Raw genomic sequence first — 108,370 nt, forward strand, 5'->3', positions numbered from 1 at the left:
ATCACGATCCGCTTGGGATCGATCTTCAGCAGGTCCGCATGGGCATGCACCCAGCGCAGCCCCGCGGCGCAATCGTTGAGACCGGCCGGAAAGGGTTCGACCTCCGGCGCCGAGGAGGCGCGGAGGCAATTGCGGAAATCGACCATCGCGACCGCGACGCCTTGCGCCGCGATGATGCGGCCCCAGGCCCGGTACATCCCGTCGAAGCACGACATCGTCGCCATGCCGCCGCCATGGATGTAGTAGACGCAAGGCAGCCGCTCGCCATTGTCCGGCCGGATGAACTGGATCTTGACCGTATTGCCGTCCGGCTCGGAGCGGAAGGTCTCGGTGCGTATGGCGAGCCCGGCCGAGGGCGCGACCTGCTCATTGTCCACCATGTTCATCATGGCGGTGAGTTGCGCGGCGGCGGCCTTGGCCGCTTCAGTGTTCTCCGCGGCCAGCATCTCCTCGCGGCCGGCGACGTTGCCGGCCGGCGAAATCGGCGGCATGGCGCCCAGAAAGGCCTTGATGCGGGGATCGATGCGCGGATCTTCGGCGAGCTTGGAGGCCATGGCGTGCATTCTCCGGAAGACAGGCCGCAGTCTAGGAACTGTCGGGCACAAAAGAAAAGGCCCGGCTGTGGGGGACAGCCGGGCCTTCTCACACGACAGGTATGGGGGGGCTTACCAGTCGCGCTTAATGTTGAAGTAGTCGTAGGAGCTCTCGCGGATTTTGCCGAAATCGCCGTCGTTCTTCGTGAGGTCTTCGAGCCGGTAGGTCGGAGCCTTGGAGATCACGTCCTGCGCCACCGGCACGACATAACCGCCCATGTCCTTCGAATAGCCGAGCATCGACCACGGGACCGGGAAGAACTTCTCGCCGAGACCGAGCACGCCGCCCTGCCCGAGCGCGGCGAACATGATGCGGTCGGACTGCTTGTCGAGCACGATGTCCTCGACATGGCCGATCTTATCGCCAGCCTGATCGTAAACGCTCGTGCCTTTGACCTTGGAGGCCAGAATTGCGGAGGTGTGACCGCTCACCGTTGTCATGTAGTATCTCCCTTGGGACGCATTCTCAGAACGTCCTCTTACTGCCTTCGTTCCGGATTTCACTGGTTCCTATTTGGAGTTCCTCATGAAGTCGCAACTCGCCGCCCTCGCTCTCGCGTTCGCCATCGGCGGCATGGCCATCGCGGCGCCTCCCCAGCCGCTCAAGGGATTCGCGAGCGACAAATCGAAGGACTATTTCGGCTACTTCCTGCCGGCGTCGCCGATCGCGGCCGGCAAGTGGTCGGTGCGCAACCTGTTCGTCGCGCCGCCCGACGACCTGAAGACCTTCGAGTCCGGAAAATCCGACAAGGCGTTCGGCGGCGTGATGGTGGAGTTCGAGGACCTGACCAGCCCGGTGAAGACCGGCGAGGACAGCATTCCGTACCATACCGGCCAGATCCGGGTCCTGCCCACGGCCTATGCGCTCGGCGACGGCCATCTGCGCTTCGTCGGGACCGACAAGACGCTCGGTACGATCACTTTCGAGGGAACATTCAGCGCCGATTTCTTCAAGAAGCCGACGCCCGATGTGCCGCATCCCGACGACCATCCTGTGCTAAAAGGCAAGCTGACGATCGGCGCCAAGAGCTTCGATGCCGCCTTCAACTGGTTCGGCGGGGATTGAGGAGAGTTAAGATGAACGCACCCGCAACCATTCCCCTGGTGCTCGCCGCGCAGGACGGCGCCGTGCTGCGCCTCACGCTCAACCGCGGCCCGGCGCGCAACGCGCTGAGCCAGGGCCTGATGACGGCCTTGCAGGACGCGCTCGACGCGGCGGCGGCCGACACCTCCGTTCGCGTGATCGTCATCGCCGCCGACGGCCCGGCCTTCTCCGCCGGCCACGACCTCAAGGAGATGACCGCGCGCCGCACCGATGCCGACAAGGGCAAGGCCTATTTCGCCGCGCTGTTCGCGCAATGCTCCCGGCTGATGCAGACCATCGTGCGCCATCCCAAGCCGGTGATCGCGCAGGTCCAGGGCATCGCCACCGCCGCCGGCTGCCAGCTCGTCGCGAGCTGCGACCTGGCCGTCGCCTCCGCCGCGGCGCAATTCGCGACGCCCGGAGTCAATATCGGCCTGTTCTGCTCGACGCCGATGGTGGCCTTGTCGCGCAACGTCGCGCGCAAGCACGCGATGGAAATGCTGCTGACCGGCGAGACGATCGCGGCCGAGGAAGCCCGCCGCATCGGCCTGATCAACCGCGTCGTCGCGCCCGAGACGCTGGCGGAGGAGACCGCCAAGCTCGCCGCCCTGATCGCCACCAAGCCGCACGGCACGCTGAAGATCGGCAAGGAGGCGTTCTACCGCCAGATCGAGATGGGCCTGGGCGAGGCCTACGACTATGCGAGCCAGGTCATGACCCTGAACATGCTCGGCTCCGAGGCCGAGGAAGGCATCGGCGCTTTCGTGGAAAAACGCGAACCGAAATGGCCGGCGTGATCCATCGCCTTCCCTTGGGGGGTGATTTCGGGCGCCGAAAGCACTAAGTAGCGCTCATGCCCGGTTATCCCGACGACCTGATCAAATCGATCCTGCGCTCGACCAAGACCATCGCCATGGTCGGGGCGTCCGGCAACGACATGCGGCCGTCCTATTTCGCGATGATGTACCTGCTCGCCAAGGGCTACACGATCCATCCGATCAATCCCTCGATGGTGGGAAAGAAGATCCTCGGCCAGACCGTCTATGGCGCGCTCAAGGACGTGCCCGCCCCGGTCGACATGGTCGACATCTTCCGCGCCTCCGACGCCGCGCCCGAGATCGTGCGCGAGGCGCTGGCCGAGAAGGACCGCCTCGGCATCAAGACGATCTGGATGCAGCTCGGCGTGATCAACGAAGAGGCGGCGGCGCTGGCGCGGGAGGCCGGCCTCACCGTCATCATGGACCGTTGCCCGAAGATCGAGCATGGCCGCTTCTCCGGCGAGATCGGCTGGATGGGCGTCAACCGCAAGGTGATCGACAACCGCAAGCCCCTGCTCTTCGGCAAGGGCGGATCGCTCAAGCGCGTCTGAGGCGATGCTGAAGATTTGGGGTCGCCGAAACTCGATCAACGTTCAAAAGGTGCTATGGGCGGTCGGCGAGCTCGGCCTGGCGCATGAGCACATCCCGGCCGGCGGATCCTTCGGTCTGCTGGATACCGATGAATTCGGCGCGCTCAATCCCAACCGCCGCGTGCCGGTGATCGACGATGGTGGGATGGTGGTGTGGGAAAGTCATGCCATCCTGCGCTATCTCGCGGCGAAATACGGGGCGGGCTCGCTCTGGCCCGACGACCCAGGCATCCGCGCGCGGGCCGACCAATGGACCGACTGGACGCTCGCGGATCTCCAGCCAGCCTTCATGAACGGCGTGTTCTGGGGCTTCTACCGGACGCCGGAAGACCAGCGGAACTGGCCCGCGATCCGCAAGGCCATCGCGCGCTGTGCTATCCTGTTTCGTCTGCTGGACCGCCATCTGGAGACCGGCGCCTTCGTCGCCGGCGACACCTTCACCTTCGGCGACATCCCCGCCGCGACCCAGCTCTACCGCTATTTCGAGCTGGAGATCGACCGCCCCGCCCTGCCCCGTGTCGAGGCATGGTATGAAAGTCTCAAGGCTCGCCCGGCCTATCGCGAACATGTCATGATCGCGTTCGACGATCTGAAAGGCCGCCTCGCTTTCTGACGCGGCGTTGATCTATACCCTATTGAATAGGTAGAGTTTCTACCCGCCCACGGAGGAAGCCATGTCCGACTACGGTTTCAACACGCTCGCCGTCCATGCCGGCGCGCAGCCCGATCCCGCCACCGGCGCGCGGGCGACCCCGATCTACCAGACCACCGCCTATGTGTTCGAGGATGCCGACCACGCCGCGGCGCTGTTCAACCTCCAGGTCTTCGGCAACATCTATTCGCGCATCATGAACCCGACCAATGCGGTGCTGGAGGAGCGTGTCGCGGCGCTCGAGGGCGGCCGCGCGGCGCTCGCCGTCGGCTCGGGCCACGCCGCGCAGCTCATCGCGCTGCACACGCTGATGAGCCCGGGCGACAATATCGTCGCGGCGCGCCAGCTCTATGGCGGCTCGATCAACCAGTTCTCCCAGGGCTTCGCCAAATTCGACTGGCATGTGAAATGGGCCGACACCACCGATCCGGCGTCGTTCAAGGCGCAGATCGACGATCGCACGCGGGCCGTGTTCATCGAGAGCATCGCCAATCCCGGCGGCATCATCAGCGACATCGAGGCCATCGCCGGCATCGCCCATGCCGCAGGCGTGCCGCTGATCGTCGACAACACGCTGGCCTCGCCCTATCTGATCCGCCCCATCGAATGGGGCGCCGACATCGTGCTGCATTCAGCCACGAAGTTCCTCGGCGGCCACGGCAACTCGATGGCCGGCATCATCGTCGACAGCGGCAAGTTCGATTGGGGCGGCGGCAAATATCCGACGCTGAGCGAGCCCTGCCCGTCCTATCACGGCATGAAGCTGTGGGAGACGTTCGGCGACATGGCTTACGCCATCGCCTGTCGCGTGCTCGGCCTGCGCGATCTGGGGCCGGCGCTGTCGCCGATGAACGCGTTCCTGGTCATCACCGGCACCGAGACCCTGCCGCTGCGCATGCAAAAGCATTGCGACAACGCGCTGGCGGTCGCCAGATGGCTGCAGAAGAACCCGAAGGTCGCGTGGGTAAACTATGCCGGGCTGGAGGACAATCCCTCCTACGGACTGCACCGCACCTATTGCCCCAAGGGCGCCGGCGCGGTGTTCACCTTCGGCCTGAAGGGCGGCTATGACGCGGGCGTGAAGGTCGTGAACGGCGTCAAGCTGATCAGCCATCTCGCCAATGTCGGCGACACCCGCAGCCTGATCATCCATCCCGCCTCGACGACGCATCGCCAGCTCAACGACGACGAGCGCGCCAGGGCCGGCGCCGGCAACGAGGTCATGCGGCTGTCGATCGGCATCGAAAGCGTCGAGGACATCATCGCCGATCTGGATCAGGCGATGGGGGGCTGAATTTCATCTCGAAGCCATGCCACACCGCCGTGCACAGCAGCAGCGCGGCGGTTAGCTGGTGGGCCGCGGCGAGGAATTCGGGCGCCTGCAGCAGAAGCGTGGCGATGCCGAGCACGATTTGGAACAGGGTGAGATGCAGCAGCGCATTGCCGCTGCGCCGCGCCCAGCCCGTAAGTCTTCCCCGCTCGCGCCACCACAGGGCAAAGACCGAGATCGCGACGATATACGCGCCCATGCGGTGATCGAATTGCGCCGTGCCGGGGTTTTCAAAGAAATTGATCCACCAGGGGCGTTGGACGAAAACGTCTTCCGGCGCAAAGCGCCCGTCCATCGACGGCCAGGTGTTGTAGAGCAATCCCGCATGCAGGCCCGCAACGAGCGCGCCGAGCAGCGTCTGCACATAGATCAGCGCGGCGATGACGAAGGGGAAGTGCGGCGCGCGCGAGGCCGTCGCCGGTTTTTCGTCCAGCCGCAGATATTCCAGCGCGATCCACACCATCGCCACCAGCAGGATCAGCGCTACGCCGAGATGGATCGCGAGGCGGTATTGCGACACGCTGAGGCGCGTCTCGAGGCCGCTCTCGACCATCCACCAGCCGACAAAGCCCTGCAGTCCGCCCAGCAGGAACAGCAGAACCATGCGCGGCCACTCGGCGCGGCGGATGGCGCCGGTCCAGGCGAACCAGAGAAACGGCACCAGGAAGAACACGCCGAGCAGGCGGCCCAGGAGCCGGTGCGCCCATTCCCACCAGAAGATGCCCTTGAACGCGGCCAGGCTCATGCCGGCGTTCTCGTGGATGTATTGCGGGATGCGCCGGTATTTGGCGAAGGCGTCCTGCCATTGCGCGTCGGTCAGCGGCGGGACGGCGCCCATGAGCACGTCCCATTCCGTGATCGAAAGGCCGGAGCCGGTGATCCGCGTCAGGCCGCCGACCGTCACCATGCCCAGGATGATCGCCGCCACCGCCAGCAGCCAGATCCCGACCGCCCGGCGGCTGCGCCAGAAATCGGGAGCCGCTTGCTTCATGACGCCTGCATAAAGCCACGGCCGCCCAAGGTCTTGCCGCCATCTTGTCGCGGCGGCCCGGCGCGTGCTTGAAACATGGATCGGGAGAAGAGGAACCCATGAAGATCGCGATTGCCGCCCTTGCCCTCGCCCTGGCCGTGCCGGCGGCACTGGCCGCGGACACGATGCCGGACGGCATGCCCATGGGCGCGGCGATGCCGATGTCCGGCATGGTCATGAAGATGATCGACCCCATGCCGGCGGTGTATATGGGCGAGGCCGACAAGCCCGGCGCGCCGCTCTTCAAGGGCCTGGGCAGCCACACGCACAAGATCTCGACGAAGAACGCGATGACGCAGCGCCTGTTCGACCAGGGCGTCAATCTGATGTTCGGCTTTAACCATGCCGAGGCGATCCGGTCGTTCCGCGAGGGCGCCCGCCTCGATCCGCATTGCGCGATGTGCTGGTGGGGCGTCGCGATGGCGCTGGGCCCCAATATCAACCTTCCGATGCCCGACGACGCGATCAAGCCGGCCTGGCAAGCGGTCTCCAACGCCGTGGCGCTCGAGCGCTACGCCTCGCCCGAGGAGCGCGACTGGATCAACGCGCTGACGGAACGCTATTCCGCGGATCCCAAGGCAGACCGCGCCCGTCTCGACGACGCCTTCGCGCGCGCGATGGGCGAATTGTGGAAGAAATATCCGAACGATCTCGATGCCGGCACCTTCTATGCCGAGGCGATGATGGACACCCAGCCCTGGGGTTATTGGGAGCAGGACGGCGTGACCCCGAAGGGCCGTGGCCTTGCCATCGTCGCGACGCTCGAAGGCGTCATCGAGCGCTCGCCCTACCATCCGGGGGCGCTGCATCTTTACATTCATGCGGTGGAAGCGACGACGACGCCGGAGCGCGCTGAGATCGCCGCGGACCGGCTGGAAAAGCTGATGCCGGGCGCGGGCCATATCGTGCACATGCCGTCGCACATCTACTATCGCATCGGCCGCTATGAGGACGCCGCGAAGGTCAACACGCTGGCGGCGCTGGTCGACGAGCAATATATCGCCGCCTGCCATGCCCAGGGCTATTATCCGGTCGGCTATTACGGACACAACATCCACTTCCTGTGGACTTCGTCGGAGATGGAAGGCCGCTACCAGGCCTCCATCGATGCGGCGCGCCGGCTGGTGAACGTTGCCGGCAAGCCCGAAGACGTAAGGCGCAATTACGGCGTCCAGCTTTTCATCTTCACGCCCGTCGCCACGCTGCTGCGTTTCGGCAAATGGGATGCCGTGCTCGCCGAGCCTCTGCCGGCCGACGACCTGAAGCTCGATCTCGTCATCGCGCACCTGGCGCGGGGCTTCGCTTATGCCAACAAAGGCGACAAGACGAACGCAGAGACCGAACGCAAGGCGCTGGCCGCGCTCATCGACGATCCGGGCCTCGCCGCGCTCAAGGGCATTCCGGCCCAGGAGATGGCGCAGATCGCGCTGGCCGATCTTCGCGGCGAGATCGCGCGCACCTCCGGCGACATCGAAACCGCCATCGCCTTCTTCTCCAAGGCGCGCGACCTGGAGGAGGCCCTGCCCTACACCGAGCCGCCCTATTGGCATCAGCCGTCGAGCCATCTGCTCGGCGCCGCGCTGCTGCAGGCCGGCCGCGCAAAGGAAGCAGCGGAGGTCTATGCGCGAAGCCTCAAGACCTATCGCCTCGACGGCTGGGCGCTTTACGGCCTGGCGCAAGCGCAAGACGCACTGGGCGACAAGGCCGCCGCAGCGGCGACGCGTAAGGAATTCGCAAAAATCTGGAAACGCGCCGACGTGACGTTGACGAGCTCCCGGTTCTAAGAACCGGCCGTCATGGCCATCTCCAACGATGGCCATGACGGTCGGCGATCGACTACATGCCGCTGAGAAGGTTCAGCGCGGCATTCGCGTGGCTCTTGCAGGTGGCGTCGTCATTGGCCGCGTCGGCGGTAGCAAGTTCCTGCCTCACCTGCTGTGCCTTGGCCGTATCGCTCGGAAGGGTCATACCCTTCGCCTGCGTGATCAGCTCCGCGCAGGTGGCAGCGCTTGCTGTGCTGGCCGGGGTGGTGACCGTCGGCGCGGTGGTCGGCGCGGGTGGTGGCACCGGATCGGCGGCAAAGGCTGCGGTGGCGAGCATGGTGGCGGCCGCGGCCGCGAGAAGTATTCTCATGTCGTTGTCTCCCTGGTTTCCCCACGACCCTCGCTTGGCGAACGCCCGATGCCGATCATGGTTTCCAAGGTTTCATGAACCCGGACGAGGTTCCGGCGCTTGACCGCGGAACCGCGAGGCCTCTTACATGGCGCGGTCCATTCGAAAGGTCGCCGCGTGACGGTGCGCGTAAAAAAGCTGATCGGCACGATCCTGATTCTGATCTGGTTGCCGGCCTATGCCCTGGTCGCATCCGGCATCGCCGTGCTGGTGCTGCCGCGCGCCAGCGGGCTCGCGGCCTTTCTGTTCTACGCCATCGCCGGAATGCTCTGGGCGGTGCCGGTGGGGCTGATGCTTCCCTGGATGTTCCGCGAACCGAAGGCCGGACACCCCTAAGGCGCGCTTACCGTCGCCACCGCGTGGCCGTCCACCGGACGGCCGGGCCGCAGGCCCAGGAGCGTCATCACCGTGGGATGCACGTCGATCTGGTCGAGCCGCTTGATCTCGCCGGGCCGCACGCCCGCGCCCCAGGCGTAGAAGATGCCGTGCATCTGCACCACGGCCGGATCGTAACCGTGCGTCGCGGCGAGATGCACGGTCGGCGGGACGAAGGCGAGCGGCCAGAACCAGTCGATGCCGAGATACTTCGCCCAGGACGGGTAGAGTTCGAAGCCCGCCATCCAGTAGGGCGGATGCGTCACGAGCAGCAGGTCGCCGGCGCGCGGGCCGGTGCCCAGATGCGCATAGGCGGGATAATGGCCCTTGCGATAGACCGCGAAGAGATCGGGATATTTCTTCAGCGCCTTTTCGACCCGATCGACGCTATCGTGCTGCCTGTCGACATAGACATAAGCGCTCGCGCCGTCGGTCGCCTGGTCGGCATGGATGTCGTTCTCCGCCCAGATTCGACCCAGATTGATCATCGGGCCGACATCGATCATGCCGTGATCGGTGCCGATCACGAGCGTGCCTTCGCGCCCCGGCGGCAGCGCCTTGAGCGCCGCCATCAGACGGCCCGTGATCGCATCCGCGCGCTTCACGGCCTCCTGGGTCTCGGCGCCGGTCACGCCGTGGCCATGCGCCACGCTGTCGGGAATCGAGAAATAGAGCGCGATCAGGCGCGGATGGTTCGGTCCGTTGTCCTTCAGCAGCTTGAGCGCGCGCTCGATGATCGTGTCGTCGCTTTCGTGCTTTTTCCACGGCACTTCGGGATTGATGTAGGTCGCCCGCGCGCCCGTCTTGCTCGACCAGCGGCTGACGGTATTGAACGCCGCGGCGCGCACGCCCTGGCGCTCCGCCGCCTCCCACATCGTCTCGCAGCCGGTGCGCCACGCCGCGTCGGCGGCGTCGCCGCCTTCCTCGCCGAAGCGCCCCTTCTTCGGATCGTCGAACAGGTTCGACAGGATACCGTGATGCTCCGGCCAGCATCCGGTGTAGGCCGTGGTGTGGTTGATCAGCGAGACGGAGGGAAAGGCCGGCACCAGATGGCGGGACCACGCGCCTTCGCGCCGCAGCCGGTCGAAATTCGGGGTCGGATGCGCCGCGTCGAGTTCGGCGGGCGAGAAACCGTCGAACAGCACGTACACGACGGTGCGTTCGGGAGCGGTCGTAAGAATTTCGTCGTGCAGATTGGGGGCGCTCGCCGCCGGAAAGGCGCCGAACAGCACGATGGCCAAAATAACGAGAAAACGCTTCACGACATCCCCCCGGAAAGCAAAAAGCGGCGGGACATTACTCCCGCCGCGCCGCAATGTCTTCGCAAGGCTGCTATGCGCTACGCTTTTTCGAGGATGTGCACCGCGCAAGCGCTGCCGGCGCCGACGACATGCGTCAGGCCGATTCGGGCGCCGTCGACCTGGCGGTTTCCGGCCTCGCCGCGCAGATGCGTCGTCACTTCGTAGATGTTGGCGATCCCCGTGGCACCGAGCGGATGGCCCTTGGACAGAAGCCCGCCCGAGACGTTCACCGGGATGCGCCCGCCGAGCTGCGTCTCACCGGTATCGATCAGCCGGCCCGCCTCGCCGTCCTTGCACAGGCCGAGATTCTCGTAGTGCACGAGCTCCGCCGTCGCGAAACAGTCGTGCAGCTCGATCAGATCGACCTCGTCCGGGCCGAGTCCCGCCATCTCATAGGCGGTCTTGGCGGCAAGCCGCGTCACCGCGTTGAAATCCATCATCGCGATGTTGCGCGGCGTGTAGGGATCGGAGGTCAGCGCGGACGCGCGAACCTTCACAGCGCGGCCCATCAGGCCGAGCTCGCGGGCCTTCTTCTCCGAGCACAGCACCGCCGCGGCCGAACCGTCGACATTCACCGAGCACATCAGCTTGGTGTTGGGATAGGAGATCATCTCCGCGCCCATCACTTCTTCCAGCGGCGTTTCCTTCTGGTACATCGCCTTGGGATTGAGCGTCGAGTGATGGTGGTTCTTCACCGACACTTTGGCGAACTGTTCGAAGGTCGTGCCGTACTGGCGCGTGTGCTCCAGGCCGACATGGGCGAACACGCTCGGCATCGTACCGGAGCCGAGCAGGCCTTCGGTCGGGATGCCCTTGCTTCCGCCCCCGCCGCCGAGCAGGCCCGAACCCATCTGCTCCGAGCCGACGCAGAGCACGACGTCGTAGATACCGGCCTTGATCGCCATCCAGCCCTCGCGGAACGCGGTCGCGCCGGTGGCGCAGGCGTTCGCGGTGTTCACCACCGGAATGCCGGTCTGGCCGATCTCGCGCAGGATGCGCTGGCCGACGCCGGCGCTGGCCTCGAACAGGTTGCCGCTGTAGAGCGCCTGCATGTCGTGGATGGTCAGCCCGCAATCGTCGAGCGCCATCAGGGCGGCCTGGGCGCCGAGTTCGGGAACGGACCGCTCCGGGAAGCGCCCGAACTTGATCATGTCGGTTCCGACGACATAGACGTCGTTGCTCATGGCTTGCTCCTCAATTCCGGGGTTCGAAGAAATAGGCGAGATAGGAATTGCCGTCCTTGTCCTTCTGGGGGACCGGCCGGATCACGATGTTCACCGGCATGTCGAACTTGATCTTGGCCGGATCGGGATCGACGCCGAGCAGATTGCCCTTCAGCGTGCCGCCGCCGTCGACGTCGACGATCGCGGAGATGAACGGCACCGGCACGCCCGGAAAATTCCGGTGCACGACGGTGAAATTGTAGAGCTTGCCGGTGCTCGCGAGCTTGACGGGCTCGACGCCCTGGCGCGCGCCGCAACGGCCGCAGGTCTCGCGCGTGCCGACCGCGACCTCGCCGCATTTGCCGCACTTCGATCCGGCGAGATAGGGCTCGCCTTCCTTGGGGACTTTCAGAAACGGCACAGCGCCCTTCGTGGTGGGCGCCGGTTTCACGCCGGCGGCTGACATATGTGGTTCTCCCTGAATTTGCGGAAGAGCAAATCCCGGTTGGAGCCGCAACGCAACGATTCCCCAAGGGAAGCTCGGCCGACAATTTATTGCTGTCGCGCCCGCGAATGCAGGGCTCTGGTTGTGGCCTGCATCGCCGGTGCAGATTTCATCTGGGTCCGCGGCATTTGCGGCGGATGACACCGGGTGATGTGACCGCCGATCGGACGCTAGCCGGGCAATGCCTCCGCCACGATCGCTTCGGCCTTTGCGAACAGCGCCGGATCGACCTTGGCGCCGCTGGCGCCGGCGTTCTCGTCGAGCTGCGCGGGGCGGCTGGCGCCGACGATGGCGCTCGCGATGTTGGGCTCGCGCAGCACCCAGGCGAGCGCGAACTGGCCGAGCGTAAGACCGGCCTCTTGCGCCAGCGGCTTCAGCTTCTGCACGGCCTGGAGCACGGGCTTGGTCATCAGGCGGCCGATGAAGCTGCCCATCGCCTCCGAGGTCGCGCGGCTGCCGGCCGGCGGCGGGGCGGCGGGATCGTATTTTCCCGTCAGCACGCCTTGCGCCAGCGGCGACCACACGATCTGCGAAATGCCGTTCCTGGCGCTGAGCGGAATGACCTTCTCTTCGGGCCGGCGCCACAGGAGCGAATATTGCGGCTGGCTGGAGACGAAGTGTTCGACGCCTTTCGTCGCGATGGACGCTTCGATCTGGTCCGGCGACCATTCGGAGAAGCCGATATAGCGCGTCTTGCCGCTCTTCACCGCCTTGGTCAGCGCCTCCATGGTCTCGTCCAGCGGCGTGTCGGCGTCGTAACGGTGGCACTGATAGAGATCGACGAAGTCGGTCTTGAGCCGCTTGAGCGAGGCATCGAGCTGCTTTTCGATCTGCGCCCGCGACAAGCCCTTGTCACTGTCGCTCATCGGGAAGAACACCTTGGTCGCCAGGACATAGGAGGCGCGCGGCCGGCCTGCCAGCGCCTCGCCCAGGAAGCTCTCCGCCGCGCCGCGGCCGTAGACATTCGCGGTGTCGATGAAGTTGATGCCCAGCTCGAAGGCACGGTTGAGGCAGGCGAGCGCGCTTTCTTTCTCCACGCCGACGCCATAAGTCAGCCACGAACCCAGGGAAATCTCCGACACGGAAAGGTCGCTGGCGCCGAGTTTGCGGTATTTCATGGGGCTTCCTTTTGCTGTTCTGCCTCAAGGATCGGAAATCAGCCGCCCCCAAGTCAAAGGAATAACGAGGGAGACCCCGGGATGGCCGCGCCTTTCGCCCTGTTCGGCCTCAGTCACATCGTCGCGTTGTGCCTGCCTTTCTTGCTGCCGCTGGCCGCCGCCTGGCTGGTGAAGCCGCTTGCCCATCCCATCACCGACCGAGCGGTACGCTGGACGCTGGGCGCGGCGATGACGATCAACTGGTTCGGCTGGATGCTGCTCCTGCACGGCAAGGGCTGGCTCGGCGTCGACAACGAATTCCCGCTCAACCTGTGCGACTGGGCAACGGTGGCGACGGTCGTCACGCTCTTTTGGCCGAACCAGCGGACCTATGAGCTCGCCTATTTCTGGGCGCTGGCCGGCACGCTCCAGGGCATGCTGACGCCGGACGTTCAGCTCGACTTCCCGGACATCCAGTTCCTGCTGTTTTTCGTCTTCCACGGCGGCATCATCGCGAGCGTGCTCTATCTGACCTTCGGGCTGAAGATGCGGCCCTATCCGTCGTCGCTGCCGCGCGCGATCGGCTGGTCCTTCGTCTACGCCGCCACCGCGGGCCTGTTCGACTGGGCGAGCGGCGCCAATTACGGGATGCTGCGGACGAAACCGCCCTACCCGACCATCCTCGACGTCATGCCGGCTTGGCCGTGGTATATCGGCGTGCTGATCCTGATGGGGCTGGCCTCGACCTTGGTCTATTACGCGCCGTTCTTCGTTATCGACCGCATCCGCGCGGCAAGGCAGACGCAACCCGGCGGCACCGAGGCCGTTACCGCGCCATGACCGTCGCCGACAACCACGACCGCAGCCGCTTCGAACTCGTGGAGGACGGCCAGACCGCCTTCGCCAATTATCGCCGCAACGGCCTGCATGTGGTCATCCCGCATGTCGAGGCGCCGCCGGCCTTGCGCGGCAAAGGCACCGCGAGCCGTCTGATGGAGGGGATCGTCGCGAAAGCCCGCGCGGAGGGGTTCAAGATCGTACCGACCTGCTCCTACGCCTTCGCCTGGTTCCGCCGCCACAAGGATGCGGCGGATGTGCTGGATTAGGCGCTCTTCGGCGCCTGCGCCCCGAATTTCAGGATCAGGCGCTTGAGCTCCGGCTCGCTCACCAGCGCCGCGGCCTCGCCGACCGGGTACCATTTGGCGTCCCGCGCCGCCTTTTCCGACCAGCTCTTGCGCTGGCGCGTGACCTTCAGCGGATAGAGGCTCACCCGGCACGGCAAGCCCGCGCCATGCTTCAATTCCTTGACGTAGTGGAAAACGCCGATCGCCTCCTGCGCGATCTCGCCGACCACGCCGGCCTCCTCGAGCGCCTCGCGCGCCGCGTCGGCCGGCGGCGTCGAGCCCTTGGCCGGCCAGCCCTTGGGCACGATCCAGCGATGCGTGCGGCGCGAGGTGATGAGCAGGACCTCGATCCCGGCCTCGGTCATGCGATAGGGCAGCGCGGCCACCTGGGTACCCGCCGTCGTTCTGGCCGCCACACTGCGCGGTATCGCCGAAGCCGCTCTCATTCCAAACTATTAGCTCACGATTCGTTACATGCAAGTGTACGCGTTTTCGTCCGCACGCGAACGATTGCCTGATGCAAACGTCCGACGACGGCGGACGGCGCCGAGACGGCACGCGGCGAACGCTAGATGTGCCTCTCGAAGCCCGGCAGCGTCCAGCCGCGCGCGATGGCCCCGGCGCGCAGCACGAAGCCGCAGAAGAAGGCGACGAGCCCGGCGAGCACGGCGTCGCTGCCCAGGCTGACCGCCCCCACGAACACGGCTGCGGCCAGCACCGCGGCGGTGATGTAGATCTCGCGGCGCAGAAGCACGGACGGCTCGCCGGCGAAGAGATCGCGCAGGATGCCGCCGAAGGTCGCGGTCACGGTGCCCATCGCCACCGCGACCGGCGGCGGTACGCCCATCGCCAAGGCCTTGGCGGCGCCGAGCACCGCATAGCCCGCGAGTCCCACCGCGTCGAGCCAGATCAGCGCGCTGGAGCGCCAATGCCGGCTGCCCAGCAGCCACACCGCACCCGCCGCCGCCAGGCAGACATAGAGATAGCCGCTGGCATGCACCCAGAACACCGGCGCGCCGATCAGCAGGTCGCGCAGCGTGCCGCCGCCGATACCGGTGACGATGGCGAAGGCGGCGAAGGTGACCGCGTCATGCCGGCTGCGCGCCGCCGCCAGCGCGCCGGTGACGGCGAACACACCGACGCCGAGATAGTCGAGGGTGACGAGCGGAACGGGGAGAGCCATGGTTCAGTGAATCGGTTCGGTCTTCGCGCGACCTTCTTAATCGTCGTGGCCGGGCTTGTCCCGACCACCCATATTCCTGGGCCCCTGACGTGTTCGTGGTCGCCGGCGCAAGGCCGGCGACGGCGGCGATCGGTGTTTCCCCCTACCCTCCGTCTGACAATTCGCAAGGCATCGCAGCGCCTTGGCCTTCATTCTTCGTATCGTCATCCAACGAAGAAATCGCCATGGGCCGCAACATCCTCGTCGTCAACGGACACCCCGATCCCAGGCCCGAGCGCTTCTGCGCCGCGCTCTGCACCGCCTACGAGGCCGGCGCCCGGACGCGCGGCTGTGCGACGCGCCGGCTCGACGTCGCCGCGCTCTCTCTGTCAGCTCTCGCCACCGGCAAAGGCACCGCTCCGCTCGACAAGCTGGAACAGGCTTTCCGCCTGATGCGCGCCGCCGACCGGCTCGCCATCTTCTATCCGCTTCTGTCCGACGGCCCGCCGGAAGAACTGAGCCAACTCTTCGACTATGTCGCCCGCTTGCGCGCCCATCTCGAGCCCGCGGCGCTGGGCGGCGCCAAGTCCGCCCGCATCGTGGTGACGACTGCCATGCCGGCCTTCCTCTATCGCGGCCGCGCCGAACCCGTGACGCGCCACAAGCTCTGCGGCGTCGTCGCGGGCGAGCCGCTCTTCATCGGCAGCGTCGATTCCATATCCTCCACCCAGCGCGCCCGCTGGCTTGAGGAGATGCGCGGGCTGGGCGGGAAGATGAACTGAGGTCGTCAGACCTCCAAACAATGCCCGCGTTCGAGATCGGCGATCAGCCCGGGCCCCTTCAGACTCCCGGGCCGGCTCATCTTCCTGGACCGGCCCGTCCGCGCCGCGCAGGCGGATCGGGACAGCGCCGCGCGCTTGGTGGTTGCGGCGTTACGCGTCTACGCGGACAGGACCGGTCTCAGCATGTGGTCGGCAACCCGCCGACGCCCAAGGATGCGAAGCTGGTCCGATCGCCGATCGAAAGCAGGCGCAAGGCGTCCCGCCAGGCGACCGCGCCTTTTTACCCGACGATCAGGCGCGCGATCTCATACACGCCGTCCGCCGCCCAGGCGCCCGCGATGAAGACGATCAGCACCGCATGCGGGATGAAGGCCGGGTGGATCTGGAACGGCATCGACACGACCGACCGGCGGTCGAAAATCTCAATCCTGGTTGACGACGTCATGGCGGGCTCCTGGCAATACGAGATGGGCGCCGCCTTGATGCGGCATGTGCCATCGCGTGATGCCCGAGCGGTTGCGGCGCTCCGCCTGCCGGCGCGTGCCGCGCCGCCAGACGCCGAAACAGGCGATTTGATTGGTGCCCATTTCGCAGCGCCGCCACGCGGCATTGAGTGCCGTATGGCTGCCGCGGCGCGTTCTTTCCGCGCCGCTCCGCCGTCCCTTGTCCGCCGATGCCGCATGACGCGCGGCGAGGCCGACGCGCAGGCTGCGCTTCGGTGCCGGTTCCATGTGCTTGCGACTGCGCATTCTGCGGGCCCTTCGCGATGAACGGGAGCGCCTTCTGCGTCCCCGCGAATCGCATGAAAGCTCCACAAGAGTCGCACCGCATTGCGGAAACGCAAAACGAACCGGTAAGGAATTCTGCTTACGGGATTCGAATCAGGGTCCGGAGGTTAAGATGAGGTCGAGTTTGCGGCATGCGCGGAATGAGCGTCGGCGCGATTTGGCCTCACGCGGCCGACCGGTTCGTGACGTTGGAATTGGCATTGCAAGGCCGATGACCATTGGTCGGAGCGGCGGGATTTGAACCCACGACCCCCAGTCCCCCAGACTGGTGCGCTAACCAGGCTGCGCCACGCTCCGTATCCAATGTGTCTCGCGGAAAAGCTCGAAAGCCGGCGGCGGGGGAGCCGTTTTCGCGAAGGCCGCGGACTATAGTCGCCGCGCCGTCAAAGGCAAATCCGCCGTCCTAGACCCGTTTCAGCCGTGCCTTCAGCTGCTGCAGTTCCGCCAGCAGGATTTCCAGGCGCACCCGTTGCTCCTCCGCCAGCGAAGGGGCGGGCTCGGCGGACGGCGCGGGCGCCGGAACGGGGTCCGCGGCGCTCGCCAAAGCCGCCGGCGGCTCGGCGGGCCGCTCCAGCGCGATCACGTTGGAGGCGAAGGCGCGCATGACCGGCGCCAGACCCGAAGCGGCCTCGCTCCGTCCGAGCTCCGCGACATGGCGCAGGCCCTTGTCACGCAGAATCTTCTGCACGCCCTTGATCGTGAAACCGTCGCCGTAGAGCAGCGTGCGGATGCCGCGCAGCAGATCGACGTCCTCGGGCCGGTAATAGCGCCGCCCGCCGGCACGCTTCACCGGCTTCACCTGGGCGAAGCGGCCTTCCCAGAAGCGCAGCACGTGCTGCGGCACATCCAGTTCGGCCGCGACCTCGCTGATGGTGCGGAACGCTTCCGGCGATTTCGTGCGAAGAACGGCCGAGGCCAGCACGCGTCAATCCTTCTTGTCGGGATCGGGCGTCTGCCCGTTGATGATCGCCTTCAATACATGACTCGGGCGGAAGACAAGAACCCGGCGCGGCGCGATCGGCACCTCGTCGCCCGTCTTGGGATTGCGGCCCATGCGCTGGCTCTTCTGGCGGACGGCGAAGGTGCCGAAGGAAGAAAGCTTCACCGTCTCTCCGCGGGTCAGCGCGACGCAGACTTCCTCGAGAAGATCCTCGACCATCTGGGCCGACTCGTTGCGCGAAAGCCCGACGGCCTGGAATACGGCCTCGGTCAGGTCGGCACGAGTCAGCGTATCTGTGGACATGGGCCGCGACTCCCTTATGGCTAATGAAAGTTAGGCGCGGGAGAATTATCCGTCAACGTCAAAGGGATAGGGGACGGGCTTCACCCGTCCGTTCACCAACGGATGAGGCTGGCGCCCCAGGTGAAGCCGCCGCCCATCGCTTCCAGAAGGACGAGATGGCCCGGCTTGATCCGGCCGTCGGCGACCGCGGTGGCGAGGGCCAGCGGCACCGAGGCCGCGGAGGTATTGCCGTGCTGCGCCACGGTGGTGACCACTTTCTGCGGCGCGATGCCGAGCTTGCGGGCGGTGCCGTCGAGGATGCGCTGGTTGGCTTGATGCGGCACGAACCAGTCGACGTCGGCGATCGAAAGGCCCGCCTCGTCCAGCGATGCCACGATGGCGGCCGAAATATTGGTCACGGCGTGGCGGAAGACCTCCTTGCCCTGCATGCGCAGATGCCCGGTGGTCTGGGTCGAGGACGGACCGCCGTCGACATAAAGCAGGTCGTGCAGCCTTCCGTCGGAGAACAGCTTGGTGTTGAGGACGCCGCGATCGGTGTTGTCGCCCTTGCCGTCGTCGGCCTGAAGCACGACGGCGCCGGCGCCGTCGCCGAACAGCACGCAGGTCGTGCGGTCGTTCCAGTCCAGCAGGCGGCTCATGGTCTCGGCGCCGACCAGAAGCACGGTCTTCGCCATGCCGGTCTTGATGAAATTGTCCGCCACCGCCATGCCGTAGATGAAGCCGGAGCACACCGCCTGGACGTCGAAGGCGGCGCCGTGATTCATGTTGAGCCGCGCCTGGAGTGTCGTGGCGGTCGCGGGAAACGTTTCGTCCGGCGTGGTCGTCGCGCAGACGATCATGTCGAGCTCGTTGGCGTCCATGCCGGCCATGGCGAGCGCGTTGCGCGAGGCCTGGAGCGCCAGATCGGAGGTCTTCTCGCCGTCGACGACGACGTGACGCTGGCGGATGCCGGTGCGCTCGCGGATCCAGTCGTCCGAGGTGTCGATCCGCCGGGCGATCTCGTCATTGGTGAGGACGGTCGGAGGCAGATACGCGCCGCAACCGACGATTTTCGAACGAATCACGAAGCGACCGCCTCCGGTTCAAGCGTGCGGATGCCGGCGCGGTCGGCGACGATACGGGCGATGACGTTCGCCTTGGCCATGTCGATGGCCATGTCGAGCGCGCTCGCGAAGCCCAGGGCGTCGGTGCCGCCATGGCTCTTCACGACGACGCCGTCCAGGCCAAGGAAGATGCCGCCATTGGAGGCGCGCGGATCGAGCTTGCGGCGCAGGGCGTTGAGCGCGCCCGAGGCGATGACGGCGCCGAGGCGGCCGAGAAAGGAGCGCCGAAGCGCGGTGCGCAGATAGTGCACGATCAGCTTGGCGGTGCCTTCCGCCGTCTTCAGCGCCACATTGCCGGTGAAGCCGTCGGTCACGATCACGTCCACCGTGCCCTCGGAAATGTCGTCGCCTTCGACGAAGCCCGCGAACTCGATCGGCAGCGACGGGGTATTGCGCAGCACATGCGCAGCGCCCCTGACGGCATCGTTGCCCTTCACGTCCTCCGATCCGACATTGAGGATGCCGACGGTCGGCCGTTCCAGGCCGAGGATCGCGCGGGCGAAGGCCTCGCCCATCACGGCGAAGTCGACGAGCTGTTCCTCGCTGGCGGTGACGTTGGCGCCGACGTCGAGCACGACGCTCTGGCCGCGCTTGGTCGGCCACAGCGCCGCGATGGCCGGACGCGAAATGTTCTCCAGCGTGCCGAGCTGGAACATGGACATCGCCATCAGCGCGCCGGTATTGCCGGCGGAGATCACGACCTCGGCTTCCTTGGTCTTCACCGAATCGATGGCGCGCCACATCGAGGTGTTGCGGCCCCGGCGCAGCGCCAGGCTGGGCTTCTCCTCCATCCGCACGCGCTCGGGCGCGTGGCGGATGGTGACGCGGTCGAGCAGCTTGGCGCGCTTGGCAAACAGCGCGTTGAGCTCGGTCTCGTCGCCGTGGAGGATGAACTTCACCGTCGGATGGCGCAGCACCGAGCGCGCCAGCGCGGCCACGACGATGCCCGGCCCGGCGTCGCCGCCCATGGCATCAATCGAGACGGTCAGTTCGCGGGCCAAGCCTGCCTCGCAATCCCTGTCCGATCGTCAGCGGATCGGGTCAGGCTTCGGTCTTCGCGACTTCGCGGCCGTCGTAATGGCCGCAAGCCCCACACACATGGTGCGGACGCTTCTGCTCGCCGCAGTTCGGGCACTCATTGTGGCTGGCCGGGGCCAGACGGTGGTGCGACCGACGCATATTGCGCCTGGACGGCGAGGTTTTTCTCTTTGGCACCGCCATGGCGGGTAGCTCCTTGAAGGAACCCGGGACCCAATCTTCGGGCGTTGCGCACTGTCTGCGCGAGCCTTGCGGACCGGACGGGCAAAACAAGGGGCGGAAGTAACAGGAAACCCCACCCGGTTTCAAGCCGGATTCGGGCAGGATTTCGGAACCTTAGCTCCGGTCCTTGAGAGCCTTCAGGACCGCGAAAGGACTCTCCGGCTTCGCCTCGGGCTCGGCCGGCACGACAAATTCCACACCGGATGCGCGTGGATAGGGGTCGATCGCGAGGACCAGCTCCTCCAGAAGGGGCGCCGCCAGGTCGTAGGTCAGGCTGTCGATCTCCTCGGGGACCTCGTCGTCGCCCGCGCCCGGGGCGAGCGCGATGCTCTCATGCGGCTTCAGGCGGACCTGCTCGGCCACATGCAACTCGCGGTGGAAGGGGCGCGCGATGTGGGTGCGGACCGGCTCCAGCGTCACCACGCAGTCCTGGACGATATCGGCCTCGAGCACAGCGTCGAGAGCGAAGCGGGTGGCGGAATGCTTGCGCAGGCGGACGGTCGAACCGAACGACTCCACGGCGCGGACATCGGCCCAGGCGGCGATGCGCGCGAGATCCTCTGCCCCCGCCTCGACGCGGATCTCCTCCTCGCCGCGGCGCAGATCGCCGAGGTCGTAATCCTGTTCGAAAGGCTTGGTTTCCGGTGCGCTCATCGTCAGCCGAATGTCGTCGGCACCGGGCCGAATTCAAGGGGCGCGGCGATCGGATCGCCTGCTTCGAGGCGGGCGCGCGCGGCCAGCGCGTACCGCGCCAGCGCCGCGGCGGCGCGCTCGTGCCCCGGATCGCCGCGATAGATATTGCGCCCGATCGCCTCGGCCAGGGCGGCTTCGTCACCGGCGGCGGCCTCGTAGGCGTGCAGCCTTCCGTTGAAGGCGTTGCCGAGCTTCTTCATGCGCGGACCCATGCCCATGTCGCCGTTGCCGAGATCGCGCAGCGCCTCGTCGAAGGCGACGAAGATCGCATCCGACAGGGCCTGCGCCAGGTCGGCCCGCCCGGCGCCGCGCAGGCGGCCGAGCACCAGCCAGCCATGCAGCGCGACCATGTCGAAGCGGCCGTCGATAGTGTCGGCGACGCCGTATTCGCGGAAAAAAGCCGGCTGGCGAGCGGCGCTGACCAGGGCGGCGTGCAGGCTCTGGACGAGCCGGGCGGTCGGCGAGGTGCGGCGCAGGATCTTCAACATGTTGGAACTCTTAATTTTCGGCGGTCTTGCCAGCGCGGCCGGCCAAGGCTAGCACGTCAGGCCGGACGGGATTTATCCGGTTTGAGGTTCCTGCGCATGCGAAAAACGGTTCTGGTCCTGACGGCCCTGGCGCTTCTGGGCGGCTGCACGCCGGTGGTCAACCAGCGCGGCTATTTGCCCGACCCCGACGCCGAAAAGAAGATCGCGGTCGGCAAGGACACCAAGACCTCGATCCAGCAGGCGCTGGGCTATCCCTCGACCGAGGCGACGTTCACCCAGGCCGGCGACGCCTGGTACTACATCACTGCGGTGGAGAAGCAGATCGCCTTCTTCCAGGCCTCGGTCCAGTCGCGCGCCATCCTGGCGGTCTATTTCGACAAGGACGGCAAGGTCACCGACCTCAAGCACTATTCGCTGCGCGACGGCCATATCGTCGCCTTCGAGACCCGCGAGACGCCGGCCAAGGGCCGCGAGATGACGTTCCTGCAGCAGCTCTTCAACGCCACGCCCGGCGTGCCGCTCGGCAACAATGGCGGCACCAACAATCCCAATCCCGGCGGCGGCAATGGCGGCCCGCCCGGCAGCGGCGGCGGTTATCCGTAGCGCCCAGCGCTTCGCGGAAATGAAAAACGCGCGGAACCTTCGTTCCGCGCGTTTTCGTTTGTCCAAACCTCGGTTCAGAAATTGTGGGCCAGCACCGCGAGGAGCAGGAGCGCCACGATGTTCGTGATCTTGATCATCGGATTGACCGCCGGGCCCGCCGTGTCCTTGTAGGGATCGCCGACGGTGTCGCCGGTCACGGCGGCCTTATGGGCGTCCGAGCCCTTGCCGCCATAATGGCCGTCCTCGATGTACTTCTTGGCGTTGTCCCAGGCGCCGCCGCCCGAGGTCATCGAGATGGCGACGAACAGGCCGGTCACGATCACGCCCATCAGCATGGCGCCCAGGGCGTCGAAGGCCTGCGTCTTGCCGGCGATCCAGTCCACCAGGACGAAAAGCACGATCGGCGAGAACACCGGCAGCATCGACGGGATCACCATCTCGCGGATGGCCGCCTTGGTCAAAAGGTCCACGGCGCGGGCATAGTTCGGCTTCTGCGTGCCGGCCATGATGCCCGGCATTTCGCGGAACTGCTTGCGCACTTCCTCGACCACCGCGCCGGCCGCCCGGCCGACCGCGGTCATCGCGATGCCGCCGAACAGGTAAGGCAGCATGCCGCCGAAGAAGAGGCCGACCACCACCCAGGGATTGTCGAGACCGAAGGTCGGCTGCTCCAGGCCGGCGAAGAAGCCGGTGCCCTGGGCAGCGAAGTACTTCAGGTCCTGGGTGTAGGCGGCGAACAGCACCAGCGCGCCGAGGCCGGCCGAACCGATGGCATAGCCCTTGGTCACGGCCTTGGTCGTGTTGCCAACCGCGTCCAGCGCGTCCGTCGTTTTGCGGACGTCGCCTTCCAGGCCCGACATCTCGGCGATGCCGCCGGCATTGTCGGTGACGGGACCGAAGGCGTCGAGCGCCACGATCATGCCGGCGAGCGAGAGCATGGTCGACACCGCGATGGCGATGCCGAACAGGCCCGCCAGCAGATAGGTGGCGACGATGCCGATGCAGATCACGAGCGCCGGCAGGGCCGTCGCTTCCATCGAGATCGCCAGGCCCTGGATCACGTTTGTGCCGTGCCCGGTGACCGAAGAGGCCGCGATGGTGCGCACCGGGCGGTAATTGGTGCCGGTGTAGTACTCGGTGATCACGATGAGCGCGCCGGTGACGGCCAGGCCCACCACGCCGCACCAGAACAGCGTCATGCCGGTGAAGCTCACCGCGCTGGCGCCGTCCCCGACCGACAGCTCGGTGCTCATCCCGACGATGTAGTTCGTCAGCGGCCACAGGCCGATGAGCGACAGGATGACGGTCGCGATCACGCCCTTATACAGGGCACCCATGATGTTCTTCGAGGCGCCGAGGCGGACGAAGAAGGTGCCGATGATCGAGGTCACGATGCTCATGCCCGCGATGGCGAGCGGATAGAGCATCAGCTCGGACTTGAGCTCGCCGTCGAAATAGATAGAGGCCAGCACCATCGTGGCGACGGTGGTCACCGCGAAGGTCTCGAACAGGTCCGCGGCCATGCCGGCGCAGTCGCCGACATTGTCGCCGACATTGTCGGCGATCGTGGCCGGGTTGCGGGGGTCGTCTTCCGGGATACCGGCTTCGACCTTGCCGACCATGTCGCCGCCGACGTCGGCACCCTTGGTGAAGATGCCGCCGCCGAGACGGGCGAAGATCGAGATCAGCGAGGCGCCGAAGCCGAGGCCCACGAGGCTGTCGACGATGATGCGGCTCTGCTCGGGAACGGCGATGTCGAGGCCGAGGCCGGCCGTCAGGAAGGCGTAGTAGCCGGCGACCGCCAGAAGGCCGAGGCCGACGACGAGCATGCCGGTGACGGCGCCGGAGCGGAACGCGACCGACAGGCCTTCGGCCAGGCCGTGGCGCGCGGCTTCGGCGGTGCGGACATTGGCGCGCACCGAGACGTACATGCCGATATAGCCGGCCGCGCCGGAGAGCGCCGCGCCGATCAGGTAGCCGACGGCGACCTGCCAGCCGAGGAAGACGAAGGCGAGAATGAAGATCACGACGCCGACCATGGCGATCGTGGTATATTGCCGGTTCAGGTAGGCGCCGGCGCCTTCCTGGATCGCCTGCGCGATCTCCTGCATGCGCGCATTGCCAGCGCTCAGGCTCAGGACCGAACGGATGGTCCAGACACCGTAGAGAAGCGCCAACACGCCCGCCGCGAGGACGAGTGTCAGATTCATGGACATGGTAGATCCCTCGAGTTTTCGGTTTTCCGGACGGCGCGAATGAACCGCCCGTCCCCATGGCCGGCGGAAGGACCTAACCGCTTCAAGGGCGGCGGACATATGCCAAAAACGCCGCCCGGGCGCAATCGCAGTTTGATACAAAATTTCTCAGGAAAAGCGCTGCGTCCCGGCCCGGCGGGCCGTCAGGGCGCCGGCTTGGCGGGGGGCGGCGTCATATTGTCCGCCTGATCGGCTTTGGCGGGCATCTGGGTGGGGTGAAGCGTCGCGAACTGGATTCCGGTGCTTTTCTGGCCGTCGCCGAAGACGATGCGGGCGACCTTGGCGGTGCCGACGATCCTGCGGGCGTCGGCCACCAGACGGCCGGCGAGCAGGCCGGTGTCCACCTTGGTCGGATCGCCGGCCAATGCGACCGGCGCCGCGTTCACGTCGCGGACGAAGGCGTCCTGGATGAAGGCGATCTTGCCGCGGATTTCGAGGGCAGCGCTCTGCGACGAGGCCACGATCCTGGAGGAGATGTAGGAATAGCCCAGGAGCCGGCCGTCCTTGGTCATGGGCGCGATGAGAAACGGCATCTCGACATTGGTGCCGGGATCGCCGGCCTTTGGCGCGGCGACGGCCGGCATGACGATCGAGACGAGCGCGAGCAGCGCGATGGCGGATGGACGGCGCATGTCACGAGAATAGGAAGCGGCGCTTAACGTGGCGTATACGCTAGAAGTGCTCCCAGCCGGCCTTCTTGACCTGTAGCGGCTTGCCGCCGGCGCCGAGAAACGCGGCGCCCCTGCCCTGCATGACGAAGCCGATCTCCGTCACCCGCGTCCCGGCGGCTTTGGCGGCCTTCAAGATCGCCGCGCGTTTTGTGGCAGGCGCAGTGAAGGCGATCTCGTAGTCGTCGCCCGCGGTCGCGGCGCGCAGGATCGCATCGTCACCGTCGCCCCATGCCTTTCGAAGTGCGGTCGATAGCGGCACGCGCGCTGCCTCCACGGCGATATGGACCTTCGAGACCTCGGCGATGTGGCCGAGATCGGCCAGCAATCCGTCCGACACATCGAGCGCCGCGTGCGCGAGGCCGCGCAACGCCCGGCCGAATGCCATACGCGGCCGCGGCACGCGATAGCGTCCGATGAGGAAGGGCTCCCGCCGCTTCGCTTTGAGCGCGGCGAGGCCGCCGCCGCTGTCGCCGATCGTGCCGGTGACGAACACGCGGTCGCCGATGCGCGCGCCGCCGCGCAGGATGGCCTTTCCCTTCGGCACATAGCCGAGGGCCGTCACCGATACCGTCAACGGACCCGGCGTCGATGACATGTCGCCGCCCAGCAGCGTGATGCCGAAAACCCGCTGATCGGCTTTCAGGCCGCGGGCGAATGCGGTCAACCATTCGGCATCGACCGATTTGGGAAGCGCCAAGGTCAGGAGATAGCCGAGCGGCGCGGCGCCCTTCGCGGCGAGGTCGGAGAGGTTGACCCTGAGCACCTTGCGGGCAATGGCGGACGGCGGATCGCGCGCGAAGAAATCGACGCCTTCGAGGATCGCGTCGGTGGTCAGGACGAGGTCGTATCCCGGACGCGGCGGGAGCAGCGCGACGTCGTCCTTCAAGCCGAGCGCGGCTTTCGAGGTCGCCAGCGGCGCGAAAAACCTGGCGATCAGGTCGAATTCGGAGAGGGGCATATGCCCGGATCAACCGACGCGATGCTTCAACTTGGCACGCGCCGCCTCGGCCAGGAATGCCGATCGCGTCTGACCCGCACTCTCCGCCGATTTGTCGATGGCGCCCAAGAGCCCGTCGTCGATGGAGATGTTCACGCGAACCTGTTTCGACAGGAAATCCGTCGGCACTTTCACCACGCAGACATGTTTCACGTCCTTCGCTTCTTCCGCGAATTCACGGTCCGCGCGCAGTTCCTCGAGCGATCGGATATTCGGCAAGCGTTCGCCATCCTCGATCATGCCGGTAACGTGAAAGGCAAGCGTTTCCCGACCACGCTCGATCGCCTCGTCGAGGGACGAGCCCGCCGATACGACACCGGGAAAATCCGGAAAGGAAATTCCGTACGCATTACGGCCTCGCACTTTTTCTTCGTGGACCAATGCCCAAACCGTCTTCGACATGCGATCTCCTTAAGGGCACTGCTACCAATCCCAGCCGGCCTGCCGGAAGACGCTGCGCAAGGTCCGATGGGGATATCTCGCGCGCCTGTATCGATCGTTACGCGTCCCGGCCTTGAAGGATGCGTATACTGAACATGGTCGCCCGGGCCTTTGCGCTTCAGCACCCAACCGTCATCGATGAGCCGTCGGACGACCTCCCGGGGCTTCATCGTCCCGCGCTTGCTCACGCCGCCCCCCGACTTGTGTATATATACACAAAACAGACAATTCGACGCAAGTCCCCGTGTGTATCCATGTGTAAGGAGGGACGCTCTCCCCTAGAACTGCAGCTCGTCGTCCGGCGGGGTTTCGCCGAATTCGGCGGCGCGTTTGCGGCGCGCCAGCTTGTCGAGCGCGGCGTTGACGAAGGACGGCTCGTCGCCCGAAAAGAAGGCGTGCGCGATCTCGACATATTGGTCGATCACGACCCGGGCCGGCACGTCGCGGCGGGCGATCAGCTCGAAGCTCGCGGCGCGCAGGATGGCGCGCAGGATCGAATCCACGCGCTCCAGCCGCCAGTCGGCCGCCAGCACCTTGGCGATGGAACGGTCGATCTCGACCTGGTGATGCGGCACGCCGCGCACGATGGTTCCGAAGAAATCCGCGTCGGCCTCGCCGCCGCCGATCTCGGGCTCGCGGCCCAGGCGATGTTCGACGAATTCCAGCGCGACGGTTTCGGCGTCCTCGCCGGTCAGCTCCATCTGGTAGACCGCCTGCACGGCGTTGAGGCGGGCGGCGCGCCGGGAATCGTAAGCGTTCGCGGTCACCGGTGAACGCCGAGGCGGTTGCGCGCATGGACCAGCGCCAGGCAGGCGCGCGCCGCATCGCCACCTTTGTCGCCGGTTTCGACCGCCGCGCGCTCCCGCGCCTGCTCTTCGTCTTCGACCGTCAGGATGCCGTTGCCGATGCACAGACCGTGATTGATGCCCAGTTCCATCAGCCCGCGCGCCGATTCGTTGGCGACGATCTCGAAGTGATAGGTCTCGCCGCGGATGACGCAGCCGAGCGCGATATAGCCGTCGAAGCTCTTGCCGCCATGCTCGCCGGCGCGCGCCGCGATGGCGATCGCCGGCGGGATCTCGAGCGCGCCGGGCACCGCGAGGCGCTCGAAATGCGCCCCGCCCTTCTCCAACGCCGCGGTCGCTCCGTCGAGCAGCGCATCCGAGACGTGGGCGTAGAACCGCGCCTCGACGATCAGGATGTTGGGCTTGTCGCTCATGAACTCTTTTCCTTGCCGCGGATGGCGTGGGTGCCGACGATGTTGAGGTCGTAGCCTTCCAGCGCGACGATCTTCTTCTCCGGCGTGTCGGTCAGCAGGATCATGTCCTTGACCCCGAGGTCCAGCAGGATCTGCGCGCCGACGCCATACTCCTTCACGCGGCGCCGGTCGATGTCCTCGGCGACGCGGCCGGACACGATGTCGGAGACGAAGGTCGGACGCGTCGTGCGCAGCAGCACGACGACGCCGCGCCCCTCCCTGGCGATGATGCGCATGGATTCGCCCAGCACGTCGCGCTCATAGGCCTTCCAGTCGAGCATGTCGGTGAAAATGTTGACCGCGTGCATGCGCACCAGCACAGGCTCGGCGCCCGACAGATCGCCCTTCACCAGCGCGATGTGCTCGGCATATTCGAGCTCGTTGACATAGACGTACATCGTCCAGGTGCCGCCATTGTGGCTTTCGAACGGCCCCTCGGCCGTGCGCTTGACGAAGTGGTCGTATTTGCGGCGGTAGGCGATCAGGTCGGCGATGGTTCCGATCTTGAGGCCGTGGAGCTGGGCGAAGGGAACGAGATCGGGCAGCCGCGCCATGGTGCCGTCGTCGTTCATGATCTCGCAGATGACGCCGGCGGGGATCAGGCCGGCCAGCCGCGCGATGTCGACCGCGGCCTCGGTATGCCCCGCCCGGACGAGCGCGCCGCCATGGCGCGCCACCAGCGGGAAAACGTGGCCGGGCGAGGTGATGTCGGCGGCGCCCTTTGTCGGATCGATCGCCACGGAGATCGTGTGGGCGCGGTCATGCGCGGAAATGCCGGTCGAGATGCCTTCCTTGGCCTCGATGGAGATCGTGAAGGCGGTCTGGTTCGGCGTGCCGTTGACCTGGGTCATCATCGGGATGTTCAGGTCGTTGGCGCGCTCCTGCGTCAGAGCCAGGCAGATCAGGCCGCGGCCGAACCTGGCCATGAAATTGACCGCCTGGGGCGTGCACATCTGCGCCGGGATGACGAGGTCGCCCTCGTTCTCGCGGTCGTCGGCGTCCATCAGGATGAACATGCGCCCGTTGCGCGCGTCCTCGATGACGTCTTCGATCTTGGAGATGTAGTCGTGATAGATCGCGACGTTCATCCCTTCACGAGCCTCGCGACATAGCGCGCCAGGAGGTCGATCTCGAGATTGACCATCATGCCGGGCTTCAGCTTTCCGAAGGTCGTCACCTTCTGGGTGTGCGGGATGATGTTCACGCCGAAGCGGGCGCCGTCGACGTCGTTGACCGTCAGCGACACGCCGTCGAGCGCCACCGAGCCTTTCGCCGCGATCAGCCGGGCGAGCGCCACGGGCGCCTCGAAGACGATGCGGATCGATTCGCCTTCGGGCAGGACGGATTTGACCTCCGCCACGCCGTCGACATGGCCGCTGACGATATGGCCGCCGAATTCGTCGCCGACCCGCATGGGGCGTTCGAGGTTGACGCCATCGCCCGCCTTCCAGCTTCCCAGCGTCGTCTTCGACAGCGTTTCGCCCGAGGCCGTGGCGGCGAACCAGCGGTCCTTGGCCGTGCCCTTGTCCACCACGGTCAGGCAGATGCCCGAACAGGCGATGGAGGCGCCGAGCTCTATACCCGACACGTCGTAATTGGTCGCGATGACCAAATGGGTGTCGCCGCGCTTCTCGACATGGCGCACGCGTCCGACATCGGTGACAATTCCGGTGAACATGTGTTCCTTTTAGGCTCTGGCCCGGTAGCTTTCCAGCACATCGGCGCCGATTTTCCGCACCGACTCCCGGGTAAACCTGGGCGCCGCGCCGACCGTCGCCGCCGCAAGCACGTCGATCCCATCGTGCCCATCGCCGCCCAGCGCGATGGGCGCGGTGAAAATCTCCAGCGCGTCCGCCAGGCCACGGTCGAGGAACGCAGCATGGATGGCGGCACCGCCCTCCACCAGCAGCCGCGTAACGTTCCGGGTCGACAGCTCGGTCAGCATTGCATTCAGGTCCGGCCTGCCCTGCGCGTCGGGCGCGACACGGATGACATCGATGCCCCTGGCGGAAAGCGCCGCGCCGCCAGCCTCGGCCGTCGTGAAGACGACCGTTGGAATTTTCAAAGCTCCGGCCGCCAGTCTGGAATCCGCCTGCAGCCGCAGGCGCGAGTCGAGAACGACCCGCAGGGGCGAATAGCGCTCAAGCCCCGCGACGCGGCAGGTCAGCTCCGGATCGTCGGCCAGGGCGGTGCCGATGCCGACGAGGATCGCATCGTTGCGGGCGCGCAGGAGATGTCCGAAGCGACGGGATTCTTCGCCGGTGATCCATTTGCTGTCGCCATTGGCCGTCGCCGTCTTTCCGTCCAGGCTCTGGGCGATCTTCAGCGTGACGTAGGGGCGCTTGCGCCGGATATGGCTGAAGAAGCCTTCCAGGGTCGAACGCGCCTGGGTCTCGTCGAGACCGAGATCGACGACGATCTTTGCCGCTTTCAGTTTCGCGATGCCCTGCCCGTCCACGCGCGGATCGGGATCGCCGCAGGCGATCACCACACGGGCCACCCCGGCTGCAATCAGCAGGTCGGCGCAGGGGCCGCCGGTCAGCCCGACATGCGAACAGGGCTCCAGCGTCACATAGGCCGTCGCGCCCCGCGCTGCCGTGCCAGCCGCGGCGAGCGCCACAGCTTCGGCATGCGGGCGGCCGCTCTCGTCGGTCCGGCCGCACGCGACGACGCTGCCGTCAGGCCCGACGATGACGCAGCCGACGGACGGTACCCGGCCGGTGCGCCCGACGCCGCGCGACGCCAGTGCGATCGCGTGGCGCATATGACGGCGGTCGGCCTCCGTCGTCATGGGTAGAACACCGAGAACAGGATGGCCGTCGCATTGTAGGCGGCATGGGCGGCGAAAGACGTCCGCAGCGAGCCGGTGCGAACGACCCATTGCGCCAGGATCACGCCGGCGGCGAACAGCTCGGCGGTGAATACCAGGCCCTGGGTGCCGGGATGGACGAAGAGATGGCCGTGCGCCAGAGCGAAGCCGAGCGCGGTGATGACGGTCCCCGCCCAGGCGCCCGTCGCGTGGCGGGCCCAGGCGAGAAAGACGCCGCGAAAGAAATATTCCTCGATGAAGGGCGCGAACAGCGCGACGACCGCCAGCGCGACGGCGAACTGGCCGGCGCCATGCGGTTCGAGCACGCGCTCGATATCGGTTTCCTCGAACCGGACATGCAGCACGCGCTCCAGCAGCTCGTTGCCGCCATTGAGCAGAAGGGACAGGCCGAGACCGCTCAGAATCGCCCAGACGACGGCCGAAGACCGGACGGGCGCGAAGAATTGCGCGGTGGGATGGGCGAAGCGGCGGCGGGCCACCAGCCAGACGACGGCCAGCAAGCCCCCGTCGCTCAGCACGATCGTCGCCATGTTGGTCGCGAAGCTGGTGCGCAGGAAGGTCGTGAGGCTTGCCACCGTCGGCCGGAAGCCGTAGCGCATGGCGATCAAGACGCCGACGAGGCCCACCAGAGCCGTCAGCACGATGCCGGCGAGGGTTCCGCCGAAGAACGCGATCAGCAGATCGTACCACCGCACGCGGCCGTCGCGGTGTGCGGGTTCCTGGGCTAGCTGATCGGCCATCGGCCCGTCACGCTCCGACAAGGTTCTAGGCCTTGTCGTCCCCGCCGTCGAGCTCGCCGATCAGCGCCTCGAAATCCTTGGTCTCGCGGAAGTTCTTGTAGACCGAGGCGAAGCGCACATAGGCGACTTTGTCGAGGCTCTGCAGGGCCTGCATGATCAGCTCGCCGATCACCGGCGAGGGGATTTCGTTCTCGCCCATGCTTTCGAGCCGGCGCACGATACCGGTGATGGTGCGGTCGATGCGCTCGCGCTCCACCGGACGCTTGCGCAGGGCGTGGTTCATCGAGCGTTCGAGCTTCTCGCGCTCGAAGGGTTCGCGCCGCCCGTTCTTCTTCACCACGATCAATTCGCGCAGCTGGACGCGCTCGAAGGTCGTGAAGCGGCCGCCGCATTCGGGACAATGGCGCCGCCGCCGGATCGCCGAATTGTCCTCGCTCGGGCGGCTGTCCTTCACCTGGGTATCGTCGTGTCCGCAAAAGGGGCAGCGCATGGTCGCTCTCGTCTATGGGTAGATGGGGAATCGGCGGCAAAGATCGTGCACGCGCGCCGCGACGGAAGCCTCGACCGCGGCATCGCCGACTTCGCCGTTCCTGGCGACCGCCTCGACGATCTCGACGATCAGCTTGCCGATCTCGCGGAATTCCGCCGTGCCGAAGCCGCGCGTCGTGCCCGCGGGCGTGCCCAGGCGGATGCCGGAGGTGATCGCCGGCTTTTCCGTGTCGAACGGCACGCCGTTCTTGTTGGTGGTGATGGCGGCGCGATCCAGCGCCTTCTCGGTGTCGCGGCCCTTGGCGCCCTTGGGGCGCAGGTCGACCAGCATGAGATGGGTGTCGGTACCGCCGGAGACGATGTCCAGACCCGCCGCCTGCAGCGTCTCGGCGAGGACTTTGGCGTTGTCGACCACCGCCTTCGCGTAGAGCTTGAATTCGGGGCGAAGGGCTTCGCCGAAGGCGACCGCCTTGGCGGCGATGACGTGCATCAGGGGGCCGCCCTGCAGGCCCGGGAACACCGCCGAGTTGATCTTCTTGCCGAGCTCGGCGTCGCGCGACAGGATCATGCCGCCGCGCGGCCCGCGCAGCGTCTTGTGCGTCGTCGTCGTGACGACATGCGCGTGCTCCAGCGGATTGGGATGCACGCCGCCTGCGACCAATCCGGCGAAATGCGCCATGTCCACCATAAGATAGGCGCCGACCGAATCGGCGATGGCGCGGAAGCGCGCGAAGTCGATGATCCTGGGATAGGCCGAGCCACCGGCGATGATGATCTTCGGCTTGTGCTGGCGGGCGAGCGATTCGACCTCGTCCATGTCGATTCGCTGATCCTGGCGGCGCACGGTGTAGGACACCGGCTTGAACCATTTGCCCGACTGGTTGGCGGGCGCGCCATGCGTCAGATGTCCGCCGGCCGCGAGGTCGAGGCCGAGAAAAATATCTCCAGGTTGCAGCAGGGCGAAGAACACGGCCTGGTTGGCTTGCGCGCCCGAATGCGGCTGGACGTTGACGAACTCGCAATCGAACAACTGCCGCGCGCGATCGATCGCGAGTTCCTCCGCGATATCGACGAACTCGCAGCCGCCATAATAGCGCCGGCCGGGATAGCCTTCCGCGTACTTGTTGGTCAGCACCGAGCCCTGCGCTTCGAGGACCGCGCGCGAGACGATGTTCTCGGACGCGATCAGCTCGATCTTCTCGCGCTGGCGGCCGAGTTCCAGACCGATCGCGCGCGCGACAGCGGGATCGCTATCGGCCAGTTTTCCATTGAAAAAGCTTGACAATACGTCTCTCCCGGCGCCGGCGAACCGCCGGCATTGCGACCTCGAATACCGCTGGAGCCGCCGCCCCTCGGCGCCGGCTGGATACCCCTACCGCTTTACCAAATCTAGCGCCAGATCGCCCTGCGCCTCCCAATCCTGCGACGTGCCGGTGCTTGCGGATACGAAGAAGACCGCGACCTCCCAAGACTTTCCGAAGGGTAGTCGAGAGCGATTTCATGACAAGTGACCGATGGGACTGCTGTCTCACAAAGACTAGAGAATCGCCGCAAGACGAGACCGACGTTAACTCAAATAGAAAAGACTAAATTGCCGCAGGCAATTCACACACACGCAAAGAGAGTTGTTTGTATTGATTTCGTGCCCAGACCAAGCAATACCAATACGTTGATTGAAACCCATGAGTAGAGGGTGCGTGCCCATGAGTAGTGAAGACATGCCGGTCGGGCGTTCCGAAGAGATTCTGAAACTGGCCAGTGATATCGTTGCAGCCTATGTCAGCAACAACCCCGTCGCGGTCGGGGACCTTCCCGCAATGATCAAGAGCGTCCACGCCACGTTGGGCGGGCTTTCCGGCATCGAAGGGGTCGATTTCGTCACCTCGCAGAAGCCGGCCATCCCGGTGAAGAAGTCGATCACGCCGGACTATCTGATCTGCCTCGAGGACGGCAAGAAGCTGAAGATGCTCAAGCGCTATCTGCGCTCGCGCTTCAAGCTGACGCCCGATCAGTATCGCGCGAAGTGGGGTCTGCCGGCCGACTATCCGATGGTCGCCGCGAATTACGCGGCCAAGCGGTCCGAGTTCGCCAAGAAAATCGGTCTCGGCCGCACCTCGCCGCCGAAGGGCCGGCGCCGGAACTAGCCGGACGGCGGCGGTCGGGCGCCGCCGTTCTTCTTCTGCTGGACGTATCTCAGCTTGCGCATCGCGGCGTCGGACAGTGCTGCCCGCGACGCGCCGGCCGGACCCATCACGCTTGCTTCGACGCCCGTCCGGGAGTCGATGGCCGTCACCTTGACGAAGGCGCCCTGCACGACGAATTCAACGTAGACATCGCCGTTTTCCGGCGGCATCAGGCGGCGCGTTTCAGCCGGTGCACCGTCCAGACCTCGTCCAGCGCGCGCACCAGCGCGTCCATCATCTCGTCGCTGTGCATCGGCGACGGCGTGAAGCGCAGCCTTTCCTTGCCGCGCGGCACGGTGGGGAAGTTGATGGGCTGCACATAGATCGCGTGATCGCGCAGAAGCGCGTCCGACACCGATTTGCACAGCGCCGCGTCGCCCACGAACACCGGAACGATGTGGCTGGGCGAATCCATGACCGGCAGGCCGGCCTCGGCGAACAGGCGCTTGAGCCGCGCGGCCCGCTCGTGCAGGCGGCCGCGCTCGACGTCGCTCGCCTTCAGATGGCGGATGCTGGCGAGCACGCCGGCCGCGATCGCCGGCGCCAGCGAGGTCGTGAAGATGAAGCCGGGCGCGAAAGAGCGGATGCAGTCGACGAGTTCCGGCGAGGCCGCGATATAGCCGCCCATCACGCCGAACGCCTTGGCGAGCGTGCCCTCGACGATGTCGACGCGGTGCATCACGCCATCGCGGGCCGCGACGCCGGCGCCGCGCGGACCGTAGAGGCCGACGCCGTGGACTTCGTCGAGATAGGTGATGGCATCGTATTTCTCGGCAAGGTCGCAGAAATCCGAGATCTTCCCGAAATCGCCGTCCATCGAATAGACCGACTCGAAGGCAATCAGCTTGGGCGCCGCGGGATCGGCCGCGGCGAGCAGCGCTTCCAGATGCTGAAGATCGTTGTGGCGGAAGAGATGCTTCTGCATCCCGCCATGCTTGATGCCCTCGATCATCGAGGCGTGGTTGAGCTCGTCGGAAAACACGATCAGGCCCGGAAGGATCTTTCCAAGGGTGGCGAGCGTCGCGTCGTTGGAGATGTAGCCCGAGGTGAAGAGCAGCGCGGCTTCCTTGCCGTGCAGATCGGCGAGCTCCCGCTCCAGCTCGACGTGGTAATGCGTGGTGCCCGAGATGTTGCGGGTGCCGCCGGCGCCGGCACCGGCAGCGTCGATCGCCTCGTGCATGGCGGCGAGCACGACGGGATGCTGGCCCATGCAGAGATAGTCGTTGCTGCACCACACCGTGATAGGCCGCTTGTCGGCGTCGGTATAGAAATCGGCCTTGGGATAGCCGCCGCGCTGGCGCACGATATCGGCAAAGACGCGATAGCGGCCCTCGCGCCTCAGCCCGGCGAGCGCGTCGCGGCAGCGGTTGAGATAGGGAAACGCCATATGTCCAGTCCCATGCAACCTTGATCTGGGCCGGCCGCGGCCGGATTCAACCGGGCCGCAAGATACCCCAATCCGCCCGGCGGAACCTATGCCTTTTGTCACATGACTTGTCCCAGGATCGCAGCAAATCCTGGCCGGCCCCGGGCCTGGGTGCCTTGATCTGGATCAGGCTCAGCGGCTCAGGACCCGCCGGATATAGCCGCATTGACCGCCATGGCGATCAGGACCGTATTGAAGAAAAACGACACGACCGCGTGCACGGTGATCGCGTTGCGCATGTCGGTCGTCTGGACGTTGGTGTCGGAGACCTGCGCGGTCATGCCGATCACCATCGCCAGGTAGACGAACTCCGGCGGCCCCGGCTCCCTGCACTTCGGAAAGTCGACCGGTGCGACATAGCCCTTCGCGTCGTCATGCCGGTAGTAGATGTTGGCGTAGCGGAACGCCATCACGGTCTGCAGCATGAACCAGCCGAGCGGCGCGCCGGCCAGGGTCAGGCAGGTCTCCAGGACCGTGTCGTGCTGCTTGCGGTTCAGCGCGGCGAAGATCGCGAAACAGGTATACGCGATCGCCGCCAGCGTCATGATCGTGACGATAAAGGCGCCCACGTCTTCGATGTCCGCCTTGCGGGCGAGATCGGCATCGGTGAGCATGAAGACCAGCCACACGCTCCAGACCAGGAAGGTCGCGAAGAACATGTCGGCGCCGATCGCGGCCGGCGCCGGCGCGCCGAACAGCCGCGCGAGCCCGTATGACGCGACGCCCACGAGGAGCGCAACATAGAACCGGCCGTGATGCTTGGCGTGGCGCGAAAGCGGTGACAGGGGCGAAGGCTCCTCGACACGGGCGCCTCCGCCTGTCTTAAGCCTTTTGGAGGCGAATTACAGCCGGAAGCGGACCTGATCTATCCAGAAACGCTCGAGCCGCTTCAAAGTCACGTTCAGCAGGTCCAGATCGTTCGCGGCCACGTTGCCGACGGCGTTGAGCGAGCCCAGATGGCGCTCGAACAGCTCGCGCAGCATATCGCGCACCGCCTCGCCCTTGCGCGTCAGGCGCACGAGGACGGAGCGGCGGTCGGCCTCCGAACGTTCGTGATGGATATAGCCGGATTCGACCAGCTTCTTGAGATTGTACGAGACGTTGGAGCCCAGATAGTGGCCCCGCGTGCGCAGTTCGCCGGCGGTCAATTCCTGGTCGCCGACATTGAACAGGAGCAGCGCCTGGACGCTGTTGATCTCGCGCTCGTCGCGGCGATCCAGCTCGTCCTTGATCACGTCGAGCAACTGGCGATGCAGGCGCTCCACGAGATTGAGCGTCTCGAGATAGTACTTGGCTTCCACGCGCGTGCTCTCGAGCACCGCGGTCTGCGGCTTCGTGAATGCTGTCATCGTCTTCCTTCCGCTTTTTGCGGAAGCCCACCTTTGTTATAATGGCAGACTAGGAGCGATTTCTTAAAAGGCGGTAAAAGTCGCCGCACCGCAGCGCATTATTGCTGCCGTGACAGCTCGCGCGCCACGATCACGCGCATGATCTCGTTGGTGCCCTCCAGGATCTGATGCACGCGCAGGTCGCGGACATGGCGCTCGGCCGGAAAGTCCTTCAGATAGCCGTAGCCGCCGTGCAATTGCAGGGCATCGTTGGCGATTTTGAAGCCGGTGTCGGTGGCGAAGCGCTTGGCCATGGCGCACAGCATGGTCGCGGCCGGGTCGCGCCGGTCCAGCGCCGCCGCGGCGCTGCGGATCATCAGGCGCGACGCTTCGAGTTCCGTCGCCATGTCGGCGAGCTTGAACTGGCTGGCCTGGAAATCGGCGATCGCGCGGCCGAACTGCTTGCGGTCCTTCGCATAGGCGAGCGCCTCTTCCAGTGCGGCGCGCGCGGTGCCGACCGAGCAGGCGCCGATATTGATCCGCCCGCCGTCCAGACCCATCATCGCGATGCGGAAGCCCTCGCCTTCGCCGCCGATGCGGTTGGCGATGGGCACGCGGCAATCCTCGAAAATCACCTGGGCGGTGGGCTGGCTGTTCCAGCCCATCTTGCGCTCCTTTTTGCCGAAGGAAAGGCCGGGCGTGCCTTTTTCCACCACGACGCAGGAGACGCCCTTGGGGCCGTCCTCGCCGGTGCGCACCATGCAGACATAGACGTCCGAAACGCCGGCGCCGGAGATGAAGGCCTTGGCGCCGTTGAGGACGTAGCTGTCGCCGTCCCTGACGGCGCGCGTCTTCAGGCTCGCCGCGTCGGAGCCCGCGCCCGGCTCGGTCAGGCAATAGCTGGCGATCTTTTCCATCGTGGTCATCTTCGGCAGCAAGCGCCTGCGCTGCTCCTCGTTGCCGAAGCGGTCGATCATCCAGGACGCCATGTTGTGGATGGAGATGAAGGCGGCGGTCGAGGTGCAGCCGGCAGACAGCTCCTCCATGATGATCGCGGCGTCGAGCCGGCTCAGCTCGGAGCCGCCGACATCGGATTTCACATAGATGCCGGCGAAGCCGAGCGCCGCAGCCTCGCGCAAGGTCTCGACCGGGAAGAATTCCTCGGCGTCCCATTCCGCGGCGAAGGGGGTGAGGCGATCCCTGGCGAAACGCCGTGCCGCGTCCTCGACCGCCCGCTGATCCTCGTTGAGAGCGAAATCCATCATCGTCCTCCGAACATGAAGCCGCCGATCTGCTTCTTCAGCGACACGATTTCCGCCACATGCGGCGCGATCAGCGGCTTGTCGGCGTTGGCGGCATCGGTCTCCCGCTTCGCGCGGGCGAGCTGCGCCGCGCCGAAGCCGCCGACCGCCGCCTTGTCGTCTCCGGCCAGATGCGCGTTGTGCGCCGCGGCGGCGCGCAGGATGTCGAGGTAGAGATCGACATCGGCCTTGGCGACCGCATAGTCAGGCGCGCCGGCCAACGCGGCGGTGGCGGTCAGGCATCCGGCGAAGGCGGCAACGGCAAGGCGCATGGCGGTCTCCCTGCCCGCTGCTTGCATCCGCGCGGACAAGTTGGCAAGAGACCCGCATGACCGAGGCCCGCTTCCCCGCCCTTCGCATGCGCCGGTTGCGCCGGCACGACTGGACGCGAAAGCTTGTTGCCGAGCACACGCTGTCCGCCAGCGATTTCATCTGGCCGATCTTCGTCGTCGACGGCGAGAAGAAGCGCGAATCCGTCCCCTCGATGCCCGGCGTCGAGCGGCTGTCCGTGGACCAGGTGCCGGCGGCGGCGGAAGAAGCGGCCAGGCTCGGCATTCCCGTCATCGCGCTGTTCCCCTATACCGAGCCGTCGCTCAAGACGCCGGACGGCCGGGAATCGACGAACGCGAACAACCTCGTCTGCCGCGCCACCCGCGCGCTGAAGAAGGCGGTGCCGCAGATCGGCGTCCTGTGCGACGTGGCGCTCGATCCCTATACCAGCCACGGCCATGACGGCGTGATGGACGGCAACGACGCCAATGTCGACAACGACGCGACGCTCGACATCCTGGTGCGCCAGGCGCTGGTCCAGGCCGAGGCGGGCTGCGACATCATCGCGCCGTCCGACATGATGGACGGCCGCGTCGGCGCGATCCGCGCCGCGCTGGAGACCAACGGCTTCAAGGACGCGCTGATCATGGCCTATGCGGCCAAATACGCGTCGGCGTTCTACGGCCCGTTCCGCGACGCGGTCGGCTCGGCCAAGGCGTTGATCGGCGACAAACGGACCTACCAGATGGATCCGGCGAACGGCGACGAGGCCCTGCGCGAGGTCGCGCTCGACATCGCCGAGGGCGCCGACATGGTGATGGTCAAGCCGGGCATGCCCTATCTCGACCTCGTCCGCCGCGTGAAGGACGAATTCAAGATGCCGACCTTCGCCTATCAGGTGTCGGGCGAGTATTCGATGCTGATGGCCGCCATCGAGCGCGGCTGGCTGGAGCGCGACCGCGTGATCCTGGAGAGCCTGCTCGCCTTCAAGCGCGCCGGCGCCAACGGCATCCTCACCTATTTCGCCCGCGATGCGGCGCGCCTGTTAAGGGCTGGCTGAAGGGGAGCGGGGCGGGATGTCGTATCCCTTTTCCGCCATACAGCTTCGATAGGTCTTTTCGAATATCGCGTCGCGTTCCTGCGCCGATTCGCCGTTGACCAATCCGTGCATCGACAAGTCGGTCGACGATTCGAAGCGGCAGGATTCGCTCACGGCCGCCATGCCCGCTTTCGGCGGCGCGATGGCGAAAAACGCGCAGCCGGACAGCCCCAGAAGGGCGAATGCGGAAATGAAGATTCTTTGCATGGCGGTGCTCATAAAGTATGGATATACGGTCGTCCAATAGAGACGATGTAAATCGCCTCCGGACCGACCCGTTCCCCATACTTTGGTTTGCTGACTGCGTTCGAACTTCCACGTACTGGGACGAACTCAATCCCGCCTTGTCGAAAACAAACTGCGTAAAATGATCTCGGCGCGCGACGGCAGCACATCCAATCCGGATTTGCGCTGACCGAGGTCAATGACGTTTCTGAGGATCAGCATCGCCAATCCATGCACCGCGGCCCACACCGCCAATCCCAGCGCCGAGTCGTGCAGCGCGGCGCCGATCTCGGCGCCGATGGCATCGGCGGCGGTGCCGAGTTCGGGAAACGCGTCGCGATTGGGAAGCTGCGGTCCGAACATCAGGCTGGTCAATTCGGGCCGGCGGACCACGAAGCGCATATAAGCCGCGCCGATCTTGGCGATGCGGTCGGACTCGGCGCCGGTCGAACTGCCGGCGGCCTGGAGCTCGGCGCGCAATTCGACAAAACCCTCGACGGCGAGCTCGACGAGGAGCGACTCGTGGTTGGGAAAATGCCGGTAGGGGGCGGCATGGCTCACGCCGGCCCGGCGGGCGACGGCGCGCAGACTGAGCTGCGCCAGGGATTCTTCTTCCAGAATCTTCCGCGCCGCATCGAGAAGAGCGTTACGCAGATCGCCATGGTGATAAGCCCGCGCCCGTACAGGCTGCGTGGACGGATTTGTGCTGTCCATCAATCCTTCTTCCGCTGTGCTTCCTGTCGCGCGAAGAGGCTGGACGTATCCCAGCGTTTGCCGCCCATATTCTCGACCTCCGCGTAAAACTGATCCACCAAGGATGTCACGGGAAGCGTCGTTCCGTTCCGACGCGCCTCGTCCAAGCAGATCGCAATATCCTTGCGCATCCACTCTACGGCGAAACCATGTCGAAACTGTCCCAAGAGCATGGTCTTGTGACGATTTTCCATTTGCCAGGACTGCGCCGCGCCCTTCGAAATGACCTCGACAACGGCGAGGGGATCGAGCCCCGCGGCGTTGGCAAAGCTCAGTCCTTCCGACAGCGCCTGCACCAAGCCGGCGATACAGATCTGGTTGACCATCTTGGTCAATTGTCCCGCGCCCGCTTCGCCCATCAGGCGACACTGCCGCGCATAGGCGGCCATCACCGGCTCCGCCTTGGCGTAGGCCGCGGACGAGCCGCCGCACATGATGGTCAATTGTCCGTTCCTGGCGCCCTGCTCTCCGCCGGAGACCGGCGCGTCGAGGAAATACATGCCACGCCGCAGCGCTTCCTCGGCAAGCTCGCGCGCGAGGCCGGCAGAGGCCGTGGTGTGGTCGATGAAGACGGCGTCGCGCTTCATGGTGATGAAGGCGCCGTGGCGGCCGGTCGCCACTTCGCGCACGTCGTCGTCGCGGCCGACACAGGCCAGAACGACGTCGGCGTTCGCGGCCGCCTCGGCCGGCGTGGGCGCCGATACGCCGCCATATTCCTCCACCCAGCGTTCGGCCTTGGCGGTCGTGCGGTTGAAAACGGTCAGGTCGTGCCCGGCGCGCTTGAGATGGCCCGCCATCGGGTATCCCATGACGCCCAATCCCAAGAATGCGACGCGCATTATTCCATGACCTCCGCGGCGGGCTGGGGCGCGCCGGACTGGAAGGTCGGGCGCTTCATCAGCCAGATGATCAGAATCGTCGGCAAGCTCACATAGAACATGAACAGGAAGTCGTTCTGAAAGCCTATCACCTGCGCGCGAAATTCGATCATGTTGTTGAGATTGGTGAGGCCGAGCGGGATCTGCGGGCTCATCATCAGGGACGGCCCGTTGACGCCGAGCGCGCGGTTGAACGGCGAGGCGTATTGGCTGAGCAGCGAATGGGCGACCTGAACGCTGCCGCCCAGGACCGAGGTCGTCACGCTGACGCCGATGGCGCTGCCGACATTTCGCATCAGATTGGTCAGCGCGGTGCCGTCGGTGCGGAATTGCGGCGCCAGCGTCGCGAAGGCCGTGAGATTCATCGGCACGAAGACGAAGCCCATGCCGACGCCCTGGATGAAGGTCACCCAGATCAGGGTCCAGTCGTCGATCTGCGGCGTCCAGCCGGCCATGTCCCACATCGACCAGGACAGCATTCCGGCACCCACCGTCATCAGCACGCGCGGATCCAAGCGCAGCGCCATGCGGCCGGCGAACATCATCGCGAACATGGTGCCGAAGCCGCGTGGCGCCATCAGCATGCCGGTCTGGTAGACGCTGTAGCCGGCAAGGTTTTGCAGAAACGGTGGAAGCAGCGCCGAACTCGCCAGCAGCACGGCGCCGAGCGCAAACATCAGGATCAGGCCGAACAGGAAATTGCGGTCGGCGAAAATCCCGGGAGGAATAAACGGCGTCTTTGCCGTCAGCATGTGCGCGAGGAAGAGATAGATGCCAATGCCGGCGATCAGCGCCTCCAGGATGATCTCGCCGGAATCGAACCAGCCCTGGCCGGTGCCGCGATCCAGCACGAGCTGCAGCGAGGCCAAGCCCACGGCGAGCGCGCCGAAGCCGAACCAGTCGAAGCGCAGGCCGCGATCGTGCGGGCTGTCCTTGAAGAAGAGCCAGATGCCGGTGACGGCGGCGATGCCGAACGGCACGTTGACGTAGAACACCCAGCGCCAGCTATAGGCCTCGGTCAGATAGCCGCCCAGCGTCGGGCCCAGGATCGGGCCGAGCATCACGCCCATGCCCCAGATCGCCATGATATTGCCGCGCTTATGCGGCGGGTAGAGGTCGAGCATCACCGCCTGGCTGAGCGGCGACAGCGCCGCGCCGAAACAGCCCTGCAGCAGGCGGAACAGGACCATCTGCTCGAGCGACTGCGCCGCGCCGCACATCATCGAGGTGATGGTGAAGCCGGTCAGCGAGATCAGGAGGAAGTTGCGCTTGCCGAAGCGCGAGGCGATCCAGCCGACCGGCGCGGTCATGATCGCCGCGGCAACGATGTAGGAGGTCAGCACCCAGGTGATCTGGTCGCGCGACGCCGACAGCTCGCCCTGCATATAGGGCAGCGCGACATTGGCGATCGTCGAATCCAGGGCCTGCATCAGCGTGCCGGCCATCGACGCGGCCAGCACGATCCACAGTTCTACCTTGTTCTCGTAGGAGTCGGCGGTATGGATGGTTGCGGCGTGCGCCGACATCGCGGTGTCTCTGTCAGATGCTGTCGAGCAGGCGCGACCAGCGGCGCTCTCCGGTGTCGATCGAGATCACCGTGCTCAGCCCCGCGCGGAGCGGGACGTTGCAGGAATTTTGCGTGACTCGGACGCGGACCGGGATGCGCTGGACGACCTTCACCCAATTGCCGCTCGCATTCTCCGCCGGCAGGGCCGAGAATTGCGAGTCGCTGCCGGCGCTGATCGAATCTACCACGCCCTTGAAATCGCAGCCAGGATAGGTGTCGACCGAGAAGTCCACCGGATTGCCCTTGCGGACATAGGTCAGTTCGGTCTCCTTCAGATTGGCCTCGATCCAGACATTCTTGCTGGCGATCAGGCCGACCGCGCTCGTCGTCGTGAACGCGGACATCGCGGAAATCACCAGCGTTCCGGGCTGCAGCGAGTCCACCTCGCTCACGATGCCGTCGAAGGGCGCGCGCACGACGGTGTGATCGAGCTGGCGCTGCGCTTCGGCGACGGCGGCCTGCGCGCGCATGTAAGCCGGCGTCCGGGTCGCGGGGATGTCCAGGTTGTTGTTGAGCTGGGCGAGGGTCTGGCGCGCCTGCTGCTGCAGCGATACCAGCATCGCCTGGGCGCTTTGCAGCGCGCCGCGGGCCTGATCGACCTGCGTGCCCGCGATGGCGTTCTGGCGCTGGAGCGCGACATAGCGTGCATAGGTCTTGGCATTCAGGTCGAGCTGCGCCTGCTGCGACGCGATCTGGCCGACGATCGAGCGGTACTGCGCCTTGGTGCCCTCGACATCCTGGACGGTCTGCGCCAGCGCGGCCTTGGCGTTGTCGAGCGCGATCTGGAACGGGCGCGGATCGAGGCGGAACAGGATTTCGCCGGCCTTGACCTGCTGGCCCTCATGGACGTCGACGTCCTGCACCAGGCCCGACACATCGGTCGAGACCATCAGCTTGGCCGCATGCACATAGGCGTCGTCCGACGACACATAGCGCCCGCCGGTCAGGTAGAAATAGAGCGCCACGGCGAGGATGAGCGCCAGGCCCCAGATCATGGCGATGCGGCGCAGCCGCGCCTTGTCGGCCCAGATCGACGCGGCCCAATCGCGCACGCGGCTCCCCACGCCGGATGCGGCGTAATCGACGGAATCGGTTCTCATGGCGGACATGACGGTGCTTTCTACTCTCCGGCCTGGACCAGCGTGTGGTCGGCCGGGGCTTCGTTTGCAAGATTTTCTTTGATCACCAGCAGCGCGTCGATCAGCGTCTCGCGGGTCTTCTCGTCGAGGCCGGCGATGATGCGTTCGCTCATCGCTTCTCGCGCCTCGGTGATGATCTTCAGGATGGGCTTCGCGGCGGGCAACAGATGGAGCCGGCGGATGCGCCGGTCGGACGGATCGCTGCGCCGCTCCACCAGCCCGCGCGCTTCGAGGCGATCGACGAGGCGGGCGACGGTGATCGGCTCGACTTCGCAGATCGCCGCCATCTCGTTTTGCGACATGCCCGGCTGGCGCTCCAGGCGCGACAGGATGATCCACTGCGCCCGCGTCATCGCGTGACTGGCGCGCGCCTTCTGATCGAAGCGCGTGCGCAGGGCACGGGCGACGTCATGCAGGACGATCAGCAGATCGCGGTCGAGGGATTCGGACATCGGTCTCAAATTCTTAAGCAGTGATAACATAAGCGGCGTTATATTATCATGCAAGACATTAAGCCGGCTTCCTTTTCAATTTCGTTGTGGGCCTTGGCGCCAATTTTCGGCCTTTTTGCTGGGACGCCAAGGCCTTGGCCAGGGCCTTCAAGTCCTGCGACGCCGTGCCGCTGGCGGCGCTCTCGACCCGTCTGTACCGCGCCACGACGGCACGCCCCAGGGGCGACAGGCGGGCGCCGCCGCCCTCCTTGCCGCCGGTGGCGGTCTGCGACAGCTTCTCGCCGAACATATCGTCCAGCGCCTTCAGAAGCAGCCAGGCGCGGCGGTAGCTCATCTTCATCGCGGCCGCCGCCTTGCGGATCGAGCCGGTCTCCGCCACCAGCTCCAGGAGCCGCACCTTGCCGGGGCCCAGAGCCGTTCCGTCGGCGAAATCGATCCGAATCGTCAGGCGCGTCATGGTGCAAAATATTGAGCCGGCCCCGCACAAAAGAAAACAGGGACGGATCCTGCGATCCGTCCCTGCCCTCACACCACGGAGTGGTGATTACATGCCCGAGCCCTGGATCTGCTTCCAGCTCGCCTGGATCGCCTGCACGGCATTGTCCGGCAGCGGGACGTAGATCAGGCTCTTCGCGGCGTCGTCGCCATTGGCGTAGGCCCATTTGAAGAACTTCAGCGTCTCGGCCGAGGCCGCCGGATCGGACGGCTGCTTGTACATCAGGATGTAGGTCGTCGCCGTGATCGGCCAGGAGTCGGCGCCGGGCTGGTCGACGAGGATGATGTAGAAGCTGTTCTGCGCCGCGGAGGCCCAGTCGGCATGCGAGCCGGCCGCACCGAAGGTCGCGAGCGACGGCTCGACGACCTTGCCATCCTTGTTCTGCATGCGCGCATACTTCAGATGGTTCTGCAGGGCGTAGGCGTATTCGACATAGCCGATCGAACCGGCGGTCTGCGCCACGTTGCCGGCAACGCCTTCGTTACCCTTGGCGCCGATGCCGAGCGGCCAATCGACCGACGTGTTGGCGCCGACATTGGTCTTCCACTCGTTGCTGACGCGCGCGAGGTAGGTCGAATAGACGAAGGTGGTGCCCGATCCGTCCGAGCGATGCACGACGGCGATCGCCTGGCCGGGGAGATTGACGCCCGGGTTGAGCTTCTTGATCGCCGGATCGTCCCAGCGCGTGACGTGGCCGAGATAGATGTTGGCCAGGGTTGCACCGTCCAGCACGAGCTGGCCGGCCGCGACGCCGGGGATGTTGTAGACCGGAACGATGCCGCCGATCACGGTCGGGAACTGGGTCAGACCCAGGGCATCGAGCTGCTTGGTCGGCAGGGGCATGTCCGAGGCGCCGAACGTCACGGTGCGCGCCTTGATCTGCGCGATGCCGCCGCCGGAACCGATCGACTGGTAGTTCAGGCCGACGCCGCTCACGCCCTTATAGGACTGGGCCCATTTGGCATAGATCGGATAGGGAAAGGTCGCGCCTGCGCCGGAAATTTCCGCGGCGACTGCGGCCGTCGCGGCGCATGCGAGTCCCGCAAGCGCTACGGCGATTAGCTTCAACGAAATTCTCATAGGATCCTCTTTCGGTCTGGGGGGCTCTCGCCCCCCGGTTTTACCCCAAGCCTGCGACTAATTCGCGAACTGCAAACGAACGCCGACGATGTTCAGGTCCTGACCATCGCGGTTCGGGATCGCGAGCGTTCCCTTTTTCACGCTGACGATATTGTCGTCGATCATCAGGCGGATGTTGCGGTTCAGGTACCAGTTGAGCGCGATCGCCACGATCCGCTCCTCGCCGCCGAACACGCCGCTGGCGACATTGGTGTGCCAGTTGAGGTCGGTGTTGCTGTAGCGCACGGCCAGTTCCCACGCGCCCCAGGAATTTCCGTTCCAGGAGAAGGGCGAGGCCGGGATCGGGGCCTGGAAGCCGCCGACTTCGTTGTTGATCGCGCCGGGCGTGTACTGCTTCGCCTCGCCGGTCAGGATCCACGAACCTTCCAGGTACCAGCCGGAGAAGGTCGGATGGTCGATGACCACCGGGCTGCCCAGCGTCGGATTGCGGTCGAGCGTGAACTGCGAATATTCGCCGCCGAGGAAGAAGTTGTTCCAGTTGCCGCCGAAGTCGACCGCGAACATGTCGGCCGTCTTGGCGTTGACGCCGCCGGTCGAGATGAGGCGCGTGCCGTCGACGCGGATTTCGGGACGATCCTGGAGATTGAACTGCGCCGTGCCGCCATTGCCGCAAACCGGCGGGGTTGCCGTCGAGCAGCCCGAGCCCGCAACGCCGCCCGGGGTCACCGAGCCGGAGCTGAAGACATGCGCGCCGCTGGCGCCGATCTGGATGTTCGACGCGACGCCGTCCGTCCACAGACGTTCGGACACGCGGCCGAGGATCTGGTTGTTCTCGTCGCCGCCATTGCCGTGGTTGTTGGCGGAGCCCGTCTTGTTGCCGGTGTAGGCGAAGGTGCCGGCAAGGTTGTCACCCGCCCACAGCGTGTCGGTCTTCTGCCAGCCGATTTCGATGCCGCGACGCGAGTCGCCGGCGCCGAAGCTGTCGGCTGCGATGTTGTCGATCTCCGGACGCTCCAGGAAGATCAGCGAGGCCGAGGAGGTCGTGCCTTCGAACATGAAGGCCGGCTCGATCACGCCGACGTTGAAGTGCCAGTGCGGAATGCCGGTATAGGTGATGACCGCCTTGTTCAGGATCGGGTCGCCTTCGCCGGCGGTCGGGAACGCGCCCGCCGTGCCGGCCGGGACCGGGGTGTTGCCCAGGCCGCCATTGGTGCCGCCCGCATTCAGGCGGAATTCGTACGCGAAGTCGTTGAACACCTTACCTTCGACGCCGAAATAGGCGCGGCGGATGACGGCACCCGAGGACAGATCGCCCGGACCGGCGAAGCCGGCGGGGTGAGTCGAGTCCTGCATGAAGCCCGCGAAGTCGCTCTGGAAACGCACGCGGATCGCCATGGTGAAGCGGCCGTCGCCGGACTTCACGGTCGGACGACCGTTGTCGAACGACCAGGTCGTGTCGTTGAAATTCTGCTCGAGCGTGGAGAGGCGGCTGTGGTCGGCGTTGCGGTGCTCTTCGGCGGCAGCGAGCTCGGCTTCCAGCGCGTCGATGCGCGCGGCCAGCTCGGCATTGCTCGGGCCGGACGCGCTCGCCGGCGGCGGCGACGACGAATAGCTCGAATCGGATTTGGCATAGCCGGCGCCGGAAGACGCGGCCAAGGCGACCACGGCAACCGTGGTCAGCAAAAATGATTTCCCTTGCATGGAACCCCTCTTCAAAAAATGGTTTGGAAAGGGTCTGCCCGGACGTCGTGCCCTTCCGCGGCCGCTTCTTTTCAGCGGAGCACAACGGCGGAGTGACGGATTTGTGAAGCTAATGCGACAGCGGATTCGGCGCGCCGATTCAGGGCATTCCGCCGTGACATCCGGGGCACAGGGCGGAAAAAACGGATTTTCGGCCGCCGGCGCGGGTATAGCGGGCCGAATGCGCCCGGCCGGAACGCCTATTCCGCAACGCCCCGCGCCGGGGGCGACTCGCGATTATGCCGGTTGCGCCAGCGCGCCGTATTTGCCGCGATAGAAGACGAGCGGCGGGCCGCCATCCTGGCGCGAGAAATGGACGACGCGGCCGATCAGGATCGCGTGATCGCCGGCATCGTGCACCGTCTGCGCCTCGCATTCGAAGACCGCCAGCGCATTGGCGAGCGCCGGCGGGCCGAGCGTCGTCGCACTCAAGGCGATGCCGTCGAGGCTGTGGTTGCCGCGGCTCGCCAGCCGCGACGAGACTTCCTGATGCGCCGTGCCGAGAATGCTGACGGTGTAGCAGTCGGCCTTGGTAAAAGCCTGGTAACGATCCGATTTGCGGTCCATGCACCAGAGCACCAGCGGCGGATCGAGGGAAACCGAGGTGAAGGAATTGACGGTGATTCCCATGTGATGCTCGGCGCTGATCATGGTGGTCACGACGGCGACGCCGGTCGGGAAGCTGCCCAGCGCAGTGCGGAAGGCGCGGGTATCGAAGGTCATGGCGTTTCACACTCGGTTAAGCGGCGATCAGGCATTGTTCGCAGGTTAGGCGAGGCATGGTGCGGCGCAAAGACCGCTCCACCCGTCTACGGGTGATAGAGCGGGATCAAGGGCCATGGCCAGCGACGGCGCGGTCGTCATCAAGCGCATCAAGAAGGGCGGTCACGGCGGCCATCACGGCGGCGCGTGGAAAGTCGCCTATGCCGACTTCGTGACGGCGATGATGGCGTTCTTCCTTCTCATGTGGCTGATCAACACGACCACGCCGGAACAGAAGCGCGGCATCGCCGACTATTTCGCACCGCAGAGCATCGCCGAAACCATCAGCGGCGCCGGCAGCGTGCTCGGCGGCAAGGTGATGAGCGAAGACAATTCCAAGGCCGGCGGCGCGGCCTCGGTGTTCCAGAAGAACAGCCCGACCTCGCCCGCCACGCCCACCCGCTCGACCCAGACCGGCACCGCCCATGGCGGCGCCTCCGACGCCGACAGCCAGGGCGCCGCGGGCGCGGCCGACGGCAACGGCACGGCCTCCACCCAGGACGGCGATTTCGAACATGCCGCCGAAGCCATCCACCAGGCGATCCAGGACAATCCCGACATCGCGACGCTCTCCAAGCAGGTGATCATCGACAACACGCCGGAGGGCCTGCGCATCCAGCTGGTCGACCAGGACGGCCGCCCGATGTTTCAGCAGGGCACCGCCGAGCCGATGCCTTACACCAAGCGGCTGCTCGCCGAGATCGGCAAGATCATCGACCGGCTGCCGAATCGCGTGTCGATCGGCGGCCACACCGAGGCGACGCCGTTCGAGGGCCCCGGCGGCACCACCAATTGGGAATTGTCCTCGGCGCGGGCCAATGCGGCGCGGGCGCTGCTCACATCCGGCGGGCTGGTCCAGGACCGCATCTATGAGGTCGCCGGCAAGGCCGGGTCGGAGCCGCTCCTGCCGGAAGACCCCAACGCCTCGGCCAATCGCCGGCTCAGCATCGTGCTCCTGCGCGAGGCGCCGCCGGTGCCGCCGGGCCATCAACTGTAATCGACCGCCAGACTGGCGCACGCGCCCCAAGTTTTGTCATAGTCGGGGCGTGGGAGTCCGGGTTCGCACGTGACCGAGCAGCACAACGCACGCGTACCGCAGTTTTTCCTGACGCCCGGCGGGCCTTGCCCCTATTTGCCCGGCCGGATCGAGCGCAAGGTCTTCGCCCGGCTGTCCGGCACCTTCGCCCAGCCCTTGAGCGAGGCGCTGACCCATTCCGGCTTCCGCCGCAGCCAGTCCATCGCCTACCGCCCGGCCTGCGAGGGCTGCTCGGCCTGCGTCTCGGTCCGCATCCTGGTCAACGAATTCGCGATCTCCCGCAGCTTCCGGCGGGTGGAGAAGCACAATGCCGACCTGGTGCGCAGCGAGGTCGTGGCGGAGGCCACCCGCGAGCAGTTCGCGCTGCTCCGGACCTATCTCGACTCCCGCCACGCAGGAGGCGGCATGTCGGACATGGGCCTGTTCGACTATGTCGCCATGGTCGAGGAGACGCCGGTCGACACCCAGATCGTCGAGTACCGCCGCGCCTCGAAGGATGGGCGGCCCGGCGCGCTGATCGCCTGCGCCCTGACCGATGTGCTGCGCGACGGCGTATCGATGGTCTACAGCTTCTTCCATCCGGGCGAGGACGCGCGGAGCCTCGGCACCCACATGATCCTGGACCATATCCGCGACGCCAAGAGCCGCGGGCTGCCGCATGTCTATCTCGGCTATTGGGTCGAGGGCAGCGAGAAGATGTCCTACAAGACCCGCTTCCGCCCGATGGAGGCGCTGGGCCGCGAAGGTTGGGCGCGGATTTAGAAAACGCGCCGCACATTCGAACGGAAAAGACGGTTCGAAGGACGGGAAGTTCGCGCAATGCCTTGAGGCGACTTCCATTTCGGCGAGGATAGATGGTCTGGCGGCGCGATAACGCATGCGACAGTCGTCCAAATGCTTGCAATTTTCGGGATATAGATGAGATGGTGCTTGGACCGACTCGGTTCAAGGGGTGGGTGCTCTCCTAAACCGCCCCTCGGTGTCCTAGTTCGTTCTGGAGGGTGTCCGAGTTAGGTGGGACGTTGTGCATGATGCAATGGTGGGATTAGGACTCATCCGCATTTCTAGCGAGATGAGGCACAACCCCGACGCCCGCACTTGTTCGGGACCAATGCGGCGGTAATGCACTTCGCCATTACCGCCGCGTTCTTGGAACTGCGAGGTGTAGCCCTCTCCCGAAGGTGATGACGTTATCACTCACTCAGAATGCGTGAGATGTTTTGACCATCGATTCGTAGGACGAGTCTTTCAACGGAGACGGCGCTCCAGATTGGCGGGATTTTCGGTGGTGCGAAAGTTCGATCTCTCAGACCAAATATGCGCTGGCTGGCGCAATTTTATTACATTTCCAGAAAGTATATATGTTTCAGTAGGTTAATGGGTGTAAAAGGGCCAAATTTTTACCATTCAATTTATATTTGATCTGGGAGTTGAACCTTCGCACCACCGTTATTGTTTTCTTCATGCGGAAACGTGATATTCCGCCTGTCGGGTGCCGCTGGTCGGCTCGATATGGATCATCCCAGCCCGACAACAAATTCCGCCCCGCACCTCATCGGTGCGGGGCTTTTTTCTGGAACTCAGTCCACCCGAGACGCGCAAATTCGATCAACTCGGAGGCGTCCAGGAATACCTTTAATCCGTCAAGACGGTCTTGGTTTGGCCGCCGATAGAAGAACGGGAGCAGCCGTTCAAAATAAGGATACGTCAAATCCCGGCTCTTGAACGCACGATAGACATTGTAGGCGCACAAATCAGCGAGTTGAACGCCGTTGGACAACTCGCTGCGAGCGAAGAATGGATATTCGATGATGTGCCGGAATTTTAGGTTCTGATTTCCACTCCGCTGGAAAAAGGCGTGTTTCATAGCAACAGCACGATTTAACTGGATGCTCGTATCGTCCATGACGATCAGCGCATTATGCTTCGGATGATATATGTTCATAAAATTCTCGATGCGCTCGAGAATTAGTTCGTACGCCTTCTTATGGAGAATTTCGTGTGTGATGTGGTCGTGCAAGTGCCGTTTATCAATTACGACTGCAAAGATCGTCGCGTGGCAAGGGTCTAGGGTCCAGACTCATAAAGTCCACCACACGATAGCAGCGACGAGGCATACGGAGGCTAGGAAGTTTCTGGCGAGCCTGTCGTAGCGTGTGGCGATGCGCCTGAAGTCCTTGAGGCGGCAGAAGGCGTTCTCGATCTTGTGTCGCTGCTTGTAGGATTTTCTGTCGAAGCTGAAGGGCTGCTTGCGGTTCGATCTGTTGGGCACGACGGGCTTGGTGCCGCGCGCCGTCAGCCATAATCGCAGTTCTTCGCTGTCGTAGGCTTTGTCGCCGAGCAGCTTCTTGGCGATCTTGCTTCGGCGGATGAGACGCTGGGCCGGCGGGCAATCGTGCGCCTGGCCGCCGGTCAGGAGGATGGAAAGAAGACGGCCCTTAGCATCTGCGATTGCGTGGATTTTCGTGTTTCGCCCGCCGCGCGAGCGGCCGATCGCCTGCTTAAGCTCCCCCTTTTTGCGCCCGATGCCGAGCGGTGGGCTTTGACATGCGTCGAGTCGATCATCTGGGTATCGGTGGATCGTCCGCGCTCCGCCAATTTGCGGAACAGCCGCTCCCAGATGCCGCGCTCGGCCCAGCGCACGAAGCGATTGTAGATTGTCGTATGGGGGCCGTATTCCGGCGGGCAGTCGCACCACCGGCAGCCGCTCTTCAAGACATGTAGGATGCCGCTGATTACGCGACGGTCGTCCACACGATCTTTGCCGCGCACGTCCGTCGGCAAGTGCGGCTCGATCCGAAGCCATTGCTCGTCGCTCAGCCAAAACAGGTTGTTCCGCATCCCAATGCCTCCGAATCACGAAGCAACGGAATCATCAACCGATTCAACCGACAATGACTTTTTTGGGTTTCGGCCCTAATTGCTCGTAAAATTTGTTCGCGAGCCGCGTGCGGTCATCATCGGTTAGTCCAGACAGAAAAGGGCTTTTGTTCGTGCGTTCTTTCACATTTCGCAGCCAATTTGATTTGACTTCACAATCTGCGAGGTCAAAGGGCCCCTTTCCTTCGCGTCGAAGCCATCCCTCCAACTCAAGTTTGAGCAGTGAGATTTCGCGATCGAATTTTCGCCAGTTGTTTTCAAAAATGCCCACGGCAAGAAGGACGTAGATATGATCCTTCTCCGGACGCCCATTTCCGCCCACGTCGGGATCTCGGCTGCCGCTTTCATCGAAATAGAAGAGATACATGGCGCAATTCCGATGGAGCTTTTCCCGATAACGTTATTATCTAGTCGCTGACAGACAGGTCCAAATCAATTTTCAATTCAGCAGGATCGCTCTCGGCGTCATAAATTTCTGAGACGTTCATCGGGGAAGGAATCGTCATCGCTAGGTTCCTCACGGAGGCTGCAATGGACGAGCCCTATTTTAGCGCCAGCATCGACAACTCGACTTCGCTGTGTCTGTCGCCATTGAGTGATCGCGGCGCGGCGGCCACCAGCCTCGACCCGAATCACGCAGAAGCGTACTTTCTTTACGAAAGAACCCAAACGGATGGCGACCCGGAAATATCAGTAATCGCACAGGTATCGACATCAGACGCGGCCCTTAGGCCGAGTAAACTGCTGAATCTGGAGTAGTGCAGGCTCTACGGTAAATCGCCTCACCTTCAAGCTTTGCGGCGTGTCGGTCACACGCCGCAGCCTCCCAATTGTACCATTCCCGTTGCACAGCCTCACGCCGCGCGCCACATCTCCAACTCGTCGTAGAACACCCCGCCCACCTTCATCGAGCGGGGCTTGCGGCCGGTCACGGCGAAGCCGTGGCGCTCGTATAGCTTGATGGCGCGGGTGTTTTCGGATTCGACGGTCAGCACCAGCTGCTCCGCCCTGCCCTTCGCGTAATCGATGAAATTCGTCATCAGCGCATCCGCCGCGCCGGTGCCCCGGACGGCCTCGCGGACATACATCGCGCCCAGATGCGCGACATGCGCCGTCTTCTTCGAAGTGCTCTCCGTCGAGAAGGCGTTGATGCCCATGAGCGCGCCGTCGACAAACACGCCGAACCAGATGCGGGTCTCCAGATGCTCGCGCCAGCGTTCGAGCGGAAAGGCGCCTTCGACGTCGGGATCGGCCGAGAACGCGGTCGGGTGCAGGCGCAGCGCCTCCAGCCGGATGTCGCGCAGCGCCTCCGCGTCGCCGGCGGTCAGGCGGCGGACGATCACGCTTGCGTGCCGCCGAAGCGGGCGCGCCACTCCGCGACCTGCTCGTCGGTGATCTTGGCGAACAGGACCGGCGGCGGATCGATCGTCTGGCCGGGCTCGAGCTGGTCGAGGAACTGCGCCATCGGCGCGTCCGGCCAGGGGACGATCGGCGGCGCCGGCATGATCGCCTGGTGGATGTGGCGCGAAATGGCCGGCATCACCGGCCAGCACAGATGGCCCAGCAGATGGACGAGGTTGAGCCCCATGCGGACGCCCGCCGCGGCGCGGTCGCGGTCGGTCTTGATCGCCGTCCAGGGCGCCGCCCGGGTGATGTATTCGTTGGCGACGACACAGATCGCGCGCAACTCGGACAGGGCTTTGCGGAACTCGCAATTCTCCAGATAATCCGTGTACCGAGCAATCAGCGTGTCGAGCTCGGCGCAGACCGCCTGCTCCTCCGGGCCGTAGGCGCCCTCGCCCGGCACCTTGGCGTCGAATTTCGCGGCGCAGTATTTGGTGATCCGGTTGACGAAATTGCCCAGGACGTCGTTGAGGTCCTTGTTGATCACGCCGGCGAAATGCTCCCAGGTGAAATTGGTGTCGGCGCTTTCCGGCGCGTTCGCCATCAGGTAATAGCGCCAGTAATCCGCCGGCAGGATGTCGAGCGCGCCGTCCATGAAGATGCCGCGCTTGCCGGAGGTCGAGAACTTGCCGCCGTCGTAATTGATGTAGTTGAAGCCCTTCAGCCGGTCGACCTTGTGCCAGGGCTCGCCGGTTCCCAGGATCATCGCGGGGAAGATGATGGTGTGGAAGGGGACGTTGTCCTTGCCCATGAACTCGACATAGGTGACGTCCTTGGCGTCGTACCACCAGCTCCGCCAGGCCGCGTCGTCGAGCCGGTTCTTGTCGGCCCATTCCTTGGTCGCGGCGATGTACTCGATCGGCGCGTCGAACCAGACATAGAACACCTTGCCCTCGAGCTTGCCGTCGGCGATGTCGTCCGGCACGGGAAAGCCCCATTCGAGATCGCGGGTGATGCCGCGGTCCTGCAGGCCCTCGTCCAGCCATTTGTTGGCGATGGAGGTGACGAGCACCGGCCAATCGTTTTTGTGGCCCGCGATCCAGGCGCGCAGCTCGTCGACGAATTTGGACTGCTTGAGGAAGAGGTGGACGCTGTCGCGGATCTCGATGTCCTTCGCGCCGGAGACCGCCGAGCGCGGCTCGATCAGGTCGACCGGATCGAGGACGCGGGTGCAGTTCTCGCACTGGTCGCCCCGGGCGTTGGCGTAGCCGCAATGCGGACAGGTGCCGATGACGTAGCGGTCGGGCAGGAAGCGGCCGTCGGTCGCCGAATAGGCCTGCTTGGTGGTGCGGACGTCGAGATGGCCGTTGGCCCAGAGCCGGCGCGCGAAATGCCAGGTGAGCTCGCGGTTCTGCTCCGACGAGGAGCGGCCGAAATGGTCCCAGGAGAGGCCGAAGCGGGCGCCGAGATCGGCCTGCACCGCGTGCCATTTGTCGCAATAGTCGGCGACGGGGATGCCGTCCTCGGCGGCGGCGAGCTCGATGGGGGCGCCGTGCTCGTCGGTGGCGCAGATCGCCAGCGTCTCGTAGCCCCGCGCCCGGCAGAAGCGGGCATAGACGTCCGCCGGCAGCATCGAGCCCACGAGATTGCCCAGATGCTTGACGCCGTTGACGGACGGGATGGCGGAGGTGATGAGGACGCGTTTCATAGGCCTGCTCGAAAAGGGGCGCGCAGATTAGCGGCTTGCGCGGGAGCGTCCACCCTTACGGGCTGGGAGGCTGCCTTGCCAAGGGCCGGGCGGGTCCGCCGCGCCTGCCCCGAAGCAATCGGGGCATTGAAAACGCAACGGCAGAACATAGCTCCTTGCCGGGGGATCGCGGGGATCCGTCCCGTGGCTCGCCGGGAGGGCCGGCAGAGGGGGCAAGCCGTTGACGCAGAACGCGACCCTCGCCCCGGTCGGCGAGGAAGGCCCGGCGCCTCTCCTGGACTTGCGGCACGTCAACAAGACGTTCTCGCGCGGCAAGAACGCGTGGCGGGCGCTGAAAGATATCAGTTTCGCCCTCCGTCCCGGGGAGTCCGTGGCGCTGATCGGCGCGAACGGCGCGGGAAAGACGACGCTGATCCGGTTGATCGGAGGTGTCCTGGCTCCCGACGCGGGAACCATTTCGATCGATGGCAGATCGCTGCGGGGATATTCGTCGATCGCCCAGGGCGTCGGCGTGGTGGCCGAGGGCGCGCGCGATCTCTACGGCAATCTCACCGTGCTCGAGAACATGGAATATTTCGGAATGCTGCGTGGGATGAAGAAGCGCCGGCAGCGGGCAACCGACATCTGCGCGGCGCTCGGCCTTGCCGGAGAGTCCGGGAAGCTCGTGCGCCTCCTGTCGCGCGGCAACCGGCAGAAAGCGGCCATCGCCGCGACGCTGCTGTTTTCGCCCGCGCTGTTGATCATGGACGAGCCGACCTTGGGCATGGACCAGGAGGCGACGCGGCTTTTCGCGGAAACGATCGTCAAGCTCAAGACCATGGGACCTACGCTCCTGCTGGCAACGCACCAGCTGGAAATCGCGGATGAATTGTGCGACCGCGTTCTCGTGCTGAATTCCGGCGAGCTGCGCTATGACGGCCCCATCCGCGTCGCACCCCAGGAGGGCGCGCGCGTCGTGGAATACGAGATCCTTCTCGCCCGGCCCTTCGCGGGCGCGACCGGCGATTTCGACGCCGCCGTCAAGGGGCAGCGGATCGCGATATCCTGCACGCCGGAGCGGCTCTACGACTTTCTGCGCACGATCGCGCCGGCGGAGATCGTGGCGGTGGAGCAATTGTCCTCAGGGACGAAGAACATCTTCCGGCGATATGGAGGCGACCCTGGTCGCTAAGATCGCCTTCGCCGAACTCTACAGAGCATGGCTTCTTGCGAGCCGCGAAAAGACGCAGTTCCTGCTCGGCTGCGCGATCCTTTTCATTTTCTATTTCGGCTACCATGCAGGCGCCACGTTCTTCGCACACGCGGCGCCGAGTTATCGGAATACGGCGACGGCCTATTTGTCCTGGATGCTCGTCGTGAACGGAATGACATATACCTCGTCCGAAATCGAACGCGACATCACACAAGGGACGTTCTTCCGGGTGATGTCGCTCTGTGGCGGCAACGTCACGAACACCATAGCCGTGCGGACGGTTATCGGCTTCGCGCATAGCCTGATTCTATATGCAATATTCTCAGCGATATTCTGGGCCGCGGGGTTGGCGCCGCGCGTTCTGAGCCCGGACGCGGACACGCTCATCATACTTGTCCATGCCGCGCTGGTCGGCGCGGGCCTGGGGCTGGCGGCGAGCGGGCTGGCGCAGGTCGCGCGTCCCGTTCAGGTGTATCTTCTCCCGCTTCACCTGGTGGTGCTGGTTTCTTCCCTGCTGCAGTTCGGCGGCTCCGGATCGTCCTTGCTTGTCGACCTGCTGCCGCTCGGCGCCGCGCCGGCAAGCCCGTCCGGAGAGATCGCGTTCAACGCACTGCATGCAGCCATCCATGCCGCCGGCTATCTGGGGCTCGGCTCGGCGTTCCTGGCCTGGTCCGTGCGATATTCGCGCCGCCATGGATCGGCGCTCCAGGTCTGACGTTTCAAAATGCGCGCCGGGCGTGCTTGCCTATCCGAGCCCGTGTCGGCTATCCCGTGGATATCGTGCCGGCTTAGCTCAGTTGGTAGAGCACCTGATTTGTAATCAGGGGGTCACAGGTTCGAGTCCTGTAGCCGGCACCATATTTGATGGCGGGCGGGCGAGGTAGCCGCCACGCCAACCCGGCTTTGCCCGCCCGCATGGGTATTACGAAACCCGATCGATCTGCGTGATCCTGCGGGCGTGGCGCGCTTCTCCGGGAAACGGCGCCGCGAGCCAGCGCGTGACGGCGTCCTTGGCCTGGTCGAGGCTAAGAAACCGAAGGCCGAGGGAGAGCGCATTCGCGTTGTTGTGCTCGCGCGTCGACGCGAGAATATCCAGATGCTTGCCGGACGCGTCCACCTGGCTGTTCCCGGGGTCGCCATAATAGAGCGCGCAGCGAACGCCCTTGAACCTGTTCGCCACGATGGCTTCGCCCTGTCCCGACGCCCCGGCGACGATGGCGCGGCTGTCTTTTCCCGCGGCGACGTCGTCCGAAAGTTTTCTGGCGGCGACGGCAATGATCTCCGGGTAGTCGTCCTGCGGATCGTCTACCAGCGCACCGCAGTCTTCGACGTTGTATTTGAGGCGATCGCGGATATATTCGACGAGCTTGTTCTTGGCTTCAAATCCGGCGTGGTCCGAGGCGAAATAGACTTTCATGGCGATATCGCAGCATCCTAAAGCCGGGTGTTTTTCACAGCTTTCGGAGAAATTTCCAAGTGTGCCTTCGCGCACATGCATGGACCGAACGCCCGGCGAAATATGCGAAGATTGTGCGCCGCCGCCGGCCGAAGTGGTCTATGGTCGCGCATGACTCGCGAGACCGCCTATATCGTGCAAGCTTTCGTCGCCGGCCGGGGCACGGGGTTGAAGGCCGAAAAGGCCGTTCCCTGCAAATCGGGCGAGGCGGCGCGCCGGATGGCCGAGCGCATGGCGGCGTCCAAGCTCGGCGTCGTCGCGTTCTCCACCGCCGGAGACCCCGAGACCGGCGACTATGACGAGCAGCCGACGATCCTCTTCAAGGCGGGCCGCCTTTCGCCGCAGTTCGAAGACTAGCGGCCGGCGCTGAAACTTTCGTTCGACGTGCGCGTTGTTCGTTCGCCTGGGTTGGTGGCAGCAAGGGCTCTGGCAGCGTCTCTGGCAGGAAACGCGGCAAGGACCGCGGCATGCTTTGCCCACGCCGGATGCCTCCATGGCCGTCATACTCATCGTCGAAGACGAAGTGTTCACGCGCGAAATCGCCGAGATGATGATCCGCGACTGGGGTCACGTAACCCTGTCGGCCGGCGACATGGACGAGGCGCTGTTCCATCTGCGGTCGCCCCGGCACATCGACGCGATGTTCACCGACATCTACCTCAAATCGACGATCCTCGGCGGCTGCAACCTGGCGCGGGAGGCGATAAAGCTGCGGCCGATGCTGCGCATCCTCTACACGACCGGAAATTTCGTCACCGAGCAGATGAAGGCGCTGTTCGTCGAGGGCATGGGCTGCCTGAGCAAGCCCTACACGGAGCAGCAGCTCCGGGGATCGTTCGCGCACCTGCTCGCGGTCTGACGGAGCGACGAGGGACCATGCCCGTATCCGACATTGCCGCGAGCGACATCGTCGAGACCGTGCCGAGCGCGCTGCTCGTGCTCGACCGCAACCTGAACATCACCTCGGCCAATCGCGCATTCTATCAGACCTTCCGCACCAGCGCCGACGAGACCGAGGGCTGCCTCATCTACAATCTCGGAAACCGGCAATGGGACATTCCCGCGTTGCGCACGCTCCTGGAGAGCGTGATCCCCCACCGCGCCTCGGTCGAGGGGTTCGAGGTCGAGCACGATTTCCCGACCATCGGCCAGCGCACCATGCTGGTCAACGCGCGCAAGATCTACCGGCCGGGCGAGCATGACGGCTTCATCCTGCTCGCCATCGAGGACGTGAGCGAGGAGCGCGCGGCGCGCAAGGAGAGCAACCGCAACTGGCAATTGACGCAGAGCATCGTCGACACGATCCGCGACCCGCTCGTCGTGCTCGAAACCGACATGACGATCGTGACGGCGAGCAAGGCGTTCCTGACGATGTTCGGCATCACCCAGGCCGAGGCGCATGGCCGGCGCATCTCCGAGCTCGGCCAGCATCAATGGGACGTGCCGGCGCTGCGCCATCTGATGGAAAAGGTGCTTCCCGAAAACAAGCCGATCGAGAATTTCGAGATCGAGGACGACTTCCCGGGCCTGGGCCTGCGCGTCTTCAACCTGAACGCCCGGAAGATCTCGCAGCCGGGAAACCACGCGCATCGCATGCTCCTGGTGTTCGAGGACATCACCGACCGCAAGCAGCGCGAGCGCGACGCGCAGATGCTGACCAACGAGATTTCCCACCGCATCAAGAACAATTTGCAGATCGTGGTCGGCCTGATCTCCTACGAGGCCAAATGGACGGCGGCGCCGTGCCTGCCGGGCTATATGGCGATGCAGGCGCGCATCGGCGCCATCGCCCAGCTCTACGACCTGATATCCCAATCGAGCCGCGGCCGCACCGTCGCCGTCGACGCCTATCTGACGGAGATCGCCAAGGCGATGGCCGCGAGCCTGGGGGCGGATTCGGGGATCGCGATAAAGGTGGAGGCCGAGCCGCTGGAGATCGATCCGGATCGCGCGGTGCCCTTCGGCCTTCTGGTCAACGAGCTGGCGACGAACGCCATCAAGCACGCCTTCCCCGGCGGGGCGGGACGGATCCTGCTGGCGGTCGAACGGATCGGCGACGAAATCGAGCTGACCGTCGCCGATGACGGCATCGGCATGAAGCAGAAGGCCGTGGCGAAGATCCCGGAGAAGCGCGGGGCCGACTATGTGGCCATCTTCGTCCGCCAGCTTCACGGGCGCCTTGCCGTGTCGGGCCCAGAGCAACCCGGGACCGCCATCACGATCCGCCTTCCGCTGCTTCTCGTTCCTTCCGGCGGGGCCGAGCCCATCGCCGCGTAGAGGTCAGACGGCCGATTGGCCGCCGTCGACGCGCAGGATCTGGCCGGTCGTGTAGCCGCCGCGCATCAGATAAAGATAAGCCTCGACCACCTCGCCCGGCTCGCCGATGCGGGCGATCGGCAGGCGCTCCGTCATGTGCTTGAAGCGCGCTTCGCGCTGCTCGGGCGGGATCGAATTCCAGATGTCGGTGCGGATGGCGCCGGGGCATACGGCGTTGACCCTGACCGGCGCGAGCTCGACCGCCAGCGCCTGCGTCAGATGCTCGACAGCGCCCGCCATGGCGGAGACCACCGCCGCGCCCTTGCGCGGACGATGCGCGATCATGCCGTCGGTCAGGGTGATCGAGCCGCCGGCGCGGATATTCCCGGCGGCGTGCTTGATGGCGGCGATGGCGCCCCAGAAGCGCACCGCGAACAGGCTCGCCGCGCCCGCGATGTCGACCTGCCCGACCGGCGCGCCGCCGAAGCCGCCCCAGTCGCCGGCGGTGTGCACGAGATGGTCGAACGCGCCGACCGTCTTGAAGAATTCGGCGACGCTCGCTTCATGCCGGACGTCGATCGCCTGGGCCTTCAGGTCCGGCAGTTTCGCGCGCGCGGCCGCGACCTTCTCGGCGCTGCTCGATCCGACGACGACATAGGCGCCTTCCGCCAAGGCGCGCTCCGCCACCGCAAAGCCGATGCCCGACGTTCCGCCGATCACGACGACGCGCTGGTCCCGCAAGGTCATGCGTTTTTTCTCCACTGGCTGGCGGCCGAGACTAGAACCGTTTCAGGGGGGATTGAATCGGATAAAAACCGTCATCGCCCGTCCCACGCTTCGCCAGGACCATGCGGGCGAGCCAATTCGGCCGCGAGGAAAATGGATTGCCCCAATGAGGGTTTTGGATATCCGACAAACGCATCAGCGGCGATGCGGCCGGACGGGCGCGCCCTGGGCTTTCGCCTCGGTCAGGAGACCGGCGCAGTTGGCGTCCTTCTCCAATCCCGGATCGACGAAGGGAAGGATGGCGGCGGGAGGAAACAGGAACCCCAGCGCGACCGCGATGCCGCCCTGCAGCGCCAGGGGCCCGGCCTCGATGCCGATATGGGGATGCGCCAGGGGGCCGTCGATCCGGATCGGCGCGTGCAGCCGGCCGATGCGGAATTCCTTGGGCTTGCCCTGCAGGGTCATGGCGAGGGTCTCGTTTCGCAGGTCGATCGCGCCCTTGCCTTCGATGCGCACGGGATCGGTGTCGAACACGAAGCGCGGCGCGGTCATGACGCCGTTGCGCGTCTCGAAATGCGCCACGGCGCAGCGCAGATTCGTGGTCCGGCGGCCGCCGACCAGAAGCGCGTTGAGCAGATCGATGCCGGTCAGCTCGGCGAGCTTTTCGTTGAAATTGCCCTGGGGCACGACGAGCGTCACCGGCCCGTTCGCGCTGGCCGCGACTTTCTGCACGCTGTTGCCGGCGCCTTCGAGACGGGCACGCGCTTCGAGCAATCCGGTCGCGGCGGGCGCGTCGCCGCCGCCGAGGAATTGCTGGATCTTGATGTCGGTGACGCGGGCATCGACGCTCGTCACCGGCACGGCGTTGCGCGCATCGATCCGCAGCGTGCCGCCGAGCCTGCCATAGGCGAACTGGAACGACAGCGGCTTGAGGACCAGCACGGAATTCCTGAGCGCGACATGGGTGTGCACGCCGCGCAGCGGGAAGTCGCGGCTGCGGATGGTCTGCGCGTCGTAATCGACATCGGCGTCCATCTGGCGCAGGCGGTCGACATGCAGCGGCAGGTCGGGCAGCAGCCGGCCGGTCGCGATCGCCTGGCGCGACTGGCCGCCGAACAGGGCGCCGAGGTCCTTGAAGTCGAGCACCTTGGAGGTCGCGGCGCCCGACACATACGGCTTGGCGCCGGAGGCATCGACCGTCACCGAGCCGCGAAGGTCGGAAGAGCCGACCACGCCGGAGAAGTCGCGGAACCGGTAAAGCGCGCCGTCGCGCGTCAGCGTGCCCGACACGCGATAGGCCGCGGTCTGCGGCATGGCGAGGCCCGTCAGGTCGTAAAGCTGGGACAGGTTCGCGCCGGAGATCGTCGTCGCCGCGGTGAACTGGCCGAGATGGAACGGATGGGTGATCGTGCCGGCCACCACGACATGGGTGGCGCCGGCGCGGACGTCGGCCTGAAAGGCGTAAGGCTTGTTCAGGTCGACATTGATCAGCGGGCCGCCATGGACCTGTGCCGTGAAGGCGTTGCCGTTGAGCGATCCGTCGCCCATGAGCTCGAACGCGCTGCCGCCGCCGCCGGCGGTCTCGCGCGAGGACACCCGGCCGGTGAATGCCAGCTTGCGCACGCGGTCGTCGATCCGGATGTGCCCGTCCTGAACGATGAAGCGCCGGATCGGCGGGATGTTCCAGCCGGTATTGCCGCCGCCGAACTCCCAATTGGTCACGCCGTCGGCGCGGCGGACCACCACGATGTCCGGCTTGTCGAACCGCACCAGCGGCAGAATCGTATTGCCGAACAGAAGCGGCAGAAGCCGCACGCTGAACGCCAGATGCGCGATGTCGGCCGCCTGCCTGGTGCCGGCCCAATCCGGGTTGGCGACCTTCAGACCGAACACGGAGACGCTGGGCGTGAAGCTGAAGAGATGGACGTCGAGATTGCCGTCGATTCGCACCGGGCGGCCCAGACGCGCCGAGGCGTAGCGCGCCACCGGTCCGCGCATCGTGTTCCAGTCGAGGAAATAGAGCCAAAGCACGGCGGCGGCGAGCAGCGCGATCACGAGACCCGCGGCCCAGCTTGCGACGCGCAGCCCCGTCCAGGGGCCCAGCCACAGCGTGCGCCGCGCCCAGACGCCGAGGCGCGCCAATGAGACACGAACCTCCCGACCCGCCGCTTTCCAGCGCGAATCCGTTGCCGGAACCATAGCCATGTTCAAAACCTCCATAGCTTGAACGCATGCGCGGCGTTTGGGCTGCCGGTTGCAACATCCGGGGTTCCGGCGCGTTGTTCCCCCGATGCCGGGAACCGCGTTCGAGCCCTATTGGAAATTCCTGCAGAGCGTCGTCGAAGGCTTCTTCGACGACGGCGCGGTAACGCGCGGCGCGGCCATCGCCTTCTATGGCGCGACCGCCATCGCCCCGACCCTATACATTGCCGTGGCGGTCGCCAGCCTGGGTTTCGGCCAGGACGCCGCCCGCACCGCCATCATCCAGCATTTCAGCCTGGTGCTGGGACACGAAAGCCAGCAGGTGCTCCTGCTCGCCATCCGCAACGCGCCCGGCACCTCGACCGGCCTGCTCGGCAGCATCATCGGCCTGGTGACCCTGGTCGTCACCGCGTCCGGAGTGTTCGGCGAGATGGAGGATGCGCTGAACGTCATCTGGCGCGCACCGCGCAAGGGGCCGGTCCTGATGCGCCTGTTGCGGGGACGGGCCGTCAGCCTGTGCCTCGTCATCGGCCTCGGCTTTCTGCTGCTGATCTCGATGGTGCTGACCGCCGGAATCACGGCGATGGGAAAATACATAGACGATCACACGGCCTTCAGCGGCCTGGCGCTCGCGCTGCTCAATTTCGGCATCTCGACGGTTTTGACCTCTCTGCTGTTCGCGGCGATATATAAAGTCGTGCCCAACAAGGACCTGCAATGGCGCGACGTCGGCGTCGGCGCCGTCGGCACCGCGCTGCTGTTCCAACTGGGACAATTCCTGCTGGGCTACTATTTCGGCAGCACCGGACTCGAGGCGCCTTATGGCGCGTGGGGCGGCCTGATCGTCATGCTGATCTGGGTGTATTACTCGGCGCAGGTCTTCCTGCTGGGCGCGGAGTTCACCAAGGTCTATGCCTGCCGCTTCGGCAGCCTGCAGGATGTCGCGTGCCAGCCGGCGGGCTCGCCGATGGCGCGAGCGGCCTAGAGACCCAGCACGTTCGCGCCGAGATCGTAGGGCGCCGCCTTGAAGGACGCCGCCGCGTGCCGCGCCGCCGCCAGGTCGTCGGCATTGAGCTGCGTCTGCAAGGCTTCGAGCCGTGCCTTGGATTCGGCATCGCCCTGTCGGCCGGCGACCGCGTACCATTTGTAGGCGTTGAGCAGGCTTTGCGGCACGCCCTCGCCCCGCTCGTACAGGATCGCGAGGTCGAATTCGGAATCGACATAGCCGTAGCCGGCGGCGCGCGAGAACCAGCGCGCGGCTTCCGCCGGATTCTTCGCCGTGCCGCGGCCCTGCGCATAGGCGACGGCGAGATCGTGCATCGCCTTGCGATTGCCCTGGAGCGCCGCCGCCTCGTACCAGTGCAGCGCGCGACGGTCGTCGCGCGCCGTGCCGGTGCCGTTCGCGTAGAGCCGCGCGAGGCGATATTGCGCGACCGGCTGGCCATGCACCGCCGCCAGCGCGATCCAGTGAAACGCCTGGGCCGCGTCCGGCCGCCCGTCCTCGAGATAGCGCAGCCCCACCGTCAGTTCCGCCGCGGCGTCGCCGGCCTCGGCGCGCGCCGTCAGACGGTCCAGCGGCGTCGCGGCCGTTGCGATGCGCGCGACCGGCGCGGGCGCCGCATGGTGCCGGATCGCGTCGCGCCGTCCGTCGCTCAGTCCCTTGCTGAAAGCGACGCCGGCGCCGGCGGCGAAGATCGTCAGCACGATGAGGCTGCCGAGAAAATAGCGGGTCAGGCCGAAGCGGACCCGCGACGCCTTTTTCCGTTTCTGGAGTTCGGCGGCCGCCTCGGCCGCCGCCGTCGCGGCGGCGACGGATTTGCGCACTTCGGTCAGGTAGGATTTCGGCGGTTCCGGCACGGCGCCGGGCTCGGCTTCGTCGGCCGGCGGCGCCGGATCCTCGGGCGGCGTCTCGACCGGTGCGGGCTCGACGGCCTCGGGCGCGTTCGTTTCGGCGCCGCCCTGATTTTCGGCCAGCGCCGCGCGCGCGACGCCTTCGACGGTCTGAAGACGCAGCATCGCCTCATTCAGGCTCGTGCGCAATTCGTTGCCCGCCGCCTTGGCCTTGGCTTCCGCCGCATCGGTGCGCGCCTTCAGTTCCGCGACGGTCGCTTCCAGCGCCTTGACGGTTTCCTCCGCCGCGGCGACCGCGGCGCGCGCGGTCTTTTCGACCTGGTCCTGGCGCGCTTCCATGGCCATCATCTGCCGCTCGAACACGCGCAGGCGCCGTTCGAGCCATGCATCGGGCGTGCGCGGCGCGTCCTTCGGCTCGGCGTCCTCGGCCGGCTTGGCGTCGAGCAACTGCGCTAGGTCGCCGCGGCGGACCAGTCTTTGGCGCGGCAGCGCATCGCCCGGCGGCGGCGGCGCGGCTTCGCCCGCTTCCGCGGCGGTTGCGTCGATCGCGTTCGCTTCAACGTTTTGCATGGCCGTCTCACCGATGACGGCGCCACAGTGGCAGCGGCCTCTTACCAAAGCGGCAAGCAGATCGTTCGGTTTTGAGCTATCGTGACTATACCGCGTCACGCGTGCGCGCGCTCGAATGGAACTTTTCCGAACGCGGCGTCGCGATTTGACACAGGCGGACTATTCGGCCGGGCTCGCGACGGCGGCGGGCAGCGGACGCGGCCGATTGACGACGCGCATCAGCGTGACGATCGCGGCGATCGTGACGCCATAGGCCGCGAGCTGCAGACCGTCGGGCTGATCGGTGTAGCCGACCAGCGTGTGCAGCAGCCGGCCCGCGATGCTGCCGTCGGAGAGCAGCCATGAGGTGTCCCAGAGCGGCATCATCCAGAACTGCAGATAGCCGGCATTCTGCAGGAACAGCACCGCCTGCGACGCCATGCCGGCGGCGAGCAGCGTGATCAGCCAGCCGGTCACCGCGAACAGGCGATGCGCCGGAATGGCGAGGAGACCGAAATACATCAGCGCGGAGACCGCCGCGCCGGCCGCGAGCCCGAGCGTGCCGCCGGCCAGCATCGCGCTCATCGACGTGCCGCCCTGCGCGGCGATGCCGTAGAGAAAGAGCACGACCTCCGAGCCTTCGCGCAGCACGGCGACGCCGACCACGATCGCCATCGCCGTCAGCGTGCGCTTGCCGGCCGACACTTCGGCGCCCATGACGCGCATCTCGCGCGCCATCTGCTTGCCGTGCCCCGCCATCCAGACATTGTGCCAGGTGAGCATCGCGACGGCGACGAGCAGGACCGCGGCGTTGAACAGTTCCTGTCCGCTGCCCTCGAACAGCGCCGCCAGCTCGCCCGCGAAGGCCGCGACGAGACAGGCACCGAGGACGCCGCCGCCGATGCCGGCCGCGACCCACAATCCGCGCCGCGCCACGCCCCGCGTCGCCGCCAGAACGATGCCGACGATCAGGCCCGCTTCGATGACCTCGCGGAACACGATGATGAGGCTGGACAGCATCGCCTACTCCGCGATCACGACGCCCTGCGCCGTCTCCGAATGATATTCGCCCATGAAGGGATAGCGGCCCGGCGCCAGCGGCCGCAGGCGGATATTGCCGGAGCTGTGGCCGGCGACGACCTTCTCGACCTTCAGCGACGTCGAGTCGAATTCCTCGGCCGCGTCGTCATTGTTGGTGAGCGCGATGACGTTCGGCACGCCGGCCTTCACATGAATGGTCGCCGGCGTGAAGCGATGATTTTTCAAGGATACCGGAATCGGATTGTCGGCGAAGGCCGGTCCGGCCAGAAGAGCCAGGGCCGCGGCCAGAAGCAGTGTCTTTTTCGGCATCGCAAATTCCATCGATTTGCGGGACTGTAATCGCAACTCATTCGCAAGTATAGCGCCCGGACGCCGCAGCGCTGGTTAACCATAGGTTGAGAGAAACATAGTTGCTCAACCGCGCTGTCCCAACGAATGATTCGCGGACGCGTGTTGATTTCGGCGTGCGTCCCTCCCCACGCGGCCTGCCGCGGCGTCCGTTCCACCGTCTCCGCGACAGGCACTTCCATGACAAAGGAAGACGTCCGTGCGTTGCCGCTTGCGCCTGGCGCGGGCCCGCGGGCGCGCGCCGCGGCCGACATCTCCGAGGAACAGGCCGCGCGACTGGCGGACGAGGCCGCCAACGGACTGGCGCGGGCGATGCCGGAGCTGTCGGCGCATGTCGTGATCACGCGGGCGCAGATCGTCGCGTTCCTGCTCGTCTTCGCGGGTTGCGGCATCTTCGCCGCGGCGGCGCCGCATGCGGCATGGGAAGCGCTGGTCTCGTTCCTGTCCCTGGCCTTCATCGCCGGCACGTTTTTCCGCACCGTTCTCGCGACGATCGCGCCCCGGCCGCGGAGCGAGCCCGCGGCCGCCGACGATGCCGCCCTGCCCCTCTACACGATCCTGGTGCCGCTCTATCGCGAGGCCAATGTGCTGCCGCGGCTGGCGCGCGCGCTGCTGCTCATCGACTATCCGCACGACAAGCTCGACATCAAGATCATCGTCGAGGCGGATGACGAGGAAACGGCGGCGGCCGCAGCGGCGCTCGAAGGACGCGGTCCGTTCGAGATCGTCCGCGTGCCGCAGGGCCTGCCGCGCACCAAGCCGCGCGCCTGCAACTATGCCCTGAATTTCGCGCGGGGCGCGTTCACCGTCATCTACGACGCCGAGGACCGGCCGGAGCGCGACCAGCTGCGCAAGGCGGTCGCGGCGTTCCGCGCGCGGGCGGCGAACATCGCCTGCCTGCAGGCGCGGCTCAACTTCTACAACGCGACGGACAATGTGCTGACCCGCCTGTTCGCGCTCGATTATGCGGTCTGGTACGAGGTGATGCTGCCGGCGCTGGACCGCCTCGGCGTGCCGATGCCGCTGGGCGGCACCTCCAACCATTTCCGCACCTCGGTGCTGCGCGCGCTGGGCGGCTGGGATTCGTTCAACGTGACGGAGGACGCCGACCTCGGCATCCGCATCGCGCAGCTCGGCATGCGGGTCTCGATGATCGATTCCATGACCTTCGAGGAGGCGCCGACCCTGACCGGCGTATGGCTGCGCCAGCGCTCGCGCTGGATGAAGGGCTATATGCAGACCTGGCTGGTCCATACGCGGCGGCCCCTGGCGCTGGCGCGGCGCGCCGGGCTCGGCGGGTTCGCCGCCTTCCATCTCTTCATCGGCGGTTCGGTCGCGGCATCGCTGGCCGCGCCGCTGCTGTGGCTGGTCTTCGTCCTGTCGCTGGCGTTCGGGGGCGGCGACGGCGCGGGGATTTCGCTGGCGGCGCTGGCCGGCGGCAATTTGCTGCTCACCGTCCTCGCAATGGCGAGCCCGATCCGGCGCGGCTGGCAGGACCTGTCGCCCTATGGGCTCGGCATGACGCTCTATTGGGCGATGATCTCCGTCGCGGCCTGGCGCGGGCTCGGCCAGCTCATCCGGCGGCCGTTCTATTGGGAGAAGACGGCGCATGGCCTGAGCCGGCAGGCGCGATGAGGCCGGCGCGGGGCGTCGCGGCGGCGGCACTGGCGGTCCTGCTGTCGGTCGCGGCGGCGCAGGGCGGTGCCTGGACCTTGCGGCGGGGACATTGGCAGGTGTTCACCGCGACCACGCAGAGCAGCGCCGGCACGGGCTTCGACGCCAAAGGCCACGCCAGTGTACCGACGCGCTTCAACAAGCTGCTCGTGCAGAACTGCCTCGAATACGGGCTGACCGATTACCTGACGCTGTTCGCGACGCCCGACTATGTGCTGGCGCATGTGCGGCCGACGGCGCTGGCGCCGGAGCGCGTCCGCAACACGTCCTTCGAGGGCGGCGCGCGGCTCCTGCTCGACGGGCGTCACGGCAAGCTGTCGCTGCAGGGTTCGTACAAGACGGCCGGCGCGTTCGACCTGTCGGTGTCGGCGCCGGACCGCGCCTCGGGCCGGCAGATCGAGCTTCGCCTGCTCTACGGCACGAGCTTCAGGCTGCTCGGGCGCGACGGGTTCGTGGACCTCCAGGCCGGCCAGCGCTGGATCGCGGCGCCCCGGCCCAACGAGACGCCGGTCGATCTCACGGTGGGGCTGTGGATCACCCGGAATTGGATGGTGATGGCGCAGAGCTTCAACATCGTCAGCGCGGGCGACGCGGTGCCGCCCTACACCTATTACCGAAGCCACAAGATCGAACTGTCGCTGGTGCAGAAGCTGTCGCGGCACTGGTCGCTGCAGGTCGGCGCGTTCTATTCGCCGGCGGGGCAGAATGCGCTGGTCGAGCGCGGCGTGCAGGTGTCGCTGTGGACGCAGGATTAGCGGCGACGAGCGGCGGACTTCCCCCTCCGTCACGCTCGCTTCGCTCGCGTGCCACCTCCCCCGCTCCGCGGGGGAGGAACTCACTCCGCCGCCTGTTGAAACTCCAGGGCGTCGAAGCTGGCGGCCGGGGCGGCGCCGTTGGGCTTGCTCTTCAGACGGGCGATGATCTGGTCGCGCGACTGGATGCGGCCGTGATCCGATGCGGTCACGGCGTGCCATTCGATCATCCGCTCCCACACCGGATCGATCAGCGCCGCGCCGGACATCGTCGCGCCGTCGACCGTCCTGATCGTGAAGCTGCGCAGTTCCGAGATCGCCGTCGCCAGATAAGCGACGTGGACCGCCTCGTCGGTGCGGATGCGCTCGACCAGATCGGCGGCATGGCTCGCCGCGGGGCGGCGATCGGCGAAATTGGCCGGATCGCGCATGACGGTCTGGCAGAAGGCGAAGAAGCTTTCCGCCTTCACCTCGATCATCAGGACGTTCATCAGGAGCAGGATCCAGTCCTCGTATTCCTTCGGAACCTGCGGCATGCGCCGGTCGCTCTCGGGACGGGCGATGCTCGCGGGCACCTCGGGGATCGGATAGGCGCGCCTGCCGAACAGCGCGTCGCGCACGGCGAACCACATATCGTCGTGACCGCCGATGCCGAGCGATTTCCGGCCGCCCTCGTCATAGCCATGCGCCGCCAGCAGCCCCTTGTTGAGATGGCCGAGCGCGGTTTCCGCGATGGGCTCGACGACGATGGCCTGGAAGTCCGGCGCCACGGCCTGCGCCAGCATGCCACCGCGCGCCTCGATGATGCCGGTGATGGTGAGCGAATTCCACAGCGTCTCGCCGAAGCCGTGGCCGAGGAGGAATTTCTGCTGCTCGACCGTCGGATAGGGGCCGCGCTTCAGGAGGCGCAGCGAGGCGTCGATCACCGGAAAGCCGCGCCGGCCGAGCTGCGCGTCCCAGGCCTTCACCGCCGGCCAGCGGTGCAGCGTGCGCGGCGAGATGTAGTTTCCCCGCGCGTCGAAGCCGCCATGCAGGCGATAGCCGGCCTCGATCTGCGGCCGCGCGAAATCGTGATCGGCCATGATCTCGTCGCGCGTGTAGATGAGCTGGACCATGGCATTCCTCCGTATACGGACCGTCGGCGCGGCCTTCGGACTGATAGTTTGTCAGGTCTGCGGCGCTGTCAACGCCGGGAGGTTACGCGGCGGACAGGTTCCCGACACGTTTCGCAATAAAACGTCAATCCGTTGAAGGACTTGCAACACCCCGGACAAACTCTCGCGATCCTTGAGGACGAGTTTGGCGACGAGCGGAGGCCGTGCGCGGCATTCGTCCCACCCCAAGGAGAACAGCATGAAAAAGAGAATCGTGTTCGCGGTCGCGTTCGGGGCCGCGGTCGGGCTCGGCATCGGCGCGGCCTTCGCGGGCGAGCCGGGATATTACGTTTCGGGCGAAGGCGGCATCTCGCTGCTGCCCGACCTGCATCTGAGCGACACGGCGGGCGGCACGCGAGAGACCGGCTTCGGCACCGGCTTCGCGGCCGGCGGCGCGGTCGGCTACGACACCGGCGACGGCATCCGCATCGAACTGGACTCGCTCTATCAGCACAGCGACGTCGCGCGCCTGAACGGCGCGCCGGCCTTGGGCCATCTGTCGTCGACCAGCATCATGGCGAACGCGACGTACGATGTGATCCAACTCGGACCGGTGACGCCCTATGTCGGGCTCGGCGTCGGCGTGGAGAGCGTCGGCGGCACGGTGAACGGATTGTCGGGCCGCGACTGGCAGCCGGCCTATCAGGCGGAAGCGGGACTGCGCACCGAGATCAACGACATGGCGTCGCTGTTCACCGAATACCGCTTCACCCAGAGCGAATCCGCGCGGCTCACCGACGCCGCCGACAGCGCGCATCTGCACTTCTCCGACCATGCGCTGCTGGCGGGGGTGAGTTTCAAGATCAACTGACGGTTCCACCGGGGGACCCTGGGATGGGGTCTCCCGGCGGGAGCGGGGGTGGGATTCCGAAGGCACACGAACGGCGACGAACTTGCGCGATATAACCTCTCCCGCTTGCGGGAGAGGTCGGCGAGCGGAGCGAGCCGGGTGAGGGCTTGCGCGGGACTGCATTTCCCCTCACCAGCAAAGCTAAGCACTTAGCTCCGCAAGTGCTCCGCTAAGCGCAAGCTTTTGCGTCCTCTCCCGCAAGCGGGAGAGGGAGTCACGGCTTCAGCGCCTTCACGAGGAAGCGGGTCAGGTTGTCGAGGACTTCGGCGCGGGGGCGCTGGCTGCGGCCGCCTTCGCTCGCGACCTGGTGGATCGCGCCCAGGATCGCCTGGCCGACGATCTCCGGATTGTAGGTCGTGCAGGCGTGGCCGGTGCGCTGCGCCTCGCGCACGATCTCGCCCCAGTCGAAACCCCAGCGCACGAGAAGCGGCGTCGCCTGCGCGCCCTCGGCGTCGATCACCAGCTCGTCGGTCATCGCGGCGGCGAGCACGCCGGGATGCTCGGCGGAATATTCGTAGACCGCCTTCAGGTTCGCCGCGATCGTGTTCTCCAGCGAACGGTCCGCCGGCTGGCGCGCGATCATGTAGCGATGCAACTCCTCGCGCGCGTCGTCCACGAAGGCGAGGAAGCACGCCTTCTTGTCGGGATAGTGCAGATAGAAGGTGCCGTGGCCGAGCCCCGCCTCGCGCGCGATGTCCTGCGGGCGGGTGGCGTGGTAGCCGCGCTCCACGAACAGCTTGCGCGCGGCGCGCTTCAGCTTGGCGAGGCTTTCGGGCTTACGCCGTACCGGTCTTGTGTCGCCTTGCGCGGCGGCCAGAGTCGCTTGATCCATGCCACACAATCCCTCGCGTTTACACCTTAAGTCAATCTTCCGCGTTTCGCGGGGCTTTTGCGCCGCGCTAGGATAAGGCGAATTCGCAGGAGAACACGATGCGCAAGACCTGGCTCGGACTCGCGTCGGCCGCGGCCCTTCTGGCCATGGCGACGACCCCGTCGCTCTCGATGGGCGGCGGTGGGGGCGGCGGCTATAGCGGCGGCACCAACGAGCCGGCGATGAGCGACTACGCGGTCGCGGTGCGACTCATCAAGCACGAGAAATACGCCGAGGCGATTCCGCATCTGCTGATCGCGCTCGCCGACCGGCCGGACGATGCCGATATCCTGAACTATCTGGGCTACACCAAGCGCATGACGGGCGATTTCCCCGCCTCGCTCGACTACTACAAGCGGGCGCTGGCGCTGAAACCCGAGCACAAGGGCGCGCACGAATATCTCGGCGAGCTGTATCTGCAGATGCACGATCCGGCGTCGGCGCAGAAGGAACTCGACACGCTGGCGAGCCTGTGCCCCGAGGGCTGCGAGGAGCGCGAGACGCTGACCAAGGCGATCGCGGCCTATGTGCCGCCGGCGGCGAACAACTGAAGCTAACCCTCTCCTTGAGGGAGGGTCGAAAAATTCGAAGCGCAGCGGAGAATTTTTCGGGGAGGGGTCCGCCGCCGGTGGAAGTCCCCTCCCCGTCCATACGCTGTCGCTATGGACTTTGCTGCGCAAATTCTACCCGCCCTCAAGGGGAGGGTAGGAGTTACGCCGCTTTCTTGTCCTGCAGCGCGCGCCACACCCGTTCGGGCGTCGCGGGCATGTCGATGTGGAGGATGTCCAGCGCGTCGGCGATGGCGCTCATCACCGCGGGCAGCGCGCCGACCGTGCCGGCTTCGCCGCAGCCCTTGGCGCCCAAGGGATTGGTCACGCAAGGGATCTCCTCGTATTTGAAATCGATGTCCGGCATGTCGGAGGCGCGGGGCATCGCATAGTCGGAGAAGCTCGCGGTCAGGAGCTGGCCCGAGCTCTCGTCATAGACGATGTTCTCGAGCAGCGCCTGGCCGAGGCCCTGGACGATGCCGCCATGGACCTGGCCGGCCACCAGCATCGGATTGATGATGCGACCGAAATCGTCGAGCACGTGATAGCTCGCGACCGCGGTGTGGCCGGTGTCGGGATCGACCTCGACCTCGCAGACATGGCAGCCGTTCGGGAAGGTGGGCGCCTGGCCCTGATAGAGGCCGTCGCTATCGAGGCCGTTCTCGAAGCCGGGCAGCTTTTCGCGCTTGAGCGTGACGGCGAGCTCGCCGACGCTGATGCTCTGGCCGGTGCCGGCCACCGCGAAGGTGCCGATACCTTCGACCACTTCGAAGCCGACCTCGTTGCCGCCGGCCTGGAGCACCTGCCCCGCCGCGACCTTGCCCTTCTTGATCACCTCGTCCGACGAAACCAGAAGCGCGCCGCCCGACATGTTGAGGGAGCGCGAGCCGCCGGTGCCGCCGCCATTCACCCAAGTTGTATCCCCTTGCTTCACCGTGATGGATTCGAACGGCACGCCGAGCTTCTCGGCGACGAGCTGGGCGAAGGAGGTCTCGTGGCCCTGCCCGTTCGACTGGGTGCCGCAATAGAGCTCGACGCCGCCATTCTCGGTGAACTTGATGGCGGCGGGCTCCTGGCCGGCGGCGCCGGTGATCTCGACGTAATAGGCGAAGCCGAAACCGCGCAGCCTGCCGCGCCTGGCGCTTTCCGCCTTGCGGGCGGCAAAGCCCTGCCGGTCGGCGCGCTTGAGGCCCTCGACCAGCAGGCGCGGATAGTCGCCGGAATCGTATTTGATGCCCCAGGGATTGGCGTAGGGCAGTTCGTCCGGGGACGGAAGATTGCGCTTGCGGATTTCGACTTTGTCGATGCCGGTCTCAGCCGCCGCGGCGTCCATCAGCCGCTCCATCAGATAGGCCGCTTCGGGGCGGCCGGCGCCGCGATAGGCGTCGACCGGCGCGGTGTTGGAATAGTAGCCCTTGATGTTGGTGAATGCTTTGGGGATGCGGTAGACGCCGCCGAAGATGCGGCTGCCGGCCAGCGTCGGGATGAACGGCGCGTAGACGGAGAGATAGCCGCCCATATTCGCGGTGCCGGTGAAGCGCAGGGCGAGAATCTTGCCGTCCTTGTCGAGCGCGAGCTCGCCGGTGGTGATCATGTCGCGGCCGTGGTCGTCGGCGAGGAAGCTCTCGGTGCGCTCGGCGGACCAGCGGACGGGGCGGCCCACCTTGCGGGCGCCGATCAGGACGGCGGGCTGTTCGGGATAGAGGAAGCCCTTCATGCCGAAGCCGCCGCCGACATCCTTGGTGATGACGCGCAGCTTCTCGACCGGCACGCCGAGGATGCGGGTCGCCAGCGCGCCGCGGATGTTCGCCGCGCCCTGCGAGGTGACGTAGAGCGTGTAGGCGTCGGCCGCCGCATCGTAGAGGCCGATGGCGTTGCGGGTTTCCATCGGCATGGCGCTGACGCGGTTCTGCACGACCTTCAGCGAGACGGTGTGCGCGGCGCCCGCGAAGGCGGCGGCGGTGCCGGCCTCGTCGCCGTCGGCCCAGTCGAAGCTTTCATTGCCGGGCGCGCTTTCCCATATCTGCGGGCCGGTGGGCGCGGCGCCGAGCGTGCCGGAGGCGTCGAGCGGCTGGTATTCCACGGCGACAAGTTCGGCGGCGTCTTTCGCCTGGGCGTAGGTCTCGGCGATCACCAGGGCGATCGCTTCGCCGATGAAGGTGACGCGGTCGGATGCGAGCACGGTCTTGGGCGAGGTGCGGGTCGATGAGCCGTCGCGGTTCTTGACCGGCGCCATCAGCGGCATCGGCTGGACGCCATAGGCCAAGAAATCGGCATGGGTGAGGACGTCGACGACGCCGGGGGCTTTTTTCGCAGCCGAGACGTCGACCGAGAGTATCTTCGCGTGGCCGTGCGGGCTGCGATGGAAGCAGGCGAAGGCTTCGTTGTCGAACCGAAGATCGTCCGTGTACTGACCCTGCCCGGTGACGAAGCGGATGTCCTCGGTGCGTTTGACGGATTGGCCGACGCCGAATTTCATCTGTGCGGTTCTCCAAACCGTTTCCTCCCCCGCTGTTGCGGGAGAGGTGCCGAGCGCAGCGAGGCGGAGGGGGCCTGTGCGGGGCGGCAGCCCCCTCCGTCACGGCTTCGCTGCGCTACGCCGTGCCACCTCCCCCGCTGTCGCGGGGGAGGAAAATCAATTCTTGTAGCTCGGGTCCGTGCGGTCGCATTTGCGGCGGAGCGCCGGCCAGGCAAGCGCGCCGACCAGGCCGTTGAATGCCATCGCGCCCTGCCCCGCCGTCTTCTCCGGCACGCCCTGGTTCGGCCAGTTGGGCTGAGCGCCGCCGCCGAGCGCGCGCACCTGCATCGCGCAGGCGCGCTCCAGATAGTACATGCGCAGGAAAGCGTCGGCGCAGTTCTTGCCCAGCGCCAGCGTGCCGTGATTGCGCAGCAGCATGGCGTTCTTCTCGCCGATGTCGGCGACGAGGCGGTCGCGCTCGTCGAGATCGAGCGCGATGCCCTCATAGTCGTGATAGGCGAGGTCGCCGGTGACCATCATGGCGTGCTGGTCGAGCGGCAGAAGGCCGTCCTTCTGGGCCGAGACGGCGACGCCGTCGGTGGTGTGCAGGTGGATGACGCAGCCGGCGTCCTCGCGGTGCATGTGCAGGGCGGAGTGGATGGTGAAGCCGGCCGCGTTCACCGGGAACGGGCTCTCCATCACCTTGTTGCCGTCGACGTCGATCTTCACGAGGCTGGAGGCGGTGATCTCCTCGAACAGAAGACCGTAGGGGTTGATGAGGAAGTGGTGCTCGGGGCCCGGCACGCGGGCCGAGATGTGGGTGAAGATCATGTCGTCCCAGCCATGCATCGCGACCAGGCGATAGGTGGCGGCGAGATCCTCGCGGATCGCCCATTCCTCGGGGCTGACCTTGTCCCGGACGGAGGCGACATCGTCGGTGGTGGGCATTTTGCGGACGGCGCTGCTCATGGGGCTCTCCGGCGAAGGCGAAGCGCAATTTTGGACCCGAGGGGGGCGGCAGTCAAACGGGGGAGGTCATGAAAAACGGTGTCATACCCCCGAATGCGGGGTACCCAGTCAACGCCTGCCATGGCGGTGCAGGATTTCACCTGGGTCCGCCGCATTCGCGGCGGATGACAGTTATTGTTAGACGTACCGCATCTCCACCACGGCCCAGGCGTAGGCGGCGACGCGCCAGGCGCCGTCTTCCTTTTGCAGCACGATCGATTTGCCGCCCAGCTCGTGAAACGGCCGGCCGTGGAGCTTGCCGGTCCAGGTCACGGGGACGCAGAAATAGGCACGGTCGCCATGGACGCTGAAATCCAACGCCGGCGCGAAGCTGAAAGCCATGTCGCTCAGGGGGTGGATATGATGGCGCATGGCGTCGCGCCAGGTCGCGACGTCGCGGAAGATGTGCGGCGGGAAGTTCTCGACGATCGTCACGTCGCGGGCGAAGACGCCGTCAAGGTCCGTGTCGTCGCCGCTTGCGATGAAGCGGGCGATGCCGGCGGCCAGCGCCAGCATGTCGGCATCGGGTTCGCTCATCGCACGCGCTTCACGGCGGTCTTCCAGCCTTCGTAAAGCCCATTGCGGGCGCTCGGTTTCATCGCGGGCACGAACCGGCGATCCAGCGCCCAGCGGGCGGCGATGTCCTTGGTGTCCTTGAACAGGCCCGCCGCCAGACCGGCGAGATAGGCAGCACCCAGCGCCGTCGTCTCGGTCACCTGCGGTCGGTCGACCGGCAAGCCCGTCAGGTCGGCGAGGCGCTGGCAGAACCAGTCGTTGCGGACCATGCCGCCGTCGACCTTCAGCGCTTTCGGCGGGCGAAGGCCGCGGTCTTTCAGGTCGCGCGCCATGGCGTCCAGAAGATCGCGCGTCTGGAAGCACACCGCGTCGAGCGCGGCGCGCGCGATCTCGGCGGCGCCCATGTCGCGCGTGAGACCTATGATGGCGCCGCGCGCGTCGGGATCCCAATAGGGCGCGCCGAGGCCGGTGAAGGCGGGGACGAAATAGAGGCCCGGCGCCTCTTTCGCGGTGCGCGCGAGCGCCTCGATCTCCTCGGCGCTGCGGATCAGGCCGAGCGCGTCGCGCAGCCATTGCACCACGGCGCCGGCGACGAAGATGCTGCCCTCGATGGCGTAGGCGGTCTTTTTTCCGATGCGGTACGCGCTGGTCGCCAGCAGGCGGTTCTTCGAGGCCGGGACTTTGGGGCCGGTGTTGACCAGCGCGAAGCAGCCCGTGCCATAGGTCGATTTCACGTCGCCGGGCGAGAAGCAGGCCTGGCCGAAGGCGGCGGCCTGCTGGTCGCCGGCGACGCCGAGGATCGGGATGGAAGCGCCGAGCAGCGACTCTTCGGTGCGGCCGAAATCGCCGGCGCTGTCGCGCACGTCGGGAAGCGCGCGGCGCGGCACGCCGAACAGTTTCATCAGCTCGGCATCCCAATCGAGCGTCTTCAGGTCGAGCAGCATGGTGCGCGAGGCATTGGTCACGTCGGTGGCGTGTACCCTGCCGCCGGTCAGCTTGTAGATCAGCCAGGAGTCGACGGTGCCGAGCGCGATCTCGCCGGCCTCGGCCCGGCGGCGCGAGCCGGGGATATGATCGAGCAGCCATTCCATCTTGGTCGCCGAGAAATAGGGATCGAGCAGAAGGCCCGTCCTGGCGGCGATGCGCGGTTCGAGCTTGCGGGCTTTCAGCGCGCGGCAGCGCTCGGCGGTGCGCCGGTCCTGCCAGACGATGGCGTTGTGCAGCGGCTTGCCCGTGCGGCGGTCCCAGGCGACCGTCGTCTCGCGCTGGTTGGTGATGCCGATGGCGGCGACCGACGCGGCGGGCACGCCTTTGAGCGCGGCGCGGGCGCAGGCGAGCGTGGCCTGCCAGATATCCTCGGCGTCGTGCTCGACCCAACCGTTCTCAGGGTAATGCTGCTTGAGTTCGATGGCGTGGCCGGCCAAGGGCCGTGCGGCCGCGTCGAACAGGATGGCGCGCGTCGAGGTCGTCCCCTGGTCGACCGCCAGGATGTAGGGTTCTTCGGTCATGTCTGAATTCGGTACAGGTTGCGGGAGTCGCGGCCCGTTAGCTTAACACGGCGTTAACGGTCCTTTGCTACAGGTGTCGGACGGCAGAAATGCCGGGTGCAGAACGCATTTCGGGGCAGGATGTGGGGCTTACCGCGCACGATATGAGCGATATGGGTCGTTTGGCCCAGCTCGCCGTCAATCCGCAGGGAACCAGCCGGGAGGAGATCTACCTCGCGGTCGCCTCGCTCTACCGCATCCAGGGAACCGGCCTCAACGAGCGCGAGCGCGCTCTGATGCACGAAATCCTGCGCCGCCTGACCCGCGACGTCGAGATGGCGATCCGCATCGCGCTGGCCGAGCGGCTGGCCGACGACACCACGGCGCCGCACGATCTCATCCTCCTTCTGGCCGACGACAAGATCGAGGTCGCCCGCCCCCTGCTGCTGCGCAGCCCGCTGCTGACCGACGCCGATGTGCTGCGCCTGCTCGCCGCGGCGAGCGAGGCGCATTACGAGGCGGTCGCGGCCCGCGCCCATATCGGCGAGCCGGTCACCGAGCTGCTCGCCAGAAGCGAAGCCGAGCCGGTGCTGGTCGCGCTGGTGCGCAACGCCACCGCCAAGATATCGACGCTCGCCTTCGAGACCCTGGTCGAGAAATCGCGCCGGCTGGAGAGCCTGCACGAGCCCTTGACGCATCGCCCCGACCTGCCGCCGGTGCTGGCGGCGCGGATGTGCGAATGGGTCGCCGACGCGCTCAAGACCTATATCGTCGCGAACTACAGGATCGCCCCCGAGCGGCTGTCCACCGCGCTGACGCAGGCCGAGACCGTGGTCACGTCCGAGCCGGCGGCGCCGCGCACGCCGCCCGCCGAGAGCGCGCAGAAGCTGATCGACAAGCTCGCCTCGTCGGGACAGTTGAAGGCCGGTTTCCTGCTGCGCGTGCTGCACCAGGGCCAGTCGGACCTGTTCGACCTGGCGCTGGCCAAGCTGGTCAACATGCCGCTGGCGGAGCTGCGCCACAAATTCTATGACGGCGGCCCGCGCGCGGTGGCGCTGGCCTGCCGCGGCGTCGGCATCGATCGCTGCGTGTTCAACACCGTGTTCAACCTGTCGCGCCAGGCGCGCAATCTGCGCGCGGCGCTGAGCCCCGCCGACCTGGCGGAGGTCGAACGGGTGTTCGCCACCACGACCAAACCCAACGCGCTGGCGGAACTGAACAGCCTGAGCTTCAACTAGAAGTTACATCGGCCATTCCACGGCCTTGCCCTGCGTGGTAGGGTGACGCGTCATGACGATCAAATCGGCCAAACCGGAATCGAACGTTCCCGTCGAAGACGACGAGGACTTCTTGCGCCCGCCGACCGAACAGGAAACGGCGGAGCTGGATGCCTGGATCGAGCGCAACAAGGACGCGCTCAATGCGAGCATAAGGCGCGCGCGCGAAGACTTCGCGCGGGGCGAGTCCTACACGCTCGAGGACGTCATGGCCGAAATCAGAGAGCGCCGGCGTCTGCGCACCTGCCAAGACGAATAGCCGGAGTGGCAGAGCCAAGTGTCGATCTTGCGCCGGAAGCTCGTGTCGATTTGCTGGATCTCGAACAGTACATCGCCGAAAGGGACGGTCAGCGGCGTGCCGACCTGGTAATCGCGCGAATATATACCGGTCCATTCGAAACGTGGCGGACATGCCCGGCATGGGAACGGCCAAACGATATTTAGGGCCCGGCATCCGATCGTTCCCTTGTCGGCCATGGATGATCTTTTACGAGACGCTCCCGGACGGAAACGGGGGTCAGCGTCATGCGCATCCTCGACGGCCGCCGCAATTTGCCGACCATTTTTGCGAAGAATCCCTGACTTTCGCGCGACCGACCGCGCCTGTACACTGGCGGGATGATCGATCCGTTCGGCCGCACCATTTCCTATCTGCGCATCTCGGTGACGGACCGCTGCGACTTCCGCTGCGTCTATTGCATGACGGAGCACATGACCTTCCTGCCCAAGGCCGAGGTGCTAAGCCTGGAGGAGATCGAGCGGCTGGCGCTCGCCTTCGTCGCCAAGGGCGTGCAGCGGCTGCGCATCACCGGCGGCGAGCCGCTGGTCCGGCGCAACGTCATGCGCCTGTTCGAGCGGCTGGGACGCGAGATCGGCAGATCGAACCTCAAAGAGATCACGCTGACGACGAATGGCAGCCAGCTCGCGCGCCACGCCCGCGACCTGAAAGCGGCGGGCGTCCGGCGCGTCAATGTTTCGCTGGATACGCGCGATCCGGACAAGTTCCGCGCCATCACGCGCTGGGGGACTCTGGGGCCGGTCCTGGACGGCATCGATGCCGCGGACGCCGCCGGCCTCAAGGTCAAGATCAACACGGTGGCGCTCAAGGGCGTCAATGAGGACGAGATCGAGGATATGGTCCGCTGGGCTCATGGGCGCGGCTTCGACCTGACTCTGATCGAGACCATGCCGCTGGGCGAGATCGACGGCGATCGCGTCGGCCAGTACCTGCCGCTGTCGCTGGTGCGGGCGCGGCTGGCGAAGAGCTTCACCTTGGCCGAGACCGACTACCGCACCGGCGGGCCGGCGCGCTATGCGCGGGTGATCGAGACCGGCGGGCGGCTCGGCTTCATCACGCCGCTGACGCACAATTTCTGCGAGAGCTGCAACCGCGTGCGGCTGACCTGCACCGGGCAGCTCTATATGTGCCTGGGCCAGGACGACAGCGCCGATCTGCGCGCGGCGCTGCGGGCGACGCCGGACGACGCGCTGCTCGACGCCGCGATCGACGAGGCGATCGGGCGCAAGCCCAAGGGGCACGATTTCGTCATCGACCGGCGGCACGCCGCGCCAGCGCTCGCCCGCCACATGTCGACGACGGGCGGCTGACGGCATGGCCCCTGCCCTGCACTTCGTCGCCGCCGCGGCGCCCGACGCGCAAGCCGCGCTTGAAATCCTGCGCGGGCGCTATCGCGACGCGGGCGCCGACAAGGCGGACATCGTGGTCGCGCTGGGCGGCGACGGGTTCATGCTGCAGACGCTGCATACTTTCATGCCGGCCAAGAAGCCGATCTACGGGATGAACCTCGGCTCGGTCGGCTTCCTGATGAACGAATATCACGAGGACGATCTGGAGGAGCGGCTGGGCAAGGCGGAATCCGCCCTGCTCCATCCCCTGCGCATGCGCGCCACGGGGCCGAGCGGAACGATCGACGCGCTCGCCTTCAACGAGGTCTCGCTGCTGCGCCAGACGCGGCAGGCCGCCAAGCTGCGCATCCTGGTCGACGATACGGTGCGCATCGCCGAACTGATCTGCGACGGCATCCTGGTGTCCACGCCGGCGGGAAGCACCGCCTACAATCTTTCGGCGCATGGCCCGATCCTGCCGATCGACGCCGATCTCCTGGCGCTGACGCCGATCAGCGCCTTCCGCCCGCGCCGCTGGCGGGGCGCGCTCCTGCCGCACCGGGCCCATGTGCGGTTCGAGATCCTGGAAGCGGCCAAGCGGCCGGTCAGCGCGGTGGCGGACGATCTGGAGGCGCGCGACGTCAGCATCGTGGACGTGGCGGAGGACCGCTCGGTGGGCGTGACCATGCTGTTCGACGCCGGCCACAGCCTGGATGAACGAATCCTTGCCGAACAGTTCGTCGATTAACCGGCTTGCGCTTCACAAGACGTTAATGCGCCTGGCTTAGCTTGCCCTCACGGGGCGTGCGCCCAAGAGTCCGGTGTGCGAGAATGAGCGGCTATCGTTTCGATCGATTGAAGGTTCTGGTTGTCGACGACAGCCAGCATATGCGCAAGCTCGTCGTGACGATCCTGCAGGCCTTCGGCGTCGTCCAGGTCTCCGAGGCGACCGACGGCGAGAGCGCCTGGAAGGTGCTGCGCGACGCCAATCCCGACGTGATCGTGATGGACTGGATGCTGCCGGGGATGACCGGCATCGACGTCGTCAAGATGGTGCGCACGTCGAGCCAGACGCCCAATCCCTTCGTGCCGATCATCATGCTGACCGGCTACACCCAGCTCGACCATGTGCGAAAGGCGCGCGACGCGGGCGCCAACGAGTTCCTCGCCAAGCCGGTTTCGGTGAAGGCGGTGATGTCGCGCCTGGTCGCGGTGATCGAGCATCCCAGGCCTTACGTCCGCACCAAGGCCTATTTCGGTCCCTGCCGCCGCCGGCGCGGCAAGGAAGAGTATCGCGGGCCGGAACGCCGGGCCTCGGCCTATGAGGCCGCAGATGCCGAATAGCGAAGGGTCCTAAGATCATGGCACGCCAGCTCCCGATCGAAATCTTCATGCCGCCGAACATCCTCAAGGCCAAGGTCGGCAGCGCCATCGGCGGCATCGACATGGCGGCGGTCAAGCGCGCCGAGGCCGCGATGGAGACCCTGCGCGTCGAGTTCAACGACTGGCTCGCGGACGACGTGGCCAAGCTGGGCGAATGGCGCGACCGCTATGAGAGCGCGCCCACCGCCGAGGCGCGCGAGGGCCTGTTCCGCGCGGCGCACGACCTGAAGGGCCAGGCCGAGACCTTCGAGTTTCCGCTGATCGCGCGCGTCGCGGGATCGCTGACGCGGCTGATCGACCAGACCAAGCCGGCGGCCGACATACCGCTCGGCCTGATCGACGCCCATGTCGCGGCGATCCGCGTCATCTTCCGCGACAAGATCAAGACGGCGACCGACAAGACGGCGCTGGTGCTGGCGGACGAACTCGACGCGCGGGTGAGCGAAGCGGTCGAGTAGCGCCCTCACCCGAACGTCGCTGCGCGCCGTTCGACCTCTCCCGCTGCGCGGGAGAGGTATCTACATCGCATCCTTCATGTAGGCCCAGGTCTGGGCGTAGCCGGCGTCGTCGCGGATCTTGAGGATCTGGCCGTCGGGGCCGCTCTCGACCCAGGGCGTCACGGGAAGCACCTTGTCGGCGCGCGCGGCGGCGATGGCGGCGTCGACGCTCTTCGCCTTGTCCAACTTCGCCAGGTTGAGCTTGGTCGGGAAGATCACATTCCACTTCCGGCGGTCGCTGACCGCCTCGCCCGGCGCGATCCAGATCGAATCCACGGACTCGCGGCCGTCATGGCTGCCGACATGGCCGACCGGCGAGACGGCCAGGAAGAAATGCGTGTCGAAGCGCTTGGGCATGTTGGCGGGCGTGATCCAGTGCGCGAAGGGAACGAGAAGGTCGAGCGCGAGACGCAGCTTCTCCTTCTCCAGCACTTCGGCCAGGACGGCTTCGCGCCTGTCGAGCAGCGGACGGTAATGCTGAAGTTCTTCGAGACGCGCGGCGGAAACGAGTTCGCCGGTGCGCGCGTCGCGGGCGAGCAGGATGCCGGATTCCTCGAAGGCCTCGCGGATCGCGCCGGCGCCCAGCGCGCGCATCGGCGCCGTCCAATCTTCGGCGCAATCGACATGGGCGGCCAGCGCCGGATCGCTGTCGCCCATCTCCAGCTTGCCGCCGGGAAAGACCAGCGCGCCGGCGACGAAATCGATCTGGTGGTGGCGCTTGACCATGAACACTTCGAGACCGGCCGCGCCGTCGCGCAGCAGAAGGATCGTGGCGGCGGGCACGGGCGGCACGGCGGGTTTTTCGGACATGGTTCCTCGCTTCTCGTTGGCGCGAAGTCTAGCGAGCCGCCGCGGCCGCCGCCAAGCTGAAGGCCGAGGCGATCGCGAGCACGGTGTAGTAGCCGCCGGTGCCGAGTGCCGTTACGGCGCCGCCGCTCAGGAGCGGTCCGACGATCGAGCCGATGCCGAACAGAAGGATCAATCCTGCCGCTGCGGCAACACGGTTCTGCGGCGCCACGGCGTCGTTCGTGTGGGCGGCGGAGATCGCATACATCGGGAAGACCAGGCCGCCGGTCAAAGCCGAGGCGGCGAAGCGCGCCAGATCGCTCGCGCCGTTCGCCCACAAGCCGAACAACGCGACGGCGATGCCGCCGGCCGACATCAGCGCGATGGTGAGGCGGCGGCCCATCGCATCCGACAGCCAGCCCATCGGGAACTGAACCAAGGCGCCGCCGATCATCGCGACGGCCATGAAGAGGCTCACCTGCTGCAGGTCGAAGCCGCTCTTCTGCGCATAGACGGGCCCGAAGGTGAAGACGATGGACCAGCTCACCCCGGCGATGACGGTGACCGTCGCGCCGAGCGGCGAGAGGCGGAACAGGTTGCCGATGTGCAGCGGCTCGGGCGGCGCGCCCTTGGGCGCGGTGCGGCGCGCGACGACGACGGGAACGCCGCCGGCAAGGAAGAGGACCGCGGCCAGCAGGAACGGCCAGGCACTGCCCGGATCGCCGAGGCTGAGCAGGAGCTGCGATCCCGTCATCGCGATCATCTGCACGACCATGTAGATGCTGAAGACCCGGCCGCGCTGCTCGTTGACGACGCGCTCATGGATCCAGCTCTCGGCGCCGACATAGAGGCTCGAAAGCGCGAAGCCGGACGCGAGCCGCAACACCGCCCAGGCGACGGCCGCGACCAGGAATGCGTGCGCGGCAATGGCGAGCGCCGCTCCGATGGCGCCGAGCCACATCGTGGTGACATGCCCGGCCCGTCCGATGACGGCATGGCTGGTCAAGGGCGCGGCGGAGTAGCCGACGTAATAACTCGCCATGACGACGCCGATGGTCCAGGCGGGAAAGGCCTCGATCCCGGCGCGCACGCCGAGCAGGCTGGTCTGCAGGCCGTTCGCGATCTGGATGAAGAAGATGCAGACGATGACGGCGGAGACGGAGACAATGGCGGCGCGCATCGATTCCCCTTCGCTTGGGGCCGAGGCTTTAGTTGGTGGCGCGATTGTCCGCAACCGTGCCGACAGATGCCAGAACATCCATCACGCCGGGGGTCATCAGGAAGGGTGCCGACGGCAGTCCGCCCTTTTCCGCGTCGCCGAATCCGGTGGAGAAGAAGCCGCGGCTCGGGCGCCAGGAGGAGATGCTCGCGAGCAGCGCGCTCTGGTCCGGCGCGGCAACGGCGGTGCCGTCGACCAGGGTCGTCGGTGCGGCCGAGGGCGCGGAGCCGGCAAGCGCGGCGCTGCCGCCCGGCTGCTTGAGCGCCCAATTGTAGACCTCGCGCACCGTCTTGGGCGTGCCGTTGGAATGGTAGAAGACCTTGCGGTTGGCATCGGCCGCCGCTGGGAAGGCATGCGCGGCGCTGGCGTCGGGGTGGCTGTCGCTCAGCTTGATCAGGCGGCAGGCGGCGTCGGGTCCGAGGAAATGCGCGGCATAGAGCTCGCCGCCGCAGACGTCGCGGCCGAGCGATTGCTGCAGCGTGGCGCGGGTGGCCTGGGAGAACTCGCCGGCCATCAGGGCGGAGACCTGCGGGTCCTTGCGCAGGGCAAGAATTGCCCGGCGGTCGGCGGAATTGTCCGCGCGGTAGCGGCCGTCGGAGCCTTGGGCGATCGCGTCGGCATAGGCGCCGAGGCCGTGCTTCGCGCCATAGGTCTTGACCGTGCCGAGCCAGGTCTGCTCGGTGAACTGGAAGAGGCCGGCGGCGGAGGAAGTGCTTGCCTGCGCTGAGGGTTTCAAGCTCGACTCGCGCATCGCGGTGTCGAGCAGATAGTTGAAATCGGCGCCGGTCGCCGCCGAGGCGCGCTGCAGCGCGCCCAGGATCTGGGTCCGGTCGGTCGTGGCGGTCGCGGCTTCTGCCAGCATGGCAACGGGTTCTCCTGCGCAAACAGGAGCAATGCGCGTGCCAGTCCGGTTAACGCGCGTTCACGAATTGCGCGATGAAGGCGTCGCGGGCCGTGGCGTCGTAAGGGACGGCGGGGCTATGGCCCCAGACCGGGCCGGGCCAGGCCGGATCGCCAGGCCCGCGCGCCACGATATGGACGTGCAATTGCGGCACCAGATTGCCGAGCGCACCGATGTTGATCTTGTGTGCGCCGGTGAGGCGCCTGAGGATTTGCGACGCGGCGGCGATTTCCTCGGTCAGCGTCGCGCGGTCGGCGGCGTCGAGATCGGACAACTCGACGGCATCGGCGCGGCGCGGCACCAGGATCAGCCAGCGATAACGGGCGTCGTTCATGAGCAGGATGCGCGAGAGCGTCCAGTCGGCGACGAAGGCGGTGTCGGCGGCGAGGCGGGGATGGAGGGTGAAGGAGGACATGCGCCTTTATACTTCATTGTCGTGCCCGCGCAGGCGGGCACCCAGCCTTCGTCGCAAGGCGGCTCTGGATGCCCGCCTGCGCGGGCATGACAAACAGAACTCTTCTACGCCATTCCCAGCAGCGCGTGCGGGAGCAGTCCCTGGCGCCAGGCGAGGAAGCCGACGTAGCCGATATAGGCCAGCAGCAGGAGCGCGGCCTTGGGGCGGGAGAGGCTCCAATTGGCCGAGAGGAGCGGCAGGAGAAGCGCGGCGGCGCCCAGCACGACGAAGACATCCGTCGCAGCGAAGACCGGCGAGACGCGCAAGGGATGGACGAGCGCGGCGATGCCGAGCACGCCCAACAGATTGAACACGCTGGCCGTGATCAGATGGCCTATGGCGACCTGGGTATGGCCCCGGACGGCGGCGACCGCCGTCACCAGAAGGACGGGCACGGAAGCGGCGAACGCCACCAGCGTGATCGCCAGGACCGGCAGCGGGAGGTTCCACTGCGCCGCCAGGGACAAGGAGCCGCCCACCAGGAAATGGGCGCCGATCAGGAGGCAGATGACGCCCACGGCGAGGACGAACAATCCGCCGCCGATGGACGGATGTTCGCCGGTCATGCGCTTCTCGGCCTCGGCGCAGGCGACCGAGTGATCGGCCGAGCGGCGCCAGTCGGATACGGCGGCGACGACCGCGTACAGGATGAATCCGCCGATCAGCAGGATGCCCTCGCGCCGGGCGATCGTGCCGTGCAGCGCCAGCAGCACGAGCAGGCCGGCGGCGATCAAGAGGGCACCGCCGTCGCGCAAGACGACCTTCGGGGCGCTCGGCATCGGCCGGATCAGGGCGCACAGACCCAGGATGAGAAGCAGGTTGATCAGCGTCGCGCCGATCACCGCCCCGACGGCGAGATCGGGGATCCGGGACGCAGCGCCCTGCATGGCGATGGCGAGCGTCGGCGAGGACGTGCCCAGCGACAGGACGAACAGCCCGATGATGACGGGCGAAAGCCCCAGCGCCCGCTTCAGCATGACGCCGCCGCGGATCACGCCCTCCCCGCCCAGCGCCAGGAGGACGAAGCCCGCGCCGAAAATCCACCACGCCATCTGAAGATTCACCGGGACCTCACGCCTGTCCCTGTCCCTTCCGGAAGCGCCGCGGATCGAAGGCGGAAATGCCGGCCGCGCGTTCCAGAACAAGACGAGACATGTTCTGGGCCACGGCCGGTGCAAAGAGGATGCCGTTGCGATACTGGCCGGTTGCAACGAACAGACGACGCACCGAGGACGCGCCGAGGATCGGCAGCCCGTCGGGCGAGCCGGGCCGAAGGCCGGCCCAGCGCTCGATCACCTCCCAGCGCGCAAGCGACGGCATCAGGGCGATGGCGCGGCTCGACAACCACAGCGTGCCCGCGTCGGTCACGCTGGTGTCGAAGCCGACCTCGGCGGTCGTGGCGCCGATCAGGAGGCGGTCCCGGCGCGGGACGAGATAGACGCCGTTGCCCCAGATGACGCGCTCGGGCAGGCGGGCGCCCGGGGGCGGCGCGACGGCGATCATCTCGCCCTTGACCGGCTTGACCGGCGGGAGCGCATCGGGCGGCAGGCCGTCGAGCCCGCCCGACCAGGGTCCGGCGGAGAGGATGAAGGCGTCGGCCTCGTAGCGGTGGAACGGAGTGTGGAGGGCGTGGACGTCGTCATCCCGTACGTCGACGCGAATAGCCGCTTCGTTGACGCTGAGCGTGCCGCCGGCGCGGAGGAAGGCGCGGGTCAGCGCCTGACCCAGCAGGCGGCTGTCGACCTGGGCTTCGTCCGGCGCCCAGGCCGCGCCTGCGATGTCTGGTGACAACATCGGTTCCATTGCCCGGGTTTCGTCGGGCGTCAGGTATCCGGCGCCGGGCCGCGCGATGAGGCTGTCGACCTCGCTCCGGTCGCGAGCCACCAGCAAGGCGCCGTTGCGGCGATAGTCGATCTCGAGCCCGGAAGCGGCTTCCACGTCCCTGGCAAAGTCCGGCCACAAAGCACTGGCCTGGCGGGCGAAATCGGCCTCGGGATTGTCACCTTCCGCGTTTTCGCCGGCGACGGCGAGCATGCCGGCCGAGGCCCAGGTCGCGCCCATGGCGGGCTGGCCGCGTTCCAGGATGGTGACGTCGGCGCCGGCCTGCCTCAGCCGCCAGCCGATCCCCAATCCGGCAACGCCGGCGCCGATGATGACGACCTTCATGGCTGTTGCGCCGCGACGGCCGCCACGCGGCTTCCCGCCGCGACAAAGCACAGCGTTCCAACGAGATAGGCGATGATGCTGAACCAGTCCGGCAGGAGGCAGGCGAGCGCAAAGGCGACGAAGAGCTCGGTCTTGCCGATGAGGACAGGCGCCCAGGGGGCCGCCGCGAGCGTGCCGGCCAGCGCCGCGGTGCGTGCGACGAGACCCAGCATCAGGAACATCGCCGCCAGCGCCCGGTCGGGCGCGGCCAGCGCAAAGGCGAAAGCGATTCCCGCCGCGGCGATCACGGAGAGGACGAGATCGAGATAAGCGCCGAAGGGCGTGGCGCCTTCCCTGCGGGCGACGGGACCGTCGAGACTGTCGAACGCACCGGCCAGCGCGAGGAGGGCGAGACCCAGCAGGTAATCCCGGTGGCCGATGTCGAGCATCGCGACGGCGCTGCAGAGGAAGGCCGAGACCGTCAGCGTCCAACCGCGGACCTTGCGCGCCGAAAGCCACGCCGCCGCGGGCGCGAGCGGGCCGTCGAGGTGGCGGCGAAGGAGACTGTCGAGCATGGCAACGGCTTATTGGGTCGGATGGGCACGGTCAAACCGCAAAACCGTGTCCGATATACGGCGTAAGGACGCGTGCGCTGCCAAAAGGCTTTAACGACGGTGCGGTCCGCGTCTTATAGTGGCGACAGCGCAATCGGAGCGGCAGCCATGGAGACAGTCCCGTTCGGTGCCGGACGTTTCCGGCGCGCGGCGCATTTCGTCCGCGACGCGGAACTCGTGCAGCCATGAGGTTCGCGAGGGGGATAGCAGGGGTACTGGCGGTCATGGCAGTTGGTATGGTTGCGAATACCGCGTTCGGCGAGATCGGACGCGGCGACCGCTATTCGGGGGCGAAATGGGCGACGCGCTCCCCGGTGCTCGGCCAGCACGGCATGGCGGCGACGGCGGTGCCGGCGGCGTCGCTGGTCGCCATCGATATCCTGAAGAAGGGCGGCAGCGCGGTGGATGCCGCCATCGCGGCCAATGCGACGCTGGGCCTGATGGAGCCGGTGTCGAACGGGATCGGCGGCGATCTGTTCGCCATCGTGTGGGATCCCAAGACCAAGAAGCTCTACGGCTATAACGGCTCGGGCCGCGCCGCGCAGGGGCGCGATCTCGCCCTGATGATCGCCAAGGTGAAGGCGGTCGATGCCGAGCTGGGCGTGCCCTACGACGCGCATATCCCCAAATACGGATCGCTGGCGGTGACGGTGCCGGGCGCGGTCGACGGCTGGGGCGCGCTGCATGCGCGGTTCGGCAAGCTGAGCCTGGCCGAAGACCTGGCGCCGGCCATCGCCTATGCGAAGAACGGCTTTGCCGTGACGCAGCTCGTGTCGCTCTATTGGCGGGGCAACATGAAGGCCTTCGCCAAGGCCGGTGCGATGCTGGAGGAGTTCGACAATGCGCGGGCGACCTATCTGATCGACGGCAAGGCGCCGGTCGAGGGGCAGATTTTCCGCAATCCCGATCTCGCCCACACGCTGGAGATCATCGCCAAGGGCGGGCGCGACGCGTTCTACAAGGGCGAGATCGCGCACCGGATCGACGCCTATTTCCGGCGCATCGGCGGCGATCTGCGCTACGAAGATTTCGCGTCGCATCACGGCGAATGGGTCGAGCCCCTGGGCGTGAACTATCGCGGCTATGACGTCTACGAGCTGCCGCCCAACAGCCAGGGCGCGGCGGTGCTGCAGATGCTGCAGATATTGAAGGGCTTCGACCTGAAGAAAATGGGCGCCGGATCGGCCGATGCGGTGACGGCGATGCTGGAGGCCAAACGGCTGACCTATGAAGACCTGGCCAAATGGTACGCCGATCCGGCCTTCGCCCATGTGCCGATGAAGGAGCTTTTGTCGGACCGCTATGCGGACGCGCGGCGCAAGCTGATCGACCTTGCGCGCGCCAGCACGGAGGTCGGGCCGGGCGATCCGCGCCTGGAACAGGGCGACACGACCTATTTCACCACCGCCGACAAGGACGGGATGATGGTCTCGCTCATCCAGTCGAATTATCGCGGCATGGGATCGGGGCTGGTGGCCGACCATATGGGCTTCGTGTTCCACGACCGGGGCGAGCTGTTCTCGCTCGATCCGCGCGCGGCCAACGTCTACGCGCCGGGTAAGCGGCCGTTCCAGACGATCATTCCGGGCTTCGTGATGAAGGACGGCGCGCCCTTCATGGCGTTCGGGCTGATGGGCGGGGACATGCAGCCGCAAGGCCATGTCCAGGTGCTGACCGACATCATCGATTTCGGGATGAACGTGCAGGAGGCGGGCGACGCGGCGCGCTGGTACCACACCGGCGGCAGCGAAGTGACAGGCGAGCGGCCCACCGGCAATGTCGTGGAGATGGAGACGGGCTTCGATCCGGCCGTGAAGGCGGAACTGGCGCGGCGCGGCTATACGGTGCGGCCCGGCACGGGCGCGTTCGGCGGCTATCAGGCGATAATGTTCGACGCCAAGAACCGCGTCTATTGGGGCGGGAGCGAGATGCGCAAGGACGGGATGGCGATCGGGTATTAAAGCTTTCGAGAAGCTTTTTTCGCTGTCGCAGCCCGTAGGATCATGCGTCCGCCTGGCTTCTTCTCGTAGACCAACTGGCCGCCATTCGGCAGTCCCAGATGGCACATCGCTTCCTTCGGCAGCGTGATTTGAAGTTTGGAATTGATCTTCACGGCGAAGGTCTTCATCCGATAATTATATCGCCGTGTCTCGATCCAGTCGATGGCGTTGTGGGCTCAGCCGCCCCTCGCCGCTCGGCCTCCTCTTCGTTCAGGCGCATGGTGACAAGGACGACGATCATCGCGGCGAAGCTCGTCAGCGTGCCGGGCAGCCAGATGATCAGGCCGCCATAGTGCTGGTCGTTCAGCGCCGTCATCGGCAGGATGCGGCCGCAGATCTCGTAGACCGGATAGAAATCGGCGGTCGACAGCGACAGGATCGCGCCCAGGACCATCTGCGGCAGCTCGATGACCAGGATCATCGCGCCCCGCATGAGATGGCTGAGCCGCGCCGGCGGCTTGGGGCGCGGATCGAGCACCAGCGACCAGAACATCACGCCGTTGATCGCCATCGTCCAGTTCATCAGCGCGTAGAGGTTCGCGTCCAGCATCACGCGGGTGTGGATCGCGGGCAGGAGCCAGAAATAGAGAAGGCCGACGAACAGGATCGGCGCCACGGCGGGATGCTGCAGGACATCGACCGTGCGGCGCAGCGGCTTGGCGTCGAGGATCGGATGAAGCGCCGCCGGCATGCCGGCGCGCAGGACGGGGCCGGACGCGCCCAGCGCGATCAGGAAGGCGCCGGCGTGGTGCAGCACGAAATGCGCGGCGCGGTGGACGAAGAACATGTGCTGCGCCCAATAATCGATATGGGTCTGGAGCACGATGTAGAAGGAGAGGATGCCGGCGACGAAGCTTGCGGCGCGCCAGAGCGAGGGCCGCTGCGGCGGCGCGACGCGCGTCCAGCCCTTTGCGAACCAGACCAATGAAAGCACGGTCGCGAGATAGACCGGCCAGGAAAACTCCCACGGCATCCAGGGCGGAAGCTGCGCCGGGAAGAAGCGGCACGCCGCGTCGAGCGCGGCTCCGGCGGCGAGCACGGCGCCATAAAGCGGCCAATCGGAGCGGGTTCGGGCAAGGGCCGGGGCGGACATCGGCCGTCTTATAATTCGCGGCGCAGGGGACTTGCGAGGCGTTTGGTCACAGCGGCGGTTCCTTCGCGGCAAAGCCGTGCTATGCGCGGGGCATGAAGATCGCCCCTGCCCTCGCCGTGCTCCTGCTCGCGGTCCTGGCCGCCTGCGGACGGCAGGACCAGGCATTTCACGCCACCGACGTGACGGGCGCCCTGCCCGCGCTGGACCTGACGCTGACGCGCGCCAATGACGGACGCGAGGTCCGCGCCGCCGACTATCGCGGCAAGGTCGCGATCCTCTATTTCGGCTACACGCAATGCCCGGACATCTGTCCGACGACGCTGGCCAATCTTTCGGACATGCTCCAGAAGCTCGGTCCCCGCGCCGGCGACGTGCGCGTGCTGTTCGTCACCGTCGATCCGAACCGCGACACGCTGCCGGCGCTGAAGGGCTATGTGGCGTCGTTCGGGCCTGAGATCGACGGCATGCGCGGAACGCCGGACGAGCTGACAGCGCTGGCGCGGCGCTATCGCGTGGCGTTCAGCGTGACGCCGGGACCGCCCTATGAGGTGATGCATTCCAACGCGGTGTTCTTCTTCGACCGAACCGGCCGGGCAAGGCTGGTGTCGATGGATGTGAGCAAGGCTGAGGATGTCGCGGCGGATGTGCGAAGGTTGATGGAATAGGCATCCATCTTTCCTCCCCCGCTGGGGGAGGTGTCGAGCGAAGCGAGGCGGAGGGGGCCTGTGCAGGGCGGCCGGCCCCCTCCGTCACGCCTGCGCTGCGCTATGGCGGGCCACCTCCCCCGCAAACGCGGGGGAGGAAAGTTTAGATGTGCAGCGCGATCTTGTCGGCGTCCAGCACGGCTTCGTGCAGCATCTCCGACAAGGTCGGGTGCGGGAAGATCGTGTGCTGGAGCTCGGCGTCCGTCAGCTCGCCCGTCTTGGCCACCGTGTAGCTGTTGATCAGCTCCGTCACCTCCGCGCCGATCATGTGCGCGCCCAGCATTTCGCCGGTCTCGGCGTCGAACACCGTCTTGATGAAACCCTCGGAATCGCCCAGCGCGATCGCTTTGCCGTTGCCGATGAAGGGGAAGCGGCCGACCTTGATCTTGCGGCCCGTCGCCTTGGCCTTCGCCTCCGTCAGGCCGACGCTCGCGACCTGCGGCCAGCAATAGGTACAGCCGGGAACGTTCGCCGTGTTCAGCGGATGGACGCCCTTCACGCCGGCGATGCGCTCGGCGACGATGACGCCCTCGTGCATCGCCTTGTGCGCCAGCCAGGGCGGGCCGACGAGATCGCCGATGGCCCAGAGGCCCGGCACGCCGGTGGCACCCCATTGGTCGATCACCACATGGGTCCTGTCGACCTTCACGCCGGCCGCCTCCAGGCCGATATTCTCGACATTGCCGACGATGCCGACGGCCAGGATCACACGCTCGGCGGTGATGGTTTCGGTCTTGCCGTCTTTCGTCTTCAGCGTGGCGGTGACGCTGTCCGCGCCTTTCTCCAGCTTCTCGACGGTGGTGCCGACCTTCAGCTTCATGCCCTGCTTGGCGAACGCCTTGGCGGCGAAGGCGGAGACTTCCTCGTCCTCCACCGGCAGCACGCGGTCGAGCACTTCGACCACCGTCACCTCGGCGCCGAGCGTGCGGTAGAAGCTGGCGAATTCGATGCCGATGGCGCCGGAGCCGACGATCAGGAGCGATTTCGGGAAGGACGGCGGCACCATCGCCTCGCGATAGGTCCAGATCAGCTTGCCGTCCGGCTCCATGCCGGGGAAGGTGCGGGCGCGCGCGCCGGTGGCGAGCACGATGTTCTTCGCCTCGTATTCGGCGGTCTTGCCGTCCTTGGCGACGGTGAGCTTGTTTTTGCCCGCGAGCTTCGCATCGCCGGCGATCACCGTGATCTTGTGCTTCTTCATCAGGAAGGCGACGCCGCTGGAAAGCTGCTGCGCCACCTTGCGCGAGCGCTCCACGATCTTGGCGATGTCGAATTTGAGGTTGTCGGCCGAGAAGCCGAACTCGTTCAGCCGGTGCATCAGGTGCCAGATCTCGGACGAGCGCAGCAGCGCCTTGGTCGGGATGCAGCCCCAGTTGAGGCAGATGCCGCCGAGCTTGTCGCGCTCCACGATGGCGGTCTTGAGGCCCAGTTGCGCGGCGCGGATGGCGCAGACATAGCCGCCGGGGCCGCTGCCCATCACGATGACGTCGAAGGAATCAGCCAAGGGAATCTCCGAAAGCGCTCAGCACCAGGACGCCGACAAGCGCGGGAATCAGGAAGAGAAAGAAGTAGATGCCGGAAACGAAGAGGAACTTCACCGTCGTCAGGAACCAGCCCTGTTCGTAGAACCGCTTCATGGCGAGGAAGATGTAGACCGAGCAGGCGATGAAGAAGATCGACGCCACATTGCCGCCCGACATGATCTGGGCCAGGCCGACGCAGAGCATCAGCAGTACGAAGGCGAAGGTGTGGATGCTGAACGAGAAGACGAGATGGTCGACGAGGTAGAAATCCTTGCGGCGGCGGATATGGAACAGCGCCAACAGGAGGGCATAGAGCGGCAGCAGCAGGAACAGGGCGCGCGGAATCCAGGTCGTCATCGGGCCGTTCAGCGCGGCGGGATCGGCCGCGATGCGATTCACGGCGGGATAGACATAGTTGTGCATGAAGCTCGAGCCTTCCGGATCCTTCGCGTCGGCCATTTGCGCCGGCAATTCGAGCAGCTGCTTGCGCGCGACCGGCGGAAGGCTCGAGTGGTAGCGGCCGAGCGGGGAGAAGAAGTGCTCCCGCGCCGAGTATTCGAAGACACCGCCGGGGCGCGTCGCCTTCTCCATCGCGATCGGGATGAGCGGCTTGATCGCCTTCATGTCCGGATCGTTGTCCGTCTTGTCATAGGCCGGATTGGGGATAAAGGGCTTGCCGTTCACCCAGACCACTTTCTGCGGCGTCGCCGTCACTTCGAGCTGCAAGAGGCCGATCTTGGTCACGCTCAAAAGCACGAAGAAGACGAGCGAGACGAAGAGGTAGAGACGGATCGCCGGGACATAGGGCTGGGTGCGGCCTTCGCGGAACGCCTTGGGCAGCTCGCCGGGCTGGAACAGCAGCGCGCGCGCGGTACGCAGGATGCGGCTGTCGAAATTCACCACATCCTTGACGAAGGCGTAGATGAGATTGTGGACGGAGCGCCGTCCGGTGACCTGGGCCTGGCCGCACACCGCGCAATAGGGGCCGAGCAGCGGCTTGCGGCAATTGGCGCAGGTGTCCGTCGCGGTGCCCCGCGCCGCGAGCGCGGAGGCGGCCGCCTCGACTGCCGCGGCGGCGCCCGTCTCCAGAATGGCTTCGACGTCCCCGGTCATGGCGGGAACTCTACAACAACATCGAAGCCGGTTCTTCGATGAATTGCCTGAAGGCGGCGAGGAAGCGCGCACCGGTGGCGCCGTCGATCACCCGGTGGTCGCAGGACATCGTGACCGTCATGACGGTGGCGATCTCGAGCTTGTCGCCGGCGACCACGGCGCGCTTTTCGCCGGCGCCGACCGCCAGGATCGCGGCATGCGGCGGGTTGATCACCGCGGTGAAATCCTTGATGCCGAACATGCCGAGATTGGAGATGGCGAAGCCGCCGCCCTCGAACTCGGACGGCTTGAGTTTCTTGGTGCGGGCGCGCTCGGCCAGCGCCTTCACTTCGTTCGAGATGACGGCGAGGCCCTTCTCTTCGGCGCGGAAGACGATGGGCGTGATGAGGCCGAAATCGAGCGCCACCGCGACGCCGACATCGGCGTGGCGGTGGCGCAGGATCGCGGTGTCGGTCCAGCTGGCGTTGACCTCGGGCACGCGCATCAACGAGAGCGCGCAGGCCTTTACGACGAAGTCGTTCACCGAGAGCTTAAAGCCATTTTCTTTCGGCGAGGTCTCGTTCAGCCGGGCGCGCATCGCCATCAGATTGTCGATGCGGGTGTCGACGGTGAGGTAATAGTGCGGGATGAGCGTCTTCGCGGACGCGAGCCGGCGCGCTATGGTCTTGCGCATCGCGTCGTGGGGGATTTCGACGTAGTCGTCCGGCTTGAAATAGGCGCGGGCGTCGGGGAGCGGCGCCATGCCGGAGATCGGCTGCGCGGCGGCGGGCGCCGGCGCGGCCGGGGCTTTCGCGGCGGCTGCGGCGCCAGCGGTGGGTTTCGTGCCGGGCTGGGCCGCTTCGACGTCGGATTTCACGATGCGGCCGCGCGGGCCGGAGCCCTGCACGGCAGCAAGGTCGAGGCCTTTCTGCTCCGCGATCTTGCGGGCAAGCGGCGATGCGAAGACGCGGGCGCCGCTTTCGGCCTTCGGCGCTTCAACTGCCGGCTTGGGTGGCGGTGGCGCCGCCCCCTCACCCCTGCCCTCTCCCCCTGCGGGGGCGACGGAGACTTTCGGCGCAGGCGGCGTCGACTTTGCTTCGGCCTTCGGCGCCGCTTCGGTGACGGCGGCCTTGATCGATTGCATCGCGCTGGCGATGTCGACTTTCGCGTCGGCCTTCTCGCCGTCGGCCAGCAACGTCGCGATGGGGGCGTTGACCTTCACGCCCTCGGTGCCCTCAGGCACGAGCAGCTTGCCGATCTTTCCTTCGTCGACCGCCTCGAATTCCATTGTCGCCTTGTCGGTCTCGATCTCGGCCAGGATGTCGCCGGACTTGACGGTGTCGCCCTCCTTGACCAGCCATTTGGCGAGCTTGCCTTCCTCCATCGTCGGAGACAGGGCGGGCATGAGGATTTGGGTCGCCACTAGTTGCTCTCCAGCCGCGCGAGTTCGCCGGCATTCACTTCCCAATGCGAGCCGTCGAATTCGGTGGTCATGACGGAGGTGAATTCCCCGGCGTCGAGGCAGCGGAAATTCACGCTGTAGTCATTGGGATGGCTGCGCGGAACGTAGAAGGATTTGATGCCGCAGACCGAGCAGAACAGATGCTTCGCGGCGCCGGTGTTGAAGGTGTAGGTCGTCAGAAGGCTTTCGCCGCGCAGGAGGCGGAAGTCCTTCTTCGCCACGATCAGGTGAAGATAGCCGGTCTTGGCGCACATGGAGCAGTTGCAGTCGACGAGCTCGACCTCGTTCGGCGTGCGCGCCTCGAACGCCACGGCGCCGCAATGGCAGCCGCCTTTTTTCCAACTGGTTTTCTTCTTTGGGGTGGCCATCGTCAGGTCCGGTAACAGACCGCCTTGGCGGCCGCGATCACGTCCTCGACATGCGGCAGGGCGAGCTTTTCGAGGTTGGCCGCATAGGGCATCGGCACGTCCTTGCCCGTGACCTTGGTCGGCGGCGCGTCCAGCCAGTCGAAGGCTTCGAGCGCCACGGCGCTCGCGATCTCCGAGCCGATGGAGCAGATCGGCCAGCCCTGCTCCACCGTCACGACGCGGTTGGTCTTCTTGACGGATTCGATGACCGTCGCGGTGTCGAGCGGGCGCAGCGTTCTGAGGTCGATCAGCTCGGCGTCGATGCCCTCGGCGGCGAGCTTCTCGGCGGCTTCCAGGATCAGGCCGACGCAGATCGAATGGGCGACCAGCGTCACATGCCTGCCTTGCTTGATGACGCGCGCCTTGCCGATCGGCAGCACGAAATCGTCGAGCTTGGGCACCGGGAAGGAGCGGCCGTAGACGATCTCGTTCTCCAGGAAGATCACCGGATTGGGATCGCGGATCGCGGCCTTGAGCAGGCCCTTGGCGTCGGCGGCGAAATAGGGTGCGACGACCTTGATGCCGGGGATGTGGGCGTACCAGGAGGAATAGTCCTGGCTGTGCTGGGCGCCGACGCGGGCGGCGGGGCCGTTGGGGCCGCGGAACACGATGGGCGCATGCATCTGGCCGCCCGACATGTAGCGCGTCTTGGCCGAGGAATTGACGATCTGGTCGATCGCCTGCATGGCGAAATTCCAGGTCATGAACTCGACGATGGGGCGCAGGCCCGCGAAGGCGGCGCCGACGCCGAGACCGGTGAAGCCGTGCTCGGTGATCGGGGTATCGATCACGCGACGGGCGCCGAATTCCTCCAGGAGGCCCTGGCTGACCTTGTAGGCGCCCTGGTATTGCGCGACTTCCTCGCCCATCAGGAAGACGGTATCGTCGCGGCGCATCTCTTCGGCCATGGCGTCGCGCAGCGCTTCGCGCACCGTCATGGTCACCATTTCGGTGCCTTCGGGAATTTCGGGATCGGAGAGCGCGGCATGCGCCTCGACCTTGGGCGCGGCGGGGGTGGCGTCGACCGCCTTCTCGACCTCGCGCTTGGGTGCGGCGGGAGCAGCCGGCGTTGCGGTGGCGGCCGGCGCGGATTTTTCCTCGCTGTCGCCGAGCAGCGTGGCGATGGGGGCGTTGACCTTCACGCCTTCGGTGCCTTCGGGCACGAGCAATTCGCCGATCTTGCCCTCGTCGACGGCCTCGAACTCCATCGTCGCCTTGTCGGTCTCGATCTCGGCCAGGATGTCGCCGGACTTCACCGTATCGCCCGCTTTCACGAGCCATTTGGCGAGCTTGCCTTCTTCCATGGTCGGAGAAAGCGCGGGCATGAGGATCTGGATGCTCATGCCAGGACATCCGTGTAGAGCTCGGCGGGATCGGGCTCGGGGCTTTCGGTGGCGTATTCGGCTGCGGTGTTCACGATGGAGCGGATGTCCTTGTCGATGGCCTTGAGGTCGTCCTCGCTCGCGAGCTTCTGCGCCAGGAGCTTCTGGCCGAGATGGTCGATGGGATCGCGCTTCTCGCGCACCTCGGTCACTTCCTCGCGCGTGCGGTATTTCGCGGGATCGGACATGGAGTGGCCGCGATAGCGGTAGGTCTTCATCTCCAGGATGATCGGGCCCTTGCCGGAGCGGCACCAGTCGAGCGCGTCGGCCGCCGCGGCGTTCACCGCCGCCACGTCCATGCCGTCGACCTGGCGGCCCTCGATGTTGAAGGAGGCGCCGCGCTTGTAGAAATGGGTCTCGGCGCTCGAGCGCTCGACGCTGGTGCCCATCGCGTACTGGTTGTTCTCGATCACATAGACGACCGGCAGCTTCCACAGCTCGGCCATGTTGAACGATTCGTAGACCTGGCCCTGGTTGGCGGCGCCGTCGCCGAAATAGGTGACGGCGACCTGGCCGTTGTTCCGGTACTTGTTCGCGAAGGCGAGCCCCGTGCCGAGCGGCACCTGGGCGCCGACGATGCCGTGGCCGCCGAAGAAGCTCTTCTCGGCCGAGAACATATGCATCGAACCGCCCTTGCCCTTGGAATAGCCGGTCGAGCGGCCGGTCAGCTCGGACATGACGTTCTTGGGGTCCATGCCGCAAGCCAGCATATGGCCGTGGTCGCGATAGGCGGTGATCACCTGGTCGCCCGGCTTCTGCGCCGCCTGGACGCCGACCACGACCGCTTCCTGACCGATATAAAGGTGGCAGAAGCCGCCGATCAGGCCCATGCCGTAGAGCTGGCCGGCCTTCTCCTCGAACCGCCGGATCAGCAGCATGTCGCGGTAGAACTGTTTCAGGGAGGCGGAATTCGAACCCGGACCGGCGTCCGGGACAGCGGTCTCGGCGGCCATTTTGGGCGGATTCATGCAGCTCGCGGGGGCGTGGCGTTTCCCATGGGTTTTGGCAAGCGCGGCGCGGCATTGCAAGCGGTGACGGATTATCAGGTGCCTAGTGCGCCGAACGCGGGACAGCCACTTGGTTGGGGGCGCCGAACATGAGCTGGCCGCGCGCCAATTCCTCGACCAGATCGGGGTCGGCGGCGCCGGGATGCATCAGGGCGATGCGATGCTCCAGCCGCAAGCGGTCGCCCCGCGCCCGGGCGAGAAGTTGCTGCTGAACACCGAGGCGGGCCTGGACCTCGGACAGCGCCAGCATGCCGCGCTCGCCCCAGATCGCGTAGTAGCCGAAATAGGCGACCACGGCGCAGCTGACCGCCGGCAGGATCGAGAGGGTGAAGGCGCGTGTGACGCTGCGCTTGATTCGCATGGGACCGACCGAATCACGGACCGATTCGCCCGGTCAAGGGCTTTTTCGTTAAGAGCGCAATCGCGGGCGTTAAGATATGGCTTCGGCCAGCGACATCGCGTCGATGATCTGGGTCAGGCGCGCTTTCAGCGCCGCCTCATGCGCGGCGCGCCCGGCATCGTCGGCGAACCGCGTTAACGGAATACGGAATATCTCCTCGGCGAGCAGGCGCGGCAGGAGCGCCTTGACGGCGTGGCACCCCTTGGGCGGCTCGATGAAGAGGCCGACATGAAGCGAGCGGCCCGGCCCGTTCTCGCAATGGTGCCAATAGCCGGCGGGCAGGAACAGAAGATCGCCGGGCGCAAGGGTCTCGTCGAACAGCGGCGCGCCCTGGGGCGGCGCCTGTTCGGGCATGCCGCCGACCGGAAAGTCCACCGGCGGGCCGTGGATCAGCCAGCGCTTGCTGCCCTCGAGCTGGAGGATGAGGAGATCCTGCGGATCGTAATGCAGCGTGAAGGCGCCGCCCGTGCCGGTCGTCGCGATGGCGCCGGCGTAGATTTCCTCCGCGGTCCGGCGCGCGATATCCGCGCAGAGGACGCCGAGCGCCGGCACATGCCGGTCGAGCCGCGACGCGATCAGGCTGGCGCCGCCGTCCAGCAGCCTGGCGAGATTGGCGGCGTCGATCCTGCCGTCCTTCGCATAGAACGCCGGTGCCACCGTGCGTTCGCGCAGCGTTACGCGCAACTCGTCGAGCGCCAGCGCGCCGCTTTCGGCAAGATCGAGCAGCGCGGCCCCATCGAGCAGGCCGTCGAACCGCGCCTTGTCCGTGCCGCGCTGCAAGCAGAGCGACCGCGTGCGCAGGAAGTCGCGGAACTCCGCTTCCGGCGCGAACAGTTCCTGCAGGGAGGAAATCATGATCGCCACTCGGCCGCCGCTGGGCGCAGCCTAGCACGCGGCAAGGGGCATTTCACACGACCGTCAAACCGGCGCCTTCAGCACGCTCCGGCCGGCATAAACGGCCTGGTCGCCGAGCAGTTCCTCGATGCGCAGGAGCTGATTGTATTTCGCCAAGCGGTCCGAACGGGCCAGCGAGCCGGTCTTGATCTGCCCGCAATTCGTCGCCACCGCGAGATCGGCGATGGTCGAATCCTCGGTCTCGCCGGAGCGATGGGACATCACGGCGCGATAGGCGGCGCGCTGCGCGGTCTCCACCGCGTCGAGCGTCTCGGTCAGCGAGCCGATCTGGTTGACCTTGACCAGGATGGCGTTGGCGACGCCTTTCTTGATGCCTTCGACCAGGCGCCTGGTGTTGGTCACGAAGAGATCGTCGCCGACGAGCTGGACCTTGTCGCCGATGGCCCGGGTGATGCCGGCCCAGCCTTCCCAATCGTCTTCCGCCATGCCGTCCTCGATCGAGACGATGGGATAGCGGGCGCAAAGATCGGCATAGACCTTCACCATCTGGTCGGGCGTCAGCGTCTTGCCCTCGCCTTCCAGCACATACTTTCCGTTCTTGAAGAACTCCGTCGAAGCGGGATCGAGCGCGAGATAGACGTCCTCGCCGGGGCGGTAGCCCGCCTTCTCGATCGACGTCATGATGAAGCCCAGCGCTTCGTCGGCGCTTTTGAGATTGGGCGCGAAGCCGCCCTCGTCGCCGACATTGGTGTTGTGGCCGGCGTCGTGCAGCGCCTTCTTCAGCGTGTGGAAGACCTCCGCGCCCATGCGCAGCGCCTCGCGGAAGCTCGGCGCGCCGACCGGCATGATCATGAATTCCTGGAAGTCGATCGGGTTGTCGGCATGGACACCGCCATTGACGATGTTCATCAGCGGCACCGGCAGGACCTGCGCCTTGGCGCCGCCGACATAGCGGTAGAGCGGCAGGTTCGCCGCCGCGGCCGCGGCCTTGGCGATCGCGAGCGAGACGCCGAGGATCGCGTTGGCGCCGAGGCGCGCCTTGTTCGGGGTTCCGTCCAGCGTACACATCAGCTTGTCGAGGCGGACCTGGTCCTCGGCTTCCATGCCGCAGAGCGTGTCGAAAATTTCACCGTTCACCGCGGCGACCGCTTTTTCGACGCCCTTGCCGCCATAGCGCTTGCCGCCATCGCGCAGTTCCACCGCCTCATGCGCGCCGGTCGAGGCGCCGGACGGCACGGCCGCGCGGCCGAATGCGCCGTCTTCCAGCCGCACATCGACCTCCACGGTCGGATTGCCGCGGCTGTCGAGAATCTCGCGGCCGGTGATGTCGATGATCGCCGTCATGTTTGCCCCGTCATGGAAAAGCCCAAGTCCGGTCCCTTTAAGGGATGGACCGCGCGCCAGCAAGCGTGCGACGGAGAGGGGCATCCGGCGCGTTTAAACCGCGCCCCAACGGAGTTCCTCCATGTCAGTTTCCCGACTTGCAGTTTTGTCCCTCGCCGTATCGCTGATCGGCACGGCCGCCGCCCATGCCGACAGCACGCCCGCGCCCGCGGGCGGCGGCATGATGATGAGCGGCCATGGCGGCATGATGCACAGCATGTTCACGCCCGAAGAGCGCATGATGCTGTTCGCCGACGGCGCCAAGGCGACGGCGGGCATGACCGACGACCAGAAGCACGCCTATCGCCAGCAGCAGCGCGAGCGGTACATGGGCATGTCCGACGCGGACCGCGCCAAGCTCAAGGCCGATCTCGACAAGCGCTGGGCGGCGCTGACGCCGGCCCAGCAGGCCGACATCAAGGCCAAGGTCGACGCCTTCATGGCCGCCCGCATGAGCGGCGGCGGCCAGGGCCAGTAACCCGGCCCGAATCCCTGTAGGCTCGGCGCACAGATCTCCCGCGCGTTCCGCGCGGGAGACAGCCTTTGGGGACAAACGCCATGTCCGTCACGCAAGCCGAGTTGCTCAGCGCAGCCGTCACCATCCTGTCGCTTCTCTTCCTGGCCTATGCCAGCGTGAACGTGTCGCGGATGCGCAGCGCGCATAACGTCGCCGCGCCGGCCGTCACCGGCCATCCGAAGTTCGAGTGCGCCTATCGGGTGCAGGTCAATTCGATCGAGCAGTTCGTGCTCTTCCTGCCGCTCCTGTGGCTGGCGACGACCTATTTCGCGCCGCTGCCCTGGCTGCCCGCGGTGTTCGGCCTGGTGTGGGTGGTCGGCCGCATCCTCTACCTGCAGGGCTATATGGCGGCGCCCGAAAAGCGCGAGACGGGCTTCGGCGTCACCGTGCTGGGAACCGTCGGCCTGCTGGTCCTGTCGATCTGGGGCATCGTCGCGGCCTGGATCGCGGTCAGCGCCGTCTAATTCACGCGCGGACGCTTGGCGATGCGGTCGATCTCGACGAGGTCGGCCAACAGGTCCGGCACGTCCTTCAGCCAGAGCATGTTCGCGGCGTCGGAGATGCCGCGCCGGGCCGCATCGTCCGGATCGTTGTGCGTCTCGATGAAGACGGCTGCGACGCCGCAGGCCACGGCAGCGCGCGCGATGTAGGGCGCCATCTCGCGCTCGCCGCCGGACTTGTCGCCCTGCCCGCCCGGCTGCTGCACGGCATGCGTCGCGTCGATCACCACGGGCGCGCCGAACTTCGCCATCTTGGGCAAGGCCGTCATGTCGACGACCAGCGTGTTGTAGCCGAAGCTGACGCCGCGCTCGGTGACGAGCACGTTGTTGTTGCCGGCCTCCAGCACCTTGGCGATGGCGTTCTTCATGTCCCAGGGCGCGAGGAACTGCCCCTTCTTGACGTTCACCACCTTGCCGGTCGCCGCGGCGGCGAAGATCAAGTCGGTCTGGCGCGAGAGGAAGGCCGGGATCTGCAGCACGTCCGCGACCGGCGCCATGATCGCGCATTGCTCGCGTTCGTGGATGTCGGTCAGTACGGGGAGGTCGAGTTCCGAGCGCAGATCGGCGAAGATCTGAAGCGATTTCTCCAGGCCCAGCCCGCGCCGGCCGCTCGTGCTGGAGCGGTTGGCCTTGTCGAAGCTCGTCTTGTAGATCAGCCCGAGGCCTGCCTTGGCCGCCATCTCCTTCAAGGCGTGCGCCATCTCGAAGGCATGCTCGCGACTTTCGAGCTGGCAGGGGCCGGCGATCAGCGCGAGCTTGCGGGCATTGCCGATCTCGACGGAACCGATTTTGACGACGGAATTGGGCTGGCTCATGCGGCGATCCTATGACGGACGACGCCGCAGTTTACAAGCTTTCGGGGACCTTACGGAACCGTGTAGCGCAAGGCGCTGACGCCGGCGAGCGGCGAGAGCACGTCCATCACGTCCCAGAAGGTGGTGGAGTCGACGCGGACCACGTCGCCGGGACGCACCGGCGTGCCTTCGTTCACCGCGAGACGGCGTTCGGCGTTCTCGCCCTGGTGGCGGACATAGACGGTGCTCTGGATGGCCTTGGGCGTGAAGCCGCCGGCCAGCGCGACGGCGCTCGAAAGCGTCATGCCGTTGGCGTAGGGATACTCGCCCGGCTTGATCACTTCGCCGACGATGTAGAACGGCCGATAGGTCGTGATCTCCACCGCGACCTTGGGATCGTTGAGATAGCCTTGCGAGAGCGCCGCGGCGATGCCGGACTCCACCTCATGCGCGGTGAGGCCGCCGGCCTTCACCTGGCCGATCAGCGGCAGGCGGATGACGCCGGTGGCGTCGACCTGGAAATCGCCGCTGAGATCGGCTTCGTCGAACACCGTGATATGGACCTTGTCGCCGCTTCCGAGACGATAGTCGGTGCCGCCATAGGCCGGCGGCGCATCGGCGGCGGCCGGCCGCGCGACGGCGAGCGCCGCGACCATGCCGAGAGCCAGCGCGCCGAGGGCGCGTCGAAGGATGCGGACCGTTTTGAACATGGTCGGGAGTTTACCGGACGGTTCTTTCCGAAACCCTACGGTTTTAAGGACGCGGTAAACCGGCGGTTAAGGCAAAGGCGCCGAACGCGGCGAAATTCATACGTCCGAAGCGATGCCGCATCCGTTCGGCCCCGTGGCCGCATCTTAGTTGCCGTGGGAACGGGAGCGGCGGCGATGGAGGAATTTCCGGACATGGACAGGCCGATCCTGCGGGCGATCCTGGCGACCGCCTGCGGCCTGGGCGCCTTTGCGCTGCTGCAAGCCGCCGGCGCCGGCGCGCAGGAAAGTCTTCTGGGCGGGACGATCCTGGCCGGGGCGCTCAATATCCTCGGCCTGGCGTCATTGAACCGCGGCGGCGATGCTCCTACATCGGGACGGGCTGCCGGGGAGAGTTGGCCATGACGCTCGCGCAAGATATCGCGCCGCCGGTGCTGGCCGGACCGCCCATTCCCGACAAGCCGCTGCCGCTGTTCCGCGCGCTGAAGGCGATCAAGGACAACCAGTGGGCGGCGATCCCGCGCGCCGCTTATGAGGAGCCGGTCTATCTCTCCAAATCGATCCTCGGCACCGGCTATTTCATCAACGATCCGGCGGGCATCAAGCGGGTCCTGCTGGACGAGGTCGCCAATTATCCCAAGGCCCCGATGGAGCGCGCCGCGCTGAGCGCCGCGTTCGGCGACGGCATCCTGGTGAGCGAGGGCGAGAAGTGGCGCTCGCACCGCCGCATCATGGCGCCGGCCTTCGACTTCAAGAGTCTCGTCTCTTATGCGCCGGCGATGGTGGAGTGTTCGCGGGACGCGGCAGACGCCTGGGATGCCAAGGGCCGCGGCACCGTCATCGACATCGCGCGGGAGATGACGCATCTGACGCTCGACATCATCTCGCGCACCATGTTCTCGACCGACGCGGCGCGGCTGGGCGGCATCGTCGACGATGCGCTCAGGCGCGGCCAGGAGATGCTGAGCTTCGACTGGACCTATCTGCTGCCCCTCATCGGGCGCCGGCGCATGGACCGGCAATTCGCGCGCATCCGCCGGACCTTCGGCGAGATGGACGGGGCGATGCGCGGGCTGATCCGCGCGCGGGCCGGAGGCGGGGGCGGGACGCGGGATCTGCTGGACCGGCTGGTGGCGGCGCGCGACAGCGAGACCGGCGGCGGCATGAGCGAGGACGAAATCCGCGACGAGGTCGTGATCATCTATCTCGCCGGCCACGAGACCACGGCGCTGGCGATGACCTATGTCTGGTACCTGCTGTCGCAGCATCCGGCGGTCGAGGCGAAGCTGCATGCGGAATTGGACGATGTGCTCGCGGGGCGCCCGCCGGCGCATGACGATATCGCCAGGCTGCCCTACACGAAGATGGTGATCGAGGAGGCGATGCGGCTCTATCCGCCGGCGCCGGGGCTTTCGGGCCGTCTCGCGCTCGAAGCGGACGAGATCGCGGGCACCAAGATCCCGAAAGGCGCGATGGTGGTGATCGCGCCCTGGATCGTCCAGCGGCACAGGAAACTCTGGGACCAGCCCGAGCGCTACGATCCCGAGCGCTTCTCGCCGGAGCGCAGCGCGGGGCGGCATCGCTTCGCCTATATGCCGTTCGGTGGCGGCCCGCGCATCTGCATCGGCATGGCGCTGGCGATGACCGAGGCCGTGCTCATCCTGGCGACGATGGCGCAGCGCTATTGCCCGCGGCTGGTGGCGGGGCAGGACATCGTGCTGCAGCATCGCGTGACGATGCGGCCGCGCGACGGCATCAAGATGATCCTGGCGCCGCGCAAGACCTGACCCGCTTGGCGCCGATGAAGACTTCGTAACCGGGTTCGCGCGCGAAACGCTCGAGCGGCCAGATCGCCGGCGTGCCGACGCGCTTCGCGAGATGGATCACCCTGCCCTCGCCCAGATAGACGCCGACATGGGCGCCATAGGCGTCGGCGGTGCGGTTGAAGAGCAGCAGATCGAGCGGCGCGAGGTCGGCGACGCGTTCGGTTTCGGCGGTGTCATCCCACAGGTCGCTGGAGCGGAAGTCCGAGATGGTCGGGCCGAAATGGCGCAGCAGCGCATAGGCGAAAGCCTGGCAGTTCGCGCCGGCCGCGACGTCGCGCGCCGGAAAACATTCGCCGCGATAGGGCACGGCCCAGAAGGCGGAGGGGATGTCGGCGTCGGCGATGGTTTCGAGCATCGCCGCGATCCTAGAGCGGGATGACATCAGGCTGAGTCGGATTTGGGATTCCCACGGGGTCGCGAGTCTGATTCAAGATGCTGGCTGGGAAGGAGGCCGGCATGGATGGGCAAGCCTTATTCGATGGATCTTCGCGAACGGGTTGTTGCGGCGGTTGAGCGCGAGGGACTTTCGCGGCGCCAGGCCGCGGCGCGCTTTGGCGTCAGCTACAGTGCCGTGATCGCCTGGCTGAAGCGGGTTGATGCCACGGGCAGCTTCGCTCCCGGTCAGATGGGCGGCCACAAGCCAAAGACGCTTTCCGGTGCTTGGCGGGACTGGCTTGTACAGCGCTGCCGGTCTGGCGACTTCACGCTGCGCGGGCTGGTGGCGGAACTGGGCGAGCGCGGCCTGAAGGTGGACTATCGCTCGGTGTGGGCGTTCGTCCACGCCGAGAAGCTCAGTCACAAAAAAAGACGCTGATCGCCGCCGAGCAGGATCGCCCGGACGTGGCGCGCCGGCGTACCCAGTGGGCGAAGTACCGCGGCTGGGTCGATCCCTCCCGTCTGGTGTTCATCGACGAGACTTGGACCAAGACCAATATGGCGCCGTTGCGGGGCTGGGCGCCGGTCGGCGAAAGGCTGCGCGCCAAGGTTCCGCACAAGCGCTGGAAGACCATGACCTTCCTCGCCGCCTTGCGCCAGGATCGCCTCGATGCGCCCTGGCTCATCGACGGGCCGATCAACGGCGTGCGCTTCCTGCTTTATGTCGAGAAGGTGCTCGTCCCCACTCTCAAGCCCGGCGATATCGTCGTCATGGACAATCTCGGATCACACCGAAGCAAAGCCGTACGCGCCGCCATCCGAGCGGCAGGCGCAAAGCTCTTCTTCCTGCCCAAATACTCCCCCGATCTGAACCCCATCGAGCAGTTCTTCTCAAAGCTCAAGCACTGGTTGCGAAAGGCCGCGCGCCGTTCTCAAGATGCCGTCTGCAACGCCATCGGCCACGTCCTCGACACCGTCACGCCGACAGAATGCAAAAACTACTTCGAGAACTCGGGGTATGAGTAACCTAACTTCATCACGCTCTAGCACACGGGCTGGCGACGTTATTTAATCCGAAAATCGCTGGTCGTAATGGCGCAGCGCAGGCGATTGCGGATTGACGTCACTAGTCCATTGGACTACCCTGCACAGATGGATGCACCGGTCGCGGTCATCGAAACTCCGGAATTTCTCGCCGCGA

At 66.2% G+C, this 108,370-nt stretch carries 125 protein-coding genes and 2 tRNA genes (2 of these 127 running past the window's edge); 41 read left to right on the forward strand and 86 right to left on the reverse strand.

Annotated elements, in window-relative coordinates:
• Nucleotides 1-554: the 5' portion of an alpha/beta hydrolase fold domain-containing protein gene (locus WDN01_07065; GenBank protein MEJ0025770.1), read on the reverse strand. It extends 481 nt beyond the left edge of the window; the window shows 554 of its 1,035 coding nt (coding positions 1-554); it begins with the start codon at nt 552-554; its stop codon lies off the left edge, out of view.
• 111 nt (nt 555-665) lie between these two features.
• Nucleotides 666-1,034 carry a PRC-barrel domain-containing protein gene (locus tag WDN01_07070; protein MEJ0025771.1) on the reverse strand — a complete coding sequence of 123 codons (369 nt, stop codon included), beginning with the start codon at nt 1,032-1,034 and terminating at the stop codon, nt 666-668.
• An 85-nt stretch (nt 1,035-1,119) separates the two neighbouring features.
• Between WDN01_07070 and WDN01_07075 the strand changes: the two genes are divergently transcribed.
• The 5 genes from WDN01_07075 to WDN01_07095 all read left to right on the forward strand — a co-directional run bounded on the left by WDN01_07075 (nt 1,120) and on the right by WDN01_07095 (nt 5,031).
• A complete protein-coding gene (locus tag WDN01_07075) occupies nt 1,120-1,659 on the forward strand; it encodes a hypothetical protein (protein ID MEJ0025772.1) in 540 nt (179 codons plus the stop codon).
• Between the two features lie 11 nt (nt 1,660-1,670).
• Nucleotides 1,671-2,474, forward strand: coding sequence for an enoyl-CoA hydratase (locus WDN01_07080; protein ID MEJ0025773.1), 804 nt, complete (start codon nt 1,671-1,673; stop codon nt 2,472-2,474).
• Nucleotides 2,475-2,530: 56 nt separating this feature from the next.
• Entirely contained in the window at nt 2,531-3,046 is a 516-nt protein-coding gene (locus WDN01_07085) for a CoA-binding protein (GenBank protein ID MEJ0025774.1), read from the forward strand.
• Nucleotides 3,047-3,050: 4 nt separating this feature from the next.
• Nucleotides 3,051-3,698: a glutathione S-transferase gene (locus tag WDN01_07090; protein ID MEJ0025775.1), complete on the forward strand. Its 648-nt coding sequence runs from the start codon at nt 3,051-3,053 to the stop codon at nt 3,696-3,698.
• Nucleotides 3,699-3,759: 61 nt separating this feature from the next.
• A complete protein-coding gene (locus WDN01_07095; protein MEJ0025776.1) occupies nt 3,760-5,031 on the forward strand; it encodes an O-acetylhomoserine aminocarboxypropyltransferase in 1,272 nt (423 codons plus the stop codon).
• On the opposite strand, the gene WDN01_07100 is transcribed toward WDN01_07095, so the two are convergent.
• Nucleotides 4,997-6,058, reverse strand: a complete 1,062-nt coding sequence (locus WDN01_07100) for a COX15/CtaA family protein (GenBank protein ID MEJ0025777.1) — start codon at nt 6,056-6,058, stop codon at nt 4,997-4,999. The genes WDN01_07095 and WDN01_07100 overlap by 35 nt on opposite strands.
• Before the next feature lie 98 nt (nt 6,059-6,156).
• Here WDN01_07100 and WDN01_07105 point away from each other — a divergent pair, with 98 nt between their 5' ends.
• A complete protein-coding gene (locus WDN01_07105; protein MEJ0025778.1) occupies nt 6,157-7,881 on the forward strand; it encodes a hypothetical protein in 1,725 nt (574 codons plus the stop codon).
• 52 nt (nt 7,882-7,933) lie between these two features.
• Here the strand turns inward: WDN01_07105 and WDN01_07110 are convergent, their stop codons facing one another.
• On the reverse strand, nt 7,934-8,230 hold the full coding sequence (locus WDN01_07110) for a hypothetical protein (protein ID MEJ0025779.1): 297 nt from the start codon (nt 8,228-8,230) through the stop codon (nt 7,934-7,936).
• Nucleotides 8,231-8,386: 156 nt separating this feature from the next.
• Between WDN01_07110 and WDN01_07115 the strand changes: the two genes are divergently transcribed.
• Nucleotides 8,387-8,605: a DUF2842 domain-containing protein gene (locus WDN01_07115; protein MEJ0025780.1), complete on the forward strand. Its 219-nt coding sequence runs from the start codon at nt 8,387-8,389 to the stop codon at nt 8,603-8,605.
• Here WDN01_07115 and WDN01_07120 read toward each other — a convergent pair.
• From WDN01_07120 to WDN01_07135, 4 genes are all read right to left on the reverse strand, one after another.
• The gene (locus tag WDN01_07120; protein MEJ0025781.1) at nt 8,602-9,906 is read right to left on the reverse strand and encodes an ectonucleotide pyrophosphatase/phosphodiesterase; all 1,305 of its coding nucleotides are present in this window, start codon (nt 9,904-9,906) and stop codon (nt 8,602-8,604) included. The two genes, WDN01_07115 and WDN01_07120, sit on opposite strands and share 4 nt — an antisense overlap.
• Nucleotides 9,907-9,983: 77 nt before the next feature.
• On the reverse strand, nt 9,984-11,129 hold the full coding sequence (locus WDN01_07125) for a thiolase family protein (GenBank protein MEJ0025782.1): 1,146 nt from the start codon (nt 11,127-11,129) through the stop codon (nt 9,984-9,986).
• Nucleotides 11,130-11,139: 10 nt separating this feature from the next.
• The gene (locus WDN01_07130) at nt 11,140-11,574 is read right to left on the reverse strand and encodes an OB-fold domain-containing protein (protein MEJ0025783.1); all 435 of its coding nucleotides are present in this window, start codon (nt 11,572-11,574) and stop codon (nt 11,140-11,142) included.
• A gap of 209 nt (nt 11,575-11,783) precedes the next feature.
• The gene (locus WDN01_07135; protein MEJ0025784.1) at nt 11,784-12,731 is read right to left on the reverse strand and encodes an aldo/keto reductase family protein; all 948 of its coding nucleotides are present in this window, start codon (nt 12,729-12,731) and stop codon (nt 11,784-11,786) included.
• 81 nt (nt 12,732-12,812) lie between these two features.
• Between WDN01_07135 and WDN01_07140 the strand changes: the two genes are divergently transcribed.
• Both WDN01_07140 and WDN01_07145 read left to right on the forward strand, forming a co-directional pair.
• A complete protein-coding gene (locus WDN01_07140; GenBank protein MEJ0025785.1) occupies nt 12,813-13,550 on the forward strand; it encodes a TIGR02206 family membrane protein in 738 nt (245 codons plus the stop codon).
• Nucleotides 13,547-13,816, forward strand: a complete 270-nt coding sequence (locus tag WDN01_07145) for a GNAT family N-acetyltransferase (protein ID MEJ0025786.1) — start codon at nt 13,547-13,549, stop codon at nt 13,814-13,816. The genes WDN01_07140 and WDN01_07145 overlap by 4 nt, the downstream gene beginning before the upstream one ends.
• On the opposite strand, the gene WDN01_07150 is transcribed toward WDN01_07145, so the two are convergent.
• Both WDN01_07150 and WDN01_07155 read right to left on the reverse strand, forming a co-directional pair.
• A complete protein-coding gene (locus tag WDN01_07150; GenBank protein MEJ0025787.1) occupies nt 13,813-14,250 on the reverse strand; it encodes an NUDIX hydrolase in 438 nt (145 codons plus the stop codon). The genes WDN01_07145 and WDN01_07150 overlap by 4 nt on opposite strands.
• A gap of 152 nt (nt 14,251-14,402) precedes the next feature.
• On the reverse strand, nt 14,403-15,017 hold the full coding sequence (locus tag WDN01_07155; GenBank protein MEJ0025788.1) for a trimeric intracellular cation channel family protein: 615 nt from the start codon (nt 15,015-15,017) through the stop codon (nt 14,403-14,405).
• Nucleotides 15,018-15,241: 224 nt separating this feature from the next.
• Here WDN01_07155 and WDN01_07160 point away from each other — a divergent pair, with 224 nt between their 5' ends.
• Nucleotides 15,242-15,778, forward strand: a complete 537-nt coding sequence (locus tag WDN01_07160; protein MEJ0025789.1) for an NAD(P)H-dependent oxidoreductase — start codon at nt 15,242-15,244, stop codon at nt 15,776-15,778.
• Between the two features lie 280 nt (nt 15,779-16,058).
• On the opposite strand, the gene WDN01_07165 is transcribed toward WDN01_07160, so the two are convergent.
• The 10 genes from WDN01_07165 to WDN01_07210 all read right to left on the reverse strand — a co-directional run bounded on the left by WDN01_07165 (nt 16,059) and on the right by WDN01_07210 (nt 21,353).
• Nucleotides 16,059-16,223, reverse strand: coding sequence for a hypothetical protein (locus WDN01_07165; protein ID MEJ0025790.1), 165 nt, complete (start codon nt 16,221-16,223; stop codon nt 16,059-16,061).
• Nucleotides 16,201-16,527 (reverse strand): hypothetical protein, encoded by a 327-nt coding sequence (locus tag WDN01_07170; GenBank protein ID MEJ0025791.1) that lies wholly within the window; start codon nt 16,525-16,527, stop codon nt 16,201-16,203. The genes WDN01_07165 and WDN01_07170 overlap by 23 nt, the downstream gene beginning before the upstream one ends.
• A 258-nt stretch (nt 16,528-16,785) precedes the next feature.
• Nucleotides 16,786-16,863: transfer RNA gene (locus WDN01_07175), tRNA-Pro, on the reverse strand.
• Between the two features lie 106 nt (nt 16,864-16,969).
• Nucleotides 16,970-17,488: a MerR family transcriptional regulator gene (locus WDN01_07180; GenBank protein ID MEJ0025792.1), complete on the reverse strand. Its 519-nt coding sequence runs from the start codon at nt 17,486-17,488 to the stop codon at nt 16,970-16,972.
• Between the two features lie 3 nt (nt 17,489-17,491).
• Entirely contained in the window at nt 17,492-17,809 is a 318-nt protein-coding gene (locus WDN01_07185) for an integration host factor subunit alpha (protein MEJ0025793.1), read from the reverse strand.
• A gap of 92 nt (nt 17,810-17,901) precedes the next feature.
• Nucleotides 17,902-18,873, reverse strand: a complete 972-nt coding sequence (locus tag WDN01_07190) for a beta-ketoacyl-ACP synthase III (GenBank protein ID MEJ0025794.1) — start codon at nt 18,871-18,873, stop codon at nt 17,902-17,904.
• Entirely contained in the window at nt 18,870-19,913 is a 1,044-nt protein-coding gene (plsX, locus tag WDN01_07195; GenBank protein ID MEJ0025795.1) for a phosphate acyltransferase PlsX, read from the reverse strand. The genes WDN01_07190 and plsX overlap by 4 nt, the downstream gene beginning before the upstream one ends.
• A 40-nt stretch (nt 19,914-19,953) precedes the next feature.
• Entirely contained in the window at nt 19,954-20,133 is a 180-nt protein-coding gene (gene rpmF, locus WDN01_07200; protein MEJ0025796.1) for a 50S ribosomal protein L32, read from the reverse strand.
• A 153-nt stretch (nt 20,134-20,286) separates the two neighbouring features.
• Entirely contained in the window at nt 20,287-20,826 is a 540-nt protein-coding gene (locus tag WDN01_07205; GenBank protein MEJ0025797.1) for a YceD family protein, read from the reverse strand.
• 2 nt (nt 20,827-20,828) lie between these two features.
• A complete protein-coding gene (locus tag WDN01_07210; protein MEJ0025798.1) occupies nt 20,829-21,353 on the reverse strand; it encodes a ubiquinol-cytochrome C chaperone family protein in 525 nt (174 codons plus the stop codon).
• 96 nt (nt 21,354-21,449) lie between these two features.
• Between WDN01_07210 and bamE the strand changes: the two genes are divergently transcribed.
• A complete protein-coding gene (gene bamE, locus WDN01_07215) occupies nt 21,450-21,956 on the forward strand; it encodes an outer membrane protein assembly factor BamE (GenBank protein ID MEJ0025799.1) in 507 nt (168 codons plus the stop codon).
• Nucleotides 21,957-22,030: 74 nt separating this feature from the next.
• Here bamE and WDN01_07220 read toward each other — a convergent pair whose 3' ends face one another.
• The 12 genes from WDN01_07220 to glyA form a co-directional block, all read right to left on the reverse strand.
• Nucleotides 22,031-24,172, reverse strand: a complete 2,142-nt coding sequence (locus WDN01_07220; GenBank protein ID MEJ0025800.1) for a sodium-translocating pyrophosphatase — start codon at nt 24,170-24,172, stop codon at nt 22,031-22,033.
• A gap of 182 nt (nt 24,173-24,354) precedes the next feature.
• Entirely contained in the window at nt 24,355-24,843 is a 489-nt protein-coding gene (locus tag WDN01_07225) for a hypothetical protein (GenBank protein MEJ0025801.1), read from the reverse strand.
• 40 nt (nt 24,844-24,883) lie between these two features.
• Nucleotides 24,884-25,840, reverse strand: a complete 957-nt coding sequence (gene thiL / locus WDN01_07230) for a thiamine-phosphate kinase (protein ID MEJ0025802.1) — start codon at nt 25,838-25,840, stop codon at nt 24,884-24,886.
• Nucleotides 25,841-25,849: 9 nt separating this feature from the next.
• Nucleotides 25,850-26,281: a type II toxin-antitoxin system HicB family antitoxin gene (locus tag WDN01_07235; protein ID MEJ0025803.1), complete on the reverse strand. Its 432-nt coding sequence runs from the start codon at nt 26,279-26,281 to the stop codon at nt 25,850-25,852.
• Between the two features lie 317 nt (nt 26,282-26,598).
• The gene (gene nusB / locus WDN01_07240) at nt 26,599-27,087 is read right to left on the reverse strand and encodes a transcription antitermination factor NusB (protein ID MEJ0025804.1); all 489 of its coding nucleotides are present in this window, start codon (nt 27,085-27,087) and stop codon (nt 26,599-26,601) included.
• Nucleotides 27,084-27,539, reverse strand: coding sequence for a 6,7-dimethyl-8-ribityllumazine synthase (gene ribH / locus WDN01_07245; protein ID MEJ0025805.1), 456 nt, complete (start codon nt 27,537-27,539; stop codon nt 27,084-27,086). The genes nusB and ribH overlap by 4 nt, the downstream gene beginning before the upstream one ends.
• The gene (ribB, locus tag WDN01_07250) at nt 27,536-28,666 is read right to left on the reverse strand and encodes a 3,4-dihydroxy-2-butanone-4-phosphate synthase (GenBank protein MEJ0025806.1); all 1,131 of its coding nucleotides are present in this window, start codon (nt 28,664-28,666) and stop codon (nt 27,536-27,538) included. The genes ribH and ribB overlap by 4 nt, the downstream gene beginning before the upstream one ends.
• Nucleotides 28,663-29,256 carry a riboflavin synthase gene (locus WDN01_07255; GenBank protein ID MEJ0025807.1) on the reverse strand — a complete coding sequence of 198 codons (594 nt, stop codon included), beginning with the start codon at nt 29,254-29,256 and terminating at the stop codon, nt 28,663-28,665. Before WDN01_07255 ends, ribB begins: the two co-directional genes overlap by 4 nt.
• A 9-nt stretch (nt 29,257-29,265) precedes the next feature.
• A complete protein-coding gene (gene ribD, locus WDN01_07260; protein MEJ0025808.1) occupies nt 29,266-30,369 on the reverse strand; it encodes a bifunctional diaminohydroxyphosphoribosylaminopyrimidine deaminase/5-amino-6-(5-phosphoribosylamino)uracil reductase RibD in 1,104 nt (367 codons plus the stop codon).
• Entirely contained in the window at nt 30,366-31,148 is a 783-nt protein-coding gene (locus WDN01_07265) for a CPBP family intramembrane glutamic endopeptidase (GenBank protein ID MEJ0025809.1), read from the reverse strand. The genes ribD and WDN01_07265 overlap by 4 nt, the downstream gene beginning before the upstream one ends.
• A 25-nt stretch (nt 31,149-31,173) precedes the next feature.
• Nucleotides 31,174-31,638: a transcriptional regulator NrdR gene (gene nrdR / locus WDN01_07270; protein MEJ0025810.1), complete on the reverse strand. Its 465-nt coding sequence runs from the start codon at nt 31,636-31,638 to the stop codon at nt 31,174-31,176.
• A 12-nt stretch (nt 31,639-31,650) separates the two neighbouring features.
• On the reverse strand, nt 31,651-32,922 hold the full coding sequence (glyA, locus tag WDN01_07275; protein MEJ0025811.1) for a serine hydroxymethyltransferase: 1,272 nt from the start codon (nt 32,920-32,922) through the stop codon (nt 31,651-31,653).
• A gap of 418 nt (nt 32,923-33,340) precedes the next feature.
• Between glyA and WDN01_07280 the strand changes: the two genes are divergently transcribed.
• A complete protein-coding gene (locus WDN01_07280) occupies nt 33,341-33,781 on the forward strand; it encodes a MucR family transcriptional regulator (protein MEJ0025812.1) in 441 nt (146 codons plus the stop codon).
• On the opposite strand, the gene WDN01_07285 is transcribed toward WDN01_07280, so the two are convergent.
• The 6 genes from WDN01_07285 to WDN01_07310 all read right to left on the reverse strand — a co-directional run bounded on the left by WDN01_07285 (nt 33,778) and on the right by WDN01_07310 (nt 38,147).
• Nucleotides 33,778-33,990, reverse strand: a complete 213-nt coding sequence (locus WDN01_07285) for a hypothetical protein (GenBank protein MEJ0025813.1) — start codon at nt 33,988-33,990, stop codon at nt 33,778-33,780. The two genes, WDN01_07280 and WDN01_07285, sit on opposite strands and share 4 nt — an antisense overlap.
• Nucleotides 33,990-35,207 (reverse strand): 5-aminolevulinate synthase, encoded by a 1,218-nt coding sequence (hemA, locus tag WDN01_07290; GenBank protein MEJ0025814.1) that lies wholly within the window; start codon nt 35,205-35,207, stop codon nt 33,990-33,992. Before hemA ends, WDN01_07285 begins: the two co-directional genes overlap by 1 nt.
• A gap of 179 nt (nt 35,208-35,386) precedes the next feature.
• Nucleotides 35,387-35,974 (reverse strand): DUF1345 domain-containing protein, encoded by a 588-nt coding sequence (locus WDN01_07295; protein ID MEJ0025815.1) that lies wholly within the window; start codon nt 35,972-35,974, stop codon nt 35,387-35,389.
• Nucleotides 35,975-36,088: 114 nt separating this feature from the next.
• Nucleotides 36,089-36,595 carry a winged helix DNA-binding protein gene (locus WDN01_07300; GenBank protein ID MEJ0025816.1) on the reverse strand — a complete coding sequence of 169 codons (507 nt, stop codon included), beginning with the start codon at nt 36,593-36,595 and terminating at the stop codon, nt 36,089-36,091.
• 98 nt (nt 36,596-36,693) lie between these two features.
• Complete coding sequence (locus WDN01_07305; protein MEJ0025817.1) at nt 36,694-37,836, reverse strand: isobutyryl-CoA dehydrogenase; 1,143 nt, start codon at nt 37,834-37,836, stop codon at nt 36,694-36,696.
• Nucleotides 37,836-38,147 (reverse strand): hypothetical protein, encoded by a 312-nt coding sequence (locus WDN01_07310; protein ID MEJ0025818.1) that lies wholly within the window; start codon nt 38,145-38,147, stop codon nt 37,836-37,838. The genes WDN01_07305 and WDN01_07310 overlap by 1 nt, the downstream gene beginning before the upstream one ends.
• A gap of 56 nt (nt 38,148-38,203) precedes the next feature.
• Between WDN01_07310 and hemB the strand changes: the two genes are divergently transcribed.
• Entirely contained in the window at nt 38,204-39,205 is a 1,002-nt protein-coding gene (gene hemB, locus WDN01_07315) for a porphobilinogen synthase (protein MEJ0025819.1), read from the forward strand.
• On the opposite strand, the gene WDN01_07320 is transcribed toward hemB, so the two are convergent.
• From WDN01_07320 to WDN01_07365, 10 genes are all read right to left on the reverse strand, one after another.
• On the reverse strand, nt 39,191-39,463 hold the full coding sequence (locus WDN01_07320; protein ID MEJ0025820.1) for a hypothetical protein: 273 nt from the start codon (nt 39,461-39,463) through the stop codon (nt 39,191-39,193). The two genes, hemB and WDN01_07320, sit on opposite strands and share 15 nt — an antisense overlap.
• Before the next feature lie 114 nt (nt 39,464-39,577).
• Entirely contained in the window at nt 39,578-40,183 is a 606-nt protein-coding gene (locus tag WDN01_07325) for a TetR family transcriptional regulator (GenBank protein MEJ0025821.1), read from the reverse strand.
• A complete protein-coding gene (locus WDN01_07330; protein ID MEJ0025822.1) occupies nt 40,183-41,061 on the reverse strand; it encodes an NAD(P)-dependent oxidoreductase in 879 nt (292 codons plus the stop codon). Before WDN01_07330 ends, WDN01_07325 begins: the two co-directional genes overlap by 1 nt.
• The gene (locus WDN01_07335) at nt 41,061-42,626 is read right to left on the reverse strand and encodes a DHA2 family efflux MFS transporter permease subunit (protein MEJ0025823.1); all 1,566 of its coding nucleotides are present in this window, start codon (nt 42,624-42,626) and stop codon (nt 41,061-41,063) included. The genes WDN01_07330 and WDN01_07335 overlap by 1 nt, the downstream gene beginning before the upstream one ends.
• A gap of 13 nt (nt 42,627-42,639) precedes the next feature.
• Nucleotides 42,640-43,776 carry an HlyD family secretion protein gene (locus tag WDN01_07340; protein ID MEJ0025824.1) on the reverse strand — a complete coding sequence of 379 codons (1,137 nt, stop codon included), beginning with the start codon at nt 43,774-43,776 and terminating at the stop codon, nt 42,640-42,642.
• Between the two features lie 11 nt (nt 43,777-43,787).
• Nucleotides 43,788-44,258 (reverse strand): MarR family transcriptional regulator, encoded by a 471-nt coding sequence (locus WDN01_07345; GenBank protein ID MEJ0025825.1) that lies wholly within the window; start codon nt 44,256-44,258, stop codon nt 43,788-43,790.
• A gap of 58 nt (nt 44,259-44,316) precedes the next feature.
• On the reverse strand, nt 44,317-44,715 hold the full coding sequence (locus WDN01_07350) for a LysR family transcriptional regulator (GenBank protein MEJ0025826.1): 399 nt from the start codon (nt 44,713-44,715) through the stop codon (nt 44,317-44,319).
• A gap of 87 nt (nt 44,716-44,802) precedes the next feature.
• On the reverse strand, nt 44,803-45,834 hold the full coding sequence (gene pstS, locus WDN01_07355) for a phosphate ABC transporter substrate-binding protein PstS (protein MEJ0025827.1): 1,032 nt from the start codon (nt 45,832-45,834) through the stop codon (nt 44,803-44,805).
• A gap of 57 nt (nt 45,835-45,891) precedes the next feature.
• Nucleotides 45,892-47,517, reverse strand: a complete 1,626-nt coding sequence (locus WDN01_07360; GenBank protein ID MEJ0025828.1) for a porin — start codon at nt 47,515-47,517, stop codon at nt 45,892-45,894.
• A 294-nt stretch (nt 47,518-47,811) separates the two neighbouring features.
• Nucleotides 47,812-48,297: a flavin reductase family protein gene (locus tag WDN01_07365; protein ID MEJ0025829.1), complete on the reverse strand. Its 486-nt coding sequence runs from the start codon at nt 48,295-48,297 to the stop codon at nt 47,812-47,814.
• 115 nt (nt 48,298-48,412) lie between these two features.
• Between WDN01_07365 and WDN01_07370 the strand changes: the two genes are divergently transcribed.
• Both WDN01_07370 and WDN01_07375 read left to right on the forward strand, forming a co-directional pair.
• On the forward strand, nt 48,413-49,333 hold the full coding sequence (locus tag WDN01_07370; protein ID MEJ0025830.1) for a flagellar motor protein MotB: 921 nt from the start codon (nt 48,413-48,415) through the stop codon (nt 49,331-49,333).
• A 69-nt stretch (nt 49,334-49,402) separates the two neighbouring features.
• Complete coding sequence (locus tag WDN01_07375) at nt 49,403-50,134, forward strand: arginyltransferase (GenBank protein ID MEJ0025831.1); 732 nt, start codon at nt 49,403-49,405, stop codon at nt 50,132-50,134.
• Nucleotides 50,135-50,924: 790 nt separating this feature from the next.
• On the opposite strand, the gene WDN01_07380 is transcribed toward WDN01_07375, so the two are convergent.
• The 3 genes from WDN01_07380 to WDN01_07390 form a co-directional block, all read right to left on the reverse strand.
• Nucleotides 50,925-51,392, reverse strand: coding sequence for a DUF3800 domain-containing protein (locus WDN01_07380; GenBank protein MEJ0025832.1), 468 nt, complete (start codon nt 51,390-51,392; stop codon nt 50,925-50,927).
• Between the two features lie 60 nt (nt 51,393-51,452).
• Nucleotides 51,453-52,213, reverse strand: a protein-coding gene (locus WDN01_07385; GenBank protein ID MEJ0025833.1) for an IS5 family transposase whose coding sequence is annotated in 2 segments (ribosomal slippage) — nt 51,453-51,886 and nt 51,886-52,213 — 762 coding nt in all. Because the reading frame shifts where the segments join, the coding sequence is not laid out codon by codon here.
• A 43-nt stretch (nt 52,214-52,256) separates the two neighbouring features.
• On the reverse strand, nt 52,257-52,619 hold the full coding sequence (locus WDN01_07390) for a hypothetical protein (GenBank protein ID MEJ0025834.1): 363 nt from the start codon (nt 52,617-52,619) through the stop codon (nt 52,257-52,259).
• Between the two features lie 164 nt (nt 52,620-52,783).
• Between WDN01_07390 and WDN01_07395 the strand changes: the two genes are divergently transcribed.
• Nucleotides 52,784-53,011 (forward strand): hypothetical protein, encoded by a 228-nt coding sequence (locus WDN01_07395; GenBank protein MEJ0025835.1) that lies wholly within the window; start codon nt 52,784-52,786, stop codon nt 53,009-53,011.
• A 95-nt stretch (nt 53,012-53,106) separates the two neighbouring features.
• Here WDN01_07395 and WDN01_07400 read toward each other — a convergent pair whose 3' ends face one another.
• A complete protein-coding gene (locus tag WDN01_07400; protein MEJ0025836.1) occupies nt 53,107-53,595 on the reverse strand; it encodes a GNAT family N-acetyltransferase in 489 nt (162 codons plus the stop codon).
• A complete protein-coding gene (gene metG / locus WDN01_07405) occupies nt 53,592-55,304 on the reverse strand; it encodes a methionine--tRNA ligase (protein MEJ0025837.1) in 1,713 nt (570 codons plus the stop codon). The genes WDN01_07400 and metG overlap by 4 nt, the downstream gene beginning before the upstream one ends.
• 220 nt (nt 55,305-55,524) lie before the next feature.
• On the opposite strand from metG, the gene WDN01_07410 reads away from it, so the two are divergent.
• From WDN01_07410 to WDN01_07420, 3 genes are all read left to right on the forward strand, one after another.
• On the forward strand, nt 55,525-56,475 hold the full coding sequence (locus tag WDN01_07410) for an ABC transporter ATP-binding protein (GenBank protein ID MEJ0025838.1): 951 nt from the start codon (nt 55,525-55,527) through the stop codon (nt 56,473-56,475).
• On the forward strand, nt 56,453-57,211 hold the full coding sequence (locus tag WDN01_07415; protein MEJ0025839.1) for a hypothetical protein: 759 nt from the start codon (nt 56,453-56,455) through the stop codon (nt 57,209-57,211). The genes WDN01_07410 and WDN01_07415 overlap by 23 nt, the downstream gene beginning before the upstream one ends.
• Nucleotides 57,212-57,278: 67 nt before the next feature.
• Nucleotides 57,279-57,354 (forward strand) — tRNA-Thr (locus WDN01_07420).
• A gap of 64 nt (nt 57,355-57,418) precedes the next feature.
• Here WDN01_07420 and WDN01_07425 read toward each other — a convergent pair.
• Nucleotides 57,419-57,913, reverse strand: coding sequence for an RpiB/LacA/LacB family sugar-phosphate isomerase (locus tag WDN01_07425; protein ID MEJ0025840.1), 495 nt, complete (start codon nt 57,911-57,913; stop codon nt 57,419-57,421).
• 150 nt (nt 57,914-58,063) lie between these two features.
• Here WDN01_07425 and WDN01_07430 point away from each other — a divergent pair, with 150 nt between their 5' ends.
• The 3 genes from WDN01_07430 (at nt 58,064) to WDN01_07440 (ending at nt 60,229) form a co-directional block, all read left to right on the forward strand.
• Entirely contained in the window at nt 58,064-58,309 is a 246-nt protein-coding gene (locus WDN01_07430; protein ID MEJ0025841.1) for a hypothetical protein, read from the forward strand.
• 136 nt (nt 58,310-58,445) lie between these two features.
• Nucleotides 58,446-58,811, forward strand: a complete 366-nt coding sequence (locus tag WDN01_07435) for a response regulator (protein MEJ0025842.1) — start codon at nt 58,446-58,448, stop codon at nt 58,809-58,811.
• A gap of 17 nt (nt 58,812-58,828) precedes the next feature.
• Nucleotides 58,829-60,229 (forward strand): PAS domain-containing protein, encoded by a 1,401-nt coding sequence (locus WDN01_07440; GenBank protein MEJ0025843.1) that lies wholly within the window; start codon nt 58,829-58,831, stop codon nt 60,227-60,229.
• Nucleotides 60,230-60,232: 3 nt separating this feature from the next.
• Here WDN01_07440 and WDN01_07445 read toward each other — a convergent pair whose 3' ends face one another.
• Together WDN01_07445 and WDN01_07450 are read right to left on the reverse strand one after the other, a co-directional pair.
• Entirely contained in the window at nt 60,233-60,955 is a 723-nt protein-coding gene (locus tag WDN01_07445) for an SDR family oxidoreductase (protein ID MEJ0025844.1), read from the reverse strand.
• A gap of 174 nt (nt 60,956-61,129) precedes the next feature.
• A complete protein-coding gene (locus WDN01_07450) occupies nt 61,130-63,139 on the reverse strand; it encodes an AsmA family protein (GenBank protein ID MEJ0025845.1) in 2,010 nt (669 codons plus the stop codon).
• An 85-nt stretch (nt 63,140-63,224) separates the two neighbouring features.
• On the opposite strand from WDN01_07450, the gene WDN01_07455 reads away from it, so the two are divergent.
• Nucleotides 63,225-64,121, forward strand: a complete 897-nt coding sequence (locus tag WDN01_07455; protein ID MEJ0025846.1) for a YihY/virulence factor BrkB family protein — start codon at nt 63,225-63,227, stop codon at nt 64,119-64,121.
• Here the strand turns inward: WDN01_07455 and WDN01_07460 are convergent.
• The 3 genes from WDN01_07460 to WDN01_07470 all read right to left on the reverse strand — a co-directional run bounded on the left by WDN01_07460 (nt 64,118) and on the right by WDN01_07470 (nt 66,886).
• Nucleotides 64,118-65,557, reverse strand: coding sequence for a tetratricopeptide repeat protein (locus tag WDN01_07460; protein MEJ0025847.1), 1,440 nt, complete (start codon nt 65,555-65,557; stop codon nt 64,118-64,120). The genes WDN01_07455 and WDN01_07460 overlap by 4 nt on opposite strands.
• 159 nt (nt 65,558-65,716) lie before the next feature.
• Nucleotides 65,717-66,556, reverse strand: a complete 840-nt coding sequence (locus WDN01_07465; protein MEJ0025848.1) for an FTR1 family protein — start codon at nt 66,554-66,556, stop codon at nt 65,717-65,719.
• A gap of 3 nt (nt 66,557-66,559) precedes the next feature.
• Entirely contained in the window at nt 66,560-66,886 is a 327-nt protein-coding gene (locus WDN01_07470; GenBank protein MEJ0025849.1) for a cupredoxin domain-containing protein, read from the reverse strand.
• Nucleotides 66,887-67,105: 219 nt separating this feature from the next.
• Between WDN01_07470 and WDN01_07475 the strand changes: the two genes are divergently transcribed.
• Entirely contained in the window at nt 67,106-68,560 is a 1,455-nt protein-coding gene (locus WDN01_07475) for a glycosyltransferase (protein ID MEJ0025850.1), read from the forward strand.
• On the forward strand, nt 68,557-69,354 hold the full coding sequence (locus WDN01_07480; GenBank protein MEJ0025851.1) for a hypothetical protein: 798 nt from the start codon (nt 68,557-68,559) through the stop codon (nt 69,352-69,354). Before WDN01_07475 ends, WDN01_07480 begins: the two co-directional genes overlap by 4 nt.
• A gap of 80 nt (nt 69,355-69,434) precedes the next feature.
• Here WDN01_07480 and WDN01_07485 read toward each other — a convergent pair whose 3' ends face one another.
• Nucleotides 69,435-70,466 (reverse strand): hypothetical protein, encoded by a 1,032-nt coding sequence (locus WDN01_07485; protein ID MEJ0025852.1) that lies wholly within the window; start codon nt 70,464-70,466, stop codon nt 69,435-69,437.
• A 238-nt stretch (nt 70,467-70,704) separates the two neighbouring features.
• Between WDN01_07485 and WDN01_07490 the strand changes: the two genes are divergently transcribed.
• Nucleotides 70,705-71,316 (forward strand): outer membrane beta-barrel protein, encoded by a 612-nt coding sequence (locus WDN01_07490; GenBank protein MEJ0025853.1) that lies wholly within the window; start codon nt 70,705-70,707, stop codon nt 71,314-71,316.
• 253 nt (nt 71,317-71,569) lie between these two features.
• On the opposite strand, the gene WDN01_07495 is transcribed toward WDN01_07490, so the two are convergent.
• Nucleotides 71,570-72,187 carry a TetR/AcrR family transcriptional regulator gene (locus tag WDN01_07495; GenBank protein ID MEJ0025854.1) on the reverse strand — a complete coding sequence of 206 codons (618 nt, stop codon included), beginning with the start codon at nt 72,185-72,187 and terminating at the stop codon, nt 71,570-71,572.
• A 98-nt stretch (nt 72,188-72,285) separates the two neighbouring features.
• Here WDN01_07495 and WDN01_07500 point away from each other — a divergent pair, with 98 nt between their 5' ends.
• The gene (locus tag WDN01_07500; GenBank protein MEJ0025855.1) at nt 72,286-72,777 is read left to right on the forward strand and encodes a tetratricopeptide repeat protein; all 492 of its coding nucleotides are present in this window, start codon (nt 72,286-72,288) and stop codon (nt 72,775-72,777) included.
• A 160-nt stretch (nt 72,778-72,937) separates the two neighbouring features.
• Here WDN01_07500 and WDN01_07505 read toward each other — a convergent pair whose 3' ends face one another.
• From WDN01_07505 to glpK, 4 genes are all read right to left on the reverse strand, one after another.
• Nucleotides 72,938-75,253, reverse strand: a complete 2,316-nt coding sequence (locus WDN01_07505; protein ID MEJ0025856.1) for a xanthine dehydrogenase family protein molybdopterin-binding subunit — start codon at nt 75,251-75,253, stop codon at nt 72,938-72,940.
• A gap of 156 nt (nt 75,254-75,409) precedes the next feature.
• Complete coding sequence (locus tag WDN01_07510; GenBank protein ID MEJ0025857.1) at nt 75,410-76,201, reverse strand: class II aldolase/adducin family protein; 792 nt, start codon at nt 76,199-76,201, stop codon at nt 75,410-75,412.
• Nucleotides 76,202-76,378: 177 nt separating this feature from the next.
• On the reverse strand, nt 76,379-76,777 hold the full coding sequence (locus WDN01_07515) for a hypothetical protein (protein ID MEJ0025858.1): 399 nt from the start codon (nt 76,775-76,777) through the stop codon (nt 76,379-76,381).
• On the reverse strand, nt 76,774-78,264 hold the full coding sequence (glpK, locus tag WDN01_07520) for a glycerol kinase GlpK (protein MEJ0025859.1): 1,491 nt from the start codon (nt 78,262-78,264) through the stop codon (nt 76,774-76,776). Before glpK ends, WDN01_07515 begins: the two co-directional genes overlap by 4 nt.
• A gap of 152 nt (nt 78,265-78,416) precedes the next feature.
• On the opposite strand from glpK, the gene WDN01_07525 reads away from it, so the two are divergent.
• The 6 genes from WDN01_07525 (at nt 78,417) to WDN01_07550 (ending at nt 82,987) form a co-directional block, all read left to right on the forward strand.
• Nucleotides 78,417-79,481 carry a DUF2336 domain-containing protein gene (locus WDN01_07525; GenBank protein MEJ0025860.1) on the forward strand — a complete coding sequence of 355 codons (1,065 nt, stop codon included), beginning with the start codon at nt 78,417-78,419 and terminating at the stop codon, nt 79,479-79,481.
• Nucleotides 79,482-79,533: 52 nt separating this feature from the next.
• A complete protein-coding gene (locus WDN01_07530; GenBank protein MEJ0025861.1) occupies nt 79,534-79,779 on the forward strand; it encodes a hypothetical protein in 246 nt (81 codons plus the stop codon).
• 359 nt (nt 79,780-80,138) lie between these two features.
• Complete coding sequence (moaA, locus tag WDN01_07535; GenBank protein ID MEJ0025862.1) at nt 80,139-81,128, forward strand: GTP 3',8-cyclase MoaA; 990 nt, start codon at nt 80,139-80,141, stop codon at nt 81,126-81,128.
• Nucleotides 81,129-81,132: 4 nt separating this feature from the next.
• Nucleotides 81,133-81,894, forward strand: coding sequence for an NAD kinase (locus tag WDN01_07540; GenBank protein ID MEJ0025863.1), 762 nt, complete (start codon nt 81,133-81,135; stop codon nt 81,892-81,894).
• Between the two features lie 83 nt (nt 81,895-81,977).
• Nucleotides 81,978-82,490, forward strand: a complete 513-nt coding sequence (locus WDN01_07545) for a response regulator (protein ID MEJ0025864.1) — start codon at nt 81,978-81,980, stop codon at nt 82,488-82,490.
• Between the two features lie 17 nt (nt 82,491-82,507).
• Complete coding sequence (locus WDN01_07550; GenBank protein MEJ0025865.1) at nt 82,508-82,987, forward strand: Hpt domain-containing protein; 480 nt, start codon at nt 82,508-82,510, stop codon at nt 82,985-82,987.
• Between the two features lie 60 nt (nt 82,988-83,047).
• Here WDN01_07550 and WDN01_07555 read toward each other — a convergent pair whose 3' ends face one another.
• From WDN01_07555 to WDN01_07585, 7 genes are all read right to left on the reverse strand, one after another.
• A complete protein-coding gene (locus WDN01_07555; GenBank protein MEJ0025866.1) occupies nt 83,048-83,836 on the reverse strand; it encodes a hypothetical protein in 789 nt (262 codons plus the stop codon).
• Nucleotides 83,837-83,864: 28 nt separating this feature from the next.
• Nucleotides 83,865-84,992, reverse strand: coding sequence for an MFS transporter (locus WDN01_07560; GenBank protein ID MEJ0025867.1), 1,128 nt, complete (start codon nt 84,990-84,992; stop codon nt 83,865-83,867).
• Nucleotides 84,993-85,020: 28 nt separating this feature from the next.
• A complete protein-coding gene (locus tag WDN01_07565; protein MEJ0025868.1) occupies nt 85,021-85,893 on the reverse strand; it encodes a hypothetical protein in 873 nt (290 codons plus the stop codon).
• Between the two features lie 49 nt (nt 85,894-85,942).
• Nucleotides 85,943-86,347, reverse strand: a complete 405-nt coding sequence (locus WDN01_07570; GenBank protein MEJ0025869.1) for an HIT family protein — start codon at nt 86,345-86,347, stop codon at nt 85,943-85,945.
• 104 nt (nt 86,348-86,451) lie between these two features.
• Nucleotides 86,452-87,438: a hypothetical protein gene (locus WDN01_07575; GenBank protein ID MEJ0025870.1), complete on the reverse strand. Its 987-nt coding sequence runs from the start codon at nt 87,436-87,438 to the stop codon at nt 86,452-86,454.
• A gap of 19 nt (nt 87,439-87,457) precedes the next feature.
• Nucleotides 87,458-88,552, reverse strand: coding sequence for a glycine oxidase ThiO (thiO, locus tag WDN01_07580; GenBank protein MEJ0025871.1), 1,095 nt, complete (start codon nt 88,550-88,552; stop codon nt 87,458-87,460).
• On the reverse strand, nt 88,549-89,106 hold the full coding sequence (locus WDN01_07585; GenBank protein MEJ0025872.1) for a CDP-alcohol phosphatidyltransferase family protein: 558 nt from the start codon (nt 89,104-89,106) through the stop codon (nt 88,549-88,551). Before WDN01_07585 ends, thiO begins: the two co-directional genes overlap by 4 nt.
• 263 nt (nt 89,107-89,369) lie before the next feature.
• On the opposite strand from WDN01_07585, the gene ggt reads away from it, so the two are divergent.
• Entirely contained in the window at nt 89,370-91,106 is a 1,737-nt protein-coding gene (ggt, locus tag WDN01_07590; protein ID MEJ0025873.1) for a gamma-glutamyltransferase, read from the forward strand.
• On the opposite strand, the gene WDN01_07595 is transcribed toward ggt, so the two are convergent.
• Nucleotides 91,103-91,273 carry an AbrB/MazE/SpoVT family DNA-binding domain-containing protein gene (locus tag WDN01_07595; protein MEJ0025874.1) on the reverse strand — a complete coding sequence of 57 codons (171 nt, stop codon included), beginning with the start codon at nt 91,271-91,273 and terminating at the stop codon, nt 91,103-91,105. The genes ggt and WDN01_07595 overlap by 4 nt on opposite strands.
• Nucleotides 91,270-92,238 (reverse strand): cytochrome c oxidase assembly protein, encoded by a 969-nt coding sequence (locus WDN01_07600; protein ID MEJ0025875.1) that lies wholly within the window; start codon nt 92,236-92,238, stop codon nt 91,270-91,272. The genes WDN01_07595 and WDN01_07600 overlap by 4 nt, the downstream gene beginning before the upstream one ends.
• Nucleotides 92,239-92,330: 92 nt before the next feature.
• On the opposite strand from WDN01_07600, the gene WDN01_07605 reads away from it, so the two are divergent.
• Nucleotides 92,331-92,903, forward strand: a complete 573-nt coding sequence (locus tag WDN01_07605) for an SCO family protein (protein MEJ0025876.1) — start codon at nt 92,331-92,333, stop codon at nt 92,901-92,903.
• A 142-nt stretch (nt 92,904-93,045) separates the two neighbouring features.
• Here WDN01_07605 and lpdA read toward each other — a convergent pair whose 3' ends face one another.
• The 9 genes from lpdA to eno form a co-directional block, all read right to left on the reverse strand.
• Complete coding sequence (gene lpdA / locus WDN01_07610) at nt 93,046-94,443, reverse strand: dihydrolipoyl dehydrogenase (protein ID MEJ0025877.1); 1,398 nt, start codon at nt 94,441-94,443, stop codon at nt 93,046-93,048.
• Entirely contained in the window at nt 94,436-95,575 is a 1,140-nt protein-coding gene (locus tag WDN01_07615; GenBank protein ID MEJ0025878.1) for a DUF3667 domain-containing protein, read from the reverse strand. Before WDN01_07615 ends, lpdA begins: the two co-directional genes overlap by 8 nt.
• 10 nt (nt 95,576-95,585) lie before the next feature.
• Nucleotides 95,586-96,977 (reverse strand): pyruvate dehydrogenase complex dihydrolipoamide acetyltransferase, encoded by a 1,392-nt coding sequence (locus WDN01_07620; GenBank protein MEJ0025879.1) that lies wholly within the window; start codon nt 96,975-96,977, stop codon nt 95,586-95,588.
• The gene (locus tag WDN01_07625) at nt 96,977-97,384 is read right to left on the reverse strand and encodes a GFA family protein (protein MEJ0025880.1); all 408 of its coding nucleotides are present in this window, start codon (nt 97,382-97,384) and stop codon (nt 96,977-96,979) included. Before WDN01_07625 ends, WDN01_07620 begins: the two co-directional genes overlap by 1 nt.
• A 2-nt stretch (nt 97,385-97,386) precedes the next feature.
• Nucleotides 97,387-98,766, reverse strand: coding sequence for a pyruvate dehydrogenase complex E1 component subunit beta (locus WDN01_07630; GenBank protein ID MEJ0025881.1), 1,380 nt, complete (start codon nt 98,764-98,766; stop codon nt 97,387-97,389).
• Nucleotides 98,763-99,773, reverse strand: a complete 1,011-nt coding sequence (pdhA, locus tag WDN01_07635; protein MEJ0025882.1) for a pyruvate dehydrogenase (acetyl-transferring) E1 component subunit alpha — start codon at nt 99,771-99,773, stop codon at nt 98,763-98,765. The genes WDN01_07630 and pdhA overlap by 4 nt, the downstream gene beginning before the upstream one ends.
• 82 nt (nt 99,774-99,855) lie before the next feature.
• Nucleotides 99,856-100,173: a septum formation initiator family protein gene (locus WDN01_07640; GenBank protein ID MEJ0025883.1), complete on the reverse strand. Its 318-nt coding sequence runs from the start codon at nt 100,171-100,173 to the stop codon at nt 99,856-99,858.
• Between the two features lie 69 nt (nt 100,174-100,242).
• Nucleotides 100,243-101,067, reverse strand: a complete 825-nt coding sequence (locus WDN01_07645) for a cupin domain-containing protein (GenBank protein ID MEJ0025884.1) — start codon at nt 101,065-101,067, stop codon at nt 100,243-100,245.
• Between the two features lie 63 nt (nt 101,068-101,130).
• Nucleotides 101,131-102,411 carry a phosphopyruvate hydratase gene (gene eno / locus WDN01_07650; GenBank protein MEJ0025885.1) on the reverse strand — a complete coding sequence of 427 codons (1,281 nt, stop codon included), beginning with the start codon at nt 102,409-102,411 and terminating at the stop codon, nt 101,131-101,133.
• A 121-nt stretch (nt 102,412-102,532) separates the two neighbouring features.
• Here eno and WDN01_07655 point away from each other — a divergent pair, with 121 nt between their 5' ends.
• Together WDN01_07655 and WDN01_07660 are read left to right on the forward strand one after the other, a co-directional pair.
• Nucleotides 102,533-102,928 (forward strand): hypothetical protein, encoded by a 396-nt coding sequence (locus WDN01_07655; protein MEJ0025886.1) that lies wholly within the window; start codon nt 102,533-102,535, stop codon nt 102,926-102,928.
• Between the two features lie 80 nt (nt 102,929-103,008).
• Complete coding sequence (locus tag WDN01_07660; GenBank protein ID MEJ0025887.1) at nt 103,009-103,431, forward strand: MAPEG family protein; 423 nt, start codon at nt 103,009-103,011, stop codon at nt 103,429-103,431.
• Here the strand turns inward: WDN01_07660 and kdsA are convergent.
• Nucleotides 103,428-104,282 carry a 3-deoxy-8-phosphooctulonate synthase gene (gene kdsA, locus WDN01_07665; protein ID MEJ0025888.1) on the reverse strand — a complete coding sequence of 285 codons (855 nt, stop codon included), beginning with the start codon at nt 104,280-104,282 and terminating at the stop codon, nt 103,428-103,430. The two genes, WDN01_07660 and kdsA, sit on opposite strands and share 4 nt — an antisense overlap.
• A gap of 50 nt (nt 104,283-104,332) precedes the next feature.
• On the reverse strand, nt 104,333-104,971 hold the full coding sequence (locus WDN01_07670; GenBank protein ID MEJ0025889.1) for a polysaccharide biosynthesis/export family protein: 639 nt from the start codon (nt 104,969-104,971) through the stop codon (nt 104,333-104,335).
• A gap of 192 nt (nt 104,972-105,163) precedes the next feature.
• Between WDN01_07670 and WDN01_07675 the strand changes: the two genes are divergently transcribed.
• Both WDN01_07675 and WDN01_07680 read left to right on the forward strand, forming a co-directional pair.
• The gene (locus tag WDN01_07675; GenBank protein ID MEJ0025890.1) at nt 105,164-105,373 is read left to right on the forward strand and encodes a hypothetical protein; all 210 of its coding nucleotides are present in this window, start codon (nt 105,164-105,166) and stop codon (nt 105,371-105,373) included.
• Nucleotides 105,370-106,755, forward strand: coding sequence for a cytochrome P450 (locus tag WDN01_07680; GenBank protein ID MEJ0025891.1), 1,386 nt, complete (start codon nt 105,370-105,372; stop codon nt 106,753-106,755). The genes WDN01_07675 and WDN01_07680 overlap by 4 nt, the downstream gene beginning before the upstream one ends.
• Here WDN01_07680 and WDN01_07685 read toward each other — a convergent pair.
• On the reverse strand, nt 106,724-107,149 hold the full coding sequence (locus WDN01_07685; protein ID MEJ0025892.1) for an NlpC/P60 family protein: 426 nt from the start codon (nt 107,147-107,149) through the stop codon (nt 106,724-106,726). The two genes, WDN01_07680 and WDN01_07685, sit on opposite strands and share 32 nt — an antisense overlap.
• A gap of 105 nt (nt 107,150-107,254) precedes the next feature.
• Here WDN01_07685 and WDN01_07690 point away from each other — a divergent pair.
• Both WDN01_07690 and WDN01_07695 read left to right on the forward strand, forming a co-directional pair.
• Nucleotides 107,255-108,195 (forward strand): IS630 family transposase gene (locus WDN01_07690; protein ID MEJ0025893.1). Its coding sequence is split into 2 segments (ribosomal slippage): nt 107,255-107,594 and nt 107,594-108,195, totalling 942 coding nucleotides; the frame shifts between segments, so codons are not numbered across the junction.
• Between the two features lie 126 nt (nt 108,196-108,321).
• Nucleotides 108,322-108,370, forward strand: the 5' end (the start) of a protein-coding gene (locus tag WDN01_07695) for a type II toxin-antitoxin system RelE/ParE family toxin (protein ID MEJ0025894.1). The gene runs 296 nt beyond the window's last position; the window shows 49 of its 345 coding nt (coding positions 1-49); it begins with the start codon at nt 108,322-108,324; its stop codon lies beyond the right edge, outside the window.

Origin of the sequence: Rhizomicrobium sp., from assembly GCA_037200985.1 — a bacterium.
Taxonomy (GTDB): Bacteria; Pseudomonadota; Alphaproteobacteria; order Micropepsales; family Micropepsaceae; genus Rhizomicrobium.

Coding starts and splice junctions, on each gene's coding strand:
- pstS (MEJ0025827.1), bottom strand. CDS start 45,834: ATGAGAATTTCGTTGAAGCTAATCGCCGTAGCGCTTGCGGGACTCGCA.
- WDN01_07670 (MEJ0025889.1), bottom strand. CDS start 104,971: ATGTTCAAAACGGTCCGCATCCTTCGACGCGCCCTCGGCGCGCTGGCT.
- WDN01_07470 (MEJ0025849.1), bottom strand. CDS start 66,886: ATGCCGAAAAAGACACTGCTTCTGGCCGCGGCCCTGGCTCTTCTGGCC.
- WDN01_07565 (MEJ0025868.1), bottom strand. CDS start 85,893: ATGCTGGCAGAAGCCGCGACCGCCACGACCGACCGGACCCAGATCCTG.
- WDN01_07320 (MEJ0025820.1), bottom strand. CDS start 39,463: ATGAGCACCGCCATGCAAAGAATCTTCATTTCCGCATTCGCCCTTCTG.
- WDN01_07655 (MEJ0025886.1), top strand. CDS start 102,533: ATGTCAGTTTCCCGACTTGCAGTTTTGTCCCTCGCCGTATCGCTGATC.
- WDN01_07460 (MEJ0025847.1), bottom strand. CDS start 65,557: ATGCAAAACGTTGAAGCGAACGCGATCGACGCAACCGCCGCGGAAGCG.
- WDN01_07390 (MEJ0025834.1), bottom strand. CDS start 52,619: ATGTATCTCTTCTATTTCGATGAAAGCGGCAGCCGAGATCCCGACGTG.
- WDN01_07130 (MEJ0025783.1), bottom strand. CDS start 11,574: ATGTCAGCCGCCGGCGTGAAACCGGCGCCCACCACGAAGGGCGCTGTG.
- WDN01_07560 (MEJ0025867.1), bottom strand. CDS start 84,992: ATGCGCGCCGCCATTGTCTCCGTCTCCGCCGTCATCGTCTGCATCTTC.
- WDN01_07595 (MEJ0025874.1), bottom strand. CDS start 91,273: ATGAAGACCTTCGCCGTGAAGATCAATTCCAAACTTCAAATCACGCTG.
- WDN01_07225 (MEJ0025801.1), bottom strand. CDS start 24,843: ATGCGCCGTCCATCCGCCATCGCGCTGCTCGCGCTCGTCTCGATCGTC.
- WDN01_07505 (MEJ0025856.1), bottom strand. CDS start 75,253: ATGAAATTCGGCGTCGGCCAATCCGTCAAACGCACCGAGGACATCCGC.
- WDN01_07310 (MEJ0025818.1), bottom strand. CDS start 38,147: ATGCGCCTTGCCGTTGCCGCCTTCGCCGGATGCCTGACCGCCACCGCC.
- hemB (MEJ0025819.1), top strand. CDS start 38,204: ATGACCGAGGCCCGCTTCCCCGCCCTTCGCATGCGCCGGTTGCGCCGG.
- WDN01_07550 (MEJ0025865.1), top strand. CDS start 82,508: ATGGCACGCCAGCTCCCGATCGAAATCTTCATGCCGCCGAACATCCTC.
- WDN01_07265 (MEJ0025809.1), bottom strand. CDS start 31,148: ATGGCCGATCAGCTAGCCCAGGAACCCGCACACCGCGACGGCCGCGTG.
- WDN01_07445 (MEJ0025844.1), bottom strand. CDS start 60,955: ATGACCTTGCGGGACCAGCGCGTCGTCGTGATCGGCGGAACGTCGGGC.
- eno (MEJ0025885.1), bottom strand. CDS start 102,411: ATGACGGCGATCATCGACATCACCGGCCGCGAGATTCTCGACAGCCGC.
- WDN01_07500 (MEJ0025855.1), top strand. CDS start 72,286: ATGCGCAAGACCTGGCTCGGACTCGCGTCGGCCGCGGCCCTTCTGGCC.
- WDN01_07145 (MEJ0025786.1), top strand. CDS start 13,547: ATGACCGTCGCCGACAACCACGACCGCAGCCGCTTCGAACTCGTGGAG.
- WDN01_07370 (MEJ0025830.1), top strand. CDS start 48,413: ATGGCCAGCGACGGCGCGGTCGTCATCAAGCGCATCAAGAAGGGCGGT.
- rpmF (MEJ0025796.1), bottom strand. CDS start 20,133: ATGGCGGTGCCAAAGAGAAAAACCTCGCCGTCCAGGCGCAATATGCGT.
- metG (MEJ0025837.1), bottom strand. CDS start 55,304: ATGAAACGCGTCCTCATCACCTCCGCCATCCCGTCCGTCAACGGCGTC.
- WDN01_07235 (MEJ0025803.1), bottom strand. CDS start 26,281: ATGTCGAAGACGGTTTGGGCATTGGTCCACGAAGAAAAAGTGCGAGGC.
- WDN01_07685 (MEJ0025892.1), bottom strand. CDS start 107,149: ATGCTCGAAACCATCGCCGACGCCGACATCCCCTCCGCCTTCTGGGCC.
- WDN01_07255 (MEJ0025807.1), bottom strand. CDS start 29,256: ATGTTCACCGGAATTGTCACCGATGTCGGACGCGTGCGCCATGTCGAG.
- WDN01_07070 (MEJ0025771.1), bottom strand. CDS start 1,034: ATGACAACGGTGAGCGGTCACACCTCCGCAATTCTGGCCTCCAAGGTC.
- WDN01_07515 (MEJ0025858.1), bottom strand. CDS start 76,777: ATGAGCGAACCCGATGCCGACATGCTGGCGCTGGCCGCCGGCATCGCC.
- WDN01_07110 (MEJ0025779.1), bottom strand. CDS start 8,230: ATGAGAATACTTCTCGCGGCCGCGGCCGCCACCATGCTCGCCACCGCA.
- WDN01_07100 (MEJ0025777.1), bottom strand. CDS start 6,058: ATGAAGCAAGCGGCTCCCGATTTCTGGCGCAGCCGCCGGGCGGTCGGG.
- WDN01_07140 (MEJ0025785.1), top strand. CDS start 12,813: ATGGCCGCGCCTTTCGCCCTGTTCGGCCTCAGTCACATCGTCGCGTTG.
- WDN01_07450 (MEJ0025845.1), bottom strand. CDS start 63,139: ATGGCTATGGTTCCGGCAACGGATTCGCGCTGGAAAGCGGCGGGTCGG.
- WDN01_07135 (MEJ0025784.1), bottom strand. CDS start 12,731: ATGAAATACCGCAAACTCGGCGCCAGCGACCTTTCCGTGTCGGAGATT.
- WDN01_07495 (MEJ0025854.1), bottom strand. CDS start 72,187: ATGGATCAAGCGACTCTGGCCGCCGCGCAAGGCGACACAAGACCGGTA.
- WDN01_07305 (MEJ0025817.1), bottom strand. CDS start 37,836: ATGGATTTCGCTCTCAACGAGGATCAGCGGGCGGTCGAGGACGCGGCA.
- ggt (MEJ0025873.1), top strand. CDS start 89,370: ATGGCAGTTGGTATGGTTGCGAATACCGCGTTCGGCGAGATCGGACGC.
- thiL (MEJ0025802.1), bottom strand. CDS start 25,840: ATGCCCCTCTCCGAATTCGACCTGATCGCCAGGTTTTTCGCGCCGCTG.
- WDN01_07105 (MEJ0025778.1), top strand. CDS start 6,157: ATGAAGATCGCGATTGCCGCCCTTGCCCTCGCCCTGGCCGTGCCGGCG.
- WDN01_07365 (MEJ0025829.1), bottom strand. CDS start 48,297: ATGACCTTCGATACCCGCGCCTTCCGCACTGCGCTGGGCAGCTTCCCG.
- WDN01_07085 (MEJ0025774.1), top strand. CDS start 2,531: ATGCCCGGTTATCCCGACGACCTGATCAAATCGATCCTGCGCTCGACC.
- moaA (MEJ0025862.1), top strand. CDS start 80,139: ATGATCGATCCGTTCGGCCGCACCATTTCCTATCTGCGCATCTCGGTG.
- WDN01_07640 (MEJ0025883.1), bottom strand. CDS start 100,173: ATGCGAATCAAGCGCAGCGTCACACGCGCCTTCACCCTCTCGATCCTG.
- WDN01_07090 (MEJ0025775.1), top strand. CDS start 3,051: ATGCTGAAGATTTGGGGTCGCCGAAACTCGATCAACGTTCAAAAGGTG.
- WDN01_07285 (MEJ0025813.1), bottom strand. CDS start 33,990: ATGCCGCCGGAAAACGGCGATGTCTACGTTGAATTCGTCGTGCAGGGC.
- WDN01_07630 (MEJ0025881.1), bottom strand. CDS start 98,766: ATGAGCATCCAGATCCTCATGCCCGCGCTTTCTCCGACCATGGAAGAA.
- WDN01_07080 (MEJ0025773.1), top strand. CDS start 1,671: ATGAACGCACCCGCAACCATTCCCCTGGTGCTCGCCGCGCAGGACGGC.
- WDN01_07340 (MEJ0025824.1), bottom strand. CDS start 43,776: ATGTCCGCCATGAGAACCGATTCCGTCGATTACGCCGCATCCGGCGTG.
- WDN01_07645 (MEJ0025884.1), bottom strand. CDS start 101,067: ATGATTTCCTCCCTGCAGGAACTGTTCGCGCCGGAAGCGGAGTTCCGC.
- WDN01_07210 (MEJ0025798.1), bottom strand. CDS start 21,353: ATGTTGAAGATCCTGCGCCGCACCTCGCCGACCGCCCGGCTCGTCCAG.
- WDN01_07555 (MEJ0025866.1), bottom strand. CDS start 83,836: ATGTCCGAAAAACCCGCCGTGCCGCCCGTGCCCGCCGCCACGATCCTT.
- WDN01_07570 (MEJ0025869.1), bottom strand. CDS start 86,347: ATGTCCTCCTTCACCCTCCATCCCCGCCTCGCCGCCGACACCGCCTTC.
- WDN01_07605 (MEJ0025876.1), top strand. CDS start 92,331: ATGAAGATCGCCCCTGCCCTCGCCGTGCTCCTGCTCGCGGTCCTGGCC.
- WDN01_07600 (MEJ0025875.1), bottom strand. CDS start 92,238: ATGTCCGCCCCGGCCCTTGCCCGAACCCGCTCCGATTGGCCGCTTTAT.
- WDN01_07095 (MEJ0025776.1), top strand. CDS start 3,760: ATGTCCGACTACGGTTTCAACACGCTCGCCGTCCATGCCGGCGCGCAG.
- WDN01_07490 (MEJ0025853.1), top strand. CDS start 70,705: ATGAAAAAGAGAATCGTGTTCGCGGTCGCGTTCGGGGCCGCGGTCGGG.
- WDN01_07625 (MEJ0025880.1), bottom strand. CDS start 97,384: ATGGCCACCCCAAAGAAGAAAACCAGTTGGAAAAAAGGCGGCTGCCAT.
- WDN01_07660 (MEJ0025887.1), top strand. CDS start 103,009: ATGTCCGTCACGCAAGCCGAGTTGCTCAGCGCAGCCGTCACCATCCTG.
- WDN01_07205 (MEJ0025797.1), bottom strand. CDS start 20,826: ATGAGCGCACCGGAAACCAAGCCTTTCGAACAGGATTACGACCTCGGC.
- WDN01_07475 (MEJ0025850.1), top strand. CDS start 67,106: ATGACAAAGGAAGACGTCCGTGCGTTGCCGCTTGCGCCTGGCGCGGGC.
- WDN01_07075 (MEJ0025772.1), top strand. CDS start 1,120: ATGAAGTCGCAACTCGCCGCCCTCGCTCTCGCGTTCGCCATCGGCGGC.
- WDN01_07680 (MEJ0025891.1), top strand. CDS start 105,370: ATGACGCTCGCGCAAGATATCGCGCCGCCGGTGCTGGCCGGACCGCCC.
- WDN01_07330 (MEJ0025822.1), bottom strand. CDS start 41,061: ATGCGCGTCGCATTCTTGGGATTGGGCGTCATGGGATACCCGATGGCG.
- hemA (MEJ0025814.1), bottom strand. CDS start 35,207: ATGGCGTTTCCCTATCTCAACCGCTGCCGCGACGCGCTCGCCGGGCTG.
- WDN01_07430 (MEJ0025841.1), top strand. CDS start 58,064: ATGACTCGCGAGACCGCCTATATCGTGCAAGCTTTCGTCGCCGGCCGG.
- nrdR (MEJ0025810.1), bottom strand. CDS start 31,638: ATGCGCTGCCCCTTTTGCGGACACGACGATACCCAGGTGAAGGACAGC.
- glpK (MEJ0025859.1), bottom strand. CDS start 78,264: ATGACCGAAGAACCCTACATCCTGGCGGTCGACCAGGGGACGACCTCG.
- WDN01_07525 (MEJ0025860.1), top strand. CDS start 78,417: ATGGGTCGTTTGGCCCAGCTCGCCGTCAATCCGCAGGGAACCAGCCGG.
- thiO (MEJ0025871.1), bottom strand. CDS start 88,552: ATGAAGGTCGTCATCATCGGCGCCGGCGTTGCCGGATTGGGGATCGGC.
- WDN01_07545 (MEJ0025864.1), top strand. CDS start 81,978: ATGAGCGGCTATCGTTTCGATCGATTGAAGGTTCTGGTTGTCGACGAC.
- WDN01_07510 (MEJ0025857.1), bottom strand. CDS start 76,201: ATGAGCAGCGCCGTCCGCAAAATGCCCACCACCGACGATGTCGCCTCC.
- WDN01_07300 (MEJ0025816.1), bottom strand. CDS start 36,595: ATGACAGCATTCACGAAGCCGCAGACCGCGGTGCTCGAGAGCACGCGC.
- WDN01_07345 (MEJ0025825.1), bottom strand. CDS start 44,258: ATGTCCGAATCCCTCGACCGCGATCTGCTGATCGTCCTGCATGACGTC.
- WDN01_07280 (MEJ0025812.1), top strand. CDS start 33,341: ATGAGTAGTGAAGACATGCCGGTCGGGCGTTCCGAAGAGATTCTGAAA.
- WDN01_07125 (MEJ0025782.1), bottom strand. CDS start 11,129: ATGAGCAACGACGTCTATGTCGTCGGAACCGACATGATCAAGTTCGGG.
- WDN01_07485 (MEJ0025852.1), bottom strand. CDS start 70,466: ATGGTCCAGCTCATCTACACGCGCGACGAGATCATGGCCGATCACGAT.
- WDN01_07480 (MEJ0025851.1), top strand. CDS start 68,557: ATGAGGCCGGCGCGGGGCGTCGCGGCGGCGGCACTGGCGGTCCTGCTG.
- WDN01_07155 (MEJ0025788.1), bottom strand. CDS start 15,017: ATGGCTCTCCCCGTTCCGCTCGTCACCCTCGACTATCTCGGCGTCGGT.
- WDN01_07615 (MEJ0025878.1), bottom strand. CDS start 95,575: ATGACCGGGGACGTCGAAGCCATTCTGGAGACGGGCGCCGCCGCGGCA.
- WDN01_07440 (MEJ0025843.1), top strand. CDS start 58,829: ATGCCCGTATCCGACATTGCCGCGAGCGACATCGTCGAGACCGTGCCG.
- WDN01_07425 (MEJ0025840.1), bottom strand. CDS start 57,913: ATGAAAGTCTATTTCGCCTCGGACCACGCCGGATTTGAAGCCAAGAAC.
- WDN01_07540 (MEJ0025863.1), top strand. CDS start 81,133: ATGGCCCCTGCCCTGCACTTCGTCGCCGCCGCGGCGCCCGACGCGCAA.
- ribH (MEJ0025805.1), bottom strand. CDS start 27,539: ATGAGCGACAAGCCCAACATCCTGATCGTCGAGGCGCGGTTCTACGCC.
- bamE (MEJ0025799.1), top strand. CDS start 21,450: ATGCGAAAAACGGTTCTGGTCCTGACGGCCCTGGCGCTTCTGGGCGGC.
- WDN01_07335 (MEJ0025823.1), bottom strand. CDS start 42,626: ATGTCGGCGCACGCCGCAACCATCCATACCGCCGACTCCTACGAGAAC.
- ribB (MEJ0025806.1), bottom strand. CDS start 28,666: ATGAACGTCGCGATCTATCACGACTACATCTCCAAGATCGAAGACGTC.
- WDN01_07675 (MEJ0025890.1), top strand. CDS start 105,164: ATGGACAGGCCGATCCTGCGGGCGATCCTGGCGACCGCCTGCGGCCTG.
- WDN01_07415 (MEJ0025839.1), top strand. CDS start 56,453: ATGGAGGCGACCCTGGTCGCTAAGATCGCCTTCGCCGAACTCTACAGA.
- WDN01_07185 (MEJ0025793.1), bottom strand. CDS start 17,809: ATGTCCACAGATACGCTGACTCGTGCCGACCTGACCGAGGCCGTATTC.
- WDN01_07455 (MEJ0025846.1), top strand. CDS start 63,225: ATGCCGGGAACCGCGTTCGAGCCCTATTGGAAATTCCTGCAGAGCGTC.
- WDN01_07165 (MEJ0025790.1), bottom strand. CDS start 16,223: ATGACGTCGTCAACCAGGATTGAGATTTTCGACCGCCGGTCGGTCGTG.
- kdsA (MEJ0025888.1), bottom strand. CDS start 104,282: ATGAGCCAGCCCAATTCCGTCGTCAAAATCGGTTCCGTCGAGATCGGC.
- WDN01_07465 (MEJ0025848.1), bottom strand. CDS start 66,556: ATGCTGTCCAGCCTCATCATCGTGTTCCGCGAGGTCATCGAAGCGGGC.
- WDN01_07325 (MEJ0025821.1), bottom strand. CDS start 40,183: ATGGACAGCACAAATCCGTCCACGCAGCCTGTACGGGCGCGGGCTTAT.
- pdhA (MEJ0025882.1), bottom strand. CDS start 99,773: ATGAATCCGCCCAAAATGGCCGCCGAGACCGCTGTCCCGGACGCCGGT.
- WDN01_07435 (MEJ0025842.1), top strand. CDS start 58,446: ATGGCCGTCATACTCATCGTCGAAGACGAAGTGTTCACGCGCGAAATC.
- ribD (MEJ0025808.1), bottom strand. CDS start 30,369: ATGACGACGGAGGCCGACCGCCGTCATATGCGCCACGCGATCGCACTG.
- WDN01_07220 (MEJ0025800.1), bottom strand. CDS start 24,172: ATGTCCATGAATCTGACACTCGTCCTCGCGGCGGGCGTGTTGGCGCTT.
- WDN01_07350 (MEJ0025826.1), bottom strand. CDS start 44,715: ATGACGCGCCTGACGATTCGGATCGATTTCGCCGACGGAACGGCTCTG.
- WDN01_07575 (MEJ0025870.1), bottom strand. CDS start 87,438: ATGGCGTGGTGGATTTTCGGCGCGGGCTTCGTCCTCCTGGCGCTGGGC.
- WDN01_07585 (MEJ0025872.1), bottom strand. CDS start 89,106: ATGCTCGACAGTCTCCTTCGCCGCCACCTCGACGGCCCGCTCGCGCCC.
- WDN01_07170 (MEJ0025791.1), bottom strand. CDS start 16,527: ATGCGCAGTCGCAAGCACATGGAACCGGCACCGAAGCGCAGCCTGCGC.
- WDN01_07160 (MEJ0025789.1), top strand. CDS start 15,242: ATGGGCCGCAACATCCTCGTCGTCAACGGACACCCCGATCCCAGGCCC.
- WDN01_07530 (MEJ0025861.1), top strand. CDS start 79,534: ATGACGATCAAATCGGCCAAACCGGAATCGAACGTTCCCGTCGAAGAC.
- WDN01_07395 (MEJ0025835.1), top strand. CDS start 52,784: ATGGACGAGCCCTATTTTAGCGCCAGCATCGACAACTCGACTTCGCTG.